At 70.6% G+C, this 113557-nt stretch carries 95 protein-coding genes (2 of these 95 cut by a window edge); 49 read left to right on the forward strand and 46 right to left on the reverse strand.

All coding sequences use genetic code 11. The features are described 5' to 3' along the window. On the reverse strand, positions 1–768 hold the 5' portion of the coding sequence (locus ACWA7K_RS09510; RefSeq protein WP_456168752.1) for a M20 aminoacylase family protein. 519 nt of this gene lie to the left of the window's left edge; the window shows 768 of its 1287 coding nt (coding positions 1–768); its start codon is at positions 766–768; the stop codon falls past the left edge of the window. Between the two features lie 46 nt (positions 769–814). Then, on the reverse strand, positions 815–1810 hold the full coding sequence (locus tag ACWA7K_RS09515) for a tripartite tricarboxylate transporter substrate binding protein (protein ID WP_456167917.1): 996 nt from the start codon (positions 1808–1810) through the stop codon (positions 815–817). A gap of 146 nt (positions 1811–1956) precedes the next feature. On the opposite strand from ACWA7K_RS09515, the gene ACWA7K_RS09520 reads away from it, so the two are divergent. From ACWA7K_RS09520 to ACWA7K_RS09530, 3 genes are all read left to right on the forward strand, one after another. Further along, positions 1957–2841, forward strand: coding sequence for a LysR family transcriptional regulator (locus ACWA7K_RS09520; protein WP_456167919.1), 885 nt, complete (start codon positions 1957–1959; stop codon positions 2839–2841). Positions 2842–3039: 198 nt separating this feature from the next. Beyond that, positions 3040–3777: a hypothetical protein gene (locus tag ACWA7K_RS09525; protein WP_456167921.1), complete on the forward strand. Its 738-nt coding sequence runs from the start codon at positions 3040–3042 to the stop codon at positions 3775–3777. Between the two features lie 114 nt (positions 3778–3891). After that, entirely contained in the window at positions 3892–4506 is a 615-nt protein-coding gene (locus tag ACWA7K_RS09530; RefSeq protein ID WP_456167923.1) for a glutathione peroxidase, read from the forward strand. A 13-nt stretch (positions 4507–4519) separates the two neighbouring features. Here the strand turns inward: ACWA7K_RS09530 and ACWA7K_RS09535 are convergent, their stop codons facing one another. The 6 genes from ACWA7K_RS09535 to ACWA7K_RS09560 form a co-directional block, all read right to left on the reverse strand. After that, the gene (locus ACWA7K_RS09535; protein ID WP_456167925.1) at positions 4520–6262 is read right to left on the reverse strand and encodes a putative bifunctional diguanylate cyclase/phosphodiesterase; all 1743 of its coding nucleotides are present in this window, start codon (positions 6260–6262) and stop codon (positions 4520–4522) included. Positions 6263–6349: 87 nt separating this feature from the next. Beyond that, positions 6350–7867 carry an APC family permease gene (locus tag ACWA7K_RS09540; RefSeq protein WP_456167928.1) on the reverse strand — a complete coding sequence of 506 codons (1518 nt, stop codon included), beginning with the start codon at positions 7865–7867 and terminating at the stop codon, positions 6350–6352. 38 nt (positions 7868–7905) lie between these two features. Next, positions 7906–8580: an HAD-IA family hydrolase gene (locus tag ACWA7K_RS09545; RefSeq protein ID WP_456167930.1), complete on the reverse strand. Its 675-nt coding sequence runs from the start codon at positions 8578–8580 to the stop codon at positions 7906–7908. Position 8581: 1 nt separating this feature from the next. Further along, the gene (locus tag ACWA7K_RS09550) at positions 8582–9889 is read right to left on the reverse strand and encodes a Tm-1-like ATP-binding domain-containing protein (protein ID WP_456167932.1); all 1308 of its coding nucleotides are present in this window, start codon (positions 9887–9889) and stop codon (positions 8582–8584) included. Next, complete coding sequence (locus ACWA7K_RS09555) at positions 9886–11286, reverse strand: aminotransferase class III-fold pyridoxal phosphate-dependent enzyme (RefSeq protein WP_456167934.1); 1401 nt, start codon at positions 11284–11286, stop codon at positions 9886–9888. Before ACWA7K_RS09555 ends, ACWA7K_RS09550 begins: the two co-directional genes overlap by 4 nt. Positions 11287–11299: 13 nt before the next feature. Further along, positions 11300–12742, reverse strand: coding sequence for an NAD-dependent succinate-semialdehyde dehydrogenase (locus ACWA7K_RS09560; protein ID WP_456167936.1), 1443 nt, complete (start codon positions 12740–12742; stop codon positions 11300–11302). A 202-nt stretch (positions 12743–12944) separates the two neighbouring features. On the opposite strand from ACWA7K_RS09560, the gene ACWA7K_RS09565 reads away from it, so the two are divergent. Further along, the gene (locus tag ACWA7K_RS09565; RefSeq protein ID WP_456167938.1) at positions 12945–14021 is read left to right on the forward strand and encodes a helix-turn-helix domain-containing protein; all 1077 of its coding nucleotides are present in this window, start codon (positions 12945–12947) and stop codon (positions 14019–14021) included. A 48-nt stretch (positions 14022–14069) separates the two neighbouring features. On the opposite strand, the gene ACWA7K_RS09570 is transcribed toward ACWA7K_RS09565, so the two are convergent. The 4 genes from ACWA7K_RS09570 to ACWA7K_RS09585 form a co-directional block, all read right to left on the reverse strand. After that, positions 14070–15215 (reverse strand): transporter substrate-binding and LysM peptidoglycan-binding domain-containing protein, encoded by a 1146-nt coding sequence (locus ACWA7K_RS09570; protein ID WP_456167940.1) that lies wholly within the window; start codon positions 15213–15215, stop codon positions 14070–14072. Between the two features lie 25 nt (positions 15216–15240). Continuing rightward, positions 15241–16248 (reverse strand): hypothetical protein, encoded by a 1008-nt coding sequence (locus tag ACWA7K_RS09575; RefSeq protein ID WP_456167942.1) that lies wholly within the window; start codon positions 16246–16248, stop codon positions 15241–15243. Between the two features lie 14 nt (positions 16249–16262). Beyond that, on the reverse strand, positions 16263–16943 hold the full coding sequence (locus ACWA7K_RS09580) for a hypothetical protein (protein ID WP_456167944.1): 681 nt from the start codon (positions 16941–16943) through the stop codon (positions 16263–16265). A gap of 121 nt (positions 16944–17064) precedes the next feature. Continuing rightward, a complete protein-coding gene (locus tag ACWA7K_RS09585; RefSeq protein ID WP_456210432.1) occupies positions 17065–18195 on the reverse strand; it encodes a porin in 1131 nt (376 codons plus the stop codon). A 235-nt stretch (positions 18196–18430) separates the two neighbouring features. Here ACWA7K_RS09585 and ACWA7K_RS09590 point away from each other — a divergent pair, with 235 nt between their 5' ends. From ACWA7K_RS09590 to ACWA7K_RS09605, 4 genes are all read left to right on the forward strand, one after another. Next, entirely contained in the window at positions 18431–19438 is a 1008-nt protein-coding gene (locus ACWA7K_RS09590; RefSeq protein ID WP_456167948.1) for a substrate-binding domain-containing protein, read from the forward strand. Beyond that, entirely contained in the window at positions 19432–21828 is a 2397-nt protein-coding gene (locus ACWA7K_RS09595) for a putative bifunctional diguanylate cyclase/phosphodiesterase (RefSeq protein ID WP_456167950.1), read from the forward strand. Before ACWA7K_RS09590 ends, ACWA7K_RS09595 begins: the two co-directional genes overlap by 7 nt. A gap of 73 nt (positions 21829–21901) precedes the next feature. Beyond that, positions 21902–23071: a GGDEF domain-containing protein gene (locus ACWA7K_RS09600; RefSeq protein WP_456167953.1), complete on the forward strand. Its 1170-nt coding sequence runs from the start codon at positions 21902–21904 to the stop codon at positions 23069–23071. 41 nt (positions 23072–23112) lie between these two features. Next, positions 23113–24243, forward strand: coding sequence for a diguanylate cyclase domain-containing protein (locus tag ACWA7K_RS09605; RefSeq protein WP_456167955.1), 1131 nt, complete (start codon positions 23113–23115; stop codon positions 24241–24243). Positions 24244–24267: 24 nt separating this feature from the next. Here the strand turns inward: ACWA7K_RS09605 and ACWA7K_RS09610 are convergent, their stop codons facing one another. The 5 genes from ACWA7K_RS09610 to ACWA7K_RS09630 all read right to left on the reverse strand — a co-directional run bounded on the left by ACWA7K_RS09610 (position 24268) and on the right by ACWA7K_RS09630 (position 28415). Continuing rightward, positions 24268–25347: an MBL fold metallo-hydrolase gene (locus ACWA7K_RS09610; protein ID WP_456168754.1), complete on the reverse strand. Its 1080-nt coding sequence runs from the start codon at positions 25345–25347 to the stop codon at positions 24268–24270. 28 nt (positions 25348–25375) lie between these two features. Then, positions 25376–25840 carry a DUF6691 family protein gene (locus tag ACWA7K_RS09615; protein WP_456167957.1) on the reverse strand — a complete coding sequence of 155 codons (465 nt, stop codon included), beginning with the start codon at positions 25838–25840 and terminating at the stop codon, positions 25376–25378. A 17-nt stretch (positions 25841–25857) separates the two neighbouring features. After that, positions 25858–26304 (reverse strand): YeeE/YedE family protein, encoded by a 447-nt coding sequence (locus ACWA7K_RS09620; RefSeq protein ID WP_456167959.1) that lies wholly within the window; start codon positions 26302–26304, stop codon positions 25858–25860. 69 nt (positions 26305–26373) lie between these two features. Continuing rightward, complete coding sequence (locus ACWA7K_RS09625; protein WP_456167961.1) at positions 26374–26724, reverse strand: c-type cytochrome; 351 nt, start codon at positions 26722–26724, stop codon at positions 26374–26376. Further along, positions 26721–28415 carry a PQQ-dependent dehydrogenase, methanol/ethanol family gene (locus tag ACWA7K_RS09630; protein WP_456167963.1) on the reverse strand — a complete coding sequence of 565 codons (1695 nt, stop codon included), beginning with the start codon at positions 28413–28415 and terminating at the stop codon, positions 26721–26723. The genes ACWA7K_RS09625 and ACWA7K_RS09630 overlap by 4 nt, the downstream gene beginning before the upstream one ends. A gap of 211 nt (positions 28416–28626) precedes the next feature. Here ACWA7K_RS09630 and ACWA7K_RS09635 point away from each other — a divergent pair, with 211 nt between their 5' ends. The 6 genes from ACWA7K_RS09635 (at position 28627) to ACWA7K_RS09660 (ending at position 36812) form a co-directional block, all read left to right on the forward strand. Then, the gene (locus ACWA7K_RS09635) at positions 28627–29820 is read left to right on the forward strand and encodes a helix-turn-helix domain-containing protein (protein ID WP_456167964.1); all 1194 of its coding nucleotides are present in this window, start codon (positions 28627–28629) and stop codon (positions 29818–29820) included. A gap of 268 nt (positions 29821–30088) precedes the next feature. Beyond that, positions 30089–31264: an ABC transporter ATP-binding protein gene (locus ACWA7K_RS09640; protein ID WP_456167966.1), complete on the forward strand. Its 1176-nt coding sequence runs from the start codon at positions 30089–30091 to the stop codon at positions 31262–31264. 20 nt (positions 31265–31284) lie between these two features. After that, on the forward strand, positions 31285–33477 hold the full coding sequence (locus ACWA7K_RS09645) for an alpha-galactosidase (protein WP_456167968.1): 2193 nt from the start codon (positions 31285–31287) through the stop codon (positions 33475–33477). A gap of 33 nt (positions 33478–33510) precedes the next feature. Next, positions 33511–34575 carry a UDP-glucose--hexose-1-phosphate uridylyltransferase gene (locus ACWA7K_RS09650; protein ID WP_456167970.1) on the forward strand — a complete coding sequence of 355 codons (1065 nt, stop codon included), beginning with the start codon at positions 33511–33513 and terminating at the stop codon, positions 34573–34575. Positions 34576–34606: 31 nt separating this feature from the next. Further along, positions 34607–35788: a galactokinase gene (gene galK / locus ACWA7K_RS09655; RefSeq protein ID WP_456167972.1), complete on the forward strand. Its 1182-nt coding sequence runs from the start codon at positions 34607–34609 to the stop codon at positions 35786–35788. Between the two features lie 22 nt (positions 35789–35810). Further along, positions 35811–36812, forward strand: coding sequence for an aldo/keto reductase (locus ACWA7K_RS09660; protein WP_456167974.1), 1002 nt, complete (start codon positions 35811–35813; stop codon positions 36810–36812). Between the two features lie 160 nt (positions 36813–36972). Here the strand turns inward: ACWA7K_RS09660 and ACWA7K_RS09665 are convergent, their stop codons facing one another. The 3 genes from ACWA7K_RS09665 to ACWA7K_RS09675 all read right to left on the reverse strand — a co-directional run bounded on the left by ACWA7K_RS09665 (position 36973) and on the right by ACWA7K_RS09675 (position 40867). After that, entirely contained in the window at positions 36973–38133 is a 1161-nt protein-coding gene (locus ACWA7K_RS09665; protein WP_456167976.1) for a methyl-accepting chemotaxis protein, read from the reverse strand. 196 nt (positions 38134–38329) lie between these two features. Next, positions 38330–39673: a dicarboxylate/amino acid:cation symporter gene (locus ACWA7K_RS09670; protein ID WP_456167978.1), complete on the reverse strand. Its 1344-nt coding sequence runs from the start codon at positions 39671–39673 to the stop codon at positions 38330–38332. 165 nt (positions 39674–39838) lie between these two features. Then, entirely contained in the window at positions 39839–40867 is a 1029-nt protein-coding gene (locus ACWA7K_RS09675; RefSeq protein WP_456167980.1) for a M12 family metallopeptidase, read from the reverse strand. Positions 40868–41025: 158 nt separating this feature from the next. On the opposite strand from ACWA7K_RS09675, the gene ACWA7K_RS09680 reads away from it, so the two are divergent. From ACWA7K_RS09680 to ACWA7K_RS09720, 9 genes are all read left to right on the forward strand, one after another. Continuing rightward, complete coding sequence (locus tag ACWA7K_RS09680; RefSeq protein WP_456167982.1) at positions 41026–43491, forward strand: alpha-ketoacid dehydrogenase subunit alpha/beta; 2466 nt, start codon at positions 41026–41028, stop codon at positions 43489–43491. A 52-nt stretch (positions 43492–43543) separates the two neighbouring features. Continuing rightward, positions 43544–43783, forward strand: a complete 240-nt coding sequence (locus ACWA7K_RS09685; RefSeq protein ID WP_456167984.1) for a lipoyl domain-containing protein — start codon at positions 43544–43546, stop codon at positions 43781–43783. Positions 43784–43787: 4 nt separating this feature from the next. Beyond that, positions 43788–44591: an alpha/beta fold hydrolase gene (locus ACWA7K_RS09690; protein ID WP_456167986.1), complete on the forward strand. Its 804-nt coding sequence runs from the start codon at positions 43788–43790 to the stop codon at positions 44589–44591. Further along, positions 44588–45559 (forward strand): sugar-binding transcriptional regulator, encoded by a 972-nt coding sequence (locus ACWA7K_RS09695; RefSeq protein ID WP_456167988.1) that lies wholly within the window; start codon positions 44588–44590, stop codon positions 45557–45559. The genes ACWA7K_RS09690 and ACWA7K_RS09695 overlap by 4 nt, the downstream gene beginning before the upstream one ends. Before the next feature lie 128 nt (positions 45560–45687). Then, positions 45688–46239 (forward strand): SLOG cluster 4 domain-containing protein, encoded by a 552-nt coding sequence (locus tag ACWA7K_RS09700; protein WP_456167990.1) that lies wholly within the window; start codon positions 45688–45690, stop codon positions 46237–46239. 55 nt (positions 46240–46294) lie between these two features. Continuing rightward, the gene (locus ACWA7K_RS09705) at positions 46295–46939 is read left to right on the forward strand and encodes a hypothetical protein (RefSeq protein ID WP_456167992.1); all 645 of its coding nucleotides are present in this window, start codon (positions 46295–46297) and stop codon (positions 46937–46939) included. 78 nt (positions 46940–47017) lie between these two features. Next, positions 47018–47545 (forward strand): excalibur calcium-binding domain-containing protein, encoded by a 528-nt coding sequence (locus ACWA7K_RS09710; protein WP_456167994.1) that lies wholly within the window; start codon positions 47018–47020, stop codon positions 47543–47545. A 75-nt stretch (positions 47546–47620) separates the two neighbouring features. Next, positions 47621–48082 carry a methyltransferase family protein gene (locus ACWA7K_RS09715; protein ID WP_456167996.1) on the forward strand — a complete coding sequence of 154 codons (462 nt, stop codon included), beginning with the start codon at positions 47621–47623 and terminating at the stop codon, positions 48080–48082. A gap of 41 nt (positions 48083–48123) precedes the next feature. Continuing rightward, positions 48124–48435: a hypothetical protein gene (locus ACWA7K_RS09720; RefSeq protein ID WP_456167998.1), complete on the forward strand. Its 312-nt coding sequence runs from the start codon at positions 48124–48126 to the stop codon at positions 48433–48435. Positions 48436–48498: 63 nt separating this feature from the next. Here ACWA7K_RS09720 and ACWA7K_RS09725 read toward each other — a convergent pair whose 3' ends face one another. Beyond that, positions 48499–49683: a phytanoyl-CoA dioxygenase family protein gene (locus ACWA7K_RS09725; protein WP_456168000.1), complete on the reverse strand. Its 1185-nt coding sequence runs from the start codon at positions 49681–49683 to the stop codon at positions 48499–48501. 120 nt (positions 49684–49803) lie between these two features. Here ACWA7K_RS09725 and ACWA7K_RS09730 point away from each other — a divergent pair, with 120 nt between their 5' ends. Further along, complete coding sequence (locus ACWA7K_RS09730) at positions 49804–50826, forward strand: LacI family DNA-binding transcriptional regulator (RefSeq protein WP_456168002.1); 1023 nt, start codon at positions 49804–49806, stop codon at positions 50824–50826. Between the two features lie 47 nt (positions 50827–50873). On the opposite strand, the gene ACWA7K_RS09735 is transcribed toward ACWA7K_RS09730, so the two are convergent. Beyond that, positions 50874–52001: a four-carbon acid sugar kinase family protein gene (locus ACWA7K_RS09735; protein WP_456168004.1), complete on the reverse strand. Its 1128-nt coding sequence runs from the start codon at positions 51999–52001 to the stop codon at positions 50874–50876. Further along, positions 51989–52816, reverse strand: coding sequence for a DeoR/GlpR family DNA-binding transcription regulator (locus tag ACWA7K_RS09740; protein ID WP_456168006.1), 828 nt, complete (start codon positions 52814–52816; stop codon positions 51989–51991). Before ACWA7K_RS09740 ends, ACWA7K_RS09735 begins: the two co-directional genes overlap by 13 nt. A 162-nt stretch (positions 52817–52978) precedes the next feature. Here ACWA7K_RS09740 and ACWA7K_RS09745 point away from each other — a divergent pair, with 162 nt between their 5' ends. The 5 genes from ACWA7K_RS09745 (at position 52979) to ACWA7K_RS09765 (ending at position 58333) form a co-directional block, all read left to right on the forward strand. Then, a complete protein-coding gene (locus ACWA7K_RS09745; protein ID WP_456168008.1) occupies positions 52979–54010 on the forward strand; it encodes a Bug family tripartite tricarboxylate transporter substrate binding protein in 1032 nt (343 codons plus the stop codon). 73 nt (positions 54011–54083) lie between these two features. Continuing rightward, positions 54084–55112, forward strand: coding sequence for a 4-hydroxythreonine-4-phosphate dehydrogenase PdxA (gene pdxA / locus ACWA7K_RS09750; protein WP_456168010.1), 1029 nt, complete (start codon positions 54084–54086; stop codon positions 55110–55112). A 5-nt stretch (positions 55113–55117) separates the two neighbouring features. Then, complete coding sequence (locus tag ACWA7K_RS09755; RefSeq protein ID WP_456168756.1) at positions 55118–56359, forward strand: sialidase family protein; 1242 nt, start codon at positions 55118–55120, stop codon at positions 56357–56359. Next, on the forward strand, positions 56356–57540 hold the full coding sequence (locus ACWA7K_RS09760; protein WP_456168012.1) for an iron-containing alcohol dehydrogenase: 1185 nt from the start codon (positions 56356–56358) through the stop codon (positions 57538–57540). The genes ACWA7K_RS09755 and ACWA7K_RS09760 overlap by 4 nt, the downstream gene beginning before the upstream one ends. 25 nt (positions 57541–57565) lie before the next feature. Further along, positions 57566–58333 carry an HpcH/HpaI aldolase family protein gene (locus tag ACWA7K_RS09765; protein WP_456168014.1) on the forward strand — a complete coding sequence of 256 codons (768 nt, stop codon included), beginning with the start codon at positions 57566–57568 and terminating at the stop codon, positions 58331–58333. Positions 58334–58592: 259 nt separating this feature from the next. Here ACWA7K_RS09765 and ACWA7K_RS09770 read toward each other — a convergent pair whose 3' ends face one another. The 5 genes from ACWA7K_RS09770 to ACWA7K_RS09790 all read right to left on the reverse strand — a co-directional run bounded on the left by ACWA7K_RS09770 (position 58593) and on the right by ACWA7K_RS09790 (position 64436). Then, on the reverse strand, positions 58593–59426 hold the full coding sequence (locus tag ACWA7K_RS09770) for a shikimate dehydrogenase family protein (RefSeq protein ID WP_456168758.1): 834 nt from the start codon (positions 59424–59426) through the stop codon (positions 58593–58595). Continuing rightward, positions 59426–61360, reverse strand: a complete 1935-nt coding sequence (locus tag ACWA7K_RS09775) for a bifunctional sugar phosphate isomerase/epimerase/4-hydroxyphenylpyruvate dioxygenase family protein (RefSeq protein ID WP_456168016.1) — start codon at positions 61358–61360, stop codon at positions 59426–59428. The genes ACWA7K_RS09770 and ACWA7K_RS09775 overlap by 1 nt, the downstream gene beginning before the upstream one ends. A 129-nt stretch (positions 61361–61489) precedes the next feature. Continuing rightward, positions 61490–62494 (reverse strand): TRAP transporter substrate-binding protein, encoded by a 1005-nt coding sequence (locus tag ACWA7K_RS09780; RefSeq protein ID WP_456168018.1) that lies wholly within the window; start codon positions 62492–62494, stop codon positions 61490–61492. A gap of 80 nt (positions 62495–62574) precedes the next feature. Then, complete coding sequence (locus ACWA7K_RS09785) at positions 62575–63852, reverse strand: TRAP transporter large permease subunit (RefSeq protein ID WP_456168020.1); 1278 nt, start codon at positions 63850–63852, stop codon at positions 62575–62577. 35 nt (positions 63853–63887) lie between these two features. Continuing rightward, on the reverse strand, positions 63888–64436 hold the full coding sequence (locus tag ACWA7K_RS09790) for a TRAP transporter small permease (protein ID WP_456168022.1): 549 nt from the start codon (positions 64434–64436) through the stop codon (positions 63888–63890). A 217-nt stretch (positions 64437–64653) separates the two neighbouring features. Here ACWA7K_RS09790 and ACWA7K_RS09795 point away from each other — a divergent pair, with 217 nt between their 5' ends. Together ACWA7K_RS09795 and ACWA7K_RS09800 are read left to right on the forward strand one after the other, a co-directional pair. Beyond that, a complete protein-coding gene (locus tag ACWA7K_RS09795; protein ID WP_456168024.1) occupies positions 64654–65427 on the forward strand; it encodes an IclR family transcriptional regulator domain-containing protein in 774 nt (257 codons plus the stop codon). Between the two features lie 40 nt (positions 65428–65467). Beyond that, positions 65468–65884, forward strand: a complete 417-nt coding sequence (locus ACWA7K_RS09800) for a hypothetical protein (protein WP_456168026.1) — start codon at positions 65468–65470, stop codon at positions 65882–65884. Positions 65885–65967: 83 nt separating this feature from the next. Here ACWA7K_RS09800 and ACWA7K_RS09805 read toward each other — a convergent pair whose 3' ends face one another. After that, complete coding sequence (locus ACWA7K_RS09805) at positions 65968–66330, reverse strand: H-NS histone family protein (protein ID WP_456168028.1); 363 nt, start codon at positions 66328–66330, stop codon at positions 65968–65970. A gap of 478 nt (positions 66331–66808) precedes the next feature. Between ACWA7K_RS09805 and ACWA7K_RS09810 the strand changes: the two genes are divergently transcribed. Continuing rightward, the gene (locus ACWA7K_RS09810; RefSeq protein WP_456168030.1) at positions 66809–67591 is read left to right on the forward strand and encodes a CAP domain-containing protein; all 783 of its coding nucleotides are present in this window, start codon (positions 66809–66811) and stop codon (positions 67589–67591) included. Between the two features lie 7 nt (positions 67592–67598). Here the strand turns inward: ACWA7K_RS09810 and ACWA7K_RS09815 are convergent, their stop codons facing one another. Beyond that, positions 67599–68567 (reverse strand): LysR family transcriptional regulator, encoded by a 969-nt coding sequence (locus ACWA7K_RS09815; RefSeq protein WP_456168032.1) that lies wholly within the window; start codon positions 68565–68567, stop codon positions 67599–67601. A gap of 306 nt (positions 68568–68873) precedes the next feature. On the opposite strand from ACWA7K_RS09815, the gene ACWA7K_RS09820 reads away from it, so the two are divergent. From ACWA7K_RS09820 to ACWA7K_RS09855, 8 genes are all read left to right on the forward strand, one after another. Continuing rightward, positions 68874–70973, forward strand: a complete 2100-nt coding sequence (locus ACWA7K_RS09820; RefSeq protein ID WP_456168033.1) for a bifunctional rhamnulose-1-phosphate aldolase/short-chain dehydrogenase — start codon at positions 68874–68876, stop codon at positions 70971–70973. Between the two features lie 14 nt (positions 70974–70987). Further along, positions 70988–72274 carry an L-rhamnose catabolism isomerase gene (rhaI, locus tag ACWA7K_RS09825; protein WP_456168034.1) on the forward strand — a complete coding sequence of 429 codons (1287 nt, stop codon included), beginning with the start codon at positions 70988–70990 and terminating at the stop codon, positions 72272–72274. 87 nt (positions 72275–72361) lie between these two features. Beyond that, positions 72362–73351 (forward strand): rhamnose ABC transporter substrate-binding protein, encoded by a 990-nt coding sequence (gene rhaS, locus ACWA7K_RS09830; RefSeq protein WP_456168036.1) that lies wholly within the window; start codon positions 72362–72364, stop codon positions 73349–73351. Between the two features lie 97 nt (positions 73352–73448). Then, a complete protein-coding gene (locus ACWA7K_RS09835) occupies positions 73449–75071 on the forward strand; it encodes a sugar ABC transporter ATP-binding protein (RefSeq protein ID WP_456168038.1) in 1623 nt (540 codons plus the stop codon). Next, positions 75068–76069, forward strand: a complete 1002-nt coding sequence (locus tag ACWA7K_RS09840) for an ABC transporter permease (RefSeq protein ID WP_456168040.1) — start codon at positions 75068–75070, stop codon at positions 76067–76069. The genes ACWA7K_RS09835 and ACWA7K_RS09840 overlap by 4 nt, the downstream gene beginning before the upstream one ends. Continuing rightward, complete coding sequence (locus ACWA7K_RS09845) at positions 76066–77067, forward strand: ABC transporter permease (protein ID WP_456168042.1); 1002 nt, start codon at positions 76066–76068, stop codon at positions 77065–77067. The genes ACWA7K_RS09840 and ACWA7K_RS09845 overlap by 4 nt, the downstream gene beginning before the upstream one ends. An 18-nt stretch (positions 77068–77085) precedes the next feature. Then, positions 77086–77427 (forward strand): L-rhamnose mutarotase, encoded by a 342-nt coding sequence (gene rhaM / locus ACWA7K_RS09850; protein ID WP_456168044.1) that lies wholly within the window; start codon positions 77086–77088, stop codon positions 77425–77427. A gap of 13 nt (positions 77428–77440) precedes the next feature. Continuing rightward, positions 77441–78925 carry an FGGY-family carbohydrate kinase gene (locus ACWA7K_RS09855; RefSeq protein WP_456168046.1) on the forward strand — a complete coding sequence of 495 codons (1485 nt, stop codon included), beginning with the start codon at positions 77441–77443 and terminating at the stop codon, positions 78923–78925. Between the two features lie 10 nt (positions 78926–78935). Here ACWA7K_RS09855 and ACWA7K_RS09860 read toward each other — a convergent pair whose 3' ends face one another. Further along, positions 78936–79340: an XRE family transcriptional regulator gene (locus ACWA7K_RS09860; RefSeq protein ID WP_456168048.1), complete on the reverse strand. Its 405-nt coding sequence runs from the start codon at positions 79338–79340 to the stop codon at positions 78936–78938. Between the two features lie 132 nt (positions 79341–79472). On the opposite strand from ACWA7K_RS09860, the gene ACWA7K_RS09865 reads away from it, so the two are divergent. From ACWA7K_RS09865 to ACWA7K_RS09880, 4 genes are all read left to right on the forward strand, one after another. Beyond that, positions 79473–80219: a hypothetical protein gene (locus ACWA7K_RS09865; protein ID WP_456168050.1), complete on the forward strand. Its 747-nt coding sequence runs from the start codon at positions 79473–79475 to the stop codon at positions 80217–80219. A 181-nt stretch (positions 80220–80400) separates the two neighbouring features. Then, positions 80401–81162 (forward strand): enoyl-ACP reductase FabI, encoded by a 762-nt coding sequence (gene fabI, locus ACWA7K_RS09870; protein WP_456168760.1) that lies wholly within the window; start codon positions 80401–80403, stop codon positions 81160–81162. Positions 81163–81196: 34 nt separating this feature from the next. Next, a complete protein-coding gene (locus ACWA7K_RS09875) occupies positions 81197–82615 on the forward strand; it encodes a bifunctional enoyl-CoA hydratase/phosphate acetyltransferase (protein ID WP_456168052.1) in 1419 nt (472 codons plus the stop codon). Between the two features lie 52 nt (positions 82616–82667). Then, on the forward strand, positions 82668–83303 hold the full coding sequence (locus ACWA7K_RS09880) for a flavin reductase family protein (RefSeq protein ID WP_456168054.1): 636 nt from the start codon (positions 82668–82670) through the stop codon (positions 83301–83303). A 663-nt stretch (positions 83304–83966) separates the two neighbouring features. Here ACWA7K_RS09880 and ACWA7K_RS09885 read toward each other — a convergent pair. Both ACWA7K_RS09885 and ACWA7K_RS09890 read right to left on the reverse strand, forming a co-directional pair. Beyond that, positions 83967–84362 carry a YkgJ family cysteine cluster protein gene (locus tag ACWA7K_RS09885; protein ID WP_456168056.1) on the reverse strand — a complete coding sequence of 132 codons (396 nt, stop codon included), beginning with the start codon at positions 84360–84362 and terminating at the stop codon, positions 83967–83969. A gap of 48 nt (positions 84363–84410) precedes the next feature. Continuing rightward, positions 84411–85202 carry an endonuclease/exonuclease/phosphatase family protein gene (locus ACWA7K_RS09890; RefSeq protein WP_456168058.1) on the reverse strand — a complete coding sequence of 264 codons (792 nt, stop codon included), beginning with the start codon at positions 85200–85202 and terminating at the stop codon, positions 84411–84413. Positions 85203–85273: 71 nt separating this feature from the next. Between ACWA7K_RS09890 and ACWA7K_RS09895 the strand changes: the two genes are divergently transcribed. After that, positions 85274–86164 carry a plasmid replication/partition related protein gene (locus ACWA7K_RS09895; RefSeq protein ID WP_456168060.1) on the forward strand — a complete coding sequence of 297 codons (891 nt, stop codon included), beginning with the start codon at positions 85274–85276 and terminating at the stop codon, positions 86162–86164. A 10-nt stretch (positions 86165–86174) separates the two neighbouring features. On the opposite strand, the gene ACWA7K_RS09900 is transcribed toward ACWA7K_RS09895, so the two are convergent. The 4 genes from ACWA7K_RS09900 to ligA form a co-directional block, all read right to left on the reverse strand. Then, complete coding sequence (locus ACWA7K_RS09900) at positions 86175–87347, reverse strand: DUF2235 domain-containing protein (protein ID WP_456168062.1); 1173 nt, start codon at positions 87345–87347, stop codon at positions 86175–86177. 152 nt (positions 87348–87499) lie between these two features. Continuing rightward, on the reverse strand, positions 87500–88246 hold the full coding sequence (locus ACWA7K_RS09905; RefSeq protein WP_456168064.1) for a general secretion pathway protein GspB: 747 nt from the start codon (positions 88244–88246) through the stop codon (positions 87500–87502). Positions 88247–88249: 3 nt separating this feature from the next. Next, on the reverse strand, positions 88250–89965 hold the full coding sequence (locus tag ACWA7K_RS09910; protein ID WP_456168066.1) for an ExeA family protein: 1716 nt from the start codon (positions 89963–89965) through the stop codon (positions 88250–88252). A 49-nt stretch (positions 89966–90014) separates the two neighbouring features. Continuing rightward, entirely contained in the window at positions 90015–92087 is a 2073-nt protein-coding gene (ligA, locus tag ACWA7K_RS09915) for an NAD-dependent DNA ligase LigA (protein WP_456168068.1), read from the reverse strand. A 126-nt stretch (positions 92088–92213) separates the two neighbouring features. On the opposite strand from ligA, the gene ACWA7K_RS09920 reads away from it, so the two are divergent. After that, on the forward strand, positions 92214–92705 hold the full coding sequence (locus ACWA7K_RS09920) for a hypothetical protein (RefSeq protein ID WP_456168070.1): 492 nt from the start codon (positions 92214–92216) through the stop codon (positions 92703–92705). Between the two features lie 15 nt (positions 92706–92720). On the opposite strand, the gene ACWA7K_RS09925 is transcribed toward ACWA7K_RS09920, so the two are convergent. The 6 genes from ACWA7K_RS09925 to ACWA7K_RS09950 all read right to left on the reverse strand — a co-directional run bounded on the left by ACWA7K_RS09925 (position 92721) and on the right by ACWA7K_RS09950 (position 99658). Beyond that, the gene (locus ACWA7K_RS09925) at positions 92721–94115 is read right to left on the reverse strand and encodes an ATP-binding protein (RefSeq protein WP_456168072.1); all 1395 of its coding nucleotides are present in this window, start codon (positions 94113–94115) and stop codon (positions 92721–92723) included. After that, on the reverse strand, positions 94112–94834 hold the full coding sequence (locus ACWA7K_RS09930; protein ID WP_456168074.1) for a response regulator: 723 nt from the start codon (positions 94832–94834) through the stop codon (positions 94112–94114). Before ACWA7K_RS09930 ends, ACWA7K_RS09925 begins: the two co-directional genes overlap by 4 nt. A gap of 96 nt (positions 94835–94930) precedes the next feature. Continuing rightward, positions 94931–96151 (reverse strand): ABC transporter permease, encoded by a 1221-nt coding sequence (locus ACWA7K_RS09935; RefSeq protein ID WP_456168076.1) that lies wholly within the window; start codon positions 96149–96151, stop codon positions 94931–94933. Beyond that, positions 96148–96933 carry an ABC transporter ATP-binding protein gene (locus ACWA7K_RS09940; protein ID WP_456168078.1) on the reverse strand — a complete coding sequence of 262 codons (786 nt, stop codon included), beginning with the start codon at positions 96931–96933 and terminating at the stop codon, positions 96148–96150. Before ACWA7K_RS09940 ends, ACWA7K_RS09935 begins: the two co-directional genes overlap by 4 nt. 8 nt (positions 96934–96941) lie before the next feature. Further along, the gene (locus tag ACWA7K_RS09945) at positions 96942–98204 is read right to left on the reverse strand and encodes an efflux RND transporter periplasmic adaptor subunit (protein WP_456168080.1); all 1263 of its coding nucleotides are present in this window, start codon (positions 98202–98204) and stop codon (positions 96942–96944) included. A gap of 47 nt (positions 98205–98251) precedes the next feature. Then, positions 98252–99658 carry a TolC family protein gene (locus ACWA7K_RS09950; protein ID WP_456168082.1) on the reverse strand — a complete coding sequence of 469 codons (1407 nt, stop codon included), beginning with the start codon at positions 99656–99658 and terminating at the stop codon, positions 98252–98254. 164 nt (positions 99659–99822) lie between these two features. Between ACWA7K_RS09950 and ACWA7K_RS09955 the strand changes: the two genes are divergently transcribed. Further along, positions 99823–100560 (forward strand): ATP-binding cassette domain-containing protein, encoded by a 738-nt coding sequence (locus ACWA7K_RS09955; protein ID WP_456168084.1) that lies wholly within the window; start codon positions 99823–99825, stop codon positions 100558–100560. A 107-nt stretch (positions 100561–100667) separates the two neighbouring features. Further along, entirely contained in the window at positions 100668–101897 is a 1230-nt protein-coding gene (locus tag ACWA7K_RS09960) for an acyl-CoA dehydrogenase family protein (protein WP_456168086.1), read from the forward strand. A 24-nt stretch (positions 101898–101921) separates the two neighbouring features. On the opposite strand, the gene ACWA7K_RS09965 is transcribed toward ACWA7K_RS09960, so the two are convergent. Continuing rightward, entirely contained in the window at positions 101922–103016 is a 1095-nt protein-coding gene (locus ACWA7K_RS09965; protein ID WP_456168088.1) for an RNA methyltransferase, read from the reverse strand. A gap of 49 nt (positions 103017–103065) precedes the next feature. Continuing rightward, on the reverse strand, positions 103066–103818 hold the full coding sequence (locus tag ACWA7K_RS09970) for a GntR family transcriptional regulator (RefSeq protein WP_456168090.1): 753 nt from the start codon (positions 103816–103818) through the stop codon (positions 103066–103068). A 124-nt stretch (positions 103819–103942) separates the two neighbouring features. Between ACWA7K_RS09970 and ACWA7K_RS09975 the strand changes: the two genes are divergently transcribed. Further along, complete coding sequence (locus tag ACWA7K_RS09975) at positions 103943–105100, forward strand: LLM class flavin-dependent oxidoreductase (protein WP_456168092.1); 1158 nt, start codon at positions 103943–103945, stop codon at positions 105098–105100. Positions 105101–105113: 13 nt separating this feature from the next. Here the strand turns inward: ACWA7K_RS09975 and ACWA7K_RS09980 are convergent, their stop codons facing one another. Next, positions 105114–113557, reverse strand: partial view of an Ig-like domain-containing protein gene (locus ACWA7K_RS09980; RefSeq protein WP_456168094.1) — the 3' portion only. It continues 12826 nt past the right edge of the window; the window shows 8444 of its 21270 coding nt (coding positions 12827–21270); its start codon lies beyond the right edge, outside the window; its stop codon occupies positions 105114–105116.

The following is a 113557-nucleotide window of genomic DNA, read 5'->3' on the forward strand; positions in this document are numbered from 1 at the left end:
CCGCACGCTCAGTTCGAGCGTCGCCTGCGCCGGGATCACGTTGTTGGCCTGGCCGGCGTGGATCGCGCCGACCGTCACCACCGCCATCTGCAGCGGGTCGACGTTGCGCGAGACCACCGTCTGCAGCGCCATCACGATGCTGGCCGCCGCGACGATCGGGTCGGCCGCGCGGTGCGGCATCGCGCCGTGGCCGCCGGTGCCGTCGAGCGTCACGGTGACGTAGTCGCTCGACGCCATCGCCGGACCGTCGCGGAACACCAGCCGGCCCTGCGGCACGCCTGGCATGTTGTGCATCGCGAAGACGGCATCGCAGGGGTGACGCTCGAACAGGCCGTCGGCCATCATGCGCAGCGCCCCGCCACCGCCCTCCTCGGCCGGCTGGAAGATCATGTTGAGCGTGCCGTCGAAGCGCCCGTCCTCGGCCAGCCGGCGGGCCGCCGCCAGCAGCATCGCCGTGTGGCCGTCATGCCCGCAGGCGTGCATCAGGCCCGGCCGGGTGCTGGACCAGGCCACGCCGCTGGCCTCGTGGATCGGCAGCGCGTCCATGTCGGCGCGCAGGCCCAGGCGCTTCGCACCGGGCGCCGTCGCATCGCCGCGCACCAGCGTGCCGACCACGCCGGTGCCACCGACGCCCCGTTCGACCGTGTAGCCCCAGGCTTCCAGCCGCTGCGCCACCAGCGCGGCGGTGCGGTGCTCGTCGAAGGCCAGTTCCGGATGCTGGTGGATGTCGCGGCGCAGCGTGATGAACTCGCCCGCCCGTGTCGTCATGGCGTCCAGCAGGTAGGCGCCGCCGGTGCTCGTCGTCATGCCCGGCTCACTGCGGCTGCAGGTTGATCGAGGCGGCGATGGCGCGGTAGCGCGCGGTCTCGGCGGCATAGAACTTCGCCGCATCGGCCAGCGACATCGCCGGCGACACCACCTGCGTCTGCGCGGCCAGCTGGCTGCGCACCGTCGGGTCCTGCAGCGTGCGGCCGATCAGCTCGTGCAGCTTCGCCACGATCGGCTCGGGCGTGTTCTTCGGCACCAGGAAACCGGTCCAGATCTTGTACGAGAAGTTCTTCAGCGCCTGGCCCTCCGACACCGTCGGCAGGTTCTTCAGCAGCTCCGAGCGCTGCGCGCCGAGCTGGCCGATCACCTTGAGCTTGCCCTGCTCGGCCAGCGCGCCCATGCCGGCGCTGTAGACCAGCACGGCGAAGTCGACCTGGCCACCGGCGATGTCCTGCAGCAGTGGCGCGTTGCCCTTGTAGGGCACGTGCTGCAGCTTGATGCCGGTGAGCTGCTGCACGTTCTCGAGGATCAGGTGGTAGAGCGAGCCCACGCCGACGCTGCCGTAGTTCAGCGGCCGGTCCGGCGTCTTGCGCGCCAGCGCGATCAGCTCGTCGACGTTGTTGACGCCCAGGTCCTTGCGGGTCACGAACACCATCACCGCATCGGCCACCGGATGGACCAGCCGGAAGTCCTCCGACTTCAGCTTGACCGCCGCGTTGGCCAGCGGCGACAGGATCAGCTCGTTGGGCGATCCCTGGAAGACGTATTGACCGTCAGCCGGCGCCGTCAGCACCTTCTGCGCGGCCAGCGCACCGCTGACGCCGCCGAGGTTCTCCACCAGCAGCTGCTGGCCCAGCGCCTGGCCCAGCGGCGTGGCGACGATGCGCGCGATGGCATCCGACGGCCCGCCCGCCGGGTACGGCACCATCAGGTTGACCGGCTTGCTCGGCCAGGCCTGCGCCAGAGCGCCACCGGCGGCCAGAAGAAGCGTGGCGGCAAGCGCCAGCGAGCGGCGCAGCGGCCGTTGGATGAGGCTGTTCATGTCGTCTCCTGTGCCGTCGTGGCGGCGTGTGTCGTGGTCGATGAAGGCCATGCTATGGATCGCGTCATCACCAGTCCAATGCATTGTTCTTTCCGATAGCATGATCTGGACTCATGACCTGAAACCCCGTCCACCGGAGCCGCACGATGACCCTGGTCCAGCTGCGCCACATGATCTCGCTGGCCGACAGCGGCTCGTTCAGCCGCTCGGCCGAGATGCTGTTCCTGACCCAGCCGGCGCTGAGCCGCAGCATCCGGGCGCTGGAGGACGAGCTCGGCCAGCCGCTGTTCGACCGCATCGGCCGGCGCAACGAGCTGACGCCCTTCGGCCACGAGGTCCTGCAGCGCGCCCGCCAGCTGGTCTTCGAGGCCGACGAGCTCGGCGCCAGCGGACGGCGCATGCGCGAGGGCGTGGCCGGGCGGCTGCGCATCGGCCTGGGTTCGGGCCCGGGCGCGCTGCTGATGTCGCCGCTGCTGCGTCACGTCGCGACCCGGCTGCCACGCCTGAAGCTGGAGATCGCGCGCGGCCAGACGGCGCTGCTGGTCGAGCAGCTGCGCGAGCGCCGGCTCGATGCGCTGGTGGTCGATGCCCGTTCGGTCGAGCCGGCCAGCGACCTGAAGGTCGAGGCGCTGGCCGAACTGCGCGGCGCCTTCCTGGTCCGCCGCGGCCACCCGCTGACACGCCGCCGCCGTGCGCTGACCTTCACCGACCTGCAGGCCTGGCCGATCGCGTCGACGCCGCTGAGCGACGAGGTGGCGCGCATCCTGGTCGAACGTTACGGCCCTGCCGCCCATCCGGCCGAGGCGGTGACGCTGCGCTGCGAGGAGATCGCCAGCCTGGTCGACGTCGTCAGCCACAGCGACGCCGTGCTGCTGGCGGTGCGCAAGGCCGCGCCCGGCCTGGTCGAGCTGACGCTGGACCCGCCACTGGCCACCAGCGCCCGTTTCGGCCTCGTCACCCGGGCCGGCCGCAGCGAGGCGCCGGGCCTGTCGCTGCTGCGCGAGGTGATGGCGGGCCTGTTGCACGACTGACGCCGGCCCAAACTGCGCGCCGAAAAAGAAACCGGGTTTTCGAAAACCCATTGTGAAAACCCATCAGGGGCTTGTATCGCCATGCTCTCGATCGGCATATGCTGACCTCGGACATTGCGAAGTTGACCTCCTGAGGTACGCCGACTCTCGATCACTTCAGTCTTTCAGACCCATCCCGAAGTCATCCGGAGTCGTCAATTGGAACAACGCTACGAGTATTACAACACCATCGTCGACGCGGTCGACGAGACCATCGAACTGATACGCGACCTGCCACTCAAGAAATGTTATGACACCGAGTTTCTTGAGCAAACGTTCATTCCCCGACTCGGACTGAACAACGAAAATCTCAATGAACAGCCGCCGGAGCTTGCACACGCCTTCGGCAAGAGTCTGCACATTTTCCAGTATCCGAATCAGCTGGCGAAATATCTGGTCTGGATGAGCCACAACGCCAGAGAGACGAGAAAGTACATGGAAATCGGCTGCCGCTGGGGCGGCACGTTCATCTTGACGAGCGAATGGCTGAAGAAGATCGGCGCACCGCTGGAATGTTCGATTGCGGTCGATCCGATCCGGATCACGCCCTTCATCGAACGCTACAAGGAATCATCCAGCCATGCCGTGCTCTACATCAACAAGCTGTCGACCGACCCGGATTTCATCCGTCAGTTCAATGTCATCGACCCCGACTACGTATTCGTCGACGGCGATCACTCGATGCGCGGCGTCATGTTTGACCATCTGCTCGTGCGGGGCAACGCCAACATCATCGGGCACCATGACATATCGTCGATCGCCTGTCCGGACAGCACCTTGTTCTGGAGTTATCTGAAACAAGGCGAACCCGGCTTCCGACACAACGAATTCGTCGATCAATACGCGTCGGTCCAGGGCTCGTTCCTGGGTATCGGCGTCCTGAAGCGCAGGACCTGATCCGGCGCCACCTTCGACCGGATCGGCGCGAGTGCCCCGCCCGTCGGCAAGGGCGCGCGACGACGGCCAGAATCGGCGCCACGGCGATCCGTCCGTGTCCCCGAGCCTGCTGCCATGACCGCCTTGCCGACCTTCGCCATCCGACCGTTGTTCGCGGCCCTGCTGGGCGCCTCGGCCCTTGCCGCCCTGCCGGGCACCGCCCTCGCCCAGACGGCCCAGAGCACCCAGAGCGCCACCGCTCCGGCCAGCTGCCCCACCCTGCTCAACCACACCTTCCCGCGCCTGCAGGACGAGAAGGACCAGTCGCTGTGCCAGTACGCCGGCAAGGTGCTGCTGGTCGTCAACACCGCCAGCTTCTGCGGCTTCACCGGCCAGTACGAGGGGCTGGAGGCGCTCTACGCGCGCTACAAGGATCGCGGCCTGGTCGTGCTGGGTTTCCCGTCCAACGACTTCAACCAGGAAGGCGGCGACAACAAGCAGATCGCCGAGTTCTGCACCAACACCTACGCGCTCAAGTTCCCGATGTTCGCCAAGAGCAGCGTCAAGGGCGACCAGGCCTCGCCGTTCTTCCGCCAGCTGGCCGACAAGACCGGCCAGGTGCCGCGCTGGAACTTCTACAAGTACCTGATCGGCCGCAACGGCCAGGCCATCGACAGCTACGGCAGCATGACCGGCCCGGACGACCGCAAGCTGGTCGCGGCGATCGAGAAGCAGCTGGCGGCGCGCTGAGGCGCGGGCGGCCTCAGGTCGACGGCGCCGTCGCCTGTCCGGCCGGCCGTTCGACCTGGTGCCGTGCGAGCCAGGTGTCGAGCTGGTCGGCCGGCATCGGTCGACCGAACAGGTAGCCCTGCAGCGCGGAGCAGCCCAGCGCCCGCAGGAAGGCCAGCTGGCCGGGCGTCTCGATGCCCTCGGCGATGGTGCGGTAGCCCATCGCGTGGGCCATGCTCAGGATCGCGCGGATGATGGCCTCGCTGCGGTCGCTGACGCCGATGTCGCGGATCAGCGATCGGTCGATCTTCAGCTCGTCCATCGGCAGCCGGGTCAGCTGCGACAGGTTCGAGTAGCCGATGCCGAAATCGTCGATCGCCACCCGCACGCCGGCCTGGCGCAAGGTCGTCAGCCGCAGGACGTTCTGTTCGAAGTCGGTCATCGCGATCGACTCGGTGATCTCGATGGACAGCAGGTCCGGCGGCACGCCCTCGCGCGCCAGCAGCGCCAGCAGGTTCGGCACGAAATCGGGTTCGACGAACTGGGACGGCGACACGTTCACCGCCACCGGCCGCCGGATGCCCTGGTCCAGCCAGGCGCGGCACTGCGCCACCGCCAGCACCAGCACGCGGTTGCCCAGCGGCGTCATCAGCCCGCTCTGTTCGGCCACGTCGATGAAGTCGGCCGGCATCCGCAGGCCGCGCTCCGGGTGCTGCCAGCGCACCAGCGCCTCGACACACCCCATCTCCAGCGTCTGCGTGCTGACCTTGGGCTGGTAGTGCAGGACCAGCTCGTCGCGCTGCAGCGCCAGCCGCAGGTCGGCCTCGACGCGGGCGCGCTCGAACAGGGTCTCGCGGATGCGCTTGTCGAAGAACATGCAGCGCGCCTTGCCGGCCTGCTTGGAGCTGTACATCGCCAGGTCGGCGAAGGTCAGCAGCTCGGCCGCGCTGTCGGTGTCGTCCGGGGCGATCGCGATGCCGATGCTGGCGCCGACGACCACGTCCTGGTTCTTGATGCGGAAGGGTTCGCGCAGCGCGTCGATCACCGCTTCACCGATCGCCGCCAGCCGCGTGCGGTCGGTCTGGCCGGGCAGCACGGCGACGAACTCGTCACCGGCGAAACGGGCGAACACGATGTCCTCCGGCAGCCGGTCGCAAGGGTTGCCAAACGGGTCCATGCAGGTGTCCAGCGTCGCCTGCGTGCGGTCCAGCCCGCGTTCGAGGATGCGCCGGCTCGCCTGCCGCAGCAGCTGGTCGCCGCCGTCATGGCCGAGCGTGTCGTTGATGCGCTTGAAGCCGTCGAGGTCGATGAACACGATGGCGGCGCGGAACTGGCCGCGCCGTTCCTCGGCCAGCGCATAGCGCAGCAGGTGGTCGATGACGGTGCGGTTGGGCAGCCCGGTGATCGCGTCGACATGGGCCAGCGCGTTCATGCGCAGGATGTTGGCGTTCAGCCGCGAGGTCATCTGGCGGAAGCTGTGCGCCAGGCCGCCGACCTCGCAGGCGCAGTCGACATCGACCGGCGCGTCGAAGTCGCCGGCGGCGATGGCGTCGGTGCTGCGCTTGAGCGAATCGATCAGGCCGGTCAGCCGACCGGCCATCCAGAAGGTGGCCGCCCCGATCGTCAGCGTCAGCCCGGCCAGCGACAGCCACCACGCCGGATCGGGCCGCCAGGCCTGGTCCAGCAGGCGCTCGCGCAAGGTCACGCCCGCCAGCGTCAGCACGACGCTGGCCAGCGTGAAACGCCAGCGGATGCTGTTGAGTCCTCGTCCGTACATGCCGTACCTTCCGATCCCGGTGCCTGCAGGGGTATCGGTCGGATGGCCGGCGAGTTGAGGGCGACCGGGCGCGGCCCGGGCTTCCGTTCAGGCCAGCACGTCGGCGACCAGTTCCGGCGTGCGGACCTGGGCCAGCGCCCAGGCATGGCCGGCCAGAAACACGCCGAAGGGCAGCAGCACGAGGCACCAGCCCAGGCCGCTGAGGCCCCAGGCGGTCGTCGTCGGGTCGACCCCTTCGGCGACCGCGCCGGTCAGCAGGCCGAAGCGCGACATCAGCAGCCACAGCCCCAGCAGCAGGCCCAGCGTAGCCAGCAGCGGCGCCACCTTGCCGGTGAACACGCCGACCTCGCCCGGGTGGCGGGAGAAGAACGCGACCACGGCCAGGCAGACCAGGATCTCGATCAGCACGATCGACACCACCGCGACGCCGCTGAACCAGAAGAACATGTGCAGCACCGGGTCCAGCCCGGCCAGCGCGAAGGCCGCGATCACCAGCGCGCCGAGCAGCGACGTCAGCCCGGCCGCCGCCGCCGGGGCGCCGTGGCGGTTGACGCGGCTCAGGCTGGCCGGCAGCGCGCCGCCCCGGCTGAGTGCGTAGAAGTAGCGGCTGGCCGAGTTCTGGAACGCCAGCATGCCGGCGAACAGGCTGGACAGCACCAGCAGCCCCATCACCTTGGGCAACCACGGGCCGACGTATTGCCCGGCGAGGCCGAACACGACGGCCGCCGGTTCGGCCAGGGGCACGTTGTCGACGGTCGACATCGCGACCACCTGCTCGCCCACCTTGGACGCGCCGAGGCCCGTCACGACCGCGAACGAGGTCAGCGTGAACAGCAGCGTGATGACGCCCACCGCCAGGTAGGTGGCGCGCGGCACGGCGGTCTTCGGGTCGGTCGATTCCTCGCCGTAGATCGCGGTGGCCTCGAAGCCGATGAAGGACGCGAAGGCGAACGCCAGCGCGATGCCGGCCGAACCCTGCAGGCCACCGGCCAGGATCGCCGACGGGCTGAACGACAGCGCGGGCTGCCAGCCTTCCGGCCCGCCCTGCAGCAGGATCGCCGCCGACAGCACCAGCAGGCTGGCCAGCTCGGCCAGCATCAGCACGCCCAGCAGCCGGGCACCGACGTCGACCTGCGCCAACGACAGCGCGGTGACCAGCGCCCAGGCCGCGAAGGCCCAGCCCCACCACGGCAGCAGGCCGGCCTGCCCGGCCATCAGCGCGCCGAAGAAGCCGTAGAGCGACAGCTGGATCGCCAGGTAGGCCAGGATCGACACGAACGACGAGGCCAGCCCGTGGCGATGGCCCAGCCCGCGTCCGACATAGGCGAAGAAGGCACCGGCGTTGGTGACGCGGTGGCTCATCGCCGCATAGCCGACGCTGAACAGCAGCAGCGTCAGGCCGACCAGCAGGTAGGCGCCGGGCGCGGCGGCCCCGTTGCCCAGCGCGATGGCCGGCGGCAGCGCGCCGGTCATGCCGACCAGCGGCGCGGCGGCGGCCACGACGAAGAAGACGATGGACCAGACGCCGAGCTGGCCCGAGCGCAGTCGGTGGCCGGCATCGGCTGGGCCGTTCGGATCGGCAACCGGATTCGATGTGTTGTTCATGCCTAGTCCCTCCAGGGATGGTGTGCCAAGTGTGGCGGTCAGTGAACGTGTTGGCCCGGCCGGGGGATGCCCAGCCGATCAAGCGCCTCGCGGCACGAGGCAGCCGGGTCGCGCACGTCGAAGGCCACGGCCGGCAGGCCGATGCGCTCGGCGCCCTCGACGTTGCGGCGCTGGTCGTCGACGAACACGCAGGCCTGCGCGGGCAGGCCCAGCGCGTCCAGGCAGGCCTGGTAGGCCCGCGCATCGGGCTTGAGGATGTGGGTGTGGGTCGCGTCGACGATCACGTCGAAGCGGCGCAGCAGCGGCAGGCGGTCGCGGAAGTCGGCGCCGTAGAACAGGTCCAGCTCGTTGGACAGGATCGCCAGCCGGCAGCCGGAGGCCTGCGCGGCCTCGATCAGCGCCACCGTCTCGGGCCGGATCACCGCCTCGACATCGGCACCGCGGGCGCGCTGCACCAGCGTCTCCATGCGGTCCCAGCGTTCGCCCAGCAGCGCGCCGACCTCGCGGGTGCGGGCGAGCCAGTAGTCGCGCTCGCTGATGCGGTCGGCCTGCATGTCGCGCCACAGCACATCGCCGGCCACGTCGAAGGGACCGCGCCAGGTCAGCGTGCCGGGCGGCAGGCCGAGCGCGGCCTCGCTCAGCGGGTGGGTCTCGAACAGGGTGCGGCTGATGACGCCGCCGAAGTCGAGGATCAGGGCTCGGGATGAAGACATGTCAGGCCGCCTCCGCCAGCGTGGCAGCCGGCGCCGGACGCACCACCCGGCCCTGCGCGACCCAGCGGTCGAACACCGCCAGCGCGGCGTCGCAGAAGGCGTCGTCGTTGATGTGGGCGTCGACCGCGACGAACTCGGTCTGCGGCGACAGCCGGCGCGGCAGCTCGTCGCACAGCGCGGCCAGGCCTTCGGGGTCGTGCAGCGCCTCGCCGGGGCGGTCCCATTGCTCGACGCCCCCACGCGGCAGCAGCAGGCAGGCAGGTCCACGCGCCTCGGCCAGCCGCTCGGCGATGGCCGTGGCGACTTCGCGGCGCATCGCCGCATCGACGCAGACCGACGCGATCAGGCGGTTGTGCGCATGCTGCGGCCGGTCGGCCCAGCGCGGCGGCACGGCGCACCAGGCGGCGTAGTCGACCATGTCGGTGGCCCCGGGCGCGACGATCTGCGGCACGCCCGCCAGACCCGCCCCGCGCAGCCGGTCCGGGCCGGCGCTGACGCAGGATCCCGCCAGGTGGTTGACCAGCTCCTGCAGGCTGAAGTCCATCACCGCCGCGAAGTAGCCCTTGGCCGCCAGGTCCTCGAAGGCCCGCCCGCCCATGCCGGTGGTGTGGAACACCGCCAGCTCGTAGCCACGCGCCGCCAGCGCCGGCTGGAGCCGCTTCATGTAGCGCAGCGCGCTGCTGCCCAGCGAGGTCATGCCCACGACCGGACGGGCGACCGGCGCGGCCGTGTGCCCGACCGTATGCCCGACAGTTCGTGCGGCCAGACAGGCCCCCACCGCCGCGCCCGCCGCCTGCGCCAGCGCCGTGCGGCACAACGGGTTCAGGCCGTACAGGCCACCGGCCCACAGCCGCATGATCAGGTCGGGCGGGATGCGGTCCGGCGGGATCAGGTGCGAGTGCGCGATGGTCGACAGCACCACCTTGGGCACCCCCAGCGGCAGCGCGTTGGCCACGTCCAGCGCCAGGTCGGTGCCCATCGTGCCGCCCAGCGCCAGCAGGCCGTCGATGCGGCCGGACGCCTGCAGCTCGACCGCCAGTGCGGCAGCGCCGCGCGCCATCCAGGTCATCGCCTCGTTCTCGTCACCCAGCGCGACGATCGCCGCCAGCGTCGTGCCGGCCGCGTGGGCGACGGCATGGTGGTCGATGTCGGGCACGCAATGGCCACGGCCCAGCACGCCCACGTCCATCAGCAGCGCCCGGCCGCCGCAGGCATCGATGCGCTCGCGCAGGCAGGCGATCTCGTCGCTCTTGGTGTCGACGGTGCCGACCAGCAGGATGACGGGCGCGGCGTTGACAGGGGCATTCATGGCCGCACCGCCTTCGTGTCCACCGCCTCGAACGACGCGATCAGCGTGTCGACCAGGAAGTCGACCTCCTCGCGCGAGATCACCAGCGGCGGCGACAGGATCAGGTTGGGCCCCGAGATGCGCACCATCAGGCCGCGCCGGTAGGCCTCGCGGGCGACCCGCTGCGGCAGGTCGCTGCTGCGCGTCACGGGGGTGCGGGCGGCCTTGTCGCTGACCATCTCGATGCCGGCCATCAGGCCGATGCCGCGCACGTCGCCGACGCAGTCGAAACGTTCGGTGAAGTCGGCCAGGCGCTGCTGCAGATGGGCGCCGACGCGGCCGGCGTGGCCGGGCACATCGAGCTCTTCGAGCAGGTCCAGCGTGGCCAGCGCGGCGGCCGCTGCCACCGGGTGGGCGCTGTAGGTGTAGCCGTGCGAGACCGAGGCCGCGCCGGTCACGTCCGCATCGAAGACCTCGGCCACGCGCTGGCCGATCGCCGTGGCGCCCAGCGGCACATAGCCCGAGCTGATGCCCTTGGCCAGGCACCACAGGTCCGCGTTGACGCCCCACAGCCGGGTGCCGAACATCTCGCCGGTGCGGCCGAAGCCGGTCACCACCTCGTCGGCGATCAGCAGCACGCCGTGGCGGTCGCAGACCTCGCGGATGCGCGGCCAGTAGCTGGCCGGCGGCACGATCACCCCGCCAGCGCCCTGCACCGGCTCGGCGATGAAGGCGGCCACGGTGTCGGGGCCCTGGAACACGATCTCGCGTTCGAGCAGCTCGGCGCAGATGCGGGCCAGCTCGTCCGGATCCTGCGTGTAGGGGTTGTGATAGAGCCACGGCGTGTCGACGTGGAAACAGCCCGGCAGCAGCGGCTCGTAGGGCCGGCGGAAGTTGCTGTTGCCGTTGACGCTCATGCCGCCGAAATGGACGCCGTGATAGCCCTGGCGCAGGCTGATGAACTTGGTCCGGTCGGCCTGGCCGCGCAGCTTCCAGTACTGGCGGGCGATCTTCAGCGCGCCCTCGACCGCGTCGCTGCCGCCGTTCGAGAACAGCACCGCCGCGACCTTCTCCGGCGCCATCAGCCGGACCAGCCGGCTCGACAGCTCGATCGCCCGGACATGCGTGGTGCCGCGGAACACGTTGTAGAAGGGCAGCTCGTCGAGCTGGGCCACGACCGCGTCGCGCACGCGGCGGTTGCTGTGGCCGAGGTTGCTGCTCCACAGGCCGCCGACGCCGTCGAGCATGCGGTGGCCGTCGACGTCCCAGATCCAGCAGCCTTCGCCGCGATGGACGATGTCGGGCGCGTTCTTCTTCATCGCGCCGGGATGCGCCATCGGGTGCCAGAGGTAGCGCGCGTTGTCGCGCCGCAGGGCGTCCGCATCGATGTCGCGCACGGGCGGTTGCAGGTCGTTCATGGGGGTCTCCAGCTCAGCCCGGCAGGCCGACGGTGATGGTCTTGAGTTCGGTGTACGCGAGCAGGCCTTCGGGACCGAGTTCCTGGCCGACGCCGCTGTGTTTCCAGCCGCCGAAGGGCAGCTCGGGCTGCGACACGCCGTAGTGGTTGATGCCGACCATGCCGGCCTCCAGTTCCTCGCCGAGCCGGTGGGCGACGTGCAGGTCGCGCGTCCAGGCATAGGCGCCCAGGCCGTAGGGCAGCGCGTTGGCGGTGGCGATGGCCTCGTCCAGCGTGTCGTAGGGCCGCACCACGGCGATCGGGCCAAAGGGCTCGTCGCGCATCACGCGGGCGCTGTCGGGCGCATCGGCGATGACGGTCGGCGCGAAGAAATACCCCGGTCGGTCCGGCACCGAACCGCCGCACAGCACGCGCGCGCCGTGATCGCGCGCGTCGTCGACGAAGCGGGCCATGTCGTCGAGCCGGCGTGCATGCGTCAGCGGGCCCATCTGCGTGGCCGCGTCCAGCCCCGGGCCGATGCGCAGCGACCGCGCGGCCTCGGTGAACTGTTCCAGGAACTGCGCGTGATGGCGGCGCGCGACCAGGAAGCGGATCGGCGCGGCGCAGACCTGCCCGGCGTTGCGGAACTTGGCCGCCACCGAGGCCTTCAGCGCCTGCATCGGGTCGGCGTCCTCGCAGACGATCACCGGCGCGTGGCCACCGAGTTCGCCGGTGAACTTCTTCAGGTGACGGGCGGCCTGTTCGCCCAGCAGCCGGCCGACCGCGACCGAGCCGGTCAGCGAGACCTTGGCGATGTCCGGATGCGCGATCAGCACGGACGACACCTGCGCCGGATCGCCGCAGACCATGTTCAGCGCATCGGCCGGCACGCCCGCGTCCAGGAAGATCTGCACCAGCAGCTGGCAGGTGCCGGGCGTCTCCTCGTCGGGCTTGATGACCACGCTGCAGCCGGCGGCCAGCGCGCTGGCGATCTTGCGGATCGGCAGGTTGGCCGGGAAGTTCCAGGGCGTGAAGGCGGCCACCGGACCGACCGGCTGGCGCAGCACCGTGTGCGACAGGATGCCCTCGACACGCGGCGCGACGGTGCGACCGTAGACGCGCCGGCCCTCCTCGGCCTGCACCGCCAGGATGTCGGCGCTCAGGCGGACCTCGCGCAGCGCCTCGGCGGTCGGCTTGCCCTGTTCCAGCGTCAGCACATGGGCGATGGCGGCGGCCTGTTCGCGCATCCGGTCGGCGGCGCGGTGCAGCACGGCGGCACGTTCGTCCGGACGCAGCCGGCGCCAGGCCGCGTAGCCCCGGCGCGACGACTCGGCGGCCTGCTGCAACTCGTCGACGCCGGCCAGCGGCAGCATGGCCAGGACCGCGCCGGTGGCGGGGTCGTGCACGGCCCGCTCGCCGCCGCTGGCACGGGTCAGCCAGCGCCCCGCGACATGCAGGGCCAGGGTGGGATAGGACATCTCGGCTCCATCGGCCTGCGCCCGTCGCCGTCGCCCGTCGGGACATCCGGGGCATCGTCGGCAAGGGGTCGTGGACCACGGAGCGAACGGTATTTGCGGGAGATCAAGGCGCGTGATCAGGAAACCGACATGCGCGGATCGGGTTATCCCGGACCGGCGACCGCTGGGTCCCGGCAGGGCCTGCGGGCATGATCGGCGCGCGATGTCCACGCCCCCGCCCGAGTCCTTGTCTGCCGCGTTGTCTGCCGCGTTGCCTGCAGATTCGCCTGCCGCCGAAACGGCCGGCACCGGCTGGCTGCGCGAGTTCCACGCCCGCGACGTCGACGAACTGGCCGGCGCGCAGGTTGACTGGCGGCTGGACTACGCCCAGCTCAGCGGCGGGCGCTACGCCGGATCGGTCCGGCAGGTCGGGCTGGACGGCATCCAGCTGGTGCTGGAGTGCAGCAGCCACGCGGTGCGCCAGCGCGGCCGGCTCGATGCGCAGCACATCGGCATCGCGCTGGGGCTGTCGACGGCATCGGGCGGCGCCGGGCTGTTCCACGGCCAGCGGCTGGCCGACGACACGCTGATGATCGGACGCGGCGACGAGCTGGACCTGGTCACCACCGACACCCACCAGCTGATCGCCATGCTGATCGACGCGACGCTGCTGGGCCGGATCTGGCAGGACCTCTACCAGAAGCCCTGGTCACCGTTCCTGGACCACAAGCTGGCCGTGCCGGCGCGACCCGGCATGGCCGACCATGTGCGCACGGTCCACCTGGCCGCGCTGCAGCGGGTCGTCGCCGATCCGGCCTTGCTGCACGACCCGAAGGCCGCGCGCCTGCTGCGCGACGCGGTGCTGCTGGAATGGCTGGAGGCCATCCCCGAACGGGTCGAGATCGCCGACCTGCGCACGCTGCAGGCCCGCCGCCGGCTGGTCGACCGGGCCTGCGAGCGGGTGCTGGGCGTGCCCGACCAGGCGCTGTCGCTGCTGCAGGTCTGCCAGCATGTCGAAGCCAGCCCGCGCCAGCTCGACCTGGCCTTCCGCGACGTGCTGGACACCACCCCGGCGCGCTACCTGAAGGTGGCCCGCCTGAACGGCGTGCGGCGCCTGCTGCGCCAGCACGCCCAGTTCGCCGCCGAGACGGGGCAGACGCCCCCGACCGTTGCCGACCTGGCCGCTCGCTGGGGCTTCTGGCACCTCGGCGCCTTCGCGGCCGACTACCGCCAGCAGTTTGGCGAGCTGCCGTCGAGCACGCTGGGGCGCAATGGTGTGGCCCGCTGTGCGCAACCCTGACGGACGGCCGGGGATGGACTGCCGCGCCGGCTCAAGGGCCGCCGTGACTCAAGGACGGGGAATCACCAGGACTTGTCCGACACGAATCATGTTCGGGTTGGGCAAATTGTTGCGAGCCTCGATTTCCGGATAACGCATGACGTCGCCCAGCTGGGCGCCGGCGATCCGGGAAAGGGTATCGCCGGTCTTGACCACATGGGAGCCCTCGCCGTTCGCCGCACCTTTTGCCTTGGCAATCTTGTTGCTGCCGAAGTGAAGGCGGATCAGGTCGCCATAGGCTTCACTGGCCCTGACCTTTCGAATCGCCGTGTTGAGCCGATCCAGAAGGTCGCCATCTTCCTTGCGCACACCGATCTTGTACTGCAACCTGGAGTTCGGCAGTTTCGCCGACAGGAATTGCAGTTCAGTACCGCGCAGCTCGGCGACGGCGAATGGGTAGTCATAGACGACCGCATCGACCGAACCACGGGTGATTGCCTTGTTGATCCAGTCGCGCGCGCCGGAACCCGACGTCGAGGCATCGCTGATCTCGACCAGGCGCGCACCCGGAAACTGGCTCTGCATGTAGTTTCGTACATCAGGATCGCCCTTCAGGATGCCGATGCTGGCCTTGCTGACGTCCTGCAAGCTTCGTATCGATCCACTCGCCAAGCCGATGAGCGCGTAGCCGAAGTCATCCACGTACGGAATCGTGTAAGTGACGCCCGGCAGATCACCGTCCGAAAAGGTCAGGCCGTCGATCGCCATGTCGACCACGGGGTGGCCGCGCTGATCCCGCTTGAGGAGGGTTTGAGGGACTTCCTCATAGGTATCCACCCGGAATTCGGTGTTGATGTCGATGGCACCCCGGGTTGACTGGAACTCCGATTGCGCGAACAGCAGTTTCATGAAGTCGACATTGAATCCCTTGCCCTGACCATTCGTCACGGCAAAGAAAGGCTCCGAAGGAGACTGCACGCCAACTCGCACGACCCCTTGCGCCAGCATGGACTTGAGCGTCGCGCCCACCTGCCCGATCTGCGCCGATGGGGCCGATGTCGCCGGCGTCGCGTTGGCTTGCGTCTGCCCTGGCGACGATGAATGGCTTGAGGCAGTCTCGTGACCCGGATCGGCAGTCAGCCGCATGGCGCCATAGACGCCTGCACAGACGACGGCAATGATCAGGATGAGTCGCGGAACGGGTTTGAGCTTCATGATGAAAAGTGGCGGAATGGTGTGATCAGGTCTTGAACCAGTCGATGGACTTGACGGCATCAGCCGATGCCGGGTTGTTCGCGAGGGACGGTTTGGCCGGGATCTCCCTCGCGCCCCCCAGAACGATGGCCTCCGCTCCTTGTTCCCATTGGGTCAGCAGTTCCATCGCTTCAGCCTCATAAATGCCGTTCTGCAAATCGACCGAGCGCATGAAGCCATCCGACACACGGGCAAAGTCGTCGATCTCGCCGATCTTCATGGCGTAGTCAGCGGCCAGGTGTTCATTGGCAAGATCAAACATCTCGCGCGCGTCCGGGTCACCCTTGAGGATGGTTCTGGCAGAAGCGATCGCTGAATGGGCCTGCTTCATCATGTCGCGCTTGCGCTCCTTGAGCTTGATTTCGCTGCGCATGTCCGCGATGAGAAACTGGGCCACCTCCTGATACTTGGTGAGGACACGGTGCAGCAGTCTCAGCTTCTCCAGCAGGTCCTCGTAGGTCAGATTGACCTCCCTGATTCGACCCACCTCGCGTGACGCCAACGCCATTTCCAGCTTGCCGCCCTGCTTGCTGGCGGCGCTCATCATCTTGAGATGCTGGTCGCCCGCTCGCTTGTTCTGCTGGATCTCCTGTTCGCACTCACGGATCATCCCGGCCAGTTTCGTGATGCGTCGGCCCATATCCGCAAGTCGAAACTCCAGATCACCCACATGGTTTTTCAGGATGCCAATCGGATCGATCTCGACAAACACTTGCGTGATGGCGCGCATCGCACTCATGTACAAGTATTTGCCGAGCCGCCAGAACCGCCGGTCGCTGACGATGAAGAGCAAGACGACTGCCACGACACCCAGCAAAGTCGCGTAGATCGTGTTCCTGAGCAAGCCGATGATGAAGGGCAGCGCCTGATAGATGACATAGGCTGCACCCGCCATCATCAGCACACCCAGGATCTGTCCGGTAACCCCTTCAGGCCGCTCCCAGAATGACTTGGGCTTCAGGCCCCCGTTGTTCGCATTGAAAAGATCGTTCATCGTCCGTCCCCGGATCAGGCCGCCAAGTATCGAATCAGCTTCTCGCGCATCTGCTGCAGATTGCCCCGAACCTTCTCGGCCGCCAGATGGAATCGGCGTTCAACACGTTCGATCTCGTGGCGCTTGGCATCCGCTTCAGCCAGCGTTTCAGCAATCATCTGATTGTCCGAAGCGTCAAGCCGGGCCATCTCTGAAAGGCTGGTGGCAAGAGCCTGCCGCAATCGCTCCGCTTCGACGGCCCGGGCCTGCACCTGCGACCTTGTCGATTCGATTGCCTGCATCCGGCGATCAACCTCCTGCTTCATTTGATCTGCGGTTTGAGCAGTGAATGCAGAAATCTGCTGATCAAGCGCACCCAGATGGTCGTGATCAATCGCCTGGATGACCGCCGCCGCATCGAAATCGCCGCCGACCGAGATCGCGCCCTTGTATCGGGCGGCTTCATCCGGGATGAAACTCTCAAGCCGACTGGCGGCCTGCTGCAAGCGGGTATAGGCCGTTGGTTTCGCCGTTGCCAGTTCCGACAGGCGCCGAACCGTGCCTTCCATCTCTTCGGTCCCGCCGATGTCGTTCACCAGTACAGGTGGCGCATTCACCGCGACAACGGGCTGGTTCACATCCGCAACGGTTGCGGGCGGTTCGCCCTCGGACTCGAAAAGCACGCCCTTGATGGCGCCCAAGAAACCTGACGCCATGGGCATCAACTCCTGTCTGAATCATGTTGACCTGATGCCGGAAGGGCATCGCCACAAACTCTGCGGCGCTTGCGCGCCCGGTGCCCCGCCATTCAGGCTGCGAGCGCGCAGGCTCGCCGCTTCAGAAGGTCACGCGCATGCCGCCCTCGATGCCCTTCGAGTCGCCACCGGCCGCCAGACCGCTGCGACCGCCGGGCACCGCATAGGTGGCTGCGCCACGGTTGCCGATGCGCGAGACGGTGCTGTAGAGCACCGCGCGCTTGGACAGGTTGTGGACGTAGCCCAGGCTCAGCTGGGTCGCGCCGTTGGCGTCCAGCGCGGTCGCGCCGACCCGGCCGGAGAAGGAGACGCGGTGGACCGAGGCCTTGACCTCGCCGTCGCCGACCGGCACCCAGGCACCGGCGAGCAGGTGACGTTCGCTCGCGTTCGCCTGCGAGAACTGCCGCACCACGCCCGACAACCGCACCACGCCCAGGTCGACCAGACCGCCGAGCGCCCGGTCCTTGAACTTGCCGGTGGCGGTCAGGTCGTTGCCGGTCTGCTGGAGCGCTGCCGAGACGCTCCAGATGCCCTGGCCGTAGCCCAGCCGCAGGCCGCGCACGTCGTTGAAGCCGTTGGCCGCGGTGTTGTTCTCGCGGCTGGCCCACATCAGGCCGCCTTCGAGGCCCGGCACAAGCGCCGGCAGCAACCACTGGATCGTGCCGTTGGCGCGCACCGTGGTGTTCGCGGCGGCGCCGAAGGCCGACTTGATCGGACCGGTCGGTGTCGCCGAGATCAGCGTGTTGGCGCCGCCGACGCCGACGTAGCCGAACGGGTCGTAGCGGCTCCAGTTGACGTAGGACAGCACCTGGTCACGCCCCAGCCGCACTTCGCCGGCCGACTTGCTGACCAGGCTGACGGTCGCGCGGCGATCCCAGAACTGGGTCGCCGAGACGGCGGTGCCGTTGCCCAGCGTCAGGCCGTGTTCGAGGTGGAAGGCTGCGCCCAGGCCCTCGCCCAGTTCCTCGGTGCCGCGCACGATGAGGCGGCTGGTGGCGTTGCCGCCGTTGGCCATCGACGACTGGGAGCCGCGCCCCTCGTTGTCGACCCAGCGCAGGCCGGCATCGGCGATGCCGCCGACGGTGACGCCGCTGGTCTGGGCCTGCACGCCGGTGGGGCCGGCCAGTGCGAGCACGGCCACGACCGACACGCCCAGGGCGCTGCGGGCGCGTTGACGGGCGGGGGGGACGGAACGGTTGGATCCTGATGTCATGGGATGTCTCCTCGGTTTGGTTCTTCGGTCAGGGGAAAGTCAGTCTCCCAAGACCTCTTCCGCCGGAGACACGCAACAACCTGTTGAAGGTCTACAAACATCTGCGTTTGTGGCCGCCGGCCTGGGGCCGCTCCGAGGGCCGCTCCGAGGGCCTATGACGCGCCGCACAAGCTCGCTTGGGTAGCGGAGAATCCAGCGGAATCCGGTCGCGCACGACCGGGACAGGGATGGATGAATGACGCAAGACCTGCCACGACGCCGGGCCTGCGGTGCACTGGCGATGCTGGCCTTGCTGCCGGCAGGGGCCGTCGCGGCCGTGGCCGACATGGCCGGCCGCCCGCGCCATCTGGTGGTGATCCCCAAGTCCAGCGACCAGCTGTTCTGGGACCTCGTGCGCAGCGGCGTCGAGCAGGCGGTGAGCGAGGCCGAGAAGGCCGGTGCCAAGCTCCTGCTGACCTGGCGCGGCCCGGCCTACAGCGGTGACGCCGAAGCGCAGATCCGCATCCTGCGCAGCTACACCCGTCCCGGCGTCGACGTCATCGTGCTGGCCGCCGCCGATCGCACGCTCCTGCGGGATCCCGTGAAGGCGGCCGTCGCGGCCGGCATTCCGGTGATCGTGGTCGATTCGGCCCTCGACGGCGATGCCCACCTGGCCCAGGTCACGACCGACAACCTGGCCGCCGGCCGGCAGGCGGCCCGCGAGATGGCCCGCCGCCTGTCGGGCAAGGGCGACGTCATGGTGCTGCGCACGCTGCCCGGCAGTGCCTCGACCTTCGATCGCGGCCGGGGCTTCGTCGACGAGCTGCGCGTCATCGCCCCCGGCATCCGCATCGTCGCCGACGCGTTCGGCGGCGGCTCGCCCGGCGACCTGCGGGCCCGGGCCGGCGAGATGCTGCAGGCCCATCCCGCCGTCGACGGCATCTTCACGGTCAACGAATCGTCGACCGACGGCATGCTGCGGGCCTTGCGCAGCGTCGTCCGGCAGGGTCGGCCGGTCTTCATCGGCTTCGACACCACGCCCTTCCTGCTGGAGGCGCTCGGCTCGGGCGAGATCGCCGCGCTCGTCATCCAGGACCCGCGCCGGATGGGCCAACTCGGCGCCCAGCTGGCGCTGCGGCTGATCGCGGGGGAACACCCGTCCAACCTTCAGCCCATCGCCCCGCTGTTGATCGACACCCATCTGGTGACGCGCCAGAACATGGCCGATCCGGCGGTGCGCAAGCTGATGTGCCTGTCATGCTGAGCCGCCGGTCCGGTCTGGCCCGATTCCAGCGGCTGCGCGCCCGGCTGGCCCGGCGTGGCCTGACGGTCGGCATCGTGGCGGGCATCCTGGTCGGGCTGCTGCTGCCGGCGCTGATCGGCGGCGCGATGCTGTCGCGGCTGCGGCTGCAGCAGGTCACGGCCGACGCCGCCGGTCAGCTCGACGAGCGGGCCGCGCTGCTGGCCTCGGCGCTGGCGGTGCCGGCCTGGAACTTCGACCGCAACGGGCTGGACCGGATCGCCTCGGCGGCGATGCTCGACGAGCGCGTCATCCGCATCCACATCCGCGATGCCCAGTCGCTGCCGCTGCTGATGCTCGAACGCCGGCCCGATGACCGGGTGCGCACGCTGCAGACCGACCGGCGCGAGCTGCGCTTCGTCACCAAGGCCCACCAGCCCGGCGAACTGGCCGGCTGGGTCGAGCTGACCGTGGACACGGCCGGCGCACGTCAGCAGGTCGACCAGGAACTGCGCTCGCTCGGTCTCGTGCTGCTGGTGCAGCTGGTCCTGTCGCTGCTGCTGCTGCTGTGGACCTTCCGGGGCCGCGTGCTCAAGCCGCTGTCGGCGCTGAGGCGCTTCTCGGACCAGCTCGCCGGCGGCGACCTCGAGCGTGCCTTGCCGTGGCGGCGCCAGGACGAGATCGGCCAGCTGGCGCGCCAGATGGAACGCATGCGCGGCGACCTGCGGGCCTCGTTCGCGCAGCAGCGCGCGATCCTGGACAACGTCGACGTCGGCATCGTGTTCGAGCAGGACGGTGTCGTCCGGCTGGCCAACCAGCATGCCGAGCGGGTCTACGGGCGGCCACGCGGCATGCTCGACGGCCTGCCCGGCGAGCAGTTGTTCCCGGACGACGCGGGCGGCCGCGAGGCCCGTGCCCGCGCGCTGGCCGACGTCGCCGGACCGACCCGGCAGCACGAGACGGAACTGGAGCTGCGGCGCTCGGACGGCACGCTTTTCTGGGCCCGGCTGCGGGTCGGCCGGCTCGACGGCCAGGCGGCCGAGGCGGGTTGCATCTGGGTGATCGAGGACATCTCGGCGCACAAGGCGGCCGAACGCGAGATCCACCAGCTGGCCTACTTCGACACGCTGACCAGCCTGCCGAACCGGCGCCTGCTGCTGGCCCGGCTGCAGGAGGCGCTGGACATCGCCGCACACGCGCAGCGCCACGGCGCGCTGCTGTTCATCGACCTGGACGACTTCAAGACGCTCAACGACACCCTCGGCCACGAGGTCGGCGATCACCTGCTGGGCCAGGTCGCCGGACGGCTGGGCAACTGCCTGAAGACGCAGGACATCGTGGCCCGCTTCGGCGGCGACGAGTTCGCGGTCGTGCTGGAGCCGACCGCCGCCAGCGCCGCCGAGGCCATCGCGATGGCCGACGCCGTCGGCGCCCGGATGATGCAGGCGCTGGCCCGGCCCTACCCGCTCGGCGAGGTCTCGCGCACCGTCACGCCCAGCATCGGCGTCGCGCCGTTCGGGCCCGGCACCGACACGGTCGACGGCCTGCTGCGCAAGGCCGACCTGGCGATGTACCAGGCCAAGGCTGCCGGCCGCAACACGCTGTGCTTCTTCGACGCCACGATGCAGGCGCAGCTGATCGAGCGCACCGCGCTGGAGGACGACCTGCGCCTGGCGATCGACCGCGGCGAGCTGTCGCTGCACTACCAGCCGCAGGTGCTCGACGACGGCCAGATCACCGGCGCGGAGGTGTTGCTGCGCTGGCAGCACCCGCAGCGCGGCGCGGTCTCGCCGGCCACCTTCATCCCGCTGGCCGAACAGTCCGGCCTGATCCTGGTGCTGGGGGCCTGGGTGCTGCGCCGGGCCTGCACGCAGCTGGCGCGCTGGGGCGGCGACCCGGCGACGGCCGGCCTGGACCTGTCGGTCAACGTCAGCGCGATCCAGTTCCGCCGGCCCGACTTCGCCCAGGGCGTGCTCGACGAGCTGGCCCGCTCCGGCGCCAACCCGCAGCGCCTGAAGATCGAGCTGACCGAGAGCGTGCTGGTCGACGACTTCGACGACATCGTGCCGAAGATGGTGGCGCTGCGTTCGGTGGGCGTGCGCTTCTCGCTCGACGACTTCGGCACCGGCTACTCGTCGCTGGCCTACCTGAAGCGGCTGCCGCTGGACCAGCTCAAGATCGACCGCACCTTCGTCGACCACCTGCTGACCTACGAGGACGACGCGGCGATCGCCAGCACCATCGTGAAGCTGGCCGACACGCTCGGCATCGGCGTGCTGGCCGAGGGGGTCGAACACGAAGCGCAGCGGGTCCGGCTGGTCGCCATGGGCTGTCGGGCGTGGCAGGGCTTCCTGTTCAGCCGGCCGGTGCCTTTGCACGATTTCATGAACCTGCTGGAGCGTCAGACCGCCTGACCCTCGATTCAGGGGGGGGTATGGTCTCAAGTCGCCGCCCGCCACGCCGACAACTTCGACGAAGCTCGACCCGATGAACCCCGCCGACCCGAACCCGCCACCCCGCCAGGAGCCCCACCCGCTCCGGCGCGCGGGTGCGCCCGAGCCGGACAAGGTCTCGCAGGTGCTGCACCTGTTGCTGGGCGTCGGCTCGACCCTGATCGTGCTGGTCTGGCTGATGGAGATCTACCTGGGCGTGATCACGTCGTGGGACCTCTGGATGGAGCCGCTGCTTGCCGTCATCGTCGGCGGCACGGCGCTGGTGATGGTGCGCCGGCCCGAACTCGACGCCCGCCTGCGGCCGGTCCCGGTGACCGCCTTCAACCTCTACCTGATCGCCGCGCTGCACCTGACGCTGCTGAAGAGCCCCGGGCCGGAGCAGTGGTACCAGACGATCACGACGCTCTACTGGGTGCCGCTGGCCTACGGCTGCGCCTTCGTGTTCCTCGGCCTGCGCACCGCGCTGGTGGTCTGCAGCATCACCGCCTCGGCGATCTTCGGGCCGATGCTGCTGTGGTGGAGCCAGGACCAGCTGCCGACCTGGACCTGGGAGTCCGGTCCGCTGCTGGTGGTGATCGCGCTGTCGCACGGCATGTACGTGCTGCTGCTGTGGGCGGTCGTCAAGCTGCGCGACAGCCACGCCGACGCCCGCGCCAACGCCGAACGCATGCGCAGGCTGGCGGCCACCGACGTGCTGACCGGCCTGCCGAACCGCCGCGCCATGCTCGACACGCTGATGCAGTCGCTCGACTCGAACCGGCTCGCCGACCAGCCGCTGGCGATCGCGCTGGTCGACGTCGACCACTTCAAGGACGTCAACGACCAGCACGGCCACGCCACCGGCGACGCGGTCCTGATCCGCCTGGGCATGCAGATGCGGACCCAGTTGCGCAGCACCGACACGCTGGCCCGCTGGGGCGGCGAGGAGTTCCTGATCTGCACCCCCGGCACGCCGAAGGATGCCGCCCGAGAAACCGCCGAACGGGTCCGCGCGGGCGTGGCCGCCTGCCCGATGCCACACGGCCGGCGGCTGACGGTCAGCATCGGCGTGGCCGTCTGCCTGCCCGACGACGACCTCGACAGCCTGCTGCTGCGGGCCGATCAGGCGCTCTACCGCGCCAAGTCGGAGGGTCGCAACCGCGTCGTGGTCGCGGACGTGGACATGGGCGTCTCCGACACGCACACCGCGCCGCTGTTCGACTGAACGGCGGCAGGCGCACACCGATCGAGACCCAAAGCCCCGTCATGAGCCGCGCCTTTCCTGTCGCCCGCGACGCCCTCGACGCCCTCGACGCCTTCTACCGCCACTTCGGCGCCCACCGCGTGGACGGCCGCGGCCGTCACGAGATCGACCGCGTCATCCAGCGCATCGTCATCACCGTCGCGGTCGGGCTGGTCACCTTCTGGCAGGAACCGGGCACCGACCGGCTGGCGCCGATCGTCCCGTTGATGCCGTGGGCAGCGCTCGTCTACGTGCTGCTGTCGCTGGCCTACTGGCGCGTGATCCGGCGCCGGCCCGATGCGGCGGTCGGTGCGCAGTACGCCTTCCTGGTCGTCGACCCGCTGGTGACGGTGCTGGCGCTGATGGCCGCGCCGACGATGCTCGCGCCGCTGAACATGTTCCTGATGGTCCAGATCGTGCGCTGCGGCATCCGCTACGGCGTGCGCACGCTGTGGCTGACCTGGGCGGTCTCGCTGCTCGCCTCGGCGGCGCTGATGCCGCTGTCGAACTTCTGGACGATGGCGCAACCGCTGACGCTGTCGCACATCGCGATGCTCGTGATCACGCCGCTGCTGTTCGCGCCGCTGATCGCCAGCCTGCACCGCGCCACCGACGACCTGCGACAGGCCGCCACGTCCGATCCGCTGACCGGTCTGGCCAACCGCCGGATGCTGGGCACGCACCTGCAGGGAGCCCGCCAGCGCAGCCGGCGCGAACAGACGGCGCTGGCGCTGATCCTGTTCGACCTGGACCGCTTCAAGACCGTCAACGACGCCTACGGCCACGCCAAGGGCGACGAGCTGCTGCTGCGCGTGACGGCGGCGCTGAAAGGCCGGCTTCGCGGCAGCGACTTCCTCGCCCGCATCGGCGGCGACGAGTTCGTGCTGCTGCTTGAAGGCCTGGACGAGACCCACGCCCGCCTGCAGGCCGGCCTGATGGCGCAGAAGATCGTCGGCCTCGTCGAGGCCGTCTCGCGCGAGTGCTGTCCGGATCTGCCGGTCTCGGCCAGCGTGGGCGTGCACACCTGGTCGGCCGACGACCCGGACGGCGGCGACGAGAACGTGCTGATCGACCACGCCGACCGCGCGATGTACGCCGCCAAGCGCGCCGGCAAGGGCCGCGCCGTGCACAGCAGCCTCAGCCCGCTGGATTGAGTCGCGGGCCGGCCGGTCCGGCCTTCAGTCGGCCGCGCCCTCGACCGGATGGCCAAGGCCGCGCCAGCGCAACAACCCGCCCGCCAGGTTGGCCACCCGCGTCAGGCCGGCCTTCTGCAGCAGCACGGCGGCCTGGGCGGAACGGGCACCCGAGCGGCACACGGTCACGACCGGCCGGTCGCGGTCGAGTTCGTCGACACGGCCCGGCAGTTCACCCAGCGGCAACAGGCGCGCGCCGGCGATGTGGCCCAGCGCACCGGCCGGGGCGCCGAACTCGCCCGGCTCGCGCACGTCGACCACCTGGACCCGCGCGCCGAGGTCTTCCAGCACCTCCGGCCGGATCTCCCAGTAGCCGCCGAAGGCCCAGGTCAGCGGCGCCCAGTCCGGATCGGCCGGCGGCTGGTGATCGCCAGCCGGTCGGCCGCACTGCAGGTTGGCGGGCACCGCCAGCGCCATCTGCTTCGGGTGCGGCAACGAGAGGTTGACCATGTGGCCGACGAAGTCGCCCTCGCTGGCATCGCCGCCCAGACGCGGGTTGTGGCGCCGCTCCTCGGCCACGCTGCTGACCGACAGGCCGCGGTAGTCGTGGCCGGGGTAGATGGCGCAGTCCTCCGGCAGGCTCAGCAGCTGCTCGTGGACCGAGCGGTAGAGCCGCTGCGGGCTGCCTTGCTGGAAGTCGGTGCGCCCGCAGCCGCGGATCAGCAGCGCATCGCCGGTGAAGACCCGGCTGCGGTCGTCGAGCACGAAGCTCAGGCAGCCATCGGTGTGGCCGGGCGTCGCGCGAACCTCCAGCCAGCGCGGCCCGAAGGCGATGCGGTCGCCGTGTCGCAACGCCAGGTCCACCCCCTGCGCCTGCGCCACGGCGGCCACGCCGATGCGACTGCCCAGCCGTTCGCGCAGCAGCCAGGCGGCGGTGACATGGTCGGCGTGTACATGGGTCTCGAGCGTGGCGACCAGCCGCAGGCCCAGCTCGCGCAGCAGCGTCGTGTCGCGGCGCAGCTGCTCGAACACCGGATCGATCAGCAGCGCCTCGCCGCTGTCGCGGTCACCCAGCAGGTAGGTGTAGGTCGACGACGTGGCGTCGAAGAGCTGGTGAAAGATCAACATGGCACACCTCCGTCGCGCGATCAGGTCAGGTCGGACCGATCAACCGGTCGTGCAGCAGCATGCCCGCGACCATCGCGATCAGGAAGAGCCAGGCCGACGACAGGCCCGCGCCGGCCGCGACGATGGCCGGGCCGGGGCAGTAGCCGCCGAGGCCCCAGCCGATGCCGAACAGCACGCCGCCGCCGATCAGGCGGGCGTCGATCGCGGTCAGCCCGGGGATCTCGTAGGCATTGCCAGCCCAGGCCTTCTCGCCGGCCCGGCGTCGCCGCACGGCCAGCGCGAAGGCACCCAGGCCGACGGCGATGGCACCGCCCATCACGAAGGCGAGGCTCGGATCCCAGCGGCCGGCGAAGTCCAGGAAGCCCTTGACCTTGGCCGGGTCGGTCATGCCGCCGGCGATCAGGCCCAGGCCGAAGACCAGGCCGGCCAGCAGCGCGAGCGGCAGTCCCAGCCGGCTGCGGCGGGATGCGGGAGAAGAAGACGAATTCATGCGCGGGTCTCCCGGGTTCAGCCGATCAGGTGTCGCACGGCGTAGACCGTCACGCCGCCGGCACCGATGAAGGCCAGCACGTTGACCAGCGAACGCGGCGACAGGCGGCTCAGGCCGCAGACGCCGTGGCCGCTGGTGCAGCCGTTGGCCATGCGCACGCCGACACCGACCAGCAGGCCGGCGACGATCAGCCCGGCGCTGCCGACATCGACCGTCGCGGCCGGCAAGGGCGCGACGGCCTGCCACAGCCAGGGCGCCAGCAGCAGGCCGGCCAGGAAGGCCAGCCGGGTCGCCTCGGGGCCGAATCGCCCACGATCCAGCAGCGTGTTCAAGGGGCTGGCGAGGATGCCCGAGATGCCCGCGATGCGGCCGTTGCCGAGCAGGTAGAGGGCGGTGGCCAGGCCGATCAGCAGGCCGCCGATCAACGAGGCCCACGGGGTGAAGCTGTCCCAGGCGAGGGTCATGCGCAAGGCTCCATGTCGAGAAGCCGACATGATAGGAATGCCCCGGACGGCATCACCCCGGCCGAGGGTTCAGGGCGCTGAAGCTGCCGCCTCCGGCCGGCGAACCTCGTCCGGCCAGCCGTTGACCGAGCCGATGTAGGCCCAGAGCTGGTCGAGCTGGCCGGGCTTGAGCGTGCCGCCCCAGGCCGGCATCGCCCGCAGCCCCTGCGTGACCGAGCGGTCGAAACGCGCGCGGTCATGCGGCGGGAAGGTCCGCAGGTCGAAGCCGATGCCGTTGGTCGCCAGGTGGATGCCGTGGCAACGCTGGCAGGACCTGACGTAGACACGCCGGCCGGCCTCGGCGTCGGTCAGCTCCTGCGCATGGGGCGTCGCGGCGGCCAGGGCCAGCACCGCCGCGACGAAGGGAACGCGCAGGCTCATCGTTGCGGCAGCGCGAAGGTCCAGACCGAGCCGCCGGCCGGCACGTTGGCCGTGTCGGGGTCGCCGGCCAGCGCGCCGTAGACGTGCGCCGAGCCGCTCAGCACGGTCACGTACTGGCGCCCGCCGCGTTCCCACGCGATCGGCAAGCCGGAGATGCCCGAGCCGGTCTGGAACGACCAGAGCTTCTCGCCCGACTTCGCGTCGAAGGCCATGAACTGGCCGTTCTGCGCGCCGGTGAACACCACGCCGCTGGCGGTCGACAGCACGCCCGACCAGTACGGCGACTTGTTCGGCGCGGTCCAGACCGGCTTGGCGGCGACCGGGTCCCAGGCCACCAGCGCGCCGCGGTTGCCGTCGGCCGGGCTGACGAAGCCGCCGAGTTCCAGGCCCAGATACCAGTTCGGTCCGCCCGGCCGTTCCTGCTTGACGTAGCGGACCTTCATGCCCACGTCGATCGTGTTCAGGAAGACCAGCCGGCGCACCGGGTCGTAGCTCATCGGCATCCAGTTCTTGCCGCCGAAGGCGCTCGGCCAGACCTCGACGAAGTCCTTCATCTCCTCGGAGCGGCGCACCTCGGCGGTCATCGGCGTGTCGATCGGACGGCCGGTCTTCAGGTCGATGCCCGAGGCCCAGTTGACCGTGCGGGCGAACTGCGTGGCCGAGATCAGCCGGCCGTTGCTGCGGTCGATGACATAGAAGAAGCCGTTGCGGTTGGCCTGCATCAGCACCTTGGTGGCCTTGCCACCGATCGGCAGGTCGGCCAGCACCAGCTCGTTGACGCCGTCGTAGTCATACGGGTCGCCGGGCGAGAACTGATAGGTCCAGACGATCTCGCCGGTCGACGGCCGCAGTGCCAGCACGCTGTTGATGTGCAGCGAATCGCCGCCGCGCGTGGCCGCATTCCACGGGCCGCCGTTGCCGACGCCCCAGTAGACGAGGTCGAGCTCGGGGTCGTAGCTGCCGGTCAGCCAGGTCGGGCCGCCGCCGGTCTTGTAGGCCTCGCCCTTCCAGGTGTCGCCACCGGGCTCGCCGGGCGCGGCGGTGGTCCAGCGGTGCCACTTCTTGGCGCCGGTCTTCAGGTCCCAGCCGTTGATGAAGCCGCGCGTGCCGTACTCGCCGCCCGAGATGCCGGTGATCAGCTGCCCGCCGGCGATCAGCGGGGCGTGCGTCATCGAATAGCCGTCCTTGTAGTCGGCCGCCTTCTGCTTCCACAGCACCTTGCCGTCGGCCATCGAGAGGGCCAGCACATGCGCGTCGATCGTGGTGCGGTAGAGCACGCCGTCGAGCGCGGCCATGCCACGGGTGTGGATGCCGCAGCACAGGTAGCCGGCGATGTCGGCCGGCAGGTCGATGCCGACCTTCCACTTCTGGCGGCCGGTCACCGCATCGATCGCGACGGTGTGGCTGTGCGAGGCCACGTACATCGTGCCGTCGATCAGCAGCGGCTGGTTCGACGCGTTGGTCGAGTTGTCCAGGCTGAGGTTCCAGACCGGGCTCAGGTTCTTCACGTTGGACGGCGTGATCTGGCCGAGCGTCGAATGGCGCTGCAGCGACCAGCCCATGCCGTAGGTCGTGACATCGCCGGGCGTGGCCGCGTCGTTGCGCAGGTCGGCGAGTCCCTGGGCGCCGGCCAGCGTGGCCGCTGCCGTCAGGCCGCACACGGCCAGGCCGCGTGCAAGGGTCTTCAACATGGCGTCTCCTCTTCGTGGTGTTCGGGATGCGTTCCGGATGTGCAGGACCCGTCTGGATCCCGGACGGTCGGAACGATAGGTCGGGGGTTGCGGCCGGCCACTTGCGGGCAAACCCGGGCCGGCCGACTGTTCCGTCGCGCGACACCTTGCCGCCGCGCGGGCGGTCACCGCACACTGCGCCCCACCCCACGCCACCGCCCGAGCCCCAGCCATGACACGCGGTCCCGACCTGCCTGCCAACCCGTTCTACGCCTCGCCGGAACAGCGCATCGCGCTGGCGCGCCAACGTTTCTTCGAGGACGGCGTGCGGCCCTCGGGCATCGTCAGCGAGGCGGTGATCCAGTCCTGGTCGCGTTGCCTGCGCGCCAACCCGGACCCGACCCGCCCGGCGGTCTTCGAGCCGGTGACGCCCAGCCGCGTCCACAGCACGCTGCGCCAGAACCAGCAGTTGCTGGCGGCGGCGACCGACGAGATGGAACGGCTGAAGCTGACGCTCGCCGGCACCAGCAGCACGGCCATGCTGACCGACGCGCAGGGCGTGATCGTGCGCAGCACCTTCACGCAAGCCCGCAGCCATGAGCGGCTGATGCCGATCACCACGCGGGTCGGCGTCAACCTGTCCGAGGAAGCGGTCGGCACGACCGCGCCGGGCCTCACCGCCCGCACCGCCCAGGCCAGCGTCGTCAGCGGTGCCGAGCACTACTTCGGCAACGCCCAGCTGATGCACTGCGCGGCCGCGCCGATCCTCGACATCCGCGGCCGGCTGGCCGGCGTGCTGGACCTGTCCAGCGAGGGCGTGCCCTTCGGCTTCGACGCCGCCACGGTGGTGGCCCACTACGCCGCCGAGATCGAGAACCGGCTGCTGTGCGCGCAGTCGACCGAACACCTGGTCGTGCGCCTGCAGATCGCGCCCGGCCTGCTCGACACGCCGATGGCCGGCCTGGCCGGCATCACCGGCGACGGCCGCATCGACTGGCTCAACGGCGCGGCCGCCCGCCTGCTGGGCCTGCCCGGCGGCCATGCCCGCCCGACCGCGATCGCGGTCGAGGACCACCTGGGCGTATCCCTGGAAGCCCTGCTGGCCTGCAGCACCCGTGACGGCCCGACGCCGCTGGCGCTGCCCAACGGGCTGCTGCTGTGGGTGCGCTGCGAATGGCGCAGCCCGGACGCTCACCGGGCCGCCCAGGTGGCGGTGCCGATCGGTCCGGGCGCCCCGCCGGCCAGCCCGGCACCCGCCGTCACGGCCGCGCCCCTGCGCGAGACCGAGCACCAGGCCATCGTCCGCGCGGTGGCCGAATGCGGCGGCAACGTGTCGCAGGCCGCCCGCCACCTGGGCATCTCGCGCGGCCGGGTCTACCGGCATCTGCAGGCCGACACCGGCCACGCCGGAGCGGCCAAGAGCTAACTCGCGTTACGTAATTTTCTGGGCTGCTCGGGCTCGGGCCTCGACAGACTTTATTAGCAGACCGTTCCGGCACCCGCCGCTGCCTCGTCGAAAAGCGGATCTCCTGAGAAGACCGACCGCAAGCCGAGCGCCTTGCGGTGGCTGCGCCATGCGGGTTTTCACCAAGCATCGCTAATTTTATTAGCAACACAATCCAGCCTCACGCGCCGACCGCTGTGGCTGGCGCGCCCTGACCCGTCCCGCCCCCTTCGCCGGAGCCCCAGAACCCATGGCCAGCATCGAACTCCAGAACGTCTTCAAGGCCTACGGCGACATGCCGCCGGTGATCCGCCAGGTCGACCTGCAGATCGCGCAAGGCGAGTTCTGCGTCTTCGTCGGCCCCTCGGGCTGCGGCAAGTCGACGCTGCTGCGCATGATTGCCGGGCTGGAGGACATCACCTCCGGCGACCTGCGCATCGGCGGCACGCTGATGAACGAGGTGCCGCCCGCGCACCGCGGCGTGGCGATGGTGTTCCAGACCTACGCGCTGTTCCCGCACATGTCGGTCTACGAGAACATGGCCTTCGGCCTGGGGCTGGCGAAGGTCGACAAGAAGGTCATCGACGAGAAGGTCCGCGCCGCTGCCAAGGTGCTGCAGCTCGAACACCTGCTGGAGCGCAAGCCCAAGGCCCTGTCGGGCGGCCAGCGCCAGCGCGTGGCCATCGGCCGGGCCATCGTGCGCGAGCCGGGCGTGTTCCTGTTCGACGAGCCGCTGTCCAACCTGGACGCTGCCCTGCGCGTGCAGACGCGCTTCGAGATCGCCAAGCTGCACCGCGACTTCGGCCGCGCGAGCACGGTCTACGTCACGCACGACCAGGTCGAGGCGATGACGCTCGCGGACCGCATCCTGCTGCTCAACACCGGTGACGCGGTGGCGCGTGAAGGCTCGGTCGCGCAATGCGGTTCGCCGCTGGAGCTGTACCACCGGCCGCGCAACCTGTTCGTCGCGGGCTTCATCGGCTCGCCGAAGATGAACTTCCTGAAGGCCACGCTGGTCAGCGCCGGGCCGGGCTCGGCGGTCGTCAAGATCAACGGCACGAACGAGCAGCTCGAAGCCCATGTCGACGCGCGCAGCCTGCAACCCGGCACGCCGGTGACGCTGGGCATCCGCCCCGAACACACCGAGCTGGGCACCGCCACGCAGCACATCGTGCGGCCGGTGCAGTGGCAGGAGCGGCTGGGCGAATCGACCTTCCTGTACCTCGATGCCGGCGACGGCGAACACAGCCTGGCCGCCGGTGGCGACGCGCTGGTCGCCAAGGCCCCCGGCCACGCCCACGCGGTCGCCGGCCACCGCATCGCGCTGGCGATGCCCGCCGCGGCCATCCACCTGTTCGACCCGCAAGGCCACGCCCTGCCCCGGCTGATCGCGGACACGGACCTGCTGTTGCCGCAAGCGGCTTGAACGTCTCGAAACCCCTGCCCATGACCGCCATTGCCGTGACCCGCGTGCCCCTGCCCACCGCCCCCGCCCAGTTCATCGCCCTGCATGGCCGCGCCAGCAGCCTGGTGCTCGAAGTCCATGCCGACGAGGCGCCGCTGTGGCGCTACTGGGGCCCGCGCCTGAGCGACGCCGCCGTGCCCGAGATGCCGTTGCGCGACAGCCGGCCCTTGCCCAGCTTCATGCTGGACTTCGACCAGCCACTGACCGTCGTGCCGACCTTCGGCGTCGGCTGGTTCGGCCAGAGCGCGCTGCTGGCGCACCGCGACGGCCAGGACTTTGCCCAGGCCTTCACGCGCTGCGAGGTCGAGTGGCTGGCCGCCGGTGCGTCCGTCCGCCTGAAACTGCACGACGACGTCGCCCGCCTGCGCCTGGACCTGACGCTGAGCCTGGACGACCCGAGCGACGTGCTGGTCGCGCAAAGCGTGCTGCACAACCTGGGCGATGCGCCGCTGGACGTGCAGTGGCTGGCCGCCGCCACGCTGCGCCTGCCCAGCCACTGCGACAGCGTGCGCTCGTACGCCGGCCAGCACGTGCACGAGTTCCTGCCGCAGGTCGACCCGCTGACGCGCAGCCTGTGGCGCAAGGAAAGCCGGCGCGGCCGGACCAGCCACGACTGCTTCCCCGGCGCCATCGCGACGACGCCCGGCACGACGGCCGATGCCGGCCTGTGTTTCGGCGCGCACCTGGCCTGGTCGGGCAACCACCAGCAGACCATCGAGTGGCTGCACGACGGCATCTACCAGTGGCAGATGGGCGAGTGGCTGGCACCCGGCGAAGGCCGCCTGCAGCCGGGCCAGAGCCTGCACACGCCCGAGCTGATCGCGACCTGTTCGAGCGCCGGCCTGAACGGCATCGCCGCCAACTTCCACGCCGAGCTGCGCCGCCGCCTGAACTGGCCGGGCGGCGCGATGAAGCCGCGCCCGGTCCACCTCAACACGTGGGAAGGTTTCTATTTCGACGTCCATCCCGGCCCGGTCAAGGAGCTTGCGACCGCTGCGGCCGAGGTCGGCATCGAGCGCTTCGTGCTGGACGACGGCTGGTTCCACGGCCGTCACCACGACCGCGCCGCGCTGGGCGACTGGTGGCCCGACGAGACCAAGTTCCCGAACGGCCTGGGCGAGCTGATCGCGCACGTCAACGGCCTGGGCATGGAGTTCGGCCTGTGGGTCGAGCCCGAGATGGTCAACCCCGACAGCGACCTGTTCCGCGCCCATCCGGACTGGGCCCTGCAGGTCCACGGCCGGCCGCTGCTGACCGCGCGCAACCAGCTGGTGCTGGACATCGCGCGGCCCGAGGCGGCCGACTACCTGTTCGACAAGATCTCCGCGCTGCTGGCCGCGCACCCGATCGCCTACCTGAAGTGGGACCACAACCGCGACCTCGCGCCGGCCGGTCTGGCCGATGGCCGCGCCGGCTATCGCGCCCAGGTCCACGCGGCCTATGCGCTGATGGCGCGGCTGCGGGCGGCGCATCCGGGCGTCGAGATCGAGAGCTGCTCGGGCGGTGGTGGCCGCATCGACTTCGGCGTGTTGCGCCACACCCACCGCGTCTGGACCAGCGACTGCATCGACGCGCTGTCGCGCATCGAGATCCAGCGTGGCCTGCTGCAGTTCTTCCCGCCCGAGATCATGGGCGCGCACGTCGGCACCGCCCCGTCGCACACGACCGGCCGCAGCCAGACGATGCCCTTCCGCGCCGCCGTCGCGCTGCCCGGTCACCTGGGCGTCGAACTCGACGTGCGCCACCTGTCGGACGACGAGAAGCGTGTGCTGCGCGACTGGATCGCCATCTACAAGCAGCTGCGCGACCGCCTGCACCACGGCCGAGTCTGGCTCGGTGAAGGCGAGGACGAGCTGGTCTGGCAGGCCCACGGCGACGAGGCCGCGCACGACGTCGTGCTGATCGCCTATCGCCCGCAGCCCAGCAGCCTGCGTTATGCGCCCACGCTGCGCCTGCCGATGCTCGATGCGAACGCGCGCTACCGCGTCCGCGAGGTGCTGCCGCCGGGCACCGTGCGGTCGAAGGAACGCCACCACACGGCGGCCTTCTTCGATGCCATCAACACGCCCGACGGCCACGTCGTCGACGGCGCCTGGCTGGCCCATGCCGGCCTGCCGATGCCGCGTGCGCAGGCCGAGACCGCCTTCATCGTGACGCTGCAGAAGGTCGCCTGAGCGGTGACCTTGACCGTGACCAGGGACAACCGCATGACCATCGACGCGCCCGCCTTCGATCCGACCGAACACTCGCACCGCCGCCGCAACCCGCTGACCGGCCAGTGGGTGCTGGTCTCGCCCCACCGCAGCAAGCGGCCGTGGCAAGGCAAGCAGGAAGAGGCCGGCGACGACGACCTGCCCTCGCACGACCCCGGCTGCTACCTGTGCGCCGGCAACACGCGTGTCAGCGGCGACGTCAACCCGGCCTACACCGGCACCTACGTGTTCACCAACGACCACGCCGCGCTGCTGCCGCAGGTGCCCGACGCGCCGGCCTCGGCGGACCCGCTGTTCACGGTCGAATCGGCGCGTGGCACCAGCCGCGTCATCTGCTTCTCGCCCGACCATGCGCGGACCCTGCCCGAGCTGCCCTTGCCGGCGATCGAGGGCGTCATCGAGACCTGGTGTGCGCAGTCCGCCGAACTCGGCCGTGACCACGCGTGGGTGCAGGTGTTCGAGAACAAGGGCGCCATCATGGGCTGCTCGCAGCCGCACCCGCACGGCCAGATCTGGGCCACCGGCCACCTGCCCAACGAGGCTGCCGCCGAACACCGCGAGCAGCGCGACTACCTCGCCCGCCACGGCCGGGCCATGCTGCTGGACTACGTCGAGCGCGAGGCCGCCAGCGGCGAGCGCACGGTGGTGCGCACGGCGCACTGGCTGGCCGTCGTGCCGTACTGGGCGACCTGGCCGTTCGAGACCCTGCTGCTGCCGCGTTTCCCGGTCCAGCGCCTGCCGCAGCTCGGAGCCAACCAGCGCGCCGACCTGGCCGTCGCGCTGAAGGCGCTGACCTCGCGCTACGACAACCTGTTCCGCTGCAGCTTCCCGTATTCGATGGGGTGGCATGGCGCGCCGTTCGACGTGGACGGCCAGCAGGGCGACGACGCGCAGGCCTGGCAGCTGCACGCCCACTTCTACCCGCCGCTGCTGCGCTCGGCCACGGTGCGCAAGTTCATGGTCGGCTTCGAGATGCTGGCCGAGGCCCAGCGCGACCTGACGCCCGAACAGGCCGCCGAGAAGCTGCGCGCGGTCAGCGAACAGCACTACAAGTCCTGAATCCCGAACCCAGAGTCCTGAGGCACACGCGATGTCTTCCCCCTTGCTGACGCGCGTGCTCGCGTCCTTCGCCGACAGCTTCGACGCCGCGCCCAGCATCGTCGTGCACGCGCCCGGCCGGGTCAACCTGATCGGCGAACACACCGACTACAACGACGGTTTCGTGCTGCCCTGCGCGATCGACTACCACACGCTGGTGGCCGCGCAGCCGCTGGCCGAACCGCTGGTGCGGGTGGTCGCCAGCGACTACGGCGACCAGCTCGACGAGTTCCGGCTGGACGCGCCGATCGTGCCGGTCAGCGGCCGGGCCGATCACGCCTGGATCAACTACGTGCGCGGCACCGTCAAGGCCCTGATCGACGACGGCTACACGCTGCGCGGCGCCGAGCTCGCGGTGGCCGGCAACGTGCCGCAAGGCGCCGGGCTGTCGTCGTCGGCTGCGCTGGAAGTCGCCATCGCCCAGGCCTTCAAGTCGCTGCAGGGCCTGGACCTGACGCAGACCCGCATCGCCCAGCTCGCGCAGATCGCCGAGAACCGCTTCGTCGGCTGCAACTGCGGGATCATGGACCAGCTCATTTCCGCCCGCAGCACGGCCGGCCACGCGCTGCTGATCGACTGCCGCAGCCTGGACGTGCAGGCCGTTCACCTGCCCGACGACGTGGCCGTGCTGATCGTGCATTCGCGCGTCAAGCGCGGTCTGGTCGACAGCGAATACAACACCCGCCGCCAGCAGTGCGAGGCCGCTGCCGCGCACTACGGCGTGGCGGCGCTGCGCGACCTCGACGAAGCCGGCCTGCTGGCGCGTCGCGACGGGCTCGATGAGCTCGCCTTCCGGCGCGCCCGCCATGTCGTCACCGAGAACCGCCGCACGCTCGATGCCGCCGGCGCGCTGGCCGCCGGCGACCTTCGGCGCATGGGCGAGCTGATGGCCGAGTCGCATGTCTCGATGCGCGACGACTTCGAGATCACCGTGCCGCCGATCGACCACCTGGTCGAGATCCTGCAGCGGGTCATCGGCGATGCCGGTGGCGCGCGCATGACCGGCGGCGGCTTCGGCGGCTGCGTCGTCGCGCTGCTGCCCGAATCGCGCATCGATGCCGCCCGTCAGGCCATCGCGGCGCAGTACCGCGCGCCGAGCGGCGAAGAGGCCGCCGTCTACGTCTGCCACGCCAGCCCCGGCGCCGGCCCGATCGAACACAAGGCGCACGCCTGACCCCCGCACCGAAGGACACCCGATGACCGACGCGACCTGGCAGAGCGCACCCGACCGCTACGAGCGCCTGCCCTATCGCCGCTGCGGCAACAGCGGGCTTCAGCTCGGTGCGGTCTCGCTGGGGCTGTGGCACAACTTCGGCGACGTCGACCTGATCGACACGATGCGCCAGACCCTGCGTTGCGCCTTCGACCTGGGCGTCACCCACATCGACCTGGCCAACAACTACGGCCCGCCGCCCGGCTCGGCCGAGATCCACTTCGGCCGCCTGCTGCGAGAAGACTTCCGCGGCCTGCGCGACGAGCTGATCGTCTCGACCAAGGCCGGCTACCGCATGGGCCCCGGACCCTATGGCGACGGCGGCTCGCGCAAGTACCTGCTGAGCAGCCTGGACGCCAGCCTGAAGCGCATGGGCCTGGACCACGTCGACATCTTCTATCACCACCGGCCGGATCCGGACACGCCGCTGGAGGAGACGATGGCCGCGCTCGACCACATCGTGCGCAGCGGCCGTGCGCTCTACGTCGGCCTGTCGAACTACCCCGCCGACCGCCTGCGCGAGGCCGCCGCGATCCTGCGCCGGCTCGGCACGCCCTGCCTGATCCACCAGCCGCGCTACAGCATGCTGGACCGCACGATCGAGGCGGGATTGCTGCCCGCACTGGCCGACGAAGGCATCGGCTGCATCGCCTTCTCGCCGCTGGCGCAAGGCCTGCTGACCGACCGCTACCTGGGCGGCCAGGTGCCGACCGATTCACGCGCCGCCAAGGGCGTCGGCTTCCTCAAGCCGGCCGACCTGACCCCGCAACGCCTGCAGACCATCGCCGCGCTGGACGCCATCGCCCGCGCCCGCGGCCAGAAGCTCGCGCAGATGGCCCTGACCTGGGTCCTGCGCCACCCCGCGATGACCAGCGTGCTGATCGGCGCCAGCCGCCCGCAACAGGTCCGCGACGCGGTCGAGGCGGCCTCGGCACCGGCCTTGACGGTGGATGAGCTGGCGGGGATCGAGGCGGCGCTGGGGTGATCGGCTGGTGGGTGGGTGGACTGGCACGGGCGCAAATCCCCCCTGCCCCCCTTTGCAAAGGGGGGAATGCAGCCACCGACACCGCTCCAACCTTCCTGGAACCCCCCTTTGGAAAAGGGGGGCAGGGGGGATTTGGGCTCCCCCGCCCCCCTCCACCCCCTCAAACCGCCAACCGCGTCGCCCGCATCCCGAACCCCTGGTCCGACCCCGGCGCCTTGACCGACCCTGTCGGCCGCGCCACCGCATTCGTGCCCGTCTGCCCCGCCGCCTCGCCCGCCTGCGCCGGCGCCGGTTCCAGCACCACCATGCCGTACCAGCCCAGCCCCTTGTAGGTCTCGTAGCCCGGTGTGCGGGCATAGCCGACATGGGTGCCGTCGTCCTGCACATACGCGCCGATCGCGCGGCCGCGGCGCTGGAAGTCGACGGTTTCCTCCAGCACGCCCACGCCGTCCGAAGCGGCGATGACACGCTGGCGGGCATCGAGCAACAAGGCCCGGGCGCGCGGCTTCTCGTCGTCGGAGAACTTCACGCCGTCGACCACCGCGCGGGCCTGTGTCTGCCAGTCGAAGAAGATGGCCAGCACGCCGATCGGCTCGCCGTCGACCGCCCCGCCGCGCCGGATGGCCGTGCTGTAGGTCGCCACCGGCGCCTCGTCCAGCCACGGGTTGGTCTCGATGTCGGTGGCGATGAAGCTCTGGCCGTCGCGGGTGTGCAGGGCCCGGTCGAACCAGCCCTGGCCCCGCACGCTGGCACCGATCGCGCGCGAGTAGCGCTGGGGTCGGCCGCTCGCCACGACACGGCCCTGCGGGTCGATCACCCACAGGTCGAGGTAGACGGTGTAGCTGTCGAGGATCACGCCCAGCCGCTTCGACGCATGGCGGGCAGAGGCCGCGCCGGGCTGCTCCAGCGCATCGACCACCGCCGCATCGGTCGCCCACCAGCGCACGTCGCAGGAACGTTCGTAGAGGTTGCGGTCGATGATGTCGATCATGTTGAGCGCCAGGTCGGCCAGCCGCTGGCCCTGCTGGGCCTGCAGCGCCGTCATGACCTGGTCGCCCAGCTGCATCAGCCGCGTGATCTGGCCCTGCAGGTCGGCCGCCAGCTCGCGCGACAGGTCGTTGATCTGCGACGAGACCTGCTTGACCTCGCGGGCGACGACGCCGAAGCCGTCGCCGGCGGCACCGGCACGGGAGGCCTCGATCAGCGCGTTCAGCGCCAGGAAGGAGGTCGATCGGTTGATCCTCTGGATCTGCTCGATCTTCTGCTCGGCGATCTCGCCGACACGCCGGGAGGCATCGATGATCTGGTGCGGGTGAACCATGGCAGGGGTCTCGTGGAGCTGCGATGGCGGCAAAGTTACCCTGTCCAGGACAAGCGATTCACTCGATCAACAGGACGTTTTTTCCGTTTCGCACCAAGGCGGGATCTGCGCCGCAGCGGCAGCGCCAGAGTGGTGCGATGCACCGATCGTCGACACGGCCGCGCACCCGATCGGCGGCGGCCGTGCGATCGATGGATCAGGCCGCCAGCTTGGCGTCCTGCGCGTCCAGCACGGCCTCGGGGGCCTCGCCTTCGAGGGTGGTCTCGTGCTTCAGGTGCTGGTCCAGGCGGGCGGTGTCGAGTTCACCGCACCACTTGGCGACGACCAGCGTGGCGACGCCGTTGCCGACCAGGTTGGTCAGCGCGCGGGCCTCGCTCATGAAGCGGTCGATGCCCAGGATCAGCGCCAGGCCGGCGACCGGCACGTGGCCGACCGCGCTCAGCGTCGCGGCCAGCACGATGAAGCCCGAGCCGGTGACGCCCGCCGCGCCCTTGCTGGTCAGCAGCAGCACGGCCAGCAGCGTCAGCTGCTGCATCAGCGACATGGGCGTGTCGGTGGCCTGGGCGATGAAGACGGCGGCCATCGTCAGGTAGATCGAGGTGCCGTCGAGGTTGAAGGAATAGCCGGTCGGCACGACCAGGCCGACCACCGGCTTGCTGGCGCCGAGGTTCTCCAGCTTGGCCATGATGCGCGGCAGCACGCTCTCGCTGCTGCTGGTGCCCAGCACGATCAGCAGCTCTTCCTTGATGTACTTGATGAAGCGCCAGACCGAGAAGCCGTGCAGCCGCGCGATCGCGCCGAGCACGACGAACACGAAGATCAGGCAGGTGGCGTAGAAGGTCGCCATCAGCTGGCCCAGGCTCAGCAGCGAGCCGACGCCGTACTTGCCGATCGTGAAGGCCATCGCGCCGAAGGCACCGATCGGGGCGACCTTCATGATGAAGCCGACGATGCGGAACAGCACGTGCGACGTCTTCTCGATCAGGTCGAACACCAGCGTGCCGCGGCCGCCGAAGGCATGCAGCGCGAAGCCGAACATCACCGAGAACAGCAGCACCTGCAGGATCTCGCCCTTGGCGAAGGCATCGATGACGCTGGTCGGGATGATGTTGAGCAGGAACTCGGTGGTCGACGCCATCTTGCCCGGACCGGTGTAGGCGGCGATCGACTTGGTGTCGAGCGCGGCGGCGTCCACATGCATGCCGCTGCCCGGCTGCACGAGGTTGACGATGACCAGGCCGATCACCAGCGCGATCGAGCTGACGACCTCGAAGTACAGCAGCGCCAGGCCGCCGGTCTTGCCGACCTTCTTCATGTCCTCCATGCCCGCGATGCCGACCACCACGGTGCAGAAGATGATCGGCGCGATGATCATCTTGATCAGCTTGATGAAGGCATCGCCCAGCGGCTTCATCGCCTCGCCGGTGGCCGGCAGGAAGTGGCCCAGCAGGACGCCCACGGCGATGGCGAACAGCACCTGGGCATAGAGCGAGCGGTAGATCGGCGGGCGGGCCGGCACGGCGGCGGCGGGTGTGGACATGGCGGTCCTCCAGTTGGAAAGGCCGCGATCTTGCGAGCCCGACCGCGCCCTGTCGTCCGTACTTCCCACATCCGGCTAGCAGCCAGACCCATCGCCGACCATCGGGTGCAACCCGGACTGATCCAGCGCAAACCGGTTCAGGAACGGGGCGTCCGACCGGCCGCGTCAGACCCGTCGCACCCGCACCGAGTAGTCGCCCACGCCGCTGCGCTGGTTGTAGTGGCGCACCTGCACCCAGTAGCGGCCCGGCAGCAGGGCACGGGCGATGCGCGCGTTGCTGCCCAGGCCGGAATCGTCGTCCTCGGCGATCAGCGCGGTGGGCGAGCCCGGGCCGAACAGCTTCATCACCACGTCGGTCGGCCCCTGGGTGTCGATCACGTGGATGCCGGACTGCGCGACGGTGAAGGTGTAGAGGTCCTCCTCGCCGAACTTGCCGATCGACGCGGCGGTGCGCAGCCGCGCGTTGACCGTCAGCGCGACGGCCGACGCGACGGTCGGGCCCTGCGCCTTCGGGTACATGCGCGCGCCGGCGATGAAGGCCTTGTCGGTCGCCGACAGCACGTGGTTCGCGTGCGTGGCGATGCCGTTGGTGGTCCAGGAGGCCGGGAAGAAATACAACATGATCGAGTCGGGATCGAACTGCGTGCCGTTGATCTGGTCGGCCCGGTAGCGTTCGAGTACGTTGTGGCGCGTCGTCGCCTCGGACCAGTTGTTCGGCGGCCCGCCAAGCTCGCGGATCACCACCGCCTCGTTCCACTGGATGCCGCCGGCCGGGTTCTGGTGCTCGTGCGCCAGGCCGATCGCGTGGCCGAACTCGTGCGCGGCGGTGCCGCCGTCCTCGAAGCCGAGGTTCATCGTCGGCTGGTCGAACGGGATGCCGCGCGCGTCGGTGCCGATGTAGGACCAGGCGCCATCGTCGGGGTTGAAGGCGATGCGGATGTCGGCCTGCGGCGCGTCGTCGAACACGAAGCTCAGGTTGGCCACCGCCTGCCACCAGCCGGCCTGCGTCTGCGCGTTGGCCCGTTCGGCCGGCGTGCCGCCGATGAAGCGCACGTGCAGCGTCGAGCCGTTCATCCAGGTCTTGCCGATCGGCGATATGGCACGTGGGCGGCCGCCGACCTCGCGCGTGTTGGCAGGCACGAACAGCTCGCGCGGCAGGATGCGGTCGAAGCAGACATGGGGACGTGAGGTCATGGAGGGCTCCTGGGCGCGATGTGCGCCGATCTGGAAATCCCGATCTTGAACCGGCAGAGCGCGCAGCGCCAAGACCTTGTTCATGAATCTTTTGTTTGCAGCAAAAGACAAATGAATCAACAATCGAGGCTTCTGACGCCCAACACCGGACCTGCAAGATGCCCAAGAGCCTGCCCGTCGACCCCGCCCGGACCCGCGCCCCCGGTCAGCTGACCGCGCCGGTCATCCCCGTTCACGCCTACGCCCGCCCGCTGGCCGAGGAACGGGCCCGCCGGGGCGACGACGCGCTGCGCGAGGTGCTGCGCCACATGCTGGTCATCCGCGAGTTCGAGACCATGCTGGCGACCTTCAAGGCCAAGGGCGCCTATGCCGACATCGCCTACAACTACAAGGGCCCCGCCCACCTGTCGGTCGGCCAGGAAGGCGCCGCCGTCGGGCAGGCGCTCGGGCTGCAGGTGCAGGACCTGATCATGGGCAGCCACCGCAGCCACGGCGAGTTCATCGCCAAGGGGCTGGCGGCCATCGCCCGGCTGGATGCCGACACGCTGGACAGCGTCATGGCCGCCCACCAGGGCGGCGCGCTGCGGGCCAGCGTGCGCCGGCACCTGGGCGGCGAGACCCTGCGCGACGAGGCCGAGCACTTCCTGCTGCTGGGCCTGCTGGCCGAGATCTTCATGCGCGCCAACGGCTTCAACGGCGGCATGGGCGGCTCGATGCACGCCTTCTTCCCGCCCTTCGGCGCCTACCCGAACAACGCCATCGTCGGCGCGTCGGCCGGCATCGCCACCGGCGTCGCGCTGCGGCTGAAGCTGTCGGGACAAGCCGCCATCGCGGTCGCCAACGCGGGCGACGGCTCGACCGGCTGCGGCCCCGTCTGGGAGGCCATGAACTTCGCCGCCATGGCGCAATGCCGCAGCCTGTGGGATGCGCCGCAGCGCGGCGGCCTGCCGGTGCTGTTCTTCTTCTCGAACAACTTCTACGCGATGGGCGGCCAGACCGCCGGCGAGACGATGGGCTGGGACCGCCTGTCGCGCATCGGCGCGGGCATCAATGCCGAGGCGATGCACGCCGAGACGGTCGACGGCGTCAACCCGCTGGCGGTGGCCGACGCGGTCGAGCGCGCCCGCGCGAAGCTGGTCGCCGGCCAGGGCCCTGCGCTGCTGGACGTCGAGTGCTACCGCTACAGCGGCCACTCCACCAGCGATGCCAACGCCTACCGCACCAAGGAGGAACTGGCGGCCTGGGAAACGCACGACCCGATCGCGACCTACGCGGCGCAGCTGATCGCCGAGGGCCTGCTCGATGCCGACACGCTGGCCGCGATGAAGGCGCGCGTGGCGCAGACGATCCGGGCGGTGACGGCGGCGGCGGTCGACCCGCAGGTCTCGCCGCTGGTCGACATCCCGGCCGACCCGACACTGATCGGGCGGCTGATGTTCTCGGATGCGGTCACCGAACTGCCCGCGACACCGGCGCCGCTGCTGGCCCCGCTGGAGAGCTGCGCCCGGATCCGCCAGGACGCGAAGAAGGCCCGCTTCGGGCTCGATGCGGACGGCAAGAAGCTGTCGCCGATGCGCGCCATCACGCTGCGCGACGGGCTGTTCGAGGCGGTGCTGCACCACATGGTCCACGACGAGCGGCTGATCGCCTACGGCGAGGAGAACCGCGAGTGGGGCGGCGCCTTCGGCGTCTACAAGGGCCTGCACGAGGTGATGCCCTACCACCGGCTGTTCAACTCGCCGATCTCGGAGGCCGCGATCGTCGCCACGGCGGTCGGCCATGCGCTGGCCGGCGGGCGCTCGCTGGTCGAGCTGATGTATGCCGACTTCCTCGGCCGGGCCGGTGACGAGGTCTTCAACCAGATGGCCAAGTGGCACGCGATGTCGGCCGGCGCGCTGCGCCTGCCGGTGGTGCTGCGCTGTTCGGTGGGCAGCAAGTACGGCGCGCAGCACTCGCAGGACTGGACCGCGCTGGTCGCCCACATCCCCGGCCTGAAGGTGGTCTACCCGGCCACGCCGCACGACGCCAAGGGCCTGCTCGCGGCGGCGCTGGCGGGCGACGATCCGGTCGTGTTCTTCGAGAGCCAGCGCCTGTACGACACGGTCGAACAGTTCCGCCCCGACGGCGTGCCCAGCGCCTACTACACGCTGCCGCTGGGCCTGCCCGACATCAAGCGCGAGGGCTCGGACGTGACGGTGCTGACGATCGGCCCGTCGCTCTACCCCGCCATCGCCGCGGCCGATGAGCTGCAGCGCGACTTCGGCCTGTCAGCCGAGGTGATCGACGCCCGCACGCTGGTGCCGTTCGACTACGACACCGTGCTGGCCTCGGTGCGCAAGACGGGCCGGCTGCTGATCGTCTCGGAAGCCTCCGAGCGCGGCAGCTTCCCGATGACGCTGGCCGCCAACATCACGCGCTTCGCCTTCACCGACCTGAAGGCACCGCCGCGCGTGCTGGGCGCGCCCAACTGGATCGTGCCCGGCGCAGACATGGAGTCGACCTACTTCCCGCAGGCCGACGACATCGTCGACGTCGTCACCACCGAGCTGTTCCCCGGCCGTCGCACCACCCGCAAGGGCGTGCGCGACTGGGACGACCAGGCGCTGGCGCGGCGTGCGCTCTGAGCTCGCCTGAACGGCCCTTTTCACCCTTCTCAAGACCCTTCAAGGACACCCCATGGACACCCCCGTCGTCATGCCCCAGCTCGGCAACGAGATCGAGGAAGCGCTGATCCAGCAATGGCACAAGGCCGTCGGCGACACCGTCGCGGCCGGCGAGGCGCTGCTGACCATCGAGACGCCCAAGGTCACCATCGACATCGAGGCCCCGGTGGCCGGCGTGCTGAACGAGATCACCGTGCCGGTCGACGAACTGGCGCCGGTCGGCGCGACGCTCGGCGTCATCCGGGCCGACTGACGCGATGGCGTTGATCAAGCGACTCGGCGGCGACGCCTCGCCCACGGGCGGCGGCACGCTGCTGCTGCACGGCTATGGCTCGGACAGCCTGTCCTGGCTGCTGAACCAGCCCGCGCTGGAACCCCTTGGCGCGCTGCACGCGGTCGACCTGCCGGGGCATGGCAACGCCGATGCGGACGTGGGCGATGGCCGCATCGACACGCTGGCGCAGCGGGTCGCGCAGGCGCTCGATGCGGCCGGCCTGGCGCGTCTGGACGTGGTCGGCCATTCGCTCGGCGGCGCGGTCGCGATGCGGCTGGCGCAGCGTCGCCCGGACCTGGTCGGCTCGCTCGCGCTGATCGCCCCGGCCGGCCTGGGCCAGGGCGTCGATGCAGGCTTTTTGGATGCCTACCCGGAGCTGGACGACGCCGCTGCCGCCACCGCGCTGATGCAGCGCCTGGTGCTGCAGCCGCGCCTGATCGGCCGCGTGCTCGTCGCCCGCGTGCTGGCGCAACTGGCCGAACCCGGACGCCGCGACGCGCTGCGCCGCATCGCCCGGTCCCTGCGCGACGAGGCCGCCGCGATCGAGGCCGACGCCGAGGCCATCGGCCGCACCGATGCAGCCGCCCTGCCGCGCCTGGTGGTCTGGGGCGCGCGGGATGCCATCAACCCGCATGACGCCGATCGACTGGCCCGTTTCGGCGGCCAGACGCACGTGATCGACGAGGCCGGGCACCTGCCGCACATCGAGTCGGCCAAGGCCGTCAACGCCGCACTGGTCGACTTCCTGCAGGCCCGCGCGGCCGGGCGTGCAGGGCCCCCGGCATGACACGCCTGCGACGCGGCAACCCCGTCCCGCTGAGCGACACCGCCACGCTGCGCCTGCGCGCGGCGCGGCTGTACTACCACCACGGCCTGACTCAGAAGGACATCGCCGAACGCCTGGGCCTGGGCCGCAGCACGGTGGTGCGCATGCTCGAAGAGGCGCTGCGCCGGCAGGAGGTCCGCATCTGGATCGACGAGGGCGACGGCGAATGCATCGCGCTGGCGCTGCAGCTCGAACAGGCGCTGGGGCTGGACGAGGCGATCGTCGTGCCCGATGCGCCCGATCCAGCCGACACGTCCAGGGCCGTCGGCCTGGCGCTGGGTCAGTTCCTGTCCGAGGCGCTGGTCGACGGCATGACGATCGGCGTCGGCTGGGGCCGCACGCTGACCGCCTCGCTGGCCAGCTTCCGCCCGCCGCGCCACGAGGGCATGCAGGTGCTGTCGCTGCTGGGCGGCACGGTCGAGACCGAACACGCCAATCCGGTCGAGTTCGCCTGGCGCCTGAGCAGCCTGCTGGACGCCCGCTGCCACCTGTTCCCCGCGCCGGTGCTGGTCGACAGCCCGGCCACGCGCGCGCTGCTGATCGAACACGGCGGGCTGGCCGCGCTCTACCGCATGGCCGAGTCGCTCGACCTGGCCATCGTCAGCGTCGGCGACGTCGGCCCCGAAGCCACCGCGATGGGCAGCCAGCTCGTCACGCCACAAGAACGCGCCGAGCTGAGCGCAGCCGGTGCGGTTGCCGACGTGATGTGCAACTTCATCGATGAACACGGGCAAAGCGTCGATCACCCGGTCAACCAGCGCGTCATGTCGGTCGGCCTGGACGCGGTCTCGCACGCCCGCCACACCCTGATCGCCGCCGGCGGCGCCCACCGCGCCCGCGCCATCCTGGCCGCCCGTGCGCGGATCGGCTGCCATACGCTGGTGACGGATGAGGCGGCGGCGCGGGCGATGCTGGCGTTGAGCCGATGAGCCGATGTGCCGATGTGCCGATGTGCCGATGAGTTGAGCGCTTGACACGAGCCCGTCGGACACGGAACGTGTCCGACCTACCGGTGATCGAGGCCCGGCCCATCACCGCTCCTTCGACAGGACCCACGATGACCCCCACCCGCATCCGCCGACCCCAGGTCTGCATCCTCGGCAGTGCCGAGCCCGGCTCGAAGGCCTACGAGCTGGCCGGGCAGGCCGGCGAGCTGCTGGCGCGGCATGGCGTGACCGTCGTCAGCGGCTGCGGCAGCCCCGCCACGCGCGTGGCTGCCGAGCGGGCCGTGGCGGCGGGCGGGCTGGTGCTGAGCATCGTGCCGCCCGACGAGATGCCGCCCGCGGACTGGCCGGCCACTGTCGTCGTGCCCTGCGGCATGGGTGATGCGCGCAACCTGCTGATGGCGCTGTCGGGCGATGCCTGCCTGGTGATCGGCGGACGCGCCGGCACGATCTCCGAGGTCTGCCTGGCCTGGCTGCACCGCCGCCCGCTGCTGCCGCTGGTCGGCTGCGGGGGCTGGTCGAACGACCTGCCGACCCATCCGCCCGACGAACGCCAGAACTCGCCGATCCTGCCGTGGGCCGACATCGACGCGCTGGCGGCGCAGCTGCGCGGCCTGGGCCTGATCCCGGATCCTGGGGATGACAACACCCGCGCCGGCGCTTGAAATCGGCCCACACCGCGCCTCGCAGCAACACGGCGCTTGACCGAAAGGGACGACGATGGCCGAAGACACGAAGAAGCCCGGGCCTTGGGTCCAGCTCAAGGACCTGTCGTCCTTCCTGCGCGATGCCCTGCTGACGCTGGTGGTGCTGATCTGCATCGTCCACCCGAGCAGCATCAAGGCCTTCCTGACCGAGAGCGGCCTGAGCAAGCTCGGCGCCTTCGGCGTCACGGTCGAGCTCAAGGAGGAGAAGGAGAAGATCGAGGTCGCGCAGTCGAAGGTCAACGCGGCGGTCGTCGGTGATCCGGCCAGGACGTCCGACCAGCCCCCGCCCGAAGCCCAGAACAAGCCCGTCGACCCCGCCTTCAAGCAGGCCGTGCAGGAAGCCCGTAGGGTCGCGCCGCAGCTGCTGCCCGATTCGGGCTGGGTGTTCCTCGGCCGGGTCGACGCGGACCGCAAGCGCTGGGCCGACGGCGCCTCCACGACCACCACCGCCGCCTGGCCGGTGGCGCCCGACGATGTCCTGACCGTCAAGGACGACGTCTACGTGCGCGCCATCACCGGCGACAAGTGGCATTCGAAGGCGCCGGTCACGACGGTCGCGAAGATCGGCGACCGGCTCAAGGTCGTCGAGGTCGACTACACGGCGGCCAAGGCCGGCGGCGCCTTTGTCTGGGTCAAGGTGGCGATCCTGCCGGGCTGAGAAGGCGGGAAGTCACGCAGCGGCCCGGCAGCGGCCGGCCACGAGAATGAGCCGTCACGCCACGCCACGCCCGACGAGATGCGCCACCTTGCCGTCCTGCCCTCCACCCGTTTGCTCGTCCTGTTGCCCGTCCTGCTGCTCGCCCTGCTGAGCGCCTGGCCGGGCCCCGCGTCGGCCCAGATCCACCGCTGCATGATCGACGGCACCGTCACCTTCCAGCGCGTTCCCTGCCCGGTGAAGGACGCACGCCCCGCGCCGACGCCCAACGACCTCAACGCCAACCGGCCGCCCCCGGCCGATCCGGGCTCGCACCGCACCGGGAACTGGGGCAACAAGGCGACGGCCCCGGCGCCGGCCGCTGAACCCGCGAGACCGGCCGCAACGACAGCCGCAACGACAGCCGCAACGACAGCCGCACCGACAGCCGCACCGGCACCCACACCTGCACCCGCAGCCACAGGCAGCTACCGCTGCGACGGGCGCATCTACTGCTCGCAGATGACCTCCTGCGAGGAGGCCCGCTACTTCGTGGCGAACTGCCCCGGCGTCAAGATGGACGGCAACCGCGATGGCAACCCGTGCCAGCGCCAATGGTGCGGTCATTGAACGCGGCCACCGGCCATGACGGGCGGGTGGTGCGGTCGGGGCTAGCATCCCGCCCCTGATCCGCCCCCACCCGCCGTGCACCGACTCGACACCCGCATCCCCGCCCCGTTCATCGCCCTGGCCGCCGGCCTCGTGATGAAGGGATCGGCCGTGCTGGCCGGGCTGCGCATCGATCCGAGCGCGTGGCGCATGCATGTGGGCATTGCCCTGTCGCAGCTGAGCGCGCTGATCGCGGTGGCGGCGCTGGTGACGTTGTGGCGGTCGCGCACGACGATCAACCCGGTCCATCCGGAGCGGGCGCGGCGGCTGGTCACCGGCGGGATCTACCGGGTCTCGCGCAACCCGATGTACCTGAGCCTGCTGCTGCTGCTCTCGGCCTATGCGCTGCGCATCGACGCGTGGGCCGCGTGGCTCGGGCCGCTGGGCTTCTGGGCCTATGTGACGCGCTTCCAGATCCTGCCGGAGGAACGCGTGCTGGCCGACAAGTTCGGCCCCGACTACCGCCGCTACCGCGAACGCACCCGGCGCTGGCTTTGAGCCTGCACCGCAACCGACACCCTCTTCAGAAAGCCGATCCCATGGGACAAGCCCGCCAACGCGGCACGCTGGCACAGCGCCAGCAGGCCGCCATCGACCAGCAGCTCGCGCTGCGTCCGAAGTTCATCACCTGCAACCACTGCCAGGCCACGCTGACCGAGATGGCCGCCGTGGACGTGTCGAAGATGCCCGGCATCACCGCCGCCTTCGAGGCGAGCTGCGCAGCCTGCGGCCACGACACCTACGCGATCAAGGGCGAGCCCGAGGCGGTGGCCCGCCTGCACGCGCTGATCGAGCAGGCGGCTGGCGGGTCGTCCGGTGCCGGCGTGGTACCGGCTGCGAACAAGGGTTGAGACGGGCGGGCGCCAGACCCGCCTGACGGCCTCACAGCTGCACGATCTCACGGCCTCACGGCGTCAAGGCCGCTGCGTCGCGGCCCGCGCCAGCAGCGTCTGGCTGAAACGTTCGGGCGACCAGCCTTCGGCCAGCGCCTGGCGCATCAGCGCCTGCTGGCTCTGCGGGGCCAGACCGCCCAGCGGCGGGTCGAGGTCGAGGTTGGTCGGGAAGGCATAACCCTCGGCACAGGCGGCGATGGCGGCGTCGCAGCCGCGTTCATCGAGCCGGCCTTCGGCACGTTCGGCCTGCAGGGCCGGGTACAGCGCCAAGCTCATCGCGACGCGGTCGACGCTCTCCATCGCCCGGCCATAGGCCGACGAGACCTGCAGCAGGTTGCCGAGCCGGCGGATGTCGCTCGTGTGGTTGCTGCCGGCCGCGTGGATCAGCGCCGGGTTGAAGAACACCGCATCGCCGCGCTGCAGCGGCAGCTGCACATGGGCGCGGGCGAACAGCGCATCGAACTCGGGCCGGTGGGCGACCAGGTAGCCGGCCTCGTACTTGTGCGAATGCGGCAGCAGCAGCGTCGGGCCGCTGGCCAGCGGCATGTCGACATGGGCGACCGCGCCTTGCAGCGTCAGGGCCGGAGAGAGCCGATGAACACGGGCCGGAAAGGCCATCGCCTGCTGCGGCGTGCAGAAGCCGAGGTGGTAGTCGCGGTGCGGATCCTGCGCCGCGCCGCCCGGGTTGACGCAGTTGATCTGCGAGGTGACCTGGTAGGCGGGCCCGAGCCAGGCGGTGCAGACCGCCGCCAGCAGCGGGTTGGCGTAATAGCGCGCGAACAGCGCCGGCTCGCGCAGGCAGAGCTTCTGGGCGGCGTTCCAGACCCGGTCGTTGCTGCCGGCCTTGGCGAAGTGGTCACCGCCCCGGCTGGTCGCGCGTTCGTCGTCGATCAGGCGGTGGAAGGCGGCCGTGACGGCGTCGAGCAGCGGCCGGTCGTCCCAGGCACCCGCCAGCACCAGCACGCCGGCGCCGTCGGCGAAGACCTCGTGCCATTCGGCCATCAGCGCGCGGGCTGCGGCGGCATCGTCCAGCAGCGGGCACAACGCGGCGCTGTCGTAGACCGGCACGCCACGCGCCAGCTCGGCGGCGTGCGCCGGCTTCGGCGTGTCGCGGCCGGCGTCGAGGATGGCCTGCAGGTCGTCGACCCGGCAGGCTTCGGCATCGAGCCAGACGGGGGAAGTCGGTTGGGCGATGGTTCGGCTCATGCAGGTCTCCGGAGATGCGATCGAGTTCTTCGTGATGTCCGAAGCGTAGGCCGCGACGATCGTTCAGCGGGCCGCCGGATCCATCAGGAATCCATCAGGAATTCATCAACAATCCAGCCCATGAGCCGCCCTTTCCTCGTCAAGGACATCGCCCTGCAAGCGGGCGTCAGCACCGCCACGGTCGACCGCGTGCTGAACGGCCGGCCCCACGTGCGGGCACACATGGCGCGGCGGGTCGAACAGGCGATCGCCGCGCTGGAGCGGCAGCGCGGGCAGGTCGGCGTGGTCGGGCGCAAGTTCATGATCGACCTGGTGATGGAGACGCCCGAGCGCTTCGCCACCGAGGTCCGCGACGCCCTCGATGCCGAGATGGCCGCGCTGCGGCCGGTGCTGTTCCGGGCCCGCCACGAGACCCGCGAGGTCTGGTCGCCCGACGGCATCGTCGCGGCGCTCGACCGCATCGGCGAACGCGGCAGCCACGGCGTGCTGCTGAAGGCGCCGGACGTGCCGGCCGTCAACGCGGCGGTGGCTCGTCTCGTGAGCCTGGGCATCCCGGTGCTGACGGTGGCGACCGACCTGCCCGATTCGCGCCGGCTGGCCTATGTCGGGCTGGACCATGCGGTGGCCGGCGAGACGGCGGCCTGGCTGGTCGGCCAGTGGCTGGGCACGGCCCGCCGCGCCGCCGTGCTGGTGTCGATCAGCAGCGTGCGGTTCCAGGGCGAGGCCGTGCGCGGCGCGGCCTTCCGGCAGGCGCTGCAACGTGATCACCCGCGCCTGCGCATCGTCGAGGTCAGCGAAGGCCACGGCCTGCCCGACCGGACCGGCGCGCGGGTGCGGTCGCGGCTGCGAGCCGATGGCGAGATCTGCGCGGTCTATTCGGCCGGTGGCGCGAACACCGCGATCCTCGATTCCTTCGAGCAGGAAGGCCGTCGGCTGCGATGTTTCATCGGCCACGACCTCGACAGCGACAACGTCCGGCTGCTGCGCGAACGGCGCATCCATGCCGTCCTGCACCACGACCTGCGCCACGACATGCGGCGGGCCTGCCTGACCTTGCTGGCGGCCCACGGCGTGACGGGGCTGGAGGCGCCACCGGGCCTGTCACCGGTGCATGTGGTGACGCCGGCCAACCTGCCCGGCTGACGCGAGCGCGCCGGTCATGCGCCGGTCATGCGCCGGTCACGCGTCGGTCACGCGCCGGCCAGCACCTCGACCAGGTCGTCGTCGCCGCCGAACGCGCCCGAGCGGGTCCGGCACGGCACGCCGTCCCACACGCCGCCGACCAGCCGCGCCTGGCCCCAGCCGGCGCGTGACGGCGCCGGCATCGACCGCATCGCCTGCGCGCCGCTGGCCCGGCACAGCGCCAGCAGCGTGTCGCCGCCGACGACGACCAGCGCGGCCGGGCGCGGCAGGCCCCGCACCAGCGCCTCGGCATGGGCATCGAGGCGGCGTTGGGCCTCGTCGGGCGACAGCGTCTCTTGCGCGGCCAGGTCGAAACCGGCGCAGCGGCCAGTCGCGGCAAGGCCGATCAGGCCATCACGCTCGTCGATGCGGCCGGCGCGGGCCAGCGCCCAGTCCGGGCGAACCTGCGCGAGCCGGTCCCACTGGCGGCGCGAGACGGCGTGGTGGCTGGCGCTGACCAGCACCTGCGGGCCTTCGCGCGTGTCGCCAGCCGGCGGCGCGGCACCGATCGCCACGGGCAGATCGAGTGCGGCGACCAGCGCCTGCGCCAGCCCGGCACTGCCGACCCACAGCCAGCGCTCGTCCGGCCGCCCGGCCTGGCGCTGCAGCACGGCGCGAGCGACCTGGCGCAAGGCCGCGTCGTCGCGGACGTCGGGCAGCCAGATGCCGCTGTCGGACAAGGTCGGGCTGACAGCCCAGCCACGCGCGTGCATCGCCTCGTGCAGCGACACCGCCGTGGGCTCGACCCGGTCGGCGCCGGGCGGGCGGACCCAGAGCCGGCCGTCGCGGGTCTCGCGGCCCTGGCCCGGGAAGGCCGGTGCCAGCAGCACCCGCACGCCGCCCAGCGCGCGGGCGCAGCGGTCGATCTCGTCAAAGGTGTTGCCACGCAGCAGGCTGTCGACCTTCTTGAAAGGCCGCACGCCCGGCGCGCCGAACCAGGGCATGGCCGGCTGAAGCGCCTCGTCCAGCGCCCCGGGCGAGACGTCGCGGGTGGCGGTCGCCAGCACCTCGATCGGGCCCGGCGCAGCCCCGCCCGGCCGCCCGAGCCAGACCGGCACGCCGGCCCCGAAGGCGGCGGCGGTGTCGAGCGCGCCGGTCAGGTCGTCGGCCAGGACGCGCAGCGTCAACGCCGGCATGGCGCGATCGTGACGGTCAGCGACAGCGCGCGCAGGCGTTCCTCGTCGGCCGCGCCGATGCCGTCGTCGGTGATGACCTCGTGCAGCTCGCCCAGCGTGGCGACCTGCATGAAGGCGCGCGGGCGGAACTTCGACGAATCGACCAGCAGGCGCCGGGTCGTCGCCGCGGCCATCAGCGCGCGCTTGGTCGCGGCGACCTCGGCGGAGGTTTCCGACAACACGCCGTCGGTCAGCGCATGGGCGCCCATCAGCAGCACGTCGGCGCAGATCGTGCGCGCCTGTTCGACGAGGCTCTGGCCGGTCACCGTCGGGCTGCCCGGGCGCAGCACGCCGCCGAGCAGGTGGACCTGGATCTGCGCCGAGCTGCCCAGCAGCTGCGCGATCGTCAGGTCGTTGGTCACCGCGATCAGCGGGATGTTGCGGCGCAGGGCCGCGCGGGCGGCTTCGAGCACCGTGCTGCCGCTGTCGAAGATGACGCTCTGGCGCGGCAGCAGGGCCTCGGCGGCGATGCGGCCGATGGCCTCCTTCTCGCGCGGCGACAGCTCGGCGGCGGCGCCGGCATCGGGCTCGAAGGTGCTGTATTCCTGCTGGCGCAGCAGCGCGCCGCCGTGGGTGCGGTCGATCACGCCATCGGCAGCCAGGCCGTCGAGGTCGCGCCGCAGCGTCGAGACCGACACGCCCAGCGCCTGTTCGAGCTGCTGCAGCGTGACGGCGCCGTGGCGGCGCAGGAAATCGACGATGTGCTGGCGGCGCTGGGCGGGCAGCAGCGGGACGACGGTGGGGTCGTTCGACGGGAGTTCAGCGGGCGTGCTCATGGCGAAATCATGGCACAGCACCTGATCGGTTGTGAACTCTATTGACCGTTTGTGAAAGCTTATGGAATATTGCGACCCGTTCAGAGTCAGAAGACGCCACAAGAATCCACAGGCCGCCACACCGGCGACCTTCCTTCAACGGCCCACACAGGAGACAACGCCGTGCAACAACCGACCGAGACCCGTCCGTCCTTCCCCGGCCAGCGCCCCGCAGCCCGCCGCCGCTGGCTCGCCGCGATGGCCGGAGCCACGCTGGCCGGCCTGCTGGCGGGCACGGCGCTGCCGGTGGCGGCGCAAGGCTTCCCGACCAAGCAGATCACCTTCGTCGTGCCCTACCCGGCCGGCGGCGCCAACGACATGCTGGGCCGGCTGATCGGCCAGAAGATGAGCGAGGCGCTGGGCCAGACCGCGCTGGTCGACAACAAGCCCGGCGCCGCCGCGCTGCTGGGTGCCAACGCCGTGGCCAAGGCCGCACCGGACGGCTACACGCTGCTGATCGGCGGCCTGGCCACGCACGCGGCCAGCCCGCACCTGCTGAAGGCCGACTACGACCCGCTGAAGGACTTCGAGTCGATCGGCCTGATCGGCAGCGCGCCGATCATCGCGATCACCTCGCTGGAGTCGCCGTACAAGTCGCTCAAGGAAGTCGTCGATGCCGCCCGCAAGGACCCGCGCGGGGTGATGTACGGCTCGTCGGGCAACGGCTCGCCGCTGCACCTGGCCGGCGAGCTGTTCACGGCCAACGTCGGCGTCGAGATGACGCACGTGCCGTACAAGGGCGGCAACGCGCACATCATGGATCTCATCGGCGGACGCATCCCGGTGATCTTCGACACCGCCACCAACTCGATGCCGCTGCTCAAGGGCGGCAAGGTCCGCGCCCTGGCCATCGGCACGCCGGCCCGCGTGGCCGACCTGCCGGGCACACCGACCTTCGCCGAAGCCGGCTTCCCGCAGTTCCAGTTCACGGCCTGGTACGGCGTGTTCGCGCCGGCCAAGACGCCCAAGGACGTCGTCGCCAAGCTGTCGGGCGCGCTGTCGGCCGCGCTGAAGAATCCGGAGGTGATCAGCAAGCTCAACGGCGTCGGCCTGAGCGTCGCCAGCGGTGATTCGGCCGAACTCGCCAAGCTGGTGCCGGTCGAGTACGAACGCATCGGCAAGCTGATCAAGACGGCCAACATCAAGGCCGACTGATCCGCGCGCCTGGCGCTCGCCACGTCTCCTGACCCTGACCGGCCTGTGCGCCGGTCGATCCGAAAGCTGACCCATGCACGCACCCACCCGACTGGCCTTCACGATGGGCGATCCGGCCGGCATCGGCCCGGAAATCATCGCCCGGGCAACCCGCCGCATGGCCGGGCTGACCCGCGACGGCACGGCCGAGTTCGTCGTGCTGGGCAGCGGCGAGGCCCTGCGGCGCGCCGAACAGGCGCTCGGCCTGCCGGCCTGCGATGACGCCGGCCGGCCGTTCTACCGGCTGGTCGACGTCGGCCCGGTCGATGCGCCGGTGCCCGTCGGCCAGGTCAGCGCCGCCGGCGGCGAATGGGCCTACCGCGCGGTCGCGCGGGCCGCCGCGCTGGTGCAGGCCGGCGAGGCCGACGCGATCGTCACGGGGCCGCTGTCCAAGGAAGCGCTGCACCTGGCCGGCCACCTGTTCGAGGGCCACACCGAGCTGCTGGCCCACCTGACCGGCCAGCGCGACGCGGTGATGATGCTGGCCCACGGCGACCTGCGGGTCACGCACGTCACGACCCATTGCGCGCTGGCCGACGTGCCGCGCCGCATCACGCCGCAGCGGCTGCGACGCGTCTTCGACGTCACGCTCGATGCCCTGCACGCACTGGGCGTCCAAAACCCGCGCATCGGCGTGGCCGGCCTGAACCCGCATTGCGGCGAAGGCGGCATCCTGGGCACCGAGGACGACGCGATCGTCGCGCCGGTCGTGGCCGAGTACGCCGACCGCGGCATCAGCGGCCCGTGGCCCGGCGACACCATCTTCATCAAGCTGCGCGCGCAGCAGTTCGACGCGGTCGTGGCGATGTTCCACGACCAGGGCCACATCCCCATCAAGCTGCTGGGCTTCCATGTCGACCCGGCCACCGGCAAGTGGCAGGCGATCAGCGGCGTCAACATCACGCTGGGCCTGCCGATCCTGCGCACCTCGGTCGACCACGGCACCGCCTTCGACATCGCCGGCAAGGGCCTGGCCAACGAGGACAGCCTGGTCGAGGCGGCCGAATACGCGCTCAAGCTCGTCAGCGGCCAACGCCAGGCCGCCGCGCTGGAGGGCCGATGAACACGATGATCACGACGAACACGAGGAACGCGACAAACGCGCCCGCCGCAGCCGCCCGCACCGACGGCGTGCTGCGCCCGCATGCGGACGACGCTGCCCGGCTCGTGGCAGACCTGCCGGCGCCGTGCGTGCAGGCCCATGCCGCCAACCTGATGGTGCTGGGCGACGGCGCGCTGGGCTGCGTCTGGTTCGGCGGCTCGATGGAAGGCCGCTCGGACATCTCGGTCTACTTCTCACGCCTGGCGCCGGGCTCGTCGACCTGGAGCGCGCCGCAGCAGCTCTCGCACGACCCCGACCGCTCCGAGCAGAACCCCGTGCTGTTCCCGGCACCGGACGGCACCCTGTGGCTGCTGCACACCGCGCAGACCTCCGGCCACCAGGACACCGCCTTCGTGCGCTGCCGCGTCTCGCACGACCACGGCCTGAGCTGGGGCCCCGTGCGCACGCTGTTCGACGCGCCCGGAACCTTCGTGCGCCAGCCCGTGCAGGTGCAGCCCGACGGCGCCTGGCTGGTGCCGGTGTTCCGCTGCCGCACGCAGCCCGGGCTGGCCTGGGACGGTTCGCTCGACGATGCGGCCGTGATGCGCTCGACCGATCAAGGCCGGACCTGGCAGACCATCGCGGTGCCCGACAGCCTCGGCTGTGTCCACATGAACATCGTGCCGGCACGCGACGGGCACACGCTGCTGGCCTTCTTCCGCAGCCGCTGGGCCGACCATGTCTGGCGCACCGAGAGCCCGGACGGCGGCCTGAGCTGGCAGGCGCCGCGGCCGATCGGGCTGCCCAACAACAACTCGTCGATCCAGGCGACGCGGCTGCGCGACGGCCGGCTGGCGATGATCTTCAACGCCTCCAGCGCGGCCGATGCACACGAGCGGCGCGTGTCGCTGTATGACGAACTCGATGACGAAACCGACGGTGCGCCGACGCCGGCCGCGACCCCATCCGCGCCGCCCGAACGCCGCGCCTTCTGGGGCGCCCCGCGTGCGCCGCTGACGTTGGCCTTGTCCGATGACGACGGGCTGAGCTGGCCGCTGCAACGGCACCTGGAAACCGGCGACGGCTACTGCATGACCAACAACTCGGCCGACCGCCAGAACCGCGAGTACTCCTACCCGTCGATCCGCCAGACCGACGACGGCACGCTGCAGCTGGCCTACACGGTGTTCCGCCAGCACATCCGCCATGCGCGGGTGATGCCCGACTGGGTCGCCGCGCCGTCGACCGATGCCGGAGAAGGCCGATGAACACGAACGAAACGCCCGCCACGCTGCTGCAGGCCGGCCGGGTCGTGATCGGCCCGGGCTCGCTGGTCCAGCTGCCCGGCTTGCTGCGCGGCCTGCGCGGGGTTCAAGTCCGCCGCGCCCTGCTGGTCGTCAGCCGCAGCGTGCGGCGCGCCGGCCTGCTGGAGGCGACGCTGGCCGCGCTGGACGAGGCCGGCATCGCCCATGTCATCGTCGACGACACGCCGGCCGAGCCGGATGTGCAGGACGTCGAGCGCACCTTGGCTGCGTCGCGTGAGGCCGGTCCCTGCGATGCCGTGGTCGGCATCGGCGGCGGCAGCGTCATCGACGTCGCCAAGATCGCCGCCGTCGTGCTGGCTCATGACGTGAGCCTGCGCGACCTGCTCGCCAAGCGCGTGGCGGTGCCCGGCCGCGGCCTGCCCACGGTGATGGTGCCGACGACCTCCGGCACCGGCGCGGAGGCCACGCCCAACGCGATCGTGCTGGTGGCCGAGGACGCGCTGAAGGTCGGCATCGTCGACCCGCATCTGGTGCCGGATGCGGTGATCCTGGACGCCCGGCTGACGCTGGGCCTGCCGCCGGATGTCACCGCATCGACCGGCATGGATGCGCTGACCCACGCGATCGAGTGCGTCTGCTCGCGCAAGGGCAACGTCTTCAGCGAGCTCTACGGGCTGGAGGCGATCCGCCTGATCGGCCGCAGCATCCGCCGCGCCGTGGCCGATGGCCGCGACGAACAGGCCCGTGCCGACATGCTGCTGGGCGCCTACTACGGCGGCGTCTGCATCGCCACGTCCAGCACGACGGCGGTGCATGCGCTGGCCTATCCGCTGGGCGGCACCTATCGCATGGCGCACGGGCTGTCCAACGCGATCCTGCTGCCGTCGGTGATGGCCTGGAACCGCATCGGCCAGCAGGCCCGCTTCGCGGCAATGGCCCGCGCGATGGGCGTGCCGGTCGACGGTCTGGACGACGAGGCCGCCTCGCTCGCCTTCGTCGACGCGCTGCGCCAGCTCAATGCCGACCTGGGCGTGCCGGCCGACCTGCGCGGCCTGGGCATCGGTGCGGCCGACCTGGACGCGCTGGTCGAGGGCGCGGCCAAGGTCACCCGTCTGCTCGACAACAACCCCCGGCCGATGACGCGCGACGACCTGCGCGCGATCTACGCCGAGCTGATCCGATGACCCGCATCCCACCCGAGGCGACGCCATGAACTCCCTGCCCGTCAACACCTTCAAGCAGGCGCTCGCCCGCCAGCAGCGCACCATCGGCCTGTGGGTCACGTTTGCCCACCAGCCGATTGCCGAGGTGCTGGCCGATGCCGGCTTCGACTGGCTGCTGTTCGACATGGAACACAGCCCCACCGACCTGCACGACGTCGGAGCGCAGCTGCTGGCGGTGCGCGGCCGGCCGGTCGCGCCGATCGTGCGCATCCCGATCCACGACATGGCCTGGACCAAGCGCGCGCTCGATGCCGGCGCGCCCAACATCATGGTGCCCAACGTGCGCACGGCGGCCGAGGCGCGCGAGGCTGTCGCCTGGACCCGCTTCGCACCCGAGGGCCTGCGCGGCGTCGCCGGCAGCACGCGGGCGGGCAACTACACCCGCTACAAGGACTACATGGCGCGCGCCAACGACGAGATCGGCGTGATCGTGCAGATCGAGTCGCAGCAGGCGCTCGACGAGCTCGACGCGATCTGCCGCGTCGATGGCGTCGATGCCGTGTTCATCGGCCCTTCCGACCTGGCCGCCAGCCTGGGCCACCGCGGCGCGTCGGGGCATCCGGACGTGCAGGCGGCCATCCGCGCCGCCATCGCAACCGCCCGCGCCGCCGGCAAGTCGGTCGGCATCCTGGCGGCCGACGGCAAGGCCGAGCACTACCTCGAAGCCGGCGCCACGATGGTCGGCGTCGGCACCGACCTCCACCTCCTGATCGCCGGCGCGGACGCGGTGGCGCAGCGGTATCGGGTGGGGTGAGGCCACGGACGCGAGACCCGCAGATTCATCGGGCACGAGCCCGTCGGACACCGGAGGTGTCCGACCTACCGAAACACCCTTCAATGGCCGATGTCCCAGCGGTATCCAACCGGTTCTGGCGGCGTCCTGTCGGGCGCCCGAACATGAACGCACCCGCCGCCTTCGTGCCCAACCCACCGACCCGGTAGGTCGGACACCTCCGGTGTCCGACGGGCTCGCGCCAGATGCGCCTGGGCCCGTCGCCCACCGCCCCGATCGCTCAATACTGCAACGTCGCAACCGCCCTCAGCTCCTCGGGCGTCGTGCTCGGGAAGCCGAAGAATTCGAGGTAGGCGGGGATCTGCTCGAACAGCATGTCCGAGCCGATCTGGTAGGGGCAGCCGCGGGCGGCGGCGGCGCTGAGGAAGGCGGTCATCTCGGTCTTCATGACGACCTCGCCGACGAAGGTGGTCGGGGCGATGCGCGAGACGTCCATCGGCATCGGGTCGCCCTCGTTCATGCCCATCGGCGTGGCGTTGACGACGACGTCGTGGCCGGCCGGGTCGTGGCTGCCGGTGACGACCTGGAGCTGCGGGTAATGCGCCTGCAGACGCGCGCCCAGCGCGTCGGCCGATTCGGCGCGGGCGTCGAACAGCGTGATCGCGGCGACGCCGGCGGCGGCCAGCGAAGCGGCGATCGCCGAGCCCACGCCGCCGCAGCCGACCACCAGCACGCGCGCGCCCTTGAGTACGCGGCCCTTGCGCAGCACGCCGCGCACGAAGCCTTCGCCGTCGAACATGTCGCCCTGCAGCCGGCCGTCCGGCAGGCGGCGCACCGCGTTGCAGGCGCCGGCAATCGCGGCGGTCGGCAGCACCTCGTCGATCAGCGACGTGGTGACGACCTTGTGCGGCATCGTGATCAGCGCGCCGCGGATGTTGGCGAGCTGGAAGACCGACCGCAGGAAGGTCGCGTAGTCGTCGCTGCGGCAGCCCATCGGCACGACGATGGCGTTGACACCGGCCTTCTGGAACCACGGGTTGTAGATCATCGGCGCCTTGAAGGCATGGGTCGGGAAGCCGATGTGGGCGACGATCTCGGTGTGGCCGTTGATGATCATGTGCTTGCTCCTGGGTAGCCGTACGGGTCGGCGCGATCGCGCCATTGCGCCATGGCCGCGAGCCGGAACGGTGCGTTGGCGGTGCCGTAGCCGGCATAGCCGCCACGCCGCTCCACCAGCTCGAAATGGAACCGTTCCTCGAACGGCAGCAGGTAGAGCTGCAGGAACTCGGCCCCGCCGGGCTCGCGGTCGTAGAGGATGCCCAGCTCGCGCATCGCGGCGAGCAGGCCGGGTTCGACGTCGTGCTTGGCCAGCACGTCGTCGTAGTAGTTGTCGGGGATCGGCAGCAGCGGCGCGCCCAGCGCCTTCAGGCGGCGCGCGGTGGCGACCAGGTCGGGCACCGCGATGGCGATCTGCTGCAGGCCGGCGCCACGCTGGCGCGAGACGCTGCGGGCGACCGAGGTGTTCTCGCGTTCGGACACCGTCACCGCCAGCCGCACCGCCTTGTCGGCCGACTCGATCTCGCGGCTGCGGATCACGCCGTAGGGGTCGTGCAGCACGACGTTGCGCTCGGGCACCAGGCCCAGCACGGCGCGGCTGAACAGCGTCCAGGGCTCGACCTGGCCGGCCGGCACGGCCTGCACCAGGTGGTCGACGCTGGCACCAGCGCCAAAGGCTCCGGCGACGTCGGCGGCGGGGTCGAGGATGAAGTCGGCCTCGAACGGATGGCGACCGTCCTGCGGCGAGCCGCAGAAGTAGATCAGGCTGCCGTCGGGCGCCCGCACGGCCGGGATCGCCATCTCGTTCTGGCCGATGCGGCCGATGGCGCGCGGGCACAGCAGTGCCTCGGCACGGGCCACCGCGACGGACGGATCGGCACCGGCCAGCGCGACCGCGCAGACCGACGGGCCGTGCATCTCGAAGTGGCTGCGGGCGAACGAATCGGCTTCGAGGTTCAGCACGATGCGGACCTCGCCCTGGCCGTACAGCTCGACCTGCTTGGAGCGGTGCAGGCCCATGCGCACGAAGCCGGCACGGGCCAACCACTGCGCCAGCACGCTGCCGGCGGCCGGGTCGACGGCGAACTCGATGAAGGACCAGCCGTCGAGCCGGGCCGGCGGCGGCGGATCGAACAGCGGCACCTTGTAGGGCGGCGGCGGCACGGCATCGGCGGCGCGGTCCAGCCGCACCTGCTCTTCGAGCCACAGCAGCGAACGCATCGCGTCGACCGCGTTGGAGCGGGCCGGCGCGGCGCGGAACTCGTCGTTGAAGATCTCCAGCGACAGCGGCCCGTTGTAGCCGGCGTCAAGCGCGGCACGGGTGAAGCGCGCGACCTCCATCTCGCCCTGGCCGGGAAAGCAGCGGTAGTGGCGGCTGTGGGTCAGCACGTCGGTGTTGACCCACGGTGCATCGGCCAGCTGGACGAAGAAGATCTTGTCGCCCGGCAGTCGGGCGATGCCGCTCGGGTCATCGCGCAGCGACAGGGTGTGGAAGCTGTCGAGCGCCAGCCCGAGGTGCGGATGGTCGACGCGGCGGACGATCTCCCAGGCCTGCGACCACAGCTTCACCTGGCTGCCCCAGGCCAGTGCCTCGTAGGCGACGCGCATGCCGCGCCGGGCGGCCCGTTCGGCCAGCTGCGCGAACTGTTCGGCCAGCACGGCCGGATCGGCCACGGCGTCGGGCTGCACGTTCGAGCAGACCAGGATCATCTGCGTGCCGAGTTCCTGCATCAGGTCGAACTTGCGTTCGGCGCGTTCGAGGTTGCGGGCCAGCTGCGCGGCGCTCGGCGCATCGAAATCGCGGAAGGGCTGGAACAGGTCGATCGACAGGCCCAGGTCCTCGCAGATCGTGCGCACGTCCTTGGGCGAACCGGGGAACTGCAGCAGGTCGTTCTCGAAGATCTCGACGCCGTCGAAACGCGCGGCGGCCGCGGCCTGCAGCTTCTCGCGCAGCATGCCGGACAGGGAGACGGTCGCGATACCGCGTCGCATGGGGTGTACTCGTGGGGACGGATCCGCACCGGGCGGGCGCGTGGCGCGCTCACCCGATGGCGTCGGATCCGGAGGGGAGGAAGACGGGCCGCGCGTCGCGTCAGGACGGCGCGAGACGGCCCGCGTCGATCACTTGCGCAGGGCGGCCAGGGCGGCCTGCACCTCGGCCACGACCGGGCCGGCCGAGGCGCTGTGCTTGTCGATCACCGGCTTCATCTTCTCGCGCAGCTTGGCCACTTCGGCCGGCGGCAGCGTCGAGACGGTCATGCCGTTCTTCTTCAGCAGCTCGAGGTTGTTGGCCAGCGCGGCGCGCGAGGCCTCGCGCTGGGCCTTGACGGCCTCGTCGGCGGAGTCGTCGATGATCTTGCGTTCGGTGGCGCTCAGCTGGTCCCAGACCTTCTTGCTGAAGATGACCGACTGCGGGTTGTACTGGTGGTTGGTCAGCGCGACATGCTTCTGGACTTCCCAGAACTTGTTGGCCGCGATCACCGAGATCGGGTTCTCCTGGCCGTCGATCGCGCCCTGCTCCAGCGCGGCGTAGACCTCGGGGAACGGCATCGGCGTGGGGTTGGCGCCCAGCGCCTTGACCCAGTCGACGTTGATGGCGTTGGGGATCACGCGCAGCTTCAGGCCGGCGATGTCGTCGACCTTGGTGATCGCGCGCTTGCCGGTGGTGATGTTGCGGAAGCCCAGCTCCCAGTAGGACAGGCCGACGATGCCCTTGTCGGCCAGCGCCGCGTGCATCTTCTGGCCGATCGGGCCGTCGGCAATGGCGTCGGCTTCCTTCTCGTTGTTGAACAGGAAGGGGAAGTCGAAGATCTCGAGCGCCTTGACCTCGCTGGCCAGGATGCCGGAGTTCATGACGGCCATCTCCACCGTGCCGCCCTTGACGGCCGACAGCGTCGCCTGGTCGCTGCCCAGCGTGCCGTTCAGGAACAGCTGGACCTTGATCTTGCCGCCCGACTTGGCCTCGACCGACGCCTGGAACTTCTTCATGCCGGCGACGGCGGGGTGGCCTTCAGGGCCGTTCAGGCCGAACTTGAGCGTGCGCTCGCGGATCTCCTGGGCCGAGACGGCGCCGACGGCGGCCAGGGCCACGCTGGCCAGCAGGGTCTTGAGGAACAGTCGCTTCATGGTTTGTCTCCGTGGAAGGGAACGTGGGTCGGTGGGGGGAACGGGAACTGGATGCGGACGCGTATGCGGATGCGGATGGATCAGTAGAACCAGCGCGCCGGCACCATGACCAGCTGCGGGAACGCGACCATCAGGAACATCGCGACGAACTGCGCAATCATGAAGGGCACGACGCCCTTGGTGACCTCGTCCATCGAGATCTTGCCGGCACCGGCCACCGCGTTCAGCACGGTGCCCACCGGCGGGGTGATCAGGCCGATCGCGTTGTTGATGATGAACAGCACGCCAAAGTAGACCGGATCGATGCCGGCGGCCTTCACGACCGGCATCAGCACGGGGGTCAGCAGCAGGATGGTCGGGGTCATGTCCAGCGCGGTGCCCACGACCATCGTCAGCACCATGATGGCCAGCATCAGCAGGCGCGGGCTGTCCAGCATCGGCTGCAGCAGCTCGACGATCTGGCCCGGCAGGTTGGCCACGGTGATCAGCCAGGCCGACACCATCGCGGCGGCCACGAGGAACATCACGACCGCGCTGGTCTTGGCCGCCGAGATGAACAGCGGCACCAGCTTCTTCACGGTCAGCTCGCGGTAGATCACGGTCGACACGAACAGCGAGTAGACGGCGGCGACGACGGCCGCCTCGGTCGGCGTGAAGATGCCGAACTTCAGGCCGAACACGATGATCAGCGGCAGCACCAGGGCCCAGGCCGCCAGGCGCAGGGCATGCGCGACCTCGACGGCGGTCTTGCGCGGCGGCGGCGTGATCTGTTCCTTGCGGCACAGCCACCACCAGGTCGCCACCAGCGACAGCGCCAGCCACACGCCCGGGAAGATGCCGGCCATGAACAGCTTGGTGATGGACACGCCACCGGCCACGCCGAAGACGACGAAGCCGATCGACGGCGGAATGATCGGGGCGATGATCCCGCCCGATGCGATCAGGCCGGCCGAGCGGGCCTTGTCATGGCCGGCCTGCACCATCATCGGCAGCAGCAGGGCCGTCAGCGCGGCGGCATCGGCCACGGCCGAACCCGACAGCGAGGCCATGATCACGGCCGCCACGATGGTCACGTAGCCCAGGCCGCCCTTGATGTGGCCGACCAGCGCCATCGCGAAGTTCACGATCCGGCGCGACAGGCCTCCGGCGTTCATGATCTCGCCGGCCAGCATGAAGAAGGGCACGGCCAGCAGCGGGAAGCTGTTGGCACCTTCGAGCAGGTTCTGCGCCAGGATCTGGGCATCGAAGTTGCCCAGGTGGACCATCAGCGCCACGCCGCACAGCAGCAGCGCGAAGGCGATGGGGACGCCCAGGGCCATCGCGGCCATCAGGGAGCCCAGGAAGACGATCACGGTCATGTTCTTGCCTCGTTGTCGGGGTGCGGGTCAGGCGCTCAGCGGCCAGCGGCGGGCGCGTCGGGCTCGCCGTGCGGCGCCTCTTCCGACTCCTGGATCAGCATCAGGTGGTCATCGTCGATTTGACCGGTCAGCAGCCGGACGAGGTCCATGACCAGGATCGGCGCACCGAGCACTGCGAAGGCCATGCCGCTGGCGTAGAACCAGCCCATCGAGGCCTCCATGACGGGGCTCTCGGAGTCGACGTTGATCTTGAACTGGTCGAGGCTGCCCTTGAACAGCAGCCACAGCACGTAGAGCATCAGCACCAGCGACAGGCCCATGCAGATGCGCTTGCCGGTCGGACCGAGCTTGCCGACCAGCATGTCGGTGCCGAGGTGGGCGTTCTCGCGCAGCGCGATCACCGCGCCGAGGAAGGTCAGCCAGACGAACAGCCAGCGCGACAGTTCCTCCGACAACGTGAAGCCCGAGTTGAAGCCGTAGCGCATCACCACGTTGCCGAACACCAGCACCACCATCACCGCCATCGCGGCGGCGATCAGGTAGCCGATCAGTCGGCAATAGCCGGCGATCACCTTGTCAATCATCGTTGTCTCCTCGTTGAGATGGGTCGGCGCTCAAGGCGGCGTCGTCGGGGAATCGGGTTCGCGTCTGCGTCGTGTCTGCTGCGCGTCGATGGGAGAACTCTAGGCGTCACCCCAAGCGTCGGCCAGCGGAGAAATCCGCCCGCGATCGATCACCGATCGCTCGGTATCATGGAACGATCACATTAGTGGTTATCCCTAGATCAACCCGGGAAGCTGCATGACCCTGGAACGCCTGCCCGTCGACCGTTCGCTGCTCATCGAAGGCCTCGGCAAGGGCCTGCGCGTGATCGAGGCCTTCAGCGACGACTGGCCGCGCATGACGGCCACCGAATGCGGCGAGCGCACCGGCATGACCCGCACCGCCGCGCGCCGCTACCTGATGAGCCTGGTGCACTACGGCTATGCCGACACCGACGGCAAGCACTACTGGCTGATGCCCAGCGTGCTGCGGCTGGGGCAGAGCTATCTGGAGGCGGCGCGGCTGCCGCGGCTGGTCCAGCCCTTCCTGCAGCGCCTGTCGATGCACACCGGCGAGACCGCCAACTTCAGCGTGCTCGACGGCCACGAGGTCGTCTACCTGGTGCGCAGCAATTCGCCCCGGGTGGTGTCGATCGGCTTCCAGGTCGGCGCGCGCATGCCGGCGCATGCGGTCTCGCCAGGCACCGCCGTGCTGTCGACCTGGAGCCCGGAGGCGCTGGAGGCCTGGCTGTCGGCGCACGACTTCCTGAAGTTCAACGCCAGCACCGTGGCCGATGCCGATCGACTGCGCGAGCGGGTCGAGCGGGCCCGGGCGCAAGGCTGGATCCGCATCGAGCAGCAGGTCGACGTGGGCCTGGGCGGACTCGCGGTGCCGCTGCAGGACCGCAAGGGCCGCTGCGTCGGCGCGCTGAGCATCACCTTCCAGGCCCAGACCTTTCCCGAGGACACCTGCCTGCAGCGTCTGCTGCCACCGCTGCAGGAAGCCGCGCAGCAGCTGCGGCCGATCGTCTGAAACTCCGAATTCCCACCGCGCGCCCGTTCGCGTTTTCAGCATGAGCCACGAACCAACCACCCAAACCCTGCCCGACTGGGACCTCTACCGCGCGCTGCGCGAGCAATGGACCCACGAGGACAACCTGGTCAATCACCGACTGATGTGGCTGATCCTGTCCGAGGGCTTGTTGTTCACCGCCTACGGCACGCTGACCACCGCAAAACTGCACTGGCTGGTCTTCGGGTTTCCGCTGTTCGGCATGGCGGTCGCCGGGGTGATCGGCGTCAGCATTTACGCGGCGCTCGATGCGACCGACGAGATCCAGCACGAATACGAACGCGCCGGCCTGATGCGACTGTGCAGCCTGACGCCCAGCAAGAGCGTCGGCAATCGCGGCCGCTGGGCACCACGGGCCCTGCCCTTCGTGTTCGGCGCCCTCTGGGTGCTGGCCATGGCCGGGGCTTTCGGAAGCTGACGTTCGAGTAAGGGTGAAAAGGTTCACCCAAACAGAAAGGGCCCCGACTCGCGTCGGGGCCCTTGCACTGATTCAGGGTTCGATCAGGCGGTCGGGATCAGGAAATCCTCGATCTTCGCGCCGCCTTCGAGCGCTGCCGTCAGCCACTTCGGCTTCAGGCCACGACCGCTCCAGGTCTCGCCGGTGCTCGGGTGACGGTACTTGGCAGCCACCGTCTTGCCGGTGCGGCCGTCGGTGCCCTTGGCCTTGTTCGGGCCGCGGGTGCGGCGGCCTTCGGCGGCGGCGATGTCCGAAACGGTCAGGCCGTGCTGGGCCATCAGTTCCCGAACCTTGTCGATCGCGCCTTGGCGTTCGGCGTTCTGGAGTTCCTTCAGCGCCTGTTCCAGCGCGGCCTGCTGGGCGGCCAGCGCTTCGCGTTGCTTGATCAGTTCAGAAATGCTCGACATGGCATCCATCCTTCGAATATCAGGGAAGCTAGACCACCACGACGCGGTGGGATTCGGGTACCGCCATCAGTCTGTTGATCAGTCCGCGGCGAAAACTGCTGGAGCGGAGTATAGCGATACCTCAGGACAATGAAACCCGGTCGCGCAACTTTAATCTGGGTGGAACAACACCCGATCCTGAACAGGATCGCATCGAGTTGAACTTGCAGTTCCGGCTGACCGGTCGTGACGAATCGCGCCGGCGCCACGGCCGATCCTTGGCACTTTCCTTCAGGCTTTCGCGGGACTTTCCCCTTGACGGTGCATGGAGCGCATCGTCATTCCCCAGAGCGAATCCCGGCAGGCGGTCGGGTGGATGACAGGACGGCTGCGGGGCGGGTGATGCAACGGTTCTGACAACCCGTCGCCCCGACATTTGTTCACACCTGCAGCGGCCCGCGCCAAGGCGATCCGGCAAGGCCACGGACATACTGCATCCATGCCACGACGCCTTGCCCCGATCACCACTGCCGCACTGGCCACCAGCGCGCTGACCCTCACCCTGCTGACCGCCTGCGCCGCGACGACCGCCGAGACCGCCGAACCGCCGACCCCGGCGGCCGCGCCAGACGAGGCGCCACGCGCCATGCAGGCGCGGCCGGCGGTGCCCGTCACGGTCGCGAAGGAATGCAGCCTGAGCCCGGCCCAGCGCGCCACCCAGCAGGCCATGCTCGACGAGATCAACTACGCGCGGACCCAGCCGGCGCGTTATGCCGCGCTGGTCGAGGCCAACTACGCCGGCCTGGGCGAGGACCGCATCTACCTGCGCGACGGCGTGCGCATCCGCATGACCGAAGGCCTGGGCGCCGTGCGCGAGGCCGTCACCTTCCTGAAGCGGGCCCAGCCGGTGCCGCCGATGCGGGCCTTCGGCTGCCTGTCGGCCGCCGCCCAGGGCCACGTCAAGGACCAGGGCCCGCGCGGGGCCATCGGCCATGCCGGCAGCGACGGCAGTGACCCGGGCAAGCGCGCCACCAAGGCGGTCGGCCGCAAGGTCGCCTGCGGCGAGAACATCAGCTACGGCCCGGAGAACGCCCGCGAGCACGTGGTCGGCCTGCTGGTCGATGACGGCGTGCCCGGCCGCGGTCACCGCGAGAACATCTTCCTGGCCGAATACCGCACCTTCGGCGCCGCCGTCGGACCGCACAAGGTCTATCGCCAGATGGCAGTCCACATGATGTGCCTGGACGACATCCGCGACGAGGCGCCGCCGGCCTCGCGCTGAGCCCGTCTCACGCCGGGGCGGCGTCGCCCTTGACCGACGAGTGGCAGGCCGCGTAGAGCGCGCCCTCGTCCAGCACGAACTGCCGGAACGCCGCGTTGACGCCGCCGAGCTGCGTGTCGCGGCGCTGCACGAAGCACCAGTCGATGTGCTTGGGCATGCCCCGCACGTCCAGCAGCGCCATGCGGCCGGCCTCCAGTTCGACCTGGAAGGTGTGGGCCGACAGGAAGCTGATGCCCATGCCGCACATCACCGCCTGCTTGATGGTCTCGTTGCCGGCCAGCTCCAGCCCGGCGCGGACCTGGATCGACTGCTGCTGCAACAGGTGTTCGAGGAACTGCCGTGTCGCCGAGCCGGCCTCGCGGAAGATGAAGTGCTCGTCGCGCAGGTCGGCCCAGTCGAGGTCGCGACGCCCGACCAGCGGATGCGACGGGTGCGCCACGATGCAGTGCGGATGGCGCGCGAAGCTGGTCGCCTCCAGGTCCGCTTCCGACGGCGGATAGCCGCTGATCGCCAGGTCGAGCCGGTGCTCGTTGAGCATCGCCAGCACCTCGCTGCGCTTGGCCACGGTCAGCTTCAGGCGCACGTCCGGATGGCGCTGGTGGAAGGCATGCATCAGGCGCGGCGCGAAGTAGTGGGCGGTCGAAACGACGCCCAGGTGCAGCAGCCCGCGAAAGCCGCGCGTGGCCCCGCCGGGCTCGTCGGGCGAACCGCGCAGGGCGTCCAGCGCCTCGTCGGCCGCGCGCGCCTGCGCCAGCAGGATGCGCGCGTGCTGCAGCAGCGCCTGGCCGGCGGCGGTCAGGCGCTGGCGTTGCGGGCGCTCGAACAGCGTGGTGTCGAGATCGGTCTCGAGCTGGCGGATCTGCATCGACACCGCCGGCTGGCTCATGCCCAGCAGCTCGGCCGCGCGCGAGAAGCTGCCGCTGGCGACGACGGTCTCGAACAGGTGCAGGTGGCGCAGGTTGAAGTGGGTCGTCATCGGTCGATCGGGTGCGTTGCGGCAGGCAAGGGTCGATCACCGCTGCCGGGCCGGATGCTGCGGCGCGTCATCCGGCCCGGCGCGCACGACTTTCCGGGGACTTTCCCGGATCCGAAGCGAGCTTCCCGAGGGCCAGATGCGGGCCGCTGGCGGTGCTGCGGGGCGAGCGGCGGAGATCGGCCTTCATCATAAGCACAGCCTGATTCGATCCATCAAGCTTCATCAATTGCTCTTGAAGACTCGCGTCACTAACCTGCCGGCCAACGACATCGCGAACCTCACGACACGAAGCCCGAGATCACGCCCATGACCACCACCGCTCCCTTCCCCCGCTGGGACGACGCCCGCGCCGCCACGCTCGACGAGCCCGGCCTGCTGCTGTACCGCTCCAACCTGCTCGGCTCGGACCTGCGCATCACCAACTACGGCGGCGGCAACACGTCGGCCAAGATCTGGCAGAAGGATCCGCTGACCGGCGAGCGCGTCGAGGTGCTGTGGGTCAAGGGCAGCGGCGGCGACGTCGGCTCGATGAAGCTCGACGGGTTCTCGACCCTCTACTTGGACAAGCTGCGCGCGCTCAAGGGCCTGTACCGCGGCCGCGAGCATGAGGACGAGATGGTCGGCTACCTGCCGCACTGCACCTTCAACCTCAACAGCCGCGCCGCGTCGATCGACACGCCGCTGCACTCGTCGCTGCCCTACGCCCACGTCGACCACATGCACCCGGACGCGGTCATCGCGATCGCGGCGATGGCGAACTCCGAGGCCATCACGCAGCAGGTCTTCGAAGGCACCGTCGGCTGGCTGCCGTGGCTGCGCCCGGGCTACGAGCTGGGTCAGCAGCTGGCCGCCCATGACGCCGCCCACCCGGGCCTGCGCGGCATCGTGCTGGGCGGCCACGGCCTGTTCAGCTGGGGCGACACGGCCAAGGCCTGCTACGAGAACACGGTCGACCTGATCGAGCGGGCCCAGTCGTGGCTGGCCAGCGAACGGGCCCGCCGCAACGTGCAGGTCTTCGGCGGCACCGCCTTCAGCGCCCTGCCCGAGGCCGAACGCGACACCACACTCGCCCGCGTGCTGCCGGTGCTGCGTGGCTTGAGCGCCGAAGGCGGCTCCAAGCTGCTGCACCTGAACACGTCGCCCGAGGTGCTCGAGTTCGTCAACTCGAAGGACCTGGCGCCGCTGGCCGCGCTCGGCACGTCCTGCCCGGACCATTTCCTGCGCACCAAAATCCGCCCGCTGGTGGTGCCCGAGTCGGTCTACAGCCTCGATGGCGCCGAGCTGAAATCGAGGCTGGGGGAACTGCTCTCGGCCTACCGCGCCGACTACGCGGCCTACTACGAACGCTGCAAGCGGCCGACCAGCCCGGCGCTGCGCGACCCGAATCCGGTCGTGATCCTGCTGCCGCGCATCGGCATGGTGACGATCGCCAAGGACAAGGCCACCGCCCGCATCGCCGGCGAGTTCTACGTCAACGCGATCAACGTGATGCGCGAGGCCAACGCGGTCGACCGCTACGTCGGCCTGCCCGAACAGGAAGCCTTCGACATCGAGTACTGGCTGCTCGAGGAGGCCAAGCTGCAGCGCATGCCCAAGCCGAAGCCGATGGTCGGCAAGGTCGCGCTGGTGACCGGCGGGGCCGGCGGCATCGGCCAGGCCATCGCCCGGCGCATCCTGGCCGATGGCGGCTGCGTGGTGCTGGCCGACATCGACCAGGAAGCGCTCGACAGCGTCGGCGCGGACCTCGCCAAGACCTACGGCCGCGACCATGTGCGCGGCGTGCGCTGCGACGTGACGGACGAGGCCAGCGTCATCGCCGCCTTCGGCCGCGCGGCGATCGAATACGGCGGCGTCGACATCCTGGTGAGCAACGCCGGCATCGCCTCGGCCGCGCCGATCGAGGACACCACGCTGGCGCTGTGGATGCGCAACCAGAGCATCCTGGCCACCGGCTATTTCCTCGTCGGCCGCGAAGCCTTCAAGCAGATGAAGGCGCAGGGCACCGGCGGCAGCATCGTGATGATCGCCAGCAAGAACGGCATGGTCGCCAGCGCCCAGGCCACCGCCTACTGCGCGGCCAAGGCCGCCGAGATCCAGCTCAGTCGCAGCTTCGCGCTGGAAGGCGCGCCGCTGGGCATCCGCAGCAACGTGGTCAACCCCGATGCCGTGATCCGCGGCTCGAAGATCTGGACGGGCAAGTGGAGCGAGGAACGCGCCGCCGCCAACAAGATCGACGAGCAGGACCTCGAAGCCTTCTACCGCGACCGCTCGATGCTCAAGCGCAGCGTCTTCCCCGAGGACATCGCCGAGGCCACCTACTTCTTCGCCGCCGAACACCTGAGCGCGAAGTCCACCGGAAACATCCTCAACGTCGACGCCGGCAACCTCGCCGCCTTCACCCGTTGAGCCTGGAGCAAGCCATGAACCTGATCGACCGCAGCGTCATCGACGCCCACAACGCCCGCCTGCAACGCGACCTCGACAGCGACTACGCCCATCTCGGCGAGCAGCTGGCGCGGCGTGGCATCGACATCGAGACGGTGCGCGCGCAGGTCGCCGCCTTCGGCGTGGCCATCCCGAGTTGGGGCGTCGGCACCGGTGGCACCCGCTTCGCGCGTTTCCCCGGCCAGGGCGAGCCGCGCCACGTGTTCGACAAGCTGCAGGACTGCGGCGTGATCCAGCAGCTGGCGCGCGCCACGCCGACCGTGTCGCTGCACATCCCCTGGGACAAGTGCTCGGACTGGAACGAGCTGCGCCAGACGGCCACGTCCTGCGGCCTCGCGTTCGACGCGATGAACTCCAACACCTTCTCGGACCAGAAGGGCCAGGCCCACAGCTACAAGTACGGCAGCCTGTCGCACACCGATGCGGCCACCCGCGCCCAGGCGGTCGCCCACAACCTCGAATGCATCGAGATCGGCCAGAAGCTCGGCTCCAAGGCGCTGACCGTGTGGGTCGGCGACGGCAGCAACTTCCCCGGCCAGCAGCACTTCCGCCGCGCCTTCGACCGCTACCTCGACAGCACCGCGCAGATCTACGCCGGCCTGCCGTCGGACTGGCGCATGTTCCTGGAACACAAGATCGCCGAGCCGGCCTTCTACAGCACCGTGATCCAGGACTGGGGCAGCAGCTTCCTGGCCGCCAGCGCGCTGGGGCCGAAGGCGCAGTGCCTCGTCGACCTCGGCCACCACGCGCCGAACGTCAACATCGAGCTGATCGTGGCCCGGCTGATCGCGGCGGGCAAGCTCGCGGGCTTCCACTTCAACGACAGCAAGTACGGCGACGACGACCTCGACGCTGGCAGCGTCTCGCCCTATCGCCTGTTCCTGGTCTTTAACGAGCTGGTCGCCGCCGCCCACGAGGGCGTGCCGTTCGAGCCGGCCTACATGCTCGACCAGAGCCACAACGTGACCGACCCGATCGAGAGCCTGATGACGAGTGCCGTGCAGGTGCTGCGCACCTATGCGCAGGCCCTGCTGGTCGACCGCCATGCGCTCGATGCGGCCCAGGACGGCAACGACGCGATGACCGCGACCCACCTGCTCAAGGCCGGCTTCCAGACCGACGTGACGCCGATCCTGCAGCGCGTGCGCCTGGATGCCGGCGGCGCGATCGACCCGGTCGGCGCCTACCGCGCCAGCGGCTACCGCCAGCGCGTCGGCGCCGAACGCCCTGCCGCCATCGGCGGTGGCGGCGGCATCGTCTGAGCCCCACGCACCTTCAAGTTCTTCAACGCGTTTTCACCCCCCGCCGCACCCCCGCGGCATCACAACCTGCTCGAGGAGACACCCGAGATGACCACCCGCTACAAGCTGATTGCCGCCGCCGCCCTGTCGGTCTGCCTGACCACGCCGGCGCTGGCTGCCGACAAGATCGCCCTGGTCGTGAAGGCCATGGGCATCGGCTTCTTCGACGCGACCCACCAGGGCGCGCTGGAAGCCGCCAAGGAACTGGGCGATGTCGAGATCATCTACACCGGCCCGGCCAAGGCCACGGCCGAAGGCCAGATCGAGATCATCAACTCGCTGATCGCGCAGAACGTCAAGGCCATCGTGATCTCGGCCAATGACCCGGACGCACTGGTGCCCGTGACCAAGAAGGCCATGCAGCGTGGCATCAAGGTCATCTCGTTCGACTCGGGCATCCGCAAGGACGGCCGCCTGCTGCACCTGGCACCGTCGAACAACGCGCTGATCGGCGAGAAGCTGGTCAAGATGTCCGAGCAGGTCGTCGGCAAGACCGGCGAGATCGCCGTGCTGTCGGCCACCGCGCAGGCGACCAACCAGAACACCTGGATCGCCGAGATGAAGAAGGTCCTGGCCCAGCCCGCCTACAGCGGCCTGAAGCTGGTCAGCGTCGTCTACGGCGACGACCAGACCGACAAGAGCTACCGCGAGGCGCTCGGCCTGTTCAAGAGCTACCCGAACCTGAAGGCGATCGTGGCCCCGACGACGGTGGGCATCGCCGCCGCCGGCAAGGCCGTGACCGACGAGAAGAAGACCGGCCAGATCTACGTGACCGGCCTGGGCCTGCCTTCGGAGATGGCCGGCCACGTCAAGAGCGGCGCGGTCAAGTCCTTCGCGATCTGGAACCCGATCGACCTGGGCTACTCGTCCATCCACCTGGCCCACGCGCTGGTCAAGGGCGCCAAGGCGGCCCCCGGCGAGAAGCTGAAGATGGGCCGCGTCGGCACCGCCACGCTGGACAAGGACAACGAGGCCGCGATGGCCGAGCCTTTCACCTACGACGCGTCCAACGTCGAGCAGTTCGCCAAGATCTTCTGAACGAGTTGATCTGAATGCCCGGCCGGCACGCGGCCGGGCCCCTGCATGAAGTCCACGACGGCCCGCATCCCTGCGGGCCGTTGTCCAGAATCCCACCATGACCTCCACCCCCGCAACACCCGCGCTGCTGACGCTGCGTGGCCTGCACAAGCGCTTCGGGCCGACCCATGCGCTGCGCGGCGTCGACCTGGACCTGGTGCCCGGCGAGGCGCTGGCGCTGATCGGCGAGAACGGCGCCGGCAAGTCCACGCTGGTCAAGACGCTGACGGGCGTGTACCAGCCCGACGAGGGCGAGATCCGCATCGACGGCCAGCGCGTGCGTTTCGCGGTCGCGCAGGATGCGCAGGCCGCCGGCATCGTCGCGGTGCACCAGGAAACGGTGATGTTCGAGGAACTCACCGCCGCCGAGAACATCTTCATCGGCCGCCAGCCGATGAAGGGCCCGCCGTGGCTGCGCGTGATCGACTGGGCGCGCATGAACCGCGAGGCCCAGGCGGCGCTGGACCAGGTGGTCGAGCGCGAGGCCGCCGGCTTCACCGCCACCACGCTGGTGCGCCAGCTGAGCCTGGCCCAGCGCCACCTGATCGAGATCGCCCGGGCGCTGTCGCAGCAGGCCCGCGTGGTCATCCTCGATGAGCCGACCGCCGCGCTGTCGCAGGCCGAGATCCGCGACTTCTACGGCATCGTGCGCGGCTTGAAGGCGCAGGGCGTCGCCGTCCTGTTCATCACCCACAAGTTCGACGAGATCATGGCCGTGTGCGACCGCTACGTGGTGCTGCGCGACGGTGCCTCGGTCGGCAGCGGCCGCATCGCCGAGGCGCAGGAGCAGCAGCTCGTCGCGCTGATGGCCGGCCGCGAGATCGCCGACATCTACCCGCCGGTGGTCGACCGGCGCGGCGAGACCGTGCTGCAGGTTCACGCACTGAGCCACCCGACCGAATTCGCCGACGTGAACTTCAGCCTGCGACGGGGCGAGATCCTCGGCTTCTACGGCCTGGTCGGCGCCGGCCGCAGCGAGGTCATGCTGGCGCTGATGGGCCTGAACCCCGATGCGCACGGTGACGTCCGCATCGACGGCAAGCCGGTCGACATCCGCCGGCCCGGCGACGCCATCGCCGCCGGCCTGGCCTACGTGCCCGAGGAACGCCAGCGCCAGGGCGGCATCCTGTCGTTCTCGGTGCGCCACAACATCAGCCTGGCCGGACTGGCCGGACCGCTGAGCGCGCGCGGTGCCATCGGCGCCAGCCTGTCGCGCGGCCCGTGGCTGTCGGCCGAACGCGAACAGGGCCTGGCCGCGCGGCTGATCGAGCGCCTGCGCATCAAGACCGCCAGCCAGGACACGCCGCTGTCGGGCCTGTCGGGCGGCAACCAGCAGAAGGTCGTGATCGCCAAGTGGCTCGGCCTGGAGCCGCGCATCGTCATCCTCGACGAGCCGACCAAGGGCATCGACGTCGGCGCCAAGCAGGCCGTCTACCACCTGATCGCCGAGATGGTCGAACAGGGGCTGGCGGTGATCCTGGTGTCGTCCGAACTGCCCGAGGTGATGCACCTCGCGCACCGCACCATCGTCATGCGGCGCGGCCGTCAGGTGGCCGAGTTCGAGATCGGGCAGGCCGATGCCGAGTCCATCGTCGCGGCCGCGTCGGGCCTGAACCAGACGGCCAACGAGCCGCCTGTCGCCACGTTCCCATCGTCCTTGCCCACGGAGCTCGCCGCATGACGCGCCCCCACCTGAGCCTGCGCCGCGAGTGGATCCTGCTGGCGATCATCGCGGTCATCGCGCTGGCCGTCGGCGCACGCGCGCCGGTGTTCCTGACCGTGCGCAACGCGCTGGACATCGCCAACGACTCGGCCATCCTCGCGATCCTGGTGATCGGCCAGATGCTGGTGCTGCTGACCCGCGGCGTCGACCTGTCGGTGGCCAGCAACCTCGCGCTCACCGGCATGTTGTGCGCGCTGGCCGGCCGGGCCTGGCCGGGCATCCCGCTGGTCGTGCTGCTGGGCATGGCCGCCGCCATCGGCGCGCTGCTGGGGGCGCTGAACGGCTGGCTGATCGTGCGCTTCAACCTGCCCGCGATCGTGGTGACGCTGGGCACGATGTCGGCCTATCGCGGCGCGATCTTCGTGGCCAGCGGCGGCGCGTGGATTTCGGACCACGAGATCCACCCGCTGATCAAGGGCCTGCCGCGCGAGACCTGGGCCGGCCTGCCCGCCCTGCTGTGGTTCGCCGCTGCGGCGCTGCTGTTCGGCGCCTGGCTGCTGCGATGGCGCCGTGAAGGGCGCGAGCTGTATGCCTTCGGCGGACATCCGTCTGCGGCCGTCTATGCCGGCATCCCCGTGCAGCGCCGGCTGCTGATGGCCTACACGCTGTCGGGCCTGCTGGCCGGCATCGCCGGGCTGCTGTGGGTCGGTCGGTACTCGATCGCCTTCACCGAACTCGCCTCGGGCTTCGAGCTGACGGTGATCGCCGCCTGCGTGATCGGCGGGGTCAGCATCGGCGGGGGCGTCGGCACGGTCGGCGGTGCGCTGCTGGGCGTGCTGTTCATCGGCGTGGTCAACGGCGCGCTGCCGGTGATCCAGGTCTCGCCGTTCTGGCAGCAGGCGATTGCCGGCGCGGTCATCCTGGTGTCGGTCGCGCTGAACGCCGGCACCCAGCGCCAGCGCGGCCGGCAGATCCTCGAACGCCATGAACCGACCCCTCAAGGAGCCCGCGCATGAAGGCGCTCGACACCTGGGAGCGCGTGCTGATCGGCCTGATCGCGCTCGTCTACCTCTGCTTCGGCCTGTCGGTCGACAACTTCCTGTCGCCCTACGCGCTGGCCGACAGCACCTACAACTTCAGCGAGAAGGCGCTGATCGCGCTGGCGATGGCGCTGCTGATCGTCGCCGGCGAGATCGACCTGTCGATCGCCGCGACCATGGCGCTGGCCTCGCTGGCGATGGGCTACGCGATGCAGGCCGGCGCCAGCCTGCCGGTGATGCTGCTGGCGGCCGTCGCCACCGGCGTGGCCTGCGGCGCGCTCAACGGCTGGCTGGTGACACGCTGGAAGCTGCCCAGCATCGTGGTGACCATCGGCACGCTGTCGCTGTACCGCGGCCTGGCGCTGGTGCTGCTGGGTGACCAGGCCATCACCGGCTATCCGGAGACCCTCAGCACCTGGGGCAATGGCAGCCTGGGCGACCTGTTCGGGCTGGAGGATCCGACCCGGCTGATCGTGCCGATCGAGTTCGCGGTGATGCTGCTGGCGACGCTCGCGGTGGGCCTGTTCCTGCACCGCAGCGTGATGGGCCGGCGCGTCTACGCGATCGGCGCCAACCCGATTGCCTCGCGTTTCTCGGGCATCGCGGTCGACCGCTACCGCATGGGCCTGTTCATCTTCGCGGGCGTCATGGCCGCGCTCGCCGCGATCCTGCTGACCGGGCGCATCGGCAGCACGCGGCCCAACCTGGCGATGGGCTGGGAACTCGACGCCATCACCATCGTGATCCTGGGCGGCGTGGCCATCGAGGGCGGGCGCGGCAGCATCGTCGGCGTCGCGCTGGCGGCCGTGCTGATGGGCGCCTTCACCTTCGCGCTGGGCATGATGAACGTCGCCGGCATCGTCATGTCGATGATCGTCGGCGCGCTGCTGATCGTCTCGATGGTGCTGCCGCGCTGGCTGCGCCGCCGGCCGTCCACGAAGGCCGCCGCCAAGCCGGCATCGGCCGCAGCCTGAGACCCGGAGGATCACGCGATGAGCCACCCCAACCACGCCGCACCGACCGAGAAGTTCGCCTTCCGCATGTTCCTCAACCCCGGCCAGGTCGACGAGTACCGGCGCCGCCACGACGAGATCTGGCCCGAGCTGGTCGAGCTGCTGAAGGTCAGCGGCATCAGCGACTACAGCATCTACCTGGACCCCGACAGCCACGTGCTGTTCGCGGTGCTGCGGCGCGCCCACGGCCACACGATGGACCACCTGCCCGAACATCCGGTGATGAAGCGCTGGTGGGCCCACATGGCCGACATCATGCGGGCCAACCCGGACGGCTCGCCGGTGGCCGAGCCGCTGGACTGCCTGTTCCACCTCGACTGACGCGGAGCCGCGCATGACCGCCCGCGACGGCCTGACGCTGGTGCTCGACATCGGCAAGAGCAACGCCAAGCTGCTGCTGATCGACGCCGACGGCCATGTGCAGGCGCGCCGCGTGCAAGCCAACGCGAGCGAACCGGCCCGCATCGACGGCCCCGGCTACACCGCGCTGGGCGTGACGGCGCTGCAGGACTGGCTGCTGGCGGTGATCCCGGAAATCTCGGCGATGCCCGGGAAGGCCGATGGACACGCGCAAGCCGCGATCCGGCGCCTCTCGATCACGACCCACGGCGCGGCCTTCTGCGGCATCGATGCCGACGGCCTGGTCCTGCCGGCGATGGACTACGAATGGGACGGCTACGGCGAGCTGCACACGCGCCACGCCGACGCCGTCGACGCCTATGCCGACAGCGGCAGCCCGCGCCTGCCGCAAGGACTGAATGCGGGCATCCAGCTGCACTGGCTGCTGGAACACCACGCGGCGGCCTGCGCGCGGGTGCGGCACTGGTTGCCCTATCCGCAGTACTGGGCCTGGTGGTTCAGCGGCGTCGCGGCCAGCGAACGGTCATCGCTGGGCTGCCACACCGACCTGTGGCGTCCGGCCGATGACCGGCCGAGCGACTGGGCCGTGCGCAGCGGCCTGGCCGCGCGTTTCGCGCCGCTGCGATCGGCCTGGGAGGTGCTGGGCCCCGTCCGCCCCGATCTGGCGCGGCGACTCGGCCTGGCCGATGACGTGCAGGTCCATGTCGGCTCGCACGACAGCAACGCCTGCCTGGCGCGCTACCTGCCGAGCCAGCCGGACGCCACCGTCGTGTCGACCGGCACCTGGTGCGTGCTGATGGCGCCGGGCGCACCGCTGGACCGGCTGGACGCGGCGCGTGACCAGCTCGTCAACGTCGCCGTCGACGGCCGGCCCGTGGCCACCGCACGTTTCATGGGCGGGCGCGAGTTCGCGGCGATCTGCGGCGACGCCGATCCGGCCCGGGCCGACGAGACCGCGCTGGCCGAGGTGCTGGCGCAAGGCTGGCTGGCGCTGCCGGCCTACGCCGAATCGGGCGGCCCCTACGCCGGCCGCTCACCGCAACTGCTGCGCCACGGCCATGTCGTCGACGCGGGCGTGGCGTGTGTGCCGGCGGCGCTGCGGCCGGCACTGGCCGCGCTGTACTGCGCCCAGCTGACCGCCGAACTGGTGCTGCAGCTCGACGGCGGCGGCCCGCCGCGCCCGCTGGTGCTGGAAGGCCCGCTGGCCGGCAATGCGGCATGGCTGCGCGCGCTGGCCGGCCTGTGCCCGGGTCGCCCGCTGCTGCGGCCGGACGACGAGCTGGAAGGCACCGCGCGCGGCGCCTGGCTGCTGACCCGGCCGCTGGATGCGCCGACTGCCGCCGGGCCCGACCCACGTCTGCTGCGCCTGCAACCGCACGGTCAGGACGCGGCGCTGCAGGCCTCGCTGGACCTGGCCCTGCGGGCTCGCCAGAAGGAATGGCAACGCGCGCTGGCCTGAACCGGCCGGCTCAGACGCCTTCGACGTGGTTGGCCACGGCCAGCGCCACGATGACCTCGCGGACCGTCTTGCGCGAGGTGATCGGCAGCTTCAGGTAGAGCTCGAACAGCTCCCGGTCGGCATAGCCGATGCCCTGGTCCCAGGCGGCCTGGCGGGCCTCGATGCGGCCGCGCAGCTCGATGCCGAAGGCGAGTTCCTCCGGCGAGACGCGCAGCCATTCCGACAGCGTCTGCAGCTTCTCGATCGACGGCACCGTCTCGCCCATCAGCCAGCGCCGCACGCCGTGCAGCGTCATCGGCTTGCCCCAGTGGCGGACGTTGAACTCGCGTTCGAGCACGGACGGCCGCGCTTCATAACCCGCCGCCGTCATCGCTTCCTGTAATCGACGCGCAAACCGCGCCCTGGCCTGACTCATGGGCGCACGCTACCCACCTATGGGGGATACGGCGGAACTGGAGGCTGAAGTCAACTGGCTCGCGTGACCAATAATCACGTAACTACCCAAGCGAGTCACGTTCGGCCGGCCGGACGGGCCTGGATCGGGGCCGTGCTGGCGGCCTTCGGTGGACTCGGCAGCGCCGGTTGCGGCGGGGCTGGCGGGCCCGCCGCGCCACCCGTCGACCCGTCACCCGGTCGACCGCCGCTGGCGCTGCTGCTGACCGATCCGGACCTGCCCGCCACGCCGCTGGCCGCCTTGCAGCGGGCGGGCCTGAGCACGCTCGCGCTGGTTGCCGACGGCCTGACCGAGTCCACGCTGCAGGAGGCTGTGCAGCGCGCCTGTGCCAGCCCTTCGATCGACTGCGGCAACGCCGTGCTGGTCGGCCAGGGTCGCGGCGCGGCCTGGGTCGACACGCTGGCGCGGCGCTGGTCGGCTGACCTCGCGACGACCGGCACGGCGGTCACCGAACCTCGCGTCCGGGCCGTGCTGACGGTCGACGCCGGCTACACCCCCCCCGGAAGGGTGATGGACGGGCGCTGGATACGCACCTCGCTGGCCGACACCTCGCGCTGGCAGGTCGCGATGATCCAGAACCGCGCCGACCCGCGCGCCAGCCTCTGCGATGCCGACGGCTGCGGCGTGCTGCCCCTCGCGGTGGCCCACGGCGCCCGCAGCGACCCGGTGCTGAGCGCCTGCCCGACAGCCGCACAGGCCGACCTGGCCAGCCGCGACGCCTGGATCAGCGCCGCCCTGCGGTCGATGCTGGGCACCGGCCCGGCCTTGCCGGTCAACGGCTGCCTGACCGCGCTGGAACGCGAACGGCCGCTGCCGCCCGGGCCGGCACCGATCCGCTGAGCCACAGAGGCGCCGTGGGCCAGGTCCATCGCCCGCCCGGTGCCGGGCCCCGATGAGTCCTTTGACGCCCGTCAACTTCCAGCCGGGGCCGCTGGCCATACTCCGCCGATCCGAACTCGGGGCGTCCGACGCCCTCTCGTCCATGACCGATGTGACTTCCGCTCCTGTCCCGACACCCCCGCTGCCGCTCGCCGGCCGACGCGGCCTCGTGCTAGGCGTCGCCAACGAACACAGCATCGCCTGGGGCTGCGCCCGCGTGCTGAAGGCGCGTGGCGCCGAGGTGCTGATGACCTGCCTGAACGAGAAGGCACGCACCTGGGTGCAGCCGCTGGCCGACTCGATCGGCGCGACGCTGCTGGTCTGCGACATCGAGCAGCCGGGCGCCCTCGAAGCCGCCGTCGCGGCGGCGGCCGGGCCGGACGGCGCGCTGGACTTCGCCGTCCATTCGATCGCCTGGGCGCCGCTGGCCGACCTGCACGGCCGTGTCGTCGACAGCAGCGCCGCCGGCTTCGCCCGTGCGGTGGAGGTGTCCTGCCATTCCTTCGCCGAACTGGCCCGGCTGTGCGAACCGCACCTGGCCGTGCGGGGCGGCGTGCTGGTGACGATGAGCTACCTGGGCGCCGAGGACGCGATCGCGAACTACGGCCTGATGGGGCCGGTCAAGGCGGCGCTCGAATCGATGGTGCGCTACATGGCGCTGGAACTGGGCGGCCGCAACATCCGCGTGCATGCCGTCTCGCCCGGCCCGATGCCCACCCGCGCGGCCTCCGGCCTGGTCGACTTCGACGGCCTGATGGCCCGCACGATCGAGACCGCGCCGCTGCGCCGGCTGGTCACGCTCGACGAGGTCGGCGGCTGCGTCGCCTTCCTGGTCGGCCCGGACGCTGCCGGCATGACCGGCCAGACCCTGTTCGTCGACGGCGGCGCGCACGCGGTGCGCTGATCCGGCCGCCCCTCCAACCTCACGACCGATACCCATGATCGCCCCTGACGACGTCATCGAGAACATCACCTACGACGAGCTGCGCATCGGCCAGAGCGCACAGATGCGCCGCACCATCAGCCGCGACGACATCAACGCCTTCGCGCTGGTCTCGGGCGACGTCAACCCGGCCCACATCGACGACGAGTACGCCGAGGGCACGCGCTTCCACGGCGTCATCGCCCACGGCATGCTGGCTGGCGCGCTGATCTCCAGCGTGCTGGGCACCGAGTTCCCCGGCCCCGGCACGATCTACCTGGACCAGTCGCTGAAGTTCCTGCTGCCGGTGCATGTCGGCGACACGCTGACCGTGCAGATCACCGTGCGCGACAAGTCGGACGCCGGCCAGAAGGTCAAGCTGGACTGCCTGGTGCAGAACCAGAACGGCGAACCGGTGGTCACCGGCGAGGCGGTGGTCAAGGCGCCGTCGGCCCGCATCCGCCGCCGTCGCGCCGCCCTGCCGACGCTGCACCTGTTCGACCCGGAGGCCCGCATCGAGGAATGGCTGGCGACGCTGCGCGGCCACCCCGCCGTGCGCTGCGCCGTGGTCCACCCGTGCGACGAGGCCTCGCTGCGCGGCGCACTCGATTCGGCGGCCGCCGGGCTGATCGTGCCGGTGCTGGTCGCGCCGCAGGCCCGCCTGCAGGCGCTGGCCGCCAGCCTGGGTCTGAGCCTGGACGGCGTCGAGATCGTCGACACCGAACACAGCCACGCCTCGGCCACCACCGCCGCGACGATGGCCGCGCGTGGCGAGGTCGGCATGCTGATGAAGGGGAGCCTGCACACCGACGAGCTGATGGGCGCGGTGCTGGCCGAACGCGGCCTGCGCACCGGCCGGCGCATGTCGCACGTCTTCCGCTTCGAGGTGCCGGCCTACCCGCGCCCGCTGCTGGTGACCGATGCGGCCATCAACATCACCCCGACGCTGGAGGACAAGGCCGACATCGTGCGCAATGCCGTCGACCTGGCCCGCGCGCTGGGCGTGGCGCGGCCCAAGGTCGCGCTGCTGTCGGCCGTCGAGACGGTGACGCCGCGCATCGCCTCGACGCTGGACGCCGCCGCGCTGTGCAAGATGGCCGACCGCGGCCAGATCAGCAACGCCACGCTCGACGGTCCGCTGGCCTTCGACAACGCGATCTCGGCCGAGGCCGCCCGCATCAAGGGCATCGATTCACCGGTGGCCGGCGAGGCCGACATCCTGGTCGTGCCCGACCTGGAGGCCGGCAACATGCTCGCCAAGCAGCTGGAGTACCTGGCCGGCGCGTCGTCCAGCGGCGTGGTGCTGGGCGCGCGGGTGCCGATCGCGCTGACGAGCCGCGCCGACCCGGCCGTCGCCCGCAAGGCCTCGGCCGCGCTGGCCGGCGTGATGGCAAGGGCGCTGCACGCGGCCACGTCGTCGACGCCGGCAGGCTGATCGCAGGGCCCGCACGCCCAGGCACGGCACGGCGCTTGCTGCAGCCCCGTCCATGGACATCGACTTCGAGACCCTGGACGTCTACGCCCGCTACAAGCTGATGGCCAGCCTGATCGTGCCCCGGCCGATCGCGCTGGTCACGACGCTCGGCGCCGACGGCACCATCAACGCCGCGCCCTTCAGCATGTTCAACATGCTCGGCGAGGACCCGCCGACGCTGTTCCTGAGCCTGAACCGCACCGGCAAGACCGGCACGATGAAGGACACCGCCACCAACATCCTGGCCCGGCGCGAGTTCGTCGTGCACCTGTGCGACGAGCCGATCGCCGCCGCGATGCACGCCTGCGGCGACGCGCTGCCGCCGCACCAGAGCGAGCTGCCGCACGCCGGGCTGACGCCCGCACCGTCCCGCAAGGTCGCCCCGCCCCGCATCGCCGAGGCACCGGTGGCCTTCGAATGCCGGCTGGTCGAGACGCTGGAATCACCCAGCCGCTACGTCTTCATCGGCCAGGTCGTGCAACTCTGGGCCCGCGACGGCCTGGTCGACACCGAACGCTGGCGCGTCCACCTGCAGGACTACCACCCGGTCGGCCGCTTCGGCGCGAGCTTCTACACCACCACCCGCGACCGCTTCTCGATCGGCGCCCCGGACGGCGCCGGGCGCAGCACGCCGATCGACGAGATCTGAGGCGCACGAGGGGGGCGGACACGTCCCGTGTCGGCGCCGCCGGAGGGCGACGTGAATCGGCGCCATGAACGTCGGGGCGAGGCCCCCGGTAGGTCGGACACCTCCGGTGTCCGACGGGGTCTCGCACGAAGAGACCGAGCGGGGGCACGAACCCCCTCCCCCTGGCGGGGACTCCCCCTTGGCAGGGGGAGAGTTGGTTGTGCACTGCATCGTCGACGCGCGCTTCATCTTCAACTCTCCCCCTGCCAAGGGGGAGTACCCCGGCCACCGGGGGAGGGGGTCAGCGACCTGTCCAGGCGAACCCTCGCCACTCCCACGCGCATCAAGTCCGTCGCCGGAGGGCGACGTGAAACGGTGCCATGTCCGTTGGATCTAGGCCCCCGGTAGGTCGGACACCGCCGGTGTCCGACGGGCTCTCGCACGAAGAACCGAGCGGGGGCACGAACCCCCTCCCCCTGGCGGGGACTCCCCCTTGGCAGGGGGAGAGTTGACCGAGAACGGCCACCGCGATGAGAGTGCTGCATTCCACTCTCCCCCTGCCAAGGGGGAGTACCCCGGTCCCCGGGGGAGGGGGTCAGCGACCTGTCCCGGCGCACCCACGCCACCACCCACGCCCCAGCCCTCGTCGCCCTCCGGCGACGCACTTGGCGCGCATGCCGGCGCTCAAGCGCGCCGCCCATACGGGCAATGCCCCGGCCTCGGACCGACTTCCGGATGCTTGCGGCAGGTGTCGGGGCGGCGGTCGTAGACGGTGCAGCGGCGGGTCAGCGCGTCGAGCAGCTGGCAGTCGCCATTGGCCCGGCGGGCCAGGGTGTAGATGCCGGAGCCGGCGTGGTAACGCTCGACCTGGCGGGACTTGACCAGGCGGCGGGCGATCAGGCGGGCTTCCTCGTGTTCGGCCTCGAAGGCGTCGACCAGGCCCAGGCGGACGAGGTCGGGCAGGCGGACTTCCACCGGCATCGTGCAGCAGTTGGCGGCGCAGTCGTCGCACAGGCCCTTGCGGTAGCGGGTCCAGGTGACCGGGCGGTCGACGTCGACGATGGAGATGGGCGAGCGCATGGGACAGGCGATGACAAGGGGTTCGGCGCGGGCCGACATCATCGCCGTTCAGTCGATCTCGACGATCACCGGGCGGTGGTCCGACAGCATCGCCGTGTCCGGCCCGTCGGCGATGTGCGCCCTCGGCCGGCGACCGAGCAGCGCGGCGTTGGCCAGTGCGTGGTCCAGGCGCATCGGCGCGGCGTGGGCGGCGTCGCGGTTCCAGGGCGTCGGCACGCTGGTCTGGTCGATGCCGGGTGCGCGCAGTTCGACCAGACCGGCGGCGTGCAGCGCCTGCATCGGTGCGGTGTCGATCTCGCCGTCCGGGCGCAGGAACTTGCGTCGCAGGGCGGCATCGGCCTGCAGCCGGTCTCGCAGGCCGGCGTGGCGGTGCGCCGGCTCGTCCAGCGGCGTCAGCGTGTTGAGGTCGCCGATCAGCAGCAGCGGTGCTTGCAGCGCCGTCGCGGCGCGGGCGATCCAGCGGGCTTCGTCGAGGCGCCGTACGGCGTCGACCGGCGTCAGGTGGGCGACCCAGACGTGCAGGCCACCGATGCGCAGCTGCAGCAGGCTGTGGTGGAACGGCGCGCCGACGGTCTCGGCCGCTTCGATCGGCCGGTGCGACATCACGCCGACCGGGTAGTCGCTGTGCGGCACCGCGCCGATGCGGGACTCGGGCCAGCCCCAGCGGCGCGCGATGGCGTCGATCAACCGTCCGCCGCCTACATCGGGCTGCTGCCAGCCGTTGAGTTCATTGAAGGTGACGACGTCGGCGTGCTGGCCGGCCAGCCAGGCGCCGATGCGGTCGAGCCGGCCGGGGTCGCCGGTGCAGCCGTCGCAGAGGTTCAGGTGGATCACGCGCATCGGCCGATTCTGCGCAAGGAGCCGGCCCCTAGAATCCGCGCCCTTCCGCCTACGCCCTCCCCGGCCGCCCCATGTCCGACACGTCCACGTCCGCCCCCCGCATCGTCATCGACCCCGAGATCCAGGCCTACATCGACCCGCTGACGGCGGACGAACACGACGCGCTGGAACGCAGCCTCGTCACCGAAGGCTGCCGGGATGCCCTGGTGCTGTGGGGCGAGCTGCTGGTCGACGGCCACAACCGCTACGGCATCTGCCAGAAACACGGGCTGCCGTTCCGGACCGTCCAGAACACGCGCTTCCGCTCGGTCGAGGACGTCAAGCTGTGGATGATCGAGCAGCACCTGGGCCGCCGCAGCCTGACCGATTTCCAGCGCGGTGAGCTGGCCCTGCGCCAGCGCCAGATCGTCGCGGCGCGGCGCGAGCGGCAGTTGCAGGAAGCGGCGTCGTCCACATCCGCCGCGGCGGCCGACGAGGCGCCGTGGGACGTCGACGGCGCGCCGCCGGCTGCGGCCGACGCATCGACCGCATCGTCTGCAACCACCGCCGCCCCGATCGCGCCGTCCGCGCTCAAGAGCCGCGAGGAACTCGCCCGAGCCGCACGCTTGAGCACCGCGCAGGTCGCGATGATCGAGAAGATCCACCAGCAGGCCGCCCCCGAGGTGGTCGCCGCCGTGCGCGCGGGCGAGCTGTCGATCAGCGCCGCCGCCGCCGTGGCGACCTTGCCGGCCGAGGAGCAGGTGGCCGCCGCCAGCGGGGGCAAGGATGAGCTCAAGCAGGCCGCCAAGCGCGCCCGCGAGGCCCGCCGCAAGCCGCGCGAGGACGCGGCCGAAACATCCGATGCGGCCGATGCGGCCATGACTGCGCCCGATTCGGTCGAGGTGCTGCGCGCGCGCATCGCCGAGCTGGAATCCGAGAACGCCGCGCTGAAGCAGGAACTGGCGGCGTACCGGTCGGCCTGATCGGCCAGCCTCAGGCGTACGGCTCGGGCTTGCCGGCCAGGGCCGCGATGCGCTCGTCGACCGACGGGTGGCGCGGCACGCCCTGGGCGTCGAGCGGCCGTTCGGCCTTGGCCGAGTAGCGGAACATGGCCGCCTCCCACGGCTTGTGGGCCGGGGCCAGCGGATCGCCCGGGTGCAGGTCGGCCAGGTCGTCGCGCACCTGCACGCCGAGCGCGCGCAGTTCGCCCGCCATCCAGTTCAGCGCGATGTTGGACAGGCCACTCTCCACGCCGGCCGGATAGCCGCCGCCCACGTCGGCATGGGCACCGGGGAACTGGATCTGGACGATGCCCGGGTGACCGGCCTCCCACAGCGACGGCGTGAAGTCGACCCGGCGTTCGCCGCGTGCGACCGCGTGCAGGCCCCGTTCGACCTTGGCGCTGAGGCGGTTGTCGGCGAACTGGTAGCGGTCCTTGCGGGCATCGCCCTGGTAGGCCGGCAGGCCGAGCGCGCCGACGGTGTCCCAGACGGCCACCGCGCGGATCGACGGCACCTCGACGAAGTCCGACGGCTTCAGGTCGTCATGGCTGAAGAAGGCACCGATGTGGGCCACCGACTCGGCCAGCCGGGCGCGCCAGTCCAGGTCGAGGCTGCGGTTCTTGCGGTAGAGGTACCAGGCCTTGGCGCCGGCCTCATAGGCGGCCTCCTTCGGCTCGGTCAGCGCCGGGCGCAGGAGGCCCTGGCCGGCGACCAGACCGGCCAGCGCGCGGGCGGTGTAGGCGCCGCGGCTGAAGCCGACGATGACGATCGCGTCGCCCGGCTGCCAGTGGCGCGACAGGAAGGTGTAGCCGCGCACGATGCGGCCGATCAGCCCGGCGCCGAAGGTGCCGCCGAGCACCGAGGTCACCGGCCCGCCGGCATCGCCGACGCCGTGGATGTAGCGGGCGCGCTGGACCTCGACGCCGTCGACCCGCAGCACCTTCTCCTGCTCCAGCGCCTCCGGGTCGTCGCCGTCGACGGTGTCGCCCGGCAAGGCCTGGTAGAGCTTGAGGACGTTGGTCAGGCCGTCGGACTTGCGTTCGGTCTCGTCGGGCCCCTCCGGGCCGGAGCTGCTCGGGTCGACCGACGCGTGGGCCTTGGGCGCATCGTCGTCGTCGGGTCCGTTCCAGGTGCCATCGGCACAGAACACCAGGGTCTTGGCCATCGGTCGTCCTCCTGTTCGATCGGTCCCGCGCACTGTCGCGCCGGGCCGGTGCCAGCGTCAACACGCGCCGGGGTCGACCGGGTCGCGCCACCGGGCCGGCGGCGCAGGAAGTCACGTCAGGGCGGCCTTCAGACTCGCCTTCAGACCCGCCTTCAGATGGCCAGCAGCACCCGCCAGCCCTTGTAGCGCAGGACGGCCTGGCCGTTGCCGATGCGTTCGAGCAGCAGGCCGGGCTGGATCGCCTCGCCTTCCATGACGATGCCGCCGTTGATGATCAGGCTGCGGCGCGGCGGGTCGTCCATCTGGATCAGGCCGCCGACGTTGAGCGCGGGCAGCTCGCGGCGGACCTCGTCGGGCAGGTCGGCCAGCGCGACCGGGCGGCCGTCGGCCGGCGGTGTGGCAACGGCCGCAACGGGTGTGGCGACCGGGCTGGCGGCGGGCGCTGGCGCCACGGCGGGCGCGGACGCAGCCGGCGCCACGTCCTTCGCGACGGTCGGCGCCGCGTTCGCCTTGACGACCGGCGCCGCGACCACCGGCGCCGCTGCGACCGCAGCAGGGGCTGCGACCGGCGCCGCAACCGGGGCCGCAGGTGCGATCACGACGGCCGCCGCCGGAGCCGCTGGCGTCGCCGGAGCCGTCGACACGCTCGGCGGCGAGGCCGGCTCGGCCGCGTTGACGCCCGACTGCACCCAGCGCCACCAGGCGCCGGCACCGATCACCAGCGCGATCAGCGCCAGCAGCGCGCCAGCGCCGGCCGCGATCCAGCCCCAGGGCACGCCGATGCCGGTCGGCGTCGGCAAGGGCATGGCGGCCGGGGCGGCGGTGCTGTGCAGGCCGGGCACCTCGCCGCGGGCGCGTTCGGCCTCGGCCTTGCGCAGGGCATCCAGGACGATGGACATGGTTCAGCGCCCTCCTGACGCGAGGACTCGTTCGAGCCGCGGTTCGGCGACGCCGGCCGCCTGGTTCAACCGCATCAGCGTGACCGGTCCGGCCTTGCCGTCCGGTTGCAGGCCCTGGGTGACCTGGAAGGCCTGCAGTCGGGCCTGCAGGCGCGCCTCGGGACCGGCATGGGGCGCCACCTCGGCGAGACCGGGCAGGCGTTGCAGCGCACCGTCCAGCCAGGCTTGCACGGCGGTCGACTGCAGGCCGCCGCCGGCCAGGCCGTCGGGCGCCTTCCACAGCGTCAGGTAGTCGCCACGCCACTGCGTCGCCAGCTGGACCAGCGGCAGGCGCACGCGGCCGTCAGGCGTCTGCAGCAGGGCCTGCTGCTCGTCGATGCCCAGCAGCAGCGCCAGGCTGGTCGCGCCGCCGTCGGTCGGCAGGCGGATCAGCGCCGGCCGATCCAGCTGGCGCGCCAGCATCAGGCTGGCGTGGGTGCGGTAACAGGGCAGACCCACCCGGCGGGCGGTCTCGCAGCCTTCGCCGGCTGCCAGTTCGGTGCCCCACTGGCGGGCCAGCTGGCGCAGCGCGGCGGCCTCGTCGGTCCAGCCGACCAGCGCAACACCGGGCGGCAGTTCGCGGACCGGCGCCGCGTTACCGGCGTCCGACGCCTGCGAGCCGGTGGAGGTGGCGGACAGTGCCAGGCCCGGACCGGCCGTCGCCGATGTCGCCGCGTTCGTCGAGGTGACCGAGAGGGCCGACGTCGCCGCCGCCCCGATCGCCAGCTCGCTCCGGCTGGAAGACGCGTGCTGCCAGGCCGACAGCGAGAAGCCGACACCGACCGCGACGACCGCGATGCCCACGCCCCACAGCAGCTGGCGGCGCACGTCGCGGCGTTCGAGCGCGAGCCGCAGGCGACGCTGGTCGAACACCTCCTGGGCCGCGCTGCGCACCACGGTGCCGTCGACCTGGGCCTGGCCGCGCGAATAGGCGCCCAGCAGGGACCGGTCACACAGCAGGTTGATGCGGCGCGGCACGCCGCCGGTGAGCTTGTGGATCTGCACCAGCTGCCGCGCGGTGAACGGCGACGCCGCCCCCAGCCCGGCCACGCGCATGCGGTGCAGCACGTACTGCGCCGTCTCGGTCGCGTTCAGCGGCCCGAGGTGGCAACGCGCGACGATGCGCTGCGCCAGCTGTTCCAGCTCGGGCCGGGCGACCATGTCGCGCAGCTCGGGCTGACCGATCAGGATGATCTGCAGCAGCTTGCGCTCGGCCGTCTCCAGGTTGGTCAGCAGGCGCAGCTGTTCCAGCACCTCGGGTTCGAGGTTCTGCGCCTCGTCGATGATCAGGATGCTCTTGCGTCCCGCTGCATGGGTGGCCAGCAGGTGGCGGTTGAGCGGCTCGACGTAGTCCTGCACCGTCACGCCCGGCGTGCCGGCGGCCGGTGCGGTGATGCCGAACTCATCGCACACGGCCTTCAGCAGCTCGTGCACCGTCAGCTTGGGGTTGAAGATGTAGGCGACCTCGCATTCGGCCGGCACCTGGTCGAGGAAGGCGCGGCAGACGGTCGTCTTGCCCGCCCCGATCTCGCCGGTCAGCAGCACGAAGCCGCCGTTGCCGCGGATGCCGAACATCAGGTGCGCCAGCGCCTCGCGGTGGCGCTCGCTCATGTAGAGGAAGCGCGGATCCGGCGCGATCGAGAAGGGTTCGTGCTGGAGGCCGAAGAAGGACGCGTACATGATCCTGAGAATAACGGCGACCCTGCGGGAAACCTGAGCGAGCGCAGCCTCAGACCTGTGGCGTCTGACCGCTCAGGAGCAAACGCAAGCCGTCCTCGTCCAGCACCGGGATGCCCAGCTCGCGCGCCTTGTCGAGCTTGCTGCCCGCCTCGGCCCCGGCGATGACCCAGCTGGTCTTCTTCGACACCGACCCGGCGACCTTGCCGCCGGCCGCCTCGACCAGGTCCTTGGCCTCGTCGCGGCCGAGGGTCGGCAGGGTGCCGGTCAGCACCAGCGTCTTGCCGGCCAGCGGCAGCATCGAGGCGTCCATCTCGGCGCTGCCATCGTGTTCGTCCCAGCTGATGCCGGCCGCGCGCAGCTGCTCGACCACCTCGCGGTGGTGCGGCTGGTCGAAGAAGGCGCGCAGGCTCTGCGCCACGACCGGGCCGACGTCGCGCACCGCCTGCAGCTGCTCGACGGTGGCGTCCATGATCCGGTCGATCGCGCCGAAGTGCCGCGCCAGATCCTTGGCGGTCGCCTCGCCGACGTGGCGGATGCCCAGCGCGTACAGGAAACGCGCCAGCGTCGTGCGCTTGCTGGCCTCCAGCGCGGCGACCAGGTTCTGCGCGCTCTTCTCGCCGTAGCGGTCCAGCTCGACCAGCTTGGCCACGCCGAGCTTGTAGAGCTCGGGCAAGGTGCGGATCAGGCCGCTGTCGACGAGCTGGTCGACCACCTTGTCGCCCAGGCCCTCGATGTCCATCATCCGCCGCCCGGCCCAGTGCAGCAGCGCCTGCTTGCGCTGTGCCGGACAGGTCAGGCCGCCGCTGCAGCGCCAGTCGACCTCGCCTTCCTCGCGGGCGATCGGGCTGGCGCAGACGGGGCACTTGCCGCCCAGCCGGGCATACAGGTCGAAGGGCTCGCCGACATCGTCGGGCCGGCGTTCCAGCACCACGCCGACCACCTCGGGGATGACATCGCCGGCACGCCGCACGATGACGGTGTCGCCGACCCGCACGTCCTTGCGGCGGGCCTCGTCCTCGTTGTGCAGCGTGGCGTTGCTGACGGTGGTGCCGCCGACGAACACCGGATCAAGCTTGGCCACCGGCGTCATCTTGCCGGTGCGGCCGACCTGGATGTCGATGGCCAGCAGCCGCGTCATCTGCTCCTGCGCCGGGTACTTGTGGGCGACCGCCCAGCGCGGCTCGCGGGTCTTGAAGCCGAGCTGCTGCTGCAGCGCCCGGTCGTCGACCTTGTAGACCACGCCGTCGATGTCGAACGGCAGCGCGTCGCGCTTGGCGCCGATCGCGGCATGGAAGGCGACCAGCCCGTCGGCCCCTTCGGCCACGACCCGGTCGGCGCAGACCGGCAGGCCCATCGCGGCAAAGGCATCGAGCAGGCCGGCATGGGTCGGCGGGATGTCCCAGCCCTGCACGTCGCCCAGGCCGTAGGCGAAGAAGCTCAGCGGGCGCTGCGCCGTCACGGCCGGATCGAGCTGGCGGACCGCGCCGGCGGCGGTGTTGCGCGGGTTGACGTAGGTCTTCTCGCCCTTCTGGCGCTGCGCCTCGTTGAGCCGCTCGAAGTCGTCGCGGCGCATGTAGACCTCGCCGCGGACCTCGACCACCGGCGCGTCGACACCGGTCAAGCGCAGGGGGATCTGGCCGATCGTGCGGATGTTCTGGGTGACGTCCTCGCCGGTCTCGCCGTCACCGCGCGTGGCGGCCTGCACCAGCACGCCGGCCTCGTAGCGCAGGTTGATCGCCAGACCGTCGAACTTCAGCTCGGCGGCGTAACGCACCGGCGGGTCGGCCTCGGTCAGCTTCAGCGCCGAACGCACCCGCTCGTCGAAGGCGATGGCGCCTTGCGAGGTGGTGTCGGTCTCGGTCTCGATCGACAGCATCGGCACGGCATGCCGCACCGGCGCCAGGCCGTCGAGCACCTGGCCGATGACGCGCTGGGTCGGTGAATCGGCGGTGCGCAGCGCGGGGTGTTCGGCCTCCAGCGCCTGCAGTTCCTGGAACAGGCGGTCGTATTCGGCGTCGGGCAGGGTCGGCGCGTCCAGCACGTAATAGGCATGGGCGTGGCGCTGCAGCGTGGCGCGCAGCCAGGCGGCGCGCTCGGCGGGGGACTGGGTCGATTCGGGCATCCCGGAAGTCTATCGACCGGCCGTTACGACTGCTGACAAGCCGCGACGGCGGCTTACACGCAGGGCCTCCAGTCCCGTCCGGCCGCTGCCGAAAACCGATCAACGCAGCCCCGCCGGAGTCCCCGCATGGCCCATGCATCCCGCCCCCACGCCCTGCTGATCTGCCATGCCGGCCTGATCGGACTGTTGCTCGGTGCAGCCACCGGCGTGCGGGCGGAGCTGGCGGGATCCCAGGACGTGGTCGTCGACGCGGGCCCCGCGATGTCGTCGAACGCCGCCGGCTGGCGCATGCACCTCGGCCCGCCGCACCGGCGCGGCATCGAGGTCGGCACGCTGCTGTCGGCCGATGCCGGCCAGGAGCGGCTCTACGCCTATGTCGACCTGCAGGACCGCCTGCCGCTGCCGGTGCGCCGGGTGCTGCGCCAGGCCGACGGCGGCATCACGGTCGAACGCGGCCCGGGCGCGTCGGCCAACCCGCTCGCCACACCGCCCGGACCGCCCGCGCGCACCAGCCTGGGCTCGATGCTGCGCTGGCAGATGTCGGGCGGCACGCAGATGGCGCTGCGCCTGCGGGCCGGCCGTCTGGGCCTGCAGCTGACGGTGCCGTTCTCGCCCTGAGCGGCTGGCGCCGCCTCAGCGGTCCTTCATCAGCACGACGCCCACGCCCCAGCCATTCGGGCTCTCGGGCCCGAGACGGATGACCCGCCCGCCCAGCTGCGTGGCCAGCCGCTGGACGATCGCCAGGCCCAGCCCGCAATGGCCGATCTGGCCGGCATCGGCACCCAGCCGCACGAAGGGTTGCAGCGCCTGGTCGAAGGTCTCGGCCGGGATGCCCGGCCCGCCGTCGTGCACGCTCAGCAGGCAGGTCGACGGGTCGATGCCGACCGGCGCCAGCCGCACCGTCACGGGGCTGCGGCCGTGGTCGATCGCATTGCCGATCAGGTTGTCCAGCACCCGGCCGATCTCGACATCGGGCAGGCGCCAGTCCGACCAGCCGCCGCCGACGATCTCGACGCGGACCTCGGTCCCGGTGTCGCGGTCCGCAAGCGGTGCGGTGCTGTCACGGACCAGTTCGTCGATCGGCCGAAGGCGGCCCAGCGCGGCGGCGCCGTCGCCCTGCGCGTAGGCCAGGAACTGGCGAATGATGTGGGCCAGCGCGTCGAAGTCGCGCGTCATCGCGGCATAGGTGGCCGGCTCGGCCTCGCATTCGGCCCGCAGCCGCAGGCGGGTCAGCGGCGTGCGCAGGTCATGAGACAGGCCGGCCAGCAGGTCGCGCCGGCCGCGTTCCTGGCGGCGCACCGCCTCGACCATCGTGTTGAACGCATGCACGACCTGCTGCAGCTCGCGGCCGGTGGCCGGGTCGTCGTGGATCGGCTCGATCCGGCCGTCCTGCCGCGCCATCGCCTCGGCCATGCGGGCCAGGGGCCGGGTGATCCAGCGCACGCCCATCGCCATCGCCAGCGCCGCCCCACCGCCCAGCAGCGTGAAGACGCCGAGCATCGACAGCAGCGGCGTCAGCGGCGACGGCGGCTCGCCGATCACGTCGGCCCGCCACAGCTGGCCGTCGACCTCGAAGCGGGCCCGCACCAGCGTGTCGGGCGGCCAGCCCGGCGGGACACCCGGGTCGGGTCGAGCACCCGGCTCGGGCGGCGGGTTCCAGGCCAGCGTGATGTCTGCAGGCACCGCCTCGACGAGCGTGCGCATCATCGGCGGCGGGAAGCGGCCGAAATGCCGCGTCAGGTCCTCGCCGCGCGGGTCGGCCGGATCATCGGGCGCCAGTTCCAGCCGGCCACCGCCGAGCGAGCCGGCAATCGCCTCGCGCTGGTCCTCGGGCAGGGCCCGCAGCACGTCGCGGGCGGCGGTCAGGTGCTGCGCGATGCCGGTCGCCATCTCGTCGCCGACCGGCTGCAGCAGCCGGTGCGTGACCCAGGCGCTCTGCAGCAGCCACAGCAGGCTGCCGATCACGACCAGCAGCGTCAGCCGCCGCACGATCGAGAAACGCGGCGTGGCCGCCGGCCCCGTGTTCATCGGCCCCCCGCCGGCACGAACATGTAGCCCAGGCCGCGCACGGTCTGGATGTGGCGCGGCTGCGCCGGCTCGGGTTCGAGCAGCTTGCGCAGCCGCATGATGGCCGCGTCGATCGCCCGCAGCGCCACCGCGTCCTCGCGGCTGTGCGACGCCGCCAGCAGCCGCTCGCGTGACAGCGTCAGCCCCGGATGACCGGTCAGCTCGACCAGCAGCGCGTACTCGACGGTGTTGAGCACACGCAGTTCCTCGCCGCGACGCAGGCTGCGCGTGCCGGGCTCGAAGCACCAGTCGCCGATCTGCACGGCGTCGCGCGCCACCACCGTCGCGCCCGGCGGGTTGACGGCCCGGCGCAGCACCGCATGGATGCGCGCCAGCAGCTCGCGGGCCGAGAACGGCTTGACGAGGTAGTCGTCAGCGCCCATCTCCAGCCCCAGCACGCGGTCGACCTCCTCGCTGCGCGCGGTCAGCAGGATGACCGGCACGCGGTCGCCTTCGGCACGCAGTCGCTGGCAGGCCTGCAGGCCCGACAGGCCGGGCAGGCCGACGTCCAGCACGATCAGGTCCGGGCGCAGCCGGTGGATGCGGTGCAGCATGTCCTCGGCGCTGGGCATGGTCGTGACGACCAGGCCCTGCTTCTCCAGGTAGCCGGCCAGCATGTCGCGCAGCGCGGCATCGTCCTCGACGACATAGAGGTGATAGGGGCGGGAGCTCGTGTTCATCGGGCCAATCAGGGTTCGGGGATCCACGGGTTCGGTGCGGCGCAGGCCGCGAGCATAGGCAAAGTCGACGCAGGTTCCGGGCCATCGGGGGCGCGTTCAGGCCTGTCGCAAGGCCTCGACCGGCGACAGCGCCGCCGCCCGCCGGGCCGGCCAGACGCCCGACAGCAGCCCGGTCGCCGCCGCGACGCCGACCGACAGCGCATAGGCCCAGACCGGCAACACGACCGACATGCCGCCCGCGCGCAGCGCCAGCGCCACGCCGGTGCCCAACGCGACACCGACCGCCGCGCCGCCGATCGACAGCAGCACCGCCTCGACCAGGAACTGCCGCAGCACGTCGGCACGGCGTGCGCCCAGGGCCTTGCGCAGGCCGATCTCGCGGGTCCGTTCGCTGACGCTGACCAGCATGATGTTCATGATCCCGATGCCGCCGACGCCCAGCGAGATGAAGGCGATCGAACCCAGCAGCAGCGACAGCACGCGCGAGGTCGAGGCCAGCGTCTCGCCCAGCGCCGACAGGTCACGCACGCTGAAGTCGTCCTCGGCCCCGCTGGCGATGCGGTGGCGCTGGCGCAGCAGCGACTCGATCTCCGACTGCGTGTAGCCCTTCTGCTGCGGCAGGCGCGACGCCACCACCACCATGCCGGCGCTGCCCGGGAAGGACACGCCCGACAGGCGGCGCTGCGCGGTCGTCACCGGCACCAGCAGCACGTCGTCCTGGTCCTGCCCGCCGAAGCCCTGGCCACGCGCCTTCAGCACGCCGATGACGGTCAGCATCTGGCGCTGCACCCGCAGCGTCGCGCCCAGCGCGGGCGCATCGCCGAACAGGGCCTGGCGGACGGTCGGGCCGATCACGACGACGTTCGCGCCGGTGCGGACCTCGGCCGCATCGAAGGCGCGGCCCTCGGTCAGGTCGACCTGCTGGATCGCGAACCACGCCGGCGTCGTGCCGGTCAGCGTGGTGCTCTTGTTGGCACCGGCGGCGATCACCTGCACGCTGCCCTGCGTGACCGGGGCGGCGGCCTCGACGCTGTAGAGCTCGCCGATCGCGTCGGCATCGGCCAGCGTCAGCGTCGGCATCGCGCCGTCGGCACCGCGCACGCCGCCGCCACGCGGCGCACCGGGCATCACCATCAGCTGGCTCGTGCCGAGCTTGCCGATCGCCCGGGCCACGCTCAGCCGCGAGCCCTCGCCGATGGCCAGCATCATGATCACCGAGGCCACGCCGATGACCACGCCCAGCATCGTCAGCAGCGAGCGCAGCCGGTGCGCCAGCAGGGCGTGCCAGGCCTCGGCCAGCAAGGTGCGCAGGTTCATGACGTGGCCTCCAGCGCGTCGGCCCGCACGGGGTCATCGGCCACCACGCGGCCGTCGGCGCAGCGCACGATCCGGTCGGTGCGGGCGGCCAGCGCCGCGTCGTGCGTGACCATCACGACGGTGCGGCCCTCGTCGCGGCACAGGCCGCGCAGCACGGCCATGACCTCGGCGCCGGTGGCCGAATCGAGCGCGCCGGTCGGCTCGTCGGCCAGGATCAGCGGCGGCGACAGCGCCAGCGCCCGGGCGATCGCGACCCGCTGCTGCTGGCCGCCGCTGAGCTGCGACGGCCGCTTGTCGGCATGGCCGGCCAGGCCGAAGCGCGCCAGCAGTTCCAGCGCACGTGCGCGTCGCCGGGCCGCATCCCAGCCGGCATACAGCATCGGCAGTTCGACGTTGCGGCGCGCGCTGTCGCGGCCCAGCAGCTGGAACTGCTGGAACACGAAGCCGATGCGGCGGTTGCGGCAATCGGCCAGCGCGGCATCGTCCAGGCGGGCCAAGTCGACGCCCTCGATCTCGACCCGGCCGGCGCTCGGCCGGTCCAGCCCGCCGATCAGGTTCAGCAGCGTCGACTTGCCCGAACCGGACGCCCCGGTGATGGCCACGAACTGCCCCGCCGGCACGACCAGGTCGACACCGCGCAAGGCGACGAACTCGGTCTCGCCGATGCGGTAGCGGCGCGACAGGCCGTGGCAGGCGACCAGCGGCGGCGGGTCGGTCTCGTCGAGCTGCAGCGTCGGGCCGAAGTCGGGCTGGCGCGGTTGGCGCGGGTGGCACGGGAACATGGCGGCCTTCACAGCAGCTTCGGCGGCGCGAAGCCGTCGGCCTTCGGCGGCTCGCCGATCACCAGCACATCGCCGGCCTTCAGCGCCAGCCCGGCCGGCTCGCGCACCTCGACCAGCTCGGTCCAGCGGCCATCGCTCAGGCCGGTGCGCACGCGCACGGCCTGCGGCGCGGCGGCACCGGGCGCGAGCAGCCACACGGTCGAGACCGAACGCGGCACGGCCGTGCCGGCCGCACCGGTCGCACCGGTCGCCGCGGCGTTGCCGACCGCCGCCGCGCTCGGCTGATAACGCAGCGCCGCATTCGGCAGGCGCAGCACGGCCTGGCGACGGCCGGCCTCGATGCGCAGGTAGGCGGTCATGCCCGGGCGCAGCAGCAGGGCCTCGTTGCGCGTGCGGATCACCACCGTGTAGGTGACGACGTTCTGCTGCACCGCGTAGTTGTTGCGGACCTGCACGACGCGACCCTCGAAGGTCTCGTCCGGCCAGGCGTCGACCGTGTAGGTGACCGTCTGGCCGGGCTGCACCAGGCCGATGTCGGCCTCGGCCACGCTGGCCTCGATCTGCATCTCGCGCAGGTCCTCGGCGATGCGGAACAGCGTCGGCGCCGCGAACGAGGCCTGCAGCGTCTGGCCGACCGCGATGTCGCGCGACACCACCGTGCCGGCCACCGGCGAGCGGATCTCGGCATGACTGCGGGCGTTGCGGGCCCGCGCCAGCGCCGCCTCCTGCTGGCGCAGCTGGGCCTGGGCGCTGTCGTGCTGCTGGCGGGTCTGGTCGTACTGGCTCTGGCTGATCAGGCCCTGGTCGAGCAGCCAGCGTTCGCGTTCGAGCTGGCTGCGCGCCAGCGTCACGCCGGCCTGCGCGCTGTCGCGGGCGGCGCTGGCCGAGGCCAGGTCGGCATCGAGCGCGGCGGTGTCGATCTCGGCCAGCAGCTGGCCACGCCTGACGGGGCTGTTGTAGTCGACGTGCAGCGCCTTGATCGTGCCCGACACCTGGCTGCCGACCTGCACCAGGTTGACCGCGTTGAGCGTGCCGGTGGCGGTGACGGCGCGCTGCAGGTCGCCGGTCTCGACGGTCTGGGTCATCCAGCGGCTGGTGGTCGGGACGGCGTTCGGCGCGGAGGTCGCCGCCGCCGCATCGCCCTCGGGCCGCAGCACCAGCGCCAGCAGCAGGGCGGCGCCACCGGCGGCCAGCAGCGTCAGCGCCAGCAGGCGGCGGCGCCAGGTGTCGGACGGCGCCGACGGGTCGTGTGAGCTCGGGTTGGGGTTCATGGCGATGTCTTTCTCATGACGGGTTCGGGTCTGCGTCAGGGTCTGGGTCAGGACGGCCGCGTCGCTTCGGCCAGCAGGCCGTCCAGCTCGCCCAGCACCAGCGCCAGCGCGGCCTCGGCGGCGACACGCTCGACCTGGGCGGCTTCATGCAGACTCAGCTTGGCGGCCATGTCGGCCTGCGCGGCCAGCAGGTCGGACAGGTTGCCGGCGCCGGCCTCGTACTGGCGCGCCCGCGCCTCGGCCACCGCGACGGCCGCGCGCCAGGCCTGTTCGCGGGCCTGCAGCGCGTCGACCGCCTGGACGCGGCGCGACCAGCGCTGCCAGGACGACTGGTCCAGGTCGAGCCGCTGCTGCTCGATCGCGATGCGGGCGCTGTCTTCATCGGCCAGCGCCTGACGCAGCCGGGCGTCCTGCGCGCCGCCGTCGCCGAGCGTGCGGCTGGCACTCAGGCTGGCCTCGCTGTGCCAGCGCAGCGCCGTGCCGGCCAGCGCGCTGCCGCCCTGGGCCCGCGGCCCCGTCGACAGGCTGGCCTGCACATTCCAGGCATTGCCCAGCCGCGCCCGTTCGACGGCGGCGCGGGCGGCATCCAGACGCAGGCGGAGTTCGGCCAGCGTCGGGTCGGCCGCTTCGGCGCGGGCGATGGCGATGTCGACCGCCGGCGGCTCGTCGACCAGCCGGATCGCCGGATCGCGACCGGCCAGCAGGCCGACCGGCAGGCGGATCGAACCGATCTGCACCGGCAGGCCCAGCCGCCGCGCCAGCTGGCCTTCGAGGCGCTGGCTGTCGGCCTCGATCTCGCGCACCTGGCGCACCGATTCGGCCAGCGCCGACTCCGCGCTCAGGCGGTCGACACGGGTCGCCAGGCCGGCCTTCAGGCGGGCGTCGACCAGCAGCAGGCTGTTGCGGCTGACCTCGGCCGACAGGCGCGCCGCGTCGAGCCGGACCAGCGCCGACAGCAGCTCGAAGTAGCGCGTCAGCGTCTCGTCGGCCAGGCTGCGGGCGCGCGCCTCGGCGGCCGTGCGTTCGGCCTGGATCTGCAGGTCGCCCTGCGCGACGGCCTGCGCCGTGCGGCCCTGGTCCCAGAGCGTGCGGCTGACCCCGATCGACGGCCACAGCACCCGGCTGTCGCTGCGGGCCAGACCGCCGCCCAGGTCCTGCGTGGCCAGGCCGGAGACACCCAGCTGGGTCGACACGGCGCTGGCGGCGGCAGCCTCGTCGCGGCTGGCACCGGCCCGCGTGACACGGGCCTGCACCGCGCGCAGCTCGGGGCTGTCGCAGAGCGCCCGGGCGACGGCGGCGCGCGGTTCGAGCGGCAGGTCCGTCGGGGTCGAACAGGTGCCGGCGGCGGCGAAGGCGGCCGGCGCGGCGAAGACGAGCGCCAGTGCGCCCGCCAGACGGGCAGGACGGCCGGAACGGCGGCACGGTCGCCCGGAAGACGTGGTGTGAGTCGGCATGACGCCATCGTCGCGGCGCGCCGGCCGGGCTGCAGGGGGCCCGCGTGCGCTGCGGTGACGCCGCGCATGTCCGTGTCACGCGGCGTCACGCGCGGCGCATCGGGCGAAACATGGCGGGGCGGCCGGCTGCCTAGATTGGCGCATCCCCACCCGACGGAGCCGCGATGAACCCCGCCCTGGCCCTGACTGCCACCGCCCTGCCCTACCAGCCGCCCGGCCCGCCGCCGGCCGAGCGCCTGCAGCCGATCCACCGCCACTGGCGCCACGAGCCGCTGATCCTGGTCGACCTGCAGGCCCGTGGCGGCCCGCTGATGTGGCGGGTCGACAGCGCCGAGGCGGTGCGCCTGCGCGGCCTGGCGCCCGGTGACGTCGAACGGCTGGCCGACCTGCTGACCGGCCGCATGCCACCGATCGACGGCGGCTGCTGGCTGGGCGGCGAAGAGATCTGGTCGCTGGCCGAAGCCGACCGGCGCCACAAGGTCCAGCGCGAGGTCGCGGTGCTGCGCCGCAGCGACCGGCTGCGCGCCCACCTGAGCCTGCGCGACAACCTGATGGTCCCGCTGCTGCTGCACCACCTGCCACCGCACGAGGCACTGACCCAGGCCGACGCCGCGCTGGTCCGGCTCGGCCTGGGCGCGCTGGCCGACGTGCAGGCCGCCTTCCTGCCCGGACGCGCCCAGCGGCTGGGGCTGCTGGCGCGCGCGCTGATCCACCGCCCGCGCGTGCTGCTGATCGACCGCCCCGAACACGGTCTGGACGACGACGACGTCAGCCGCGTGCGAGACGCCCTGCACGAGGCGGTTTCCGGCCACGGCGCCGCCCTGCTGGTGGTGACCGAGCACCCGCGCCTGGCCGCGCTGGCCGACGGCGAGTTCACCTGGCCGGCCGGCGCGGCGGCGTGAAACCGTCAGGCAGGGCACGGCCGCGTCGCCTGCGCGACCGACAGGCGCCGGACGAGGTGCTGCAATCCGGGTCAGCCGCCTCGTGAGAAGGCGGCGGGAGCCCCGACATGCTGACCGAACCGTCCCCCCGCACCCGCGACCTGCTCGAACGGCTGAACGCCTTCTACGAGCGCCACATCTACCCGAACGAGGGCCGCTACGCCGCCGAGATCGACGCCGCCCGGCGGGCCGGCAACCCGTGGATCGTCAGCCCGCTGATCGAGGAGCTGAAGCCGCTGGCCCGCGAGGCCGGGCTGTGGAACCTGTTCCTGCCGCACGAGTGGCGTGGCCACGGCGGCATCAGCAACCTGGACTACGCACCGCTGTGCGAGGTGATGGGCCGCGTCACCTGGTCGGCCGAGGTCTTCAACTGCAACGCGCCCGACACCGGCAACATGGAAACGCTGGCGCGCTATGCGACCGAGGCCCAGAAGGAGCGCTGGCTGACGCCGCTGCTCGAAGGCCACATCCGCTCGGCCTTCCTGATGACCGAGCCGGCGGTGGCCTCGTCGGACGCGACCAACATCCAGTGCAGCATCCGCCGCGACGGCGACGACTACGTCATCAACGGCCGCAAGTGGTTCAGCTCCGGTGCCGGCAGCCCGCACTGCGAGATCTTCATCGTGATGGGCAAGACCGACCCGGACGCGGCCCGCCACCAGCAGCAGTCGATGGTGCTGGTGCCACGCGACACGCCGGGCGTGCAGGTGCTGCGTCACCTCAGCGTGTTCGGCTACGACGACGCGCCACACGGCCACATGGAGGTCGTGCTCGACGACGTGCGCGTGCCGGCCTCGAACATCCTGCTCGGCGAAGGCCGCGGCTTCGAGATCGCGCAGGGCCGGCTCGGACCGGGCCGCATCCACCACTGCATGCGCTCGATCGGCGCGGCCGAACGCGGGCTGGAGCTGATGGTCGACCGGCTGCGCAGCCGCATCGCCTTCGGCAAGGCGCTGTCGGAACAGTCGGTCTGGCATGAACGCATCGCCGAGTCGCGCTGCCTGATCGACCAGGCCCGGCTGCTGACGCTGCATGCGGCCTGGAAGATGGACACCGCCGGCAACAAGGCCGCCCGCAGCGAGATCGCGATGATCAAGGTGGTGGCGCCGAACGTGTCCTGCCAGGTGCTGGACTGGGCCATCCAGGCGCATGGCGCGGCCGGTGTCAGCCAGGACTTCTGGCTGGCCGAGTCCTATGCCCACGAACGCACGGTGCGGCTGGTCGACGGCCCGGACGAGGTCCACCGCAGCGCCATCGCCAAGCTGGAGCTGGGCAAGCGGGCCGCCGCGAGCCTCTGACGACCGCGCGCGTCGCCGGCCGGCTCAGTGGCTCAGGTCCTGAGCCACCGGCGACGCGGCCTTGCGCACCACCTTGACCGGCCGCTCGATCGCCGCACGGGCGCGCAGCTGGCCGCAACCGCCGTCGACGTCCTGCCCGGCCGACTGGCGCAGCTTGGTCAGCACGCCGCTCCGGTGCAGGTGGCGGGCGATGGCCGCCGCCTGTTCCCAGTCCGGGCGCTCGAACGGCAGGTCGGGCACGCTGTTGTACGGGATCATGTTCAGCACCGCGTACTTGCCGCGCATCAGCTCGACCAGCGCGTCGAGCTCGTCGGCACCGTCGTTGACGCCGCGCAGCAGCGTCCACTGCACCTGCATCGGGTAGCCGGTGGCCCGCGCGTAGGCCTCGCCACGCGCCAGCAGCTCGGCCGGCTCGTAGCGCGGCGCACGCGGCAGCAGCTGCGCCCGCAGGTCCGCCTTGGTGGTGTGCAGCGACAGCGCCAGCGCCGGCTTGACGGGGCCTTGCGGCAGGCGCTCGAAGACCCGTTCGTCGCCCACCGTCGAGAACACCAGCTCCTTGTGGCCGATGCCGCCGACGGTGCCCAGCAGCTCGATCGCCGCCATCACGTTGTCGAGGTTGTGGGCCGGCTCGCCCATGCCCATGAAGACGACCTTGCGGACCCGCCGCAGCCGCCGCGCCAGCGCCACCTGGGCGACGATCTCGGCGCTGCCGACCTGGCGGATCAGGCCCTCGCGCCCGGTCATGCAGAACACGCAGCCGACCGCGCAGCCGACCTGCGTCGACACGCACAGGCCGTCACGCTGCAGCAGCACGCTCTCGACCTGCTGGCCGTCGGCCAGGTCGACCAGCAGGCGCGCCGAGCCGTCCTCGCCGGGGTGTTGCGAATGCAGCCGCGCCAGAGCGTCCAGCGTCGCCCGCCAGCCGGGCAACGCGTCGCGCACGGCCTGCGGCAGGAAGTGCTCGGGCTTGCTGCGGCCGGCGTCCTCGGGCAGCGCGTTCAGCCAGGTGCGCAGCAGCCGCCGCACGTGCACGGGCTTGGCGCCGCGCTCGATCAGGGGCTGTTCGAGGTCGGAGATCCGGGACGTGAAAGGGGACGAGGTGACAGACGACGGGCGCATGGTCGCGAGTGTAGGAAACCGCCCTGCCCGCAGCGCCGGGCCGCGCCGTTCACTGGCTCAGCCGCGACGCGTAGCAGCTGCGTTGCGGGTCGAACCAGGTCTGCGAGAACTCGGCCACCACGTTGCCGGCGGTCCAGGCGATGCGTTCGATGTGGCCGGCGGCCTCGCCCGCCTGCAGCCCGAACGGCGGCACCGCCCACTCGGGCACCGGCGCGGCGCCCAGGCGGTCCTCGACACGGGCGATCCAGAGCTGGAAACGCTGCTGGTAGAACAGGTACATCGAGTCGCCCAGCTCGTCGGCCTGCAGGTGGTCGCAGCGGACGGCGCTGAACCAGATCTCCTCCAGCGCGACCGGCTCGCCACTCAGGAAACGCAGCCGGCGTACCCGCCAGGCCGTGTCGCCGGTCTCCCCAGCCATCGCCCCGAAGGCCGGCACGCCGGCCGGATGCGGGCAGCGCGCGACGTCCAGGATGCGCGCGGTCGGCAGGCCCGGGCCGGTGTGGCGCAGCTCCAGCCGCAGCAGCTCGTAGAGCCGGCGCCGCCGCGACAGCCGCTTGACGTAGGTGCCCGAACCCTGCACCCGCTCCAGCAGTTCCTGCTCGGCCAGCATCGCCAGCGCCTTGCGCAGCGTGCCCACCGCGACGCCCAGCGTGACGGCCAGTTCGGCCTCCGGCGGCAGCCGTTCGCCCTCGTGCCAGTAGCCGGCGCGGATCTGTCGCGCCAGCAGCTCGGCGACCTGGCGGTAGACCGGCAGGGCGGGCGACGTGGCCGGCGTGACGGGCCTGACGGGGGCATTCGGCATCGCGCCAGTATGGCAAACGGTGTGCTCGGGACTTACCCGTCCCGGCGGCGTCCGGGGGTCTCAGAGGGCCCCAAGTCCTCTACGATTGATTCATGTCCGGAAGATTCAACGAGAGGAGTCGGCGATGAGCATCGTCCCCATCAGAGGCGCCGACATCGACGGCGCGGAGGTGTCCTGGTTCGCGCCGCTGTGTTCGGACGACTACCGCCACCTGGGCGTGCCCGACGGCAGCTTGCGCAGCAGCTGGGCACACACCCGCGACATCGCGCTGCGGGCCGAGGCGCTGGGCTTTCGCAACATCCTCTGCCCGTCGTCCTACCAGGTCGGCCAGGACACGCTGAGCTTCGTCGCCGCGATGGCGCCGCTGACCTCGCGCATGAACCTGCTGGCAGCCATCCGCTGCGGCGAGATGCACCCGGTCATGCTGGCCCGCACCGTGGCCACGCTGGACCACCTGCTGCAGGGCCGGCTGACGCTCAACGTGATCTCGTCGGATTTCCCCGGCCAGCAGGACAGCAGCGAGCTGCGCTACCGGCGTTCGAGCGAGGTCGTGCAGATCCTCAAGCAGGCCTGGACCCGCGACACGATCGACTTCGACGGCACGGTCTACCAGCTCAAGGGCCTGTCGACCGATCCGGCCCGGCCCTATCAGGTCAACGGCGGGCCCTTGCTCTACTTCGGCGGCTACAGCCCGGACGCGCTCGCGCTGTGCGGCGAACACTGCGACACCTACCTGATGTGGCCCGAGCCACGCGAGCTGCTGGCGCAACGCATGAAGGACGTCCACGAGCAGGCGCAGCGCCACGGCCGCGTGCTGGACTACGGCCTGCGCGTCCACATGATCGTGCGCGACACCGAGGCCGAGGCGCGCGAATACGCCCGGGAACTCGTCTCGATGCTGGACGACGAGCAGGGCCGCGCGATCCGCAGCCGCGCGCTCGATGCCACCAGCCTGGGCGTGGCGCTGCAACGCGCCAACCGCGACAAGGCCGATGACGACGGCTATGTCGAGGACCTGCTGTGGACGGGCATCGGCCGCGCCCGCAGCGGCTGCGGCGCGGCGCTGGTCGGCAGCGTCGACCAGGTGCTGACGCGCATCCACGAGTACATGGCGATGGGCATGCGCGCCTTCATCTTCTCGGGCTACCCGCATCTGGACGAGTGCGAGACCTTCGGCACCAAGGTCCTGCCGCAGCTGCGCACCGTCTCGCTGCCGCACGCCTACGGGCGCGTGCCAGCGGGCGTTCCGCCAACCCCCCTGGGGGTCGGCGTGCGGCGCTGATCCTCGCGCGGCCTCAGATCACCTTCAACAGGCCGTTGCTGAGCCATTCGGAAAGCGTGTAGGCCGGGTTGACGCCACTGAGCACGATGGCCTGTGTCGCCGTGCCGCTGTCGGCGCCGTCCAGGTCCACCGTGAAGGTGGTCGCCGAGCTTTCGCTCACCAGCGTCACCCAGTCGGCCAGGTTCGCGCTGCTGGCGTAGCCCTTCAGCAGCGCCGAGATGTCCAGCTTGTCCTGGCCGTTGGTGGTGGTGGTCGAGAAGTCGCTGACCGTGTCCGATCCGGTCTGCGTGGCCAGCCACTTGAAGGTGTCGGCCTCTCCGCGCCCGATCATCCGGTCATTGGCAAAGGTCGCCAGCAGCGTGTCCGCGCCGGTGGTCCCCAGCACCAGCGTCTGCTGGCTGTCGCCGTGCGTGTAGCTGGTCCCGTTGAGCACGACCGCGTCACCGGCGTTCATGTTGATCACCAGCGACGAGCCATTGGTCGCCAGCGCCGCATCGGTCAGCGTGATGGTGTTGTTCGCCCCGTTGGCCGCCCAGACCTGCTCGATGTTCTTCATGCCCGCCGTGAACGCTGCGGTGGGGTTGAAGTTGATCGCACCCGACAGGTACAGCACGTCGCTGCCCGCACCGCCATCGATGCCGACCAGCGACTCGCCCGCATAGGTGATGACATCGGCGTCCGACGACCCGCGCAGGGTCTGGATCGTCGGGATGCTGTTGTCCTTGGACAGGTAGATCGTGAACTCGCTGATCGTCATCTGCTGGAAATAGTTGGCGGTGTCCTGTTCTGCGAGACGCCAGGTGCCGGTCGTGCGGATGCCGCTGCTGGTCAGGTTGCTGTCGCTCGCGATGCGCGTGCCGTCCATGAAGATGGTCTGCGTTGCGTCGACATAGTTCTGGGCTGCATTGCCCGCCGTCGCGTTGTCCCGGTGGGCCTCGAAGATGATGTCGTTGGCCACGTTCTGGAGCACCGTCCCCCCTTGCAGACGACCGCCGTTGGCTTCTGCGAAGTCATAGACGTCCCAGGTGAAACCGGTCAGGTCGGGATAGTGGGAACTCAATCGACCGACGTTGACGTCTCCCAGATTGAACATCGTGCCCGGACTGGTTCCCGTCGACTGCGCCTTCACCGAGATCAGCACGCTGCGCCAGTCCGTCGCAGCCACGCCGGTGGTCACCATGAAGTCGTCGTTGGCACCGTTGGCTGACGTGTTGAAGCTGATGCCCACCGACCCGTCAGCTCGGGTCACCAGAACCCCGTTGTTGACGATCACGCCCTGGCTGCCGGCGGTGGTCTGGGCCATGTCACGGCTGTTGCCCGACTGGTCGTACCACTTCGTGACATAGCCCTTCGACGACGCGCCGGTCCCGACGAATGCCAGCAGTGCGACCCGGTCGAGCCGGCCGTAGACATCGAAACCGATGTCCTGCTCGGTGTTGTCGGAAGAACGCCGCACCCTCACCGCCGCCGTGGCCAGGTTGGTGTTGATGTCCTCCAGGCTGTAGGCCGCCTGCATCCGCGTCGTGTCGATCTCCAGCAACGTCCCGGTTCCATTGCTCTTGAGCAGTGAGCCATTGGTAGCACCAGACAGGTCGATCTGCAGCTTGTCGTTGACTTCCTTGAAGTAGTCGCCGTTGACGGTGAAGGTCACCAGCTTGCTCGTCTCGCCAGCCTCGAAGCTCAATGTCTGGGAGGACGCGCCGCTGTAGTCCGAGCCGGAATGGACGACCGAGATGTTGTCGAGCAAGACGGTGGAGATCATGGCCGATGTGGCATCAGCAAAGGTCAGCGTCGTCGCGGCACTGGTCGCCACGAATGAATAGCTGTTGGTCCCCGCCTTGGAGAAGACCTGTGCGCTCGCAGCGCCCGTCGCCTGGACGCTGACATTCTCCGAGGAGCTCTGATCCCAGTTGACGGTGTAGGTCTGACCGACCACCGTCGTGAACGTCTGCGACAGCGACCCGCCCTGCACCGCCGTGGTATTGCTGAAGAGTGCCGCACCCGCCGAGAAGGTGGGCGCGACACCCGCGCCAGCCGCTGCCGTCCAGCCCGACAGGCTGCCCGACGAGAAGTTGCCATTGACGATCGACACGTTGGCGAGGCTGCGGGCCGAGCTGTTCGCATTGACGGCATACGTCACTGTGCCGGCCGCCGACAGGTCACCGGTCCGCGTGACCAGGAAGGCCATCGTCTTCGTGCCCGACGTGCCCTCGATCACGCTGGCATTCGAGACCGCATAGGTCGACGTGGAGACCGGCACGTTCGACGAGGTTTTGTCCACCGTGTTGCCCGCCGCATCGGTCGCCGTGACCTTGGCATTGGCGGTGTTGCCGTTCACCCAGGTCAGCGTGCCGCTGGTCGGCGTGGCCGTGGCCGTGTTGACCGACCAGTATCCCGACGAATTGGCCGTCACCTGATAGCTGACCTCGTAGCCGTTGGCCACGTTGTTGTCGTTGTCCAGCTGCAAGGTGACCGTCGCATCCGCATCGGTCGTGCCGGAGATGATCGGCTGCGTGGTCACGGCCTCGCCCAGGCTGAACGTGCTGCTGATGCTGTCGTCCAGGCTGTAGCCCTGGCTCAGCGCCGTGCCGGCCTTCGAGGTCGTGCTGTTCTTGACCCGGACCATCATCGTGCTGCTGCCGCTGAGCGTGGCCGAGTGGCTGAAGGACGTGGCGCCCGCCGTCGGCTGGGTCGACACGTTGGCCCAGGTGCTGCCCTTGTTCAGGCTGATCTCGACCACCTCGCCGGTCGCCAGGGCGGCACTCAGCGTTCCGGTGATGGACTGCGACGCCGTCTTCGTGACGAAGTCCGACAGCAAGGCACTGCCGCTCGCCGTGCCGGAGGGCGAGGTGTCCGCACTCAGGCTCAGCGTCGAGATGGTGGCCGTGGGTGCCCCGACCGCATCGACCGACACCGTGTTGCTGCTCGCGGCCACGGCCGGCACGGGCGTCGTGCCTGCGGGCGCATTGCCGGCACGGTCGGTGACATTCGCCAGCGATTGCGCCACCGCCGTGATGCCGCCGCTGTTGTCGAAGTCACCGCTCTGGACGGTGTACAGGAACACCAGGTTGCGGGAGTTGTCGCCGGAGTCGAGCGTGGCGGTCCGGGTCACCCCGCCCACGTCGATCGACAGGGTCGCCGCGCCGCTGGTGCGCAGGGTCTCGTTGCCGGTGACGGTGACCTTGACCTTGTCGCCGACGCCCAAGGCCGTCGTCTTCGCCGAACCGCTGGCGTCGGTGCCGCTGATGACCACGCTGAGCGTGGGCGCTGCGGTGTCGACCTGATAGCTGGGATCGGCCGCTGCGGCCAGATGCGTCAGGGTTGTCGCATTGCCCGCCGGATCCTTGATGGTCCCGCCATTGAGGGCCAGCGTGCTGGCGCCGATGGCGATGCCGGTGCCTTCGGTGTCGCCGGCGGCAATCGTGTACTTGAAGACGAGGCTGGACGAGCCCGAGCCGCTGGCATAGGCGGCCTGCACGGTCGACAGGCCGATGGTCAACGCGATGCGCGGGGTTCCGCCGGTCGCATCGACCACCACGGGCTCGCTGAAGGTGACGGTCACGCTGACCTCGTCATCCGTGTTCAGCCAGGTGCCCATCTGGTTGGTGGCACTGGTGATGCTGACCGAACTGACCGTCGGCGCCGTGGTGTCGTTGACCACGACGATGCTGTTCGCGCCCGAACTCACGACCGGCACGGTCGACGCATCGGCGGTGTTGCCGGCCCGGTCGGTGATGCTCACCCCCGAGGCCAGCGTCACCGTGGCCGCACCTGCAGCGGCCGTGATGCCGCCGCTGGTGTCGGCCTCCGCCGCCGCGATGACGTAGTAGAAGACCAGCGAGCTCGAACCCGACCCCGACTCGTAGGTGGCCTGCCGCGTCGTCCCGCCCACGTCGATCGCGTAGGTGGGCTTGCCGCCCGCCACCAGCAAGGTCTCGCTGCCGGTGAGCGTGACCTTGATCTTGTCGCCGGCAATGAGGTTGCCGGTCTTGGCGTTGTTCGACGAATCGGCGCCGCTGATGGTGACCGTCCTGAAGGTCGGCACGGCCGTGTCCACCGTGCTGGTCGGCGACGGAACAGCCGTGAAGGTCGGGATGCTGGCGGCATTGCCCGCCGTATCCGTGATGCCACTGCCCAGCGCCGTGACCAGCGCCGCGGCGTCGACCGTGATGGTGCCGCTGTCGCTCGCACCGACCGTGTAGGTCAGCAGCAGGTTGTTTCCACTCGTGCTCCAGGTCGCGCCCTTGGCCGTGCCGCCCACCTTGAGGGTGGTCGCGTTGTTGCCGGTGGGCAAGCCGCTCAGACCGCTCGCAGCCTCTCCCAGCGCCACCGTGAGCACGACCTTGTCGCCCTCCTTCAGCCCCGAGCTCTTGACCACGTTCGAACCGTCGGTCGTGCGCAGGCTCAGCGCACCGGCGTCCAGGACCGGCGCGAGCGTGTCGATGCTGACGGACGGCGTCGTGCCCGCCCCGCCACTGTTGCCGGCCGTGTCCGTGTAGTTCGCAGCGGCGACCGTGATGCCGGCCGAACCGCTGGCCAGGCTGGCCGTCGGCGTGAACGTCGCCGTGTAGACCTTGGTGTCGCTCGCGCTGACGGCGAAACCGCTCAACGTGCCGTTCGACAACGCAACGTCGCTCTCGGCAAAGCCCGTGGGCGCCTCGCTGAACGTGAACGTGATCAGTGCTGTCTCGCCCGCCTTCAGCGCAGACTTGCTTGACGAGATGCTGAGCGTCGGCGCGGCCGTGTCGATGGTGATGTTCGGGCTCGTGCCCGCCCCGCCACTGTTGCCGGCCGCGTCCGTGTAGTTCGCAGCCGCTACCGTGATGCCGGCCGTTCCGCTCGCCAGGTTCACCGTGGGCGTGAACGTCGCGGTGTAGACCTTCGTGTCACTCGCGCTGACGGCGAACCCGCTCAACGTACCGTTGGACAAGGCAATGTCGCTCTCGACGAAGCCTGTCGGCGCCTCGCTGAACGTGAAGGTGATCAGCGCTGTCTCACCTGCCTTCAACGTCGACTTGCTCGACGAGATGCTGAGCGTCGGTGCCGCCGTGTCGATGGTGATGGACGGCGTCGTGCCCGCGCCGCCGCTGTTGCCGGCCGTGTCCGTGTAGTTCGCAGCGGCGACCGTGATGCCAGCCGTTCCGCTCGCCAGGTTCACGGAAGGCGTGAACGTCGCCGTGTAGACCTTCGTGTCACTTGCGCTGACCGCAAAGCCGCTCAACGTTCCGTTGCTCAGAGCCACGTCGCTCTCGGCGAACCCGGTCGGTGCCTCGCTGAACGTGAACGTGATCAGCGCGGTCTCACCTGCCTTCAGTGTCGAATTGCTCGACGAGATGCTCAGCGTCGGTGCTGCCGTGTCGATGGTGACGCTCGGGCTCGTGCCTGCCCCACCGCTATTGCCGGCCGTATCCGTGTAGTTCGCAGCCGCCACTGTGATGCTGGCGTTTCCGCTCGCCAGGTTCACGGACGGCGTGAACGTCGCCGTGTAGACCTTGGTGTCGGTCGTGCTGACGGCAAACCCGCTCAACGTTCCGTTGCTCAGGGCCACGTCGCTCTCGACGAACCCGGTAGGTGCTTCGCTGAACGTGAAGGTGATCAGCGCCGTCTCACCTGCCTTCAACGTCGACTTGCTCGACGAGATGCTGAGCGTCGGCGCCGCCGTGTCGATGGTGATGGACGGCGTCGTGCCCGCGCCGCCGCTATTGCCGGCCGTGTCCGTGTAGTTCGCAGCCGCCACCGTGATGCTGGCGTTGCCGCTCGCCAGGCTTACGGACGGTGTGAACGTCGCGGTGTAGACCTTGGTGTCGCTCGCGCTGACCGCAAACCCGCTCAGCGTGCCGTTGGTCAGCGCCACGTCGCTCTCGGCAAAGCCCGTCGGCGCCTCGCTGAACGTGAAAGTGATCAGTGCTGTCTCGCCAGCCTTCAACGCGGACTTGCTCGACGAGATGCTGAGCGTCGGCGCTGCCGTGTCGATGGTGATGGACGGCGACGTGCCCGCGCCGCCGCTGTTGGTCGCCGCGTCCGTGTACGACGCCGCTGCCACTGTAATGCCAGCCGTTCCGCTCGCCAGGTTCACGGACGGCGTGAACGTTGCTGTGTAGACCTTGGCGTCGCTGGCACTCACGGCGAAGCCGCTCAGCGTGCCATTGGTCAGGGCAACGTCGCTCTGGGCAAAGCCCGAAGGCGCCTCGCTGAACGTGAAGGTGATCAGCGCGGTTTCGCCTGCCTTCAATGCCGACTTGCTCGACGAGATGCTCAACGTCGGCGCAACCGTGTCGATGGTGATACCCGGGGTCGTGCCTGCCCCACCACTGTTGCCGGCCGCGTCCGTGTAGTTCGCAGCGGCCACCGTGATACCGGCCGTGCCGCTAGCCAAGTTCACCGTCGGCGTGAACGTCGCCGTGTAGACCTTGGTGTCGGTCGTGCTGACGGCGAAGCCGCTCAACGTACCGTTGGACAAGGCAATGTCGCTCTCGACGAACCCGGTAGGTGCCTCGCTGAACGTGAACGTGATCAGCGCCGTCTCGCCTGCCTTCAACGCCGACTTGCTCGACGAGATGCTGAGCGTCGGCGCCGCCGTGTCGATGGTGATGCTCGGGGTCGCGCCCGCGCCGCCACTGTTGCCAGCCGTGTCCGTGTAGTTCGCGGCTGCCACCGTGATGCCGGCCGTTCCGCTGGCGAGGCTCACGGACGGCGTGAACGTCGCGGTGTAGACCTTGGTGTCGCTCGCGCTAACGGCGAACCCGCTCAGCGTCCCGTTGCTCAAGGCCACGTCGCTCTCGACGAACCCGGTAGGTGCCTCGCTGAACGTGAAGGTGATCAGCGCGGTTTCACCGGCCTTCAACGTCGACTTGCTCGACGAGATGCTCAGCGTCGGTGCCGCCGTGTCGATGGTGATGCTCGGGGTCGCGCCCGCCCCACCACTGTTGCCGGCCGTATCCGTGTAGTTCGCAGCGGCCACCGTGATACCGGCCGTACCGCTAGCCAAGTTCACCGTCGGCGTGAACGTCGCCGTGTAGACCTTGGTGTCGGTCGTGCTGACGGCGAAGCCGCTCAACGTACCGTTGGACAAGGCAATGTCGCTCTCGGCAAAACCCGTCGGCGCCTCGCTGAACGTGAAGGTGATCAGCGCGGTTTCACCGGCCTTCAACGTCGACTTGCTCGACGAGATGCTCAGCGTCGGTGCCGCCGTGTCGACGGTGATGGACGGCGTCGTGCCAGCCCCGCCGCTGTTGGTCGCCGCATCGGTGTACGACGCCGACGCCACCGTGATGCTGGCGTTACCGCTAGCCAGGTTGACCGTCGGCGTGAACGTCGCCGTGTAGACCTTGGTGTCGGTCGTGCTGACGGCGAACCCGCTCAGCGTGCCGTTGGTCAAGGCCACATCGCTCTCGACGAAGCCGGTGGGTGCCTCGCTGAACGTGAAGGTGATCAGCGCCGTCTCACCTGCCTTCAACGTCGACTTGCTCGACGAGATGCTGAGCGTCGGTGCCGCCGTGTCAATGCTGATGCTCGGGCTCGTGCCCGCGCCGCCGCTGTTGGTCGCCGCGTCGGTATAGGACGCCGCCGCCACGGTGATGCCAGCCGTTCCGCTCGCCAGGTTCACGGACGGCGTGAACGTCGCCGTGTAGACCTTGGTGTCGCTCGCGCTGACCGCAAACCCGCTCAACGTCCCGTTGCTCAAGGCCACGTCGCTCTGGGCGAAGCCCGTCGGCGCTTCGCTGAACGTGAACGTGATCAGCGCCGTCTCACCTGCCTTCAACGTCGACTTGCTCGACGAAATGCTCAGCGTCGGTGCTGCCGTGTCGATGGTGATGCTCGGGCTCGTGCCCGCGCCTCCGCTGTTGCCGGCCGTATCCGTGTAGTTTGCAGCTGCCACCGTGATGCTTGCGTTTCCGCTCGCCAGGCTCACGGAAGGCGTGAACGTCGCCGTGTAGACCTTGGTGTCACTCGCGCTGACCGCAAAGCCGCTCAGCGTTCCGTTGCTCAGGGCCACGTCGCTCTCGACGAACCCGGTAGGTGCTTCGCTGAACGTGAACGTGATCAGCGCCGTCTCGCCTGCCTTCAATGCCGACTTGCTCGACGAAATGCTGAGCGTCGGTGCTGCCGTGTCGATGGTGATGCTCGGGGTCGTGCCCGCGCCGCCGCTGTTGGTCGCGGCATCGGTGTACGACGCTGCCGCCACCGAGATACCGGCCGTTCCGCTCGCCAGGTTCACCGTCGGCGTGAACGTCGCCGTGTAGACGTTCGTGTCGCTGGCGCTGACCGCAAAGCCGCTCAGCGTGCCGTTGGTCAGAGACACGTCACTCTCGACGAACCCGGTAGGCGCTTCGCTGAACGTGAAGGTGATGAGAGCCGTCTCGCCTGCCTTCAACGTCGACTTGCTCGACGAGATGCTGAGCGTCGGTGCCGCCGTGTCGATGGTGATGGACGGCGTCGTGCCCGCTCCACCGCTGT

The organism is Leptothrix mechoopdaensis (SeqCode), from assembly GCF_053893855.1.

Excerpts from the sequence above, each read along its gene's own strand:
- ACWA7K_RS09900 (WP_456168062.1), bottom strand. The coding sequence starts at position 87,347 with ATGGCCAAGACCCTGGTGTTCTGTGCCGATGGCACCTGGAACGGACCC.
- rhaM (WP_456168044.1), top strand. The coding sequence starts at position 77,086 with ATGAGCCACCCCAACCACGCCGCACCGACCGAGAAGTTCGCCTTCCGC.
- ACWA7K_RS09950 (WP_456168082.1), bottom strand. The coding sequence starts at position 99,658 with ATGCCGACTCACACCACGTCTTCCGGGCGACCGTGCCGCCGTTCCGGC.
- ACWA7K_RS09780 (WP_456168018.1), bottom strand. The coding sequence starts at position 62,494 with ATGAAGCGACTGTTCCTCAAGACCCTGCTGGCCAGCGTGGCCCTGGCC.
- ACWA7K_RS09975 (WP_456168092.1), top strand. The coding sequence starts at position 103,943 with ATGAGCATCGTCCCCATCAGAGGCGCCGACATCGACGGCGCGGAGGTG.
- ACWA7K_RS09875 (WP_456168052.1), top strand. The coding sequence starts at position 81,197 with ATGATCGCCCCTGACGACGTCATCGAGAACATCACCTACGACGAGCTG.
- ACWA7K_RS09885 (WP_456168056.1), bottom strand. The coding sequence starts at position 84,362 with ATGCGCTCGCCCATCTCCATCGTCGACGTCGACCGCCCGGTCACCTGG.
- ACWA7K_RS09565 (WP_456167938.1), top strand. The coding sequence starts at position 12,945 with ATGTCCACGCCCCCGCCCGAGTCCTTGTCTGCCGCGTTGTCTGCCGCG.
- ACWA7K_RS09765 (WP_456168014.1), top strand. The coding sequence starts at position 57,566 with ATGAACTCCCTGCCCGTCAACACCTTCAAGCAGGCGCTCGCCCGCCAG.
- ACWA7K_RS09700 (WP_456167990.1), top strand. The coding sequence starts at position 45,688 with ATGACCCCCACCCGCATCCGCCGACCCCAGGTCTGCATCCTCGGCAGT.
- ACWA7K_RS09775 (WP_456168016.1), bottom strand. The coding sequence starts at position 61,360 with ATGCGACGCGGTATCGCGACCGTCTCCCTGTCCGGCATGCTGCGCGAG.
- ACWA7K_RS09895 (WP_456168060.1), top strand. The coding sequence starts at position 85,274 with ATGTCCGACACGTCCACGTCCGCCCCCCGCATCGTCATCGACCCCGAG.
- ACWA7K_RS09620 (WP_456167959.1), bottom strand. The coding sequence starts at position 26,304 with ATGACCCTCGCCTGGGACAGCTTCACCCCGTGGGCCTCGTTGATCGGC.
- ACWA7K_RS09960 (WP_456168086.1), top strand. The coding sequence starts at position 100,668 with ATGCTGACCGAACCGTCCCCCCGCACCCGCGACCTGCTCGAACGGCTG.
- ACWA7K_RS09955 (WP_456168084.1), top strand. The coding sequence starts at position 99,823 with ATGAACCCCGCCCTGGCCCTGACTGCCACCGCCCTGCCCTACCAGCCG.
- ACWA7K_RS09725 (WP_456168000.1), bottom strand. The coding sequence starts at position 49,683 with ATGAGCCGAACCATCGCCCAACCGACTTCCCCCGTCTGGCTCGATGCC.
- ACWA7K_RS09925 (WP_456168072.1), bottom strand. The coding sequence starts at position 94,115 with ATGAACACGGGGCCGGCGGCCACGCCGCGTTTCTCGATCGTGCGGCGG.
- ACWA7K_RS09540 (WP_456167928.1), bottom strand. The coding sequence starts at position 7,867 with ATGAACAACACATCGAATCCGGTTGCCGATCCGAACGGCCCAGCCGAT.
- ACWA7K_RS09970 (WP_456168090.1), bottom strand. The coding sequence starts at position 103,818 with ATGCCGAATGCCCCCGTCAGGCCCGTCACGCCGGCCACGTCGCCCGCC.
- ACWA7K_RS09760 (WP_456168012.1), top strand. The coding sequence starts at position 56,356 with ATGAACACGAACGAAACGCCCGCCACGCTGCTGCAGGCCGGCCGGGTC.
- ACWA7K_RS09695 (WP_456167988.1), top strand. The coding sequence starts at position 44,588 with ATGACACGCCTGCGACGCGGCAACCCCGTCCCGCTGAGCGACACCGCC.
- ACWA7K_RS09735 (WP_456168004.1), bottom strand. The coding sequence starts at position 52,001 with ATGCCGGCGTTGACGCTGCGCGTCCTGGCCGACGACCTGACCGGCGCG.
- ACWA7K_RS09805 (WP_456168028.1), bottom strand. The coding sequence starts at position 66,330 with ATGTCGAGCATTTCTGAACTGATCAAGCAACGCGAAGCGCTGGCCGCC.
- ACWA7K_RS09690 (WP_456167986.1), top strand. The coding sequence starts at position 43,788 with ATGGCGTTGATCAAGCGACTCGGCGGCGACGCCTCGCCCACGGGCGGC.
- ACWA7K_RS09740 (WP_456168006.1), bottom strand. The coding sequence starts at position 52,816 with ATGAGCACGCCCGCTGAACTCCCGTCGAACGACCCCACCGTCGTCCCG.
- ACWA7K_RS09635 (WP_456167964.1), top strand. The coding sequence starts at position 28,627 with ATGACACGCGGTCCCGACCTGCCTGCCAACCCGTTCTACGCCTCGCCG.
- ACWA7K_RS09520 (WP_456167919.1), top strand. The coding sequence starts at position 1,957 with ATGACCCTGGTCCAGCTGCGCCACATGATCTCGCTGGCCGACAGCGGC.
- ACWA7K_RS09810 (WP_456168030.1), top strand. The coding sequence starts at position 66,809 with ATGCCACGACGCCTTGCCCCGATCACCACTGCCGCACTGGCCACCAGC.
- rhaS (WP_456168036.1), top strand. The coding sequence starts at position 72,362 with ATGACCACCCGCTACAAGCTGATTGCCGCCGCCGCCCTGTCGGTCTGC.
- ACWA7K_RS09940 (WP_456168078.1), bottom strand. The coding sequence starts at position 96,933 with ATGTTCCCGTGCCACCCGCGCCAACCGCGCCAGCCCGACTTCGGCCCG.
- ACWA7K_RS09965 (WP_456168088.1), bottom strand. The coding sequence starts at position 103,016 with ATGCGCCCGTCGTCTGTCACCTCGTCCCCTTTCACGTCCCGGATCTCC.
- ACWA7K_RS09815 (WP_456168032.1), bottom strand. The coding sequence starts at position 68,567 with ATGACGACCCACTTCAACCTGCGCCACCTGCACCTGTTCGAGACCGTC.
- ACWA7K_RS09640 (WP_456167966.1), top strand. The coding sequence starts at position 30,089 with ATGGCCAGCATCGAACTCCAGAACGTCTTCAAGGCCTACGGCGACATG.
- ACWA7K_RS09580 (WP_456167944.1), bottom strand. The coding sequence starts at position 16,943 with ATGGCGTCAGGTTTCTTGGGCGCCATCAAGGGCGTGCTTTTCGAGTCC.
- ACWA7K_RS09555 (WP_456167934.1), bottom strand. The coding sequence starts at position 11,286 with ATGAACGACCTGCAACCGCCCGTGCGCGACATCGATGCGGACGCCCTG.
- ACWA7K_RS09945 (WP_456168080.1), bottom strand. The coding sequence starts at position 98,204 with ATGAACCCCAACCCGAGCTCACACGACCCGTCGGCGCCGTCCGACACC.
- ACWA7K_RS09570 (WP_456167940.1), bottom strand. The coding sequence starts at position 15,215 with ATGAAGCTCAAACCCGTTCCGCGACTCATCCTGATCATTGCCGTCGTC.
- ACWA7K_RS09845 (WP_456168042.1), top strand. The coding sequence starts at position 76,066 with ATGAAGGCGCTCGACACCTGGGAGCGCGTGCTGATCGGCCTGATCGCG.
- ACWA7K_RS09820 (WP_456168033.1), top strand. The coding sequence starts at position 68,874 with ATGACCACCACCGCTCCCTTCCCCCGCTGGGACGACGCCCGCGCCGCC.
- ACWA7K_RS09515 (WP_456167917.1), bottom strand. The coding sequence starts at position 1,810 with ATGAACAGCCTCATCCAACGGCCGCTGCGCCGCTCGCTGGCGCTTGCC.
- ACWA7K_RS09685 (WP_456167984.1), top strand. The coding sequence starts at position 43,544 with ATGGACACCCCCGTCGTCATGCCCCAGCTCGGCAACGAGATCGAGGAA.
- ACWA7K_RS09890 (WP_456168058.1), bottom strand. The coding sequence starts at position 85,202 with ATGCGCGTGATCCACCTGAACCTCTGCGACGGCTGCACCGGCGACCCC.
- ACWA7K_RS09585 (WP_456210432.1), bottom strand. The coding sequence starts at position 18,195 with ATGACATCAGGATCCAACCGTTCCGTCCCCCCCGCCCGTCAACGCGCC.
- ACWA7K_RS09755 (WP_456168756.1), top strand. The coding sequence starts at position 55,118 with ATGATCACGACGAACACGAGGAACGCGACAAACGCGCCCGCCGCAGCC.
- ACWA7K_RS09790 (WP_456168022.1), bottom strand. The coding sequence starts at position 64,436 with ATGATTGACAAGGTGATCGCCGGCTATTGCCGACTGATCGGCTACCTG.
- ACWA7K_RS09705 (WP_456167992.1), top strand. The coding sequence starts at position 46,295 with ATGGCCGAAGACACGAAGAAGCCCGGGCCTTGGGTCCAGCTCAAGGAC.
- ACWA7K_RS09575 (WP_456167942.1), bottom strand. The coding sequence starts at position 16,248 with ATGAACGATCTTTTCAATGCGAACAACGGGGGCCTGAAGCCCAAGTCA.
- ACWA7K_RS09675 (WP_456167980.1), bottom strand. The coding sequence starts at position 40,867 with ATGACCTCACGTCCCCATGTCTGCTTCGACCGCATCCTGCCGCGCGAG.
- ACWA7K_RS09560 (WP_456167936.1), bottom strand. The coding sequence starts at position 12,742 with ATGTCCTATCCCACCCTGGCCCTGCATGTCGCGGGGCGCTGGCTGACC.
- ACWA7K_RS09680 (WP_456167982.1), top strand. The coding sequence starts at position 41,026 with ATGCCCAAGAGCCTGCCCGTCGACCCCGCCCGGACCCGCGCCCCCGGT.
- ACWA7K_RS09650 (WP_456167970.1), top strand. The coding sequence starts at position 33,511 with ATGACCATCGACGCGCCCGCCTTCGATCCGACCGAACACTCGCACCGC.
- ACWA7K_RS09590 (WP_456167948.1), top strand. The coding sequence starts at position 18,431 with ATGACGCAAGACCTGCCACGACGCCGGGCCTGCGGTGCACTGGCGATG.
- ACWA7K_RS09600 (WP_456167953.1), top strand. The coding sequence starts at position 21,902 with ATGAACCCCGCCGACCCGAACCCGCCACCCCGCCAGGAGCCCCACCCG.
- pdxA (WP_456168010.1), top strand. The coding sequence starts at position 54,084 with ATGCACGCACCCACCCGACTGGCCTTCACGATGGGCGATCCGGCCGGC.
- ACWA7K_RS09835 (WP_456168038.1), top strand. The coding sequence starts at position 73,449 with ATGACCTCCACCCCCGCAACACCCGCGCTGCTGACGCTGCGTGGCCTG.
- ACWA7K_RS09530 (WP_456167923.1), top strand. The coding sequence starts at position 3,892 with ATGACCGCCTTGCCGACCTTCGCCATCCGACCGTTGTTCGCGGCCCTG.
- ACWA7K_RS09840 (WP_456168040.1), top strand. The coding sequence starts at position 75,068 with ATGACGCGCCCCCACCTGAGCCTGCGCCGCGAGTGGATCCTGCTGGCG.
- ACWA7K_RS09855 (WP_456168046.1), top strand. The coding sequence starts at position 77,441 with ATGACCGCCCGCGACGGCCTGACGCTGGTGCTCGACATCGGCAAGAGC.
- ACWA7K_RS09860 (WP_456168048.1), bottom strand. The coding sequence starts at position 79,340 with ATGAGTCAGGCCAGGGCGCGGTTTGCGCGTCGATTACAGGAAGCGATG.
- ACWA7K_RS09615 (WP_456167957.1), bottom strand. The coding sequence starts at position 25,840 with ATGAATTCGTCTTCTTCTCCCGCATCCCGCCGCAGCCGGCTGGGACTG.
- ACWA7K_RS09785 (WP_456168020.1), bottom strand. The coding sequence starts at position 63,852 with ATGACCGTGATCGTCTTCCTGGGCTCCCTGATGGCCGCGATGGCCCTG.
- ACWA7K_RS09670 (WP_456167978.1), bottom strand. The coding sequence starts at position 39,673 with ATGTCCACACCCGCCGCCGCCGTGCCGGCCCGCCCGCCGATCTACCGC.
- ACWA7K_RS09800 (WP_456168026.1), top strand. The coding sequence starts at position 65,468 with ATGAGCCACGAACCAACCACCCAAACCCTGCCCGACTGGGACCTCTAC.
- ACWA7K_RS09605 (WP_456167955.1), top strand. The coding sequence starts at position 23,113 with ATGAGCCGCGCCTTTCCTGTCGCCCGCGACGCCCTCGACGCCCTCGAC.
- ACWA7K_RS09920 (WP_456168070.1), top strand. The coding sequence starts at position 92,214 with ATGGCCCATGCATCCCGCCCCCACGCCCTGCTGATCTGCCATGCCGGC.
- ACWA7K_RS09550 (WP_456167932.1), bottom strand. The coding sequence starts at position 9,889 with ATGAATGCCCCTGTCAACGCCGCGCCCGTCATCCTGCTGGTCGGCACC.
- ACWA7K_RS09595 (WP_456167950.1), top strand. The coding sequence starts at position 19,432 with ATGCTGAGCCGCCGGTCCGGTCTGGCCCGATTCCAGCGGCTGCGCGCC.
- galK (WP_456167972.1), top strand. The coding sequence starts at position 34,607 with ATGTCTTCCCCCTTGCTGACGCGCGTGCTCGCGTCCTTCGCCGACAGC.
- ACWA7K_RS09710 (WP_456167994.1), top strand. The coding sequence starts at position 47,018 with ATGCGCCACCTTGCCGTCCTGCCCTCCACCCGTTTGCTCGTCCTGTTG.
- ACWA7K_RS09660 (WP_456167974.1), top strand. The coding sequence starts at position 35,811 with ATGACCGACGCGACCTGGCAGAGCGCACCCGACCGCTACGAGCGCCTG.
- rhaI (WP_456168034.1), top strand. The coding sequence starts at position 70,988 with ATGAACCTGATCGACCGCAGCGTCATCGACGCCCACAACGCCCGCCTG.
- ACWA7K_RS09645 (WP_456167968.1), top strand. The coding sequence starts at position 31,285 with ATGACCGCCATTGCCGTGACCCGCGTGCCCCTGCCCACCGCCCCCGCC.
- ACWA7K_RS09910 (WP_456168066.1), bottom strand. The coding sequence starts at position 89,965 with ATGTACGCGTCCTTCTTCGGCCTCCAGCACGAACCCTTCTCGATCGCG.
- ACWA7K_RS09545 (WP_456167930.1), bottom strand. The coding sequence starts at position 8,580 with ATGTCTTCATCCCGAGCCCTGATCCTCGACTTCGGCGGCGTCATCAGC.
- ACWA7K_RS09625 (WP_456167961.1), bottom strand. The coding sequence starts at position 26,724 with ATGAGCCTGCGCGTTCCCTTCGTCGCGGCGGTGCTGGCCCTGGCCGCC.
- ACWA7K_RS09535 (WP_456167925.1), bottom strand. The coding sequence starts at position 6,262 with ATGTACGGACGAGGACTCAACAGCATCCGCTGGCGTTTCACGCTGGCC.
- ACWA7K_RS09930 (WP_456168074.1), bottom strand. The coding sequence starts at position 94,834 with ATGAACACGAGCTCCCGCCCCTATCACCTCTATGTCGTCGAGGACGAT.
- ACWA7K_RS09730 (WP_456168002.1), top strand. The coding sequence starts at position 49,804 with ATGAGCCGCCCTTTCCTCGTCAAGGACATCGCCCTGCAAGCGGGCGTC.
- ACWA7K_RS09905 (WP_456168064.1), bottom strand. The coding sequence starts at position 88,246 with ATGTCCATCGTCCTGGATGCCCTGCGCAAGGCCGAGGCCGAACGCGCC.
- ligA (WP_456168068.1), bottom strand. The coding sequence starts at position 92,087 with ATGCCCGAATCGACCCAGTCCCCCGCCGAGCGCGCCGCCTGGCTGCGC.
- ACWA7K_RS09665 (WP_456167976.1), bottom strand. The coding sequence starts at position 38,133 with ATGGTTCACCCGCACCAGATCATCGATGCCTCCCGGCGTGTCGGCGAG.
- ACWA7K_RS09630 (WP_456167963.1), bottom strand. The coding sequence starts at position 28,415 with ATGTTGAAGACCCTTGCACGCGGCCTGGCCGTGTGCGGCCTGACGGCA.
- ACWA7K_RS09880 (WP_456168054.1), top strand. The coding sequence starts at position 82,668 with ATGGACATCGACTTCGAGACCCTGGACGTCTACGCCCGCTACAAGCTG.
- ACWA7K_RS09720 (WP_456167998.1), top strand. The coding sequence starts at position 48,124 with ATGGGACAAGCCCGCCAACGCGGCACGCTGGCACAGCGCCAGCAGGCC.
- ACWA7K_RS09935 (WP_456168076.1), bottom strand. The coding sequence starts at position 96,151 with ATGAACCTGCGCACCTTGCTGGCCGAGGCCTGGCACGCCCTGCTGGCG.
- ACWA7K_RS09795 (WP_456168024.1), top strand. The coding sequence starts at position 64,654 with ATGACCCTGGAACGCCTGCCCGTCGACCGTTCGCTGCTCATCGAAGGC.